Genomic DNA, 111,709 nt, shown 5'->3' on the forward strand with positions numbered 1-111,709 from the left:
CCGACGCTACACCGACGCTACACCGACGCTACACCGACGCTACACCGACGCTACACCGACGCTACACCGACGCGGCACCGAGGCCACACGTACGCGCTGCTCGCGTTGACTCGGAGCTTGGGATCGATCCGACGATGGGAAAGAGCGGCGACCAAGTCGCTCTGGCGACTTAGTGTGTCGATGCAGATGTTCAAGCTTTGTTCTTCGTTTGGAGGTGGTCCGGCACCAGCAAAGATGCTCGACAACGGCGCGCCCTGCCGTCGTCGATCATCAGAAACGGAATTGAACTCCCAGAGTGGGACCGTGGGTCAGCACGCTGTACGCAAAACGGTCCAGTCCTTCGCCGTCTTCGTAATCAGTGTAGAGCAGCCGATAGCCGACCATGGCCTTGGCCGATTTGCTCAGCCGAAAGCCAAAGGAGGGCCAGGCCTGGAAGGAGACGTCCGAGCCGATTCCGAAGCCCCCGACGTCCGTGAGAACCGTCAGATCCGCGCTGCCGCTGATCGGAAGGTTTACGCGCATTCCGACGATCGGATCCACCCAGCTTTTGGAGGGGCTCACCGTTACGCTGCCCCCCAACGGACCTCTGCCTGAAATCTCCAGGCCAAGGTCGTTCAGGCGCGCGCCGACATAGGCTTCGGCATGCGGGTCCACCCTGACGAGAAACATGCCGGTATAGGCACCCTGATCTCCGCCGATCTCGTCGATGCGCCCTTCGCGTTCGGATTTCAGCTTCATGTAGGTGAGGTCGACGGCGATCCCGATTCTGCCGTTGTTGGCTTCGATGATCCCCATCGCGCCCCAACTCAGGTTCTTGAAGATGTCGGCCGGACTCGCCTCCACATGCGCGGTGATCGGGCCTGCTCCCGCTTCGCCGTCCATCGCGGGAGCGAGGATATAGGGGGTGAGGCTGAACTCCCAATCCTGAGCGCTTGCGCTCGCAGGCACGAAGGCTGCGCAAGCCGCAAGCAGGGCCGTTACAATGCCGTTCCTTATCATGGCTGTGACCTTCGATGTCCAATCGGCCCGTGATGCGTGTGGCAGGCCGCACGCGCCGGGAGGGCACAGGACAACATCTGTGCCGAAGGGTAGCCATAGGTACGTACCCGGTGATGCACCGTTGGAAATACGGATATGAGGCGACTGAACAGCTTCCTTGAGGGCGATGGCTGGCTTCGGATTGTTGCGTGCCGGACGTCGAACTTACCGGTGGCGGAGCAGCGGGGTTGCGTGCGATCGTCCTTGCTTTGCCACTTCGGGAGTTTGCCGATGCGCTCTGCCTTGTTCGCTTCCTTCGCTCTTGCCACGATCGCGGCGCCGGTGCTTGCGCAGTCCGTCGCGCTCGATCCGCGCGCGGCGGTCTATGAACTGCGCACCTACTATCCTGCGCCCGGCAAGCTTGCGGCGCTCAACGCGCGGTTCCGCGAGCACACGCTCGGGCTGTTCGAGAAGCACGGCATGCGCAACGTCGCCTATTGGAACGAACAGCCTACCAAGGAGGCCCCTGACGGGCGAGTGATCTACGTGCTCGCCTATCCGAGCCGGGCGGCGCGGGACGAGAGCTGGAAGGCGTTCGGCGCGGATCCGGAATGGCGCGCGGTGGTCGCGAAGTCCGAGGCTGGCGGCAAGCTGGTGGCGAAGGTCGACAGCGTGTTCATGACGATGACGGATTATTCGCCGGCTATTGGGTTGTCGCGTTGAGGGGAGCGGTCCTGGCGCGGAAGGTTGGGGAGTGGGGGCCTGCTGCCGTTTAGCGATAGCGCGGCCGTCTTTCTCTCCCCTCCCTTACAGGGAGGGGAACAAAATAAAGGCGGCCGAGGGATGCCCCGGCCGCCCTTTCCTTGTTCAGCGGAAGCCGCCTCAGGCGAAGAGCTTCGCCCAGCCGCGCTTGGCGCGGTCCTTCCAGTGGCCGCGGTGGTAGGCGTCGGACGCCAGCAGCGGCATGACCGACCCGGCCTCGGCGAAGACCATCTGCTCGATGCCGGTGTTGACCTTGCCCCAGCTCGCGGCCTCCTGCAGCGTCGAGGACGAGCAGGCGCCGTCGCGGACGTCGGCGACGGTGATCTGGACCGCATATTTGTGCACGGCGACATCCTCGTGGCCGAGGATTTCGGCGCAGACGACGGTGTCCTGGATGAAGTTCTTCGGCACGCCGCCGCCGATCATCAGCAGGCCGGTGGTGCCCGCCGCGATCTTGATGTCGGTCAGTTCGCGGAAGTCCGCGACCGCGTCGATCATCATGTACGGCTTGCCGGCTTTGGCGCGGTCGACCTGGTGCTTGACGAGACCGAAGCCGGCCGAGCTGTCGACGAACGCCGGGCAGAAGATCGGCACGTCATGCTCATAGGCGAGCTTGACGAGGCTGTTCTCCTTCTTGCCGTGCTCGACGAGATACTTGCCCATCTCGCGGATGAAGGCGCGGCTCGAATAAGCCTTGGGCTCCAGCGTCTCGGCGATCTCGAAGATCGTGTGATCGACGTTCTGGAGGTCTTCCTCATCGATGTACGTGTCGTAGATGCGGTCGATGTAGAGCGAGCGCAGCGTGTCGTCGTCGGGGATCTCGAGCGCCTGATAGTGCTTGTGGCCGAGGCCCTCGAAGAAATCCATGTCGACGATCGTGGCGCCGGTGGCGACGATGCCGTCGACCATGTTGTTGCGCACCAGCTCGGCATAGAGGTCCATGCAGCCGCCGGCCGAGGTGGAGCCCGCGATCACGAGGAAGATCGTGCAATCCTTGTCGGCCAGCATCTGGTTGTAGATGTTGGTCGCGCGGCCGAGATCGCGGCTGGTGAAGCTCATGTCGGCCATCGCGTCGACGATCGGGCGCGCATCGAACTTGGTGATGTCGATGTGCTTCACTTCCTTCGACAGAAGCTCCGCCTTGCGGGTGTCGTTGATCGGCGGGTTGGCCGCCGCGGTCTTGGTGAGGGTGTCGGACATGGGAACTCCCATATTTTCCAATGGCCGCCGTCATTCAAGGGGACGCGGAAACCCGTGAGGAGAGGAAGCGAACGGGCTCCGTCCTCAATTCTTCCCCCTCCCGCAAGCGGGAGGGGAATAAGAACAGCCGGTTACAGCTTGACGACGTTCGAGGGCAGCGCGCGTTCCGCGGCTTCGCCCAGGTAGAGCGAAGTCATCGGCTCGTCGTCGACGATCGCGGTCTCGGTCGCGCCGAAGCCGTTGAACGCCGTGCGCATCGCCGCACCATAGGCGCCGAGCATGCCGATCTCGATATAATCGCCGGCCTGAACGTCCGCGGGCAGCAGGAACGGACCGGCCATGTGATCGAGATCGTCGCAGGTCGGGCCGTAGAAGCTGAATTCCACGTCGCGGGCGTTCGAATCCGGCTCGCGGAGGAGACGGACGGGGAAGCGCCAGCCGATGTGCGCGGCATCGAACAGCGCGCCGTACGCACCGTCGTTGATGTAGAGCTCCGACCCGCGGCGACGCTCGACGCGGACGATGATCGAGCTGTATTCGGCGCACAGCGCACGGCCCGGCTCGGCCCAGAGCTCGGCCGAATAGCTGATCGGCAGGCTCTCGAACGCGCGGTGGATCGTCGCGAAATAATGCTCGAGCGGCGGCGGCTCCATGCCGGGATAGGACGAGGGGAATCCGCCGCCCACATCGACCACGTCGACGGTGACGCCGGCCTCGACGATCGCAGCGCGCACGCGCTCCATCGCATTGGCATAGGCTTCGGGCGCCATTGCCTGCGAGCCGACGTGGAAGCAGATGCCGAGCGCGTCCGCGACCTGGCGGGCGGCGATCAGCAGATCCTTCGATTCACCCGGGCCGACGCCGAACTTGGACGCGAGGCTGAGCTTCGAATGATCCGAAGAGACGCGCATCCGCACGCAGAGCGTCAGGTCCTCGGCGCCCTTGGTGGCGCGGACGATCTTCTCCAGCTCTTCCATGCTGTCGAGGCTGAACACGCGGACGCCATATTCGAAATAGGCCTCCTCGATCGCTTCCTCGGCCTTGACCGGGTGCATGAAGCACAGGGTCGCGTCCGGCAGCGTCTTGGCGACGAGCCGTACCTCGGCGATCGAGGCGACGTCGAAATGCGTGATCCCGCTATCCCACAAGATCTGCAGCAGATCCGGCGAGGGATTGGCCTTCACGGCATACATCGAGCGGCCCGGGAACTTCTCGACGAAGAAGCGGGCCGCACGCGATGCAGCGTGCGGGCGAGTGAGCGTGACCGGGGCTACCGGGCGCATTGCGAGAGCAACTCCGCGGGCGGAGTTGCGATGGGCGGCAGCTAGCCCCAGCGCGCTATGGTGCTTGTGCAATTCAAGGGACCTCCAAATGCCTTGCGGCAATCATTGACGAAAAGCTGCCTTGCGGTTGGAAGTCCCATGGGGCAGCGGAAGGCGGCATTTAGGGGCGAGGTCCCCCCGTGTAAAGTGATTCGGGACCCGGAAAATTACGGCGGGGGTAAAGTGTGATGATTGTGCGACAACCGACCCGCGCCGGAGTTCGCGATGCGACGGCCAAGATCGCGGGGATTCTGCCGCCGACGCCGCTGCTTACGGCGCAGATCCGCGGACGCACCGTCTGCTTCAAGGCGGAGTCGCTCCAGCCGATCGGCGCGTTCAAGATCCGCGGCGCGTGGCACCGACTGACGGCCCTCGACGGTGCAGCGCGCGAGAAGGGCGTGGTCGCCTTCTCCTCGGGAAATCATGCGCAGGGAGTCGCCTGGGCAGCGCGGAAGCTGGGGATCCCTGCCGTGATCGTGATGCCGGCCGATGCGCCCAAGGTGAAGCTGGACGCGACGCTGGCGCTGGGCGCCGAAGTAGTGAAATACGATCGCGCGACCGAGAGGCGCGAGAAGATTGCGGGGCATCTGGCGCACGCCCGCGGCGCAGTGCTGGTGCCCAGCTTCGACGATCCCTGGGTGATCGAGGGGCAGGGGAGCGCGGGGATCGAGGCGATGACGCAGATGATCGAAACGAAGCTCCCCGATCCCGCGCAGGTGCTGGTGCCGTGCGGCGGCGGCGGGCTGGCCGCAGGGATCGCGCTGGCGCTTCCGGACGCCGAAGTGACGGTGGTCGAGCCCGAGGGGTGGGACGACATGCGCCGCAGCCTGGAGGCCGGCTGGATCGAGCCGGTGGGAGACAATCCGCCGCCGACCGCGTGCGACGCGCTCCAGACCAGGGAAGTCTCGCCGCTCACCTTCGATGTGCTCAGCCGCCGCGGCGTGACCGGCATGGCGGTCAGCGAGCGGGAAGTGCGCGACGCACAGCGCTGGGCTGCGGCGAGGCTGCGACTGGTAGTCGAGCCCGGGGGCGCCGTGGCGCTGGCGGCGCTGCTCGCGGGCAAGGTCGAGCCGAAGGAGGGGCTGCTGGTGATCCTGTCGGGCGGCAATGTCGACCCGGACGCCTATGGCGCAGTGCTGGGATCGAACGGCTGATGCACGAGACGCGCTTCGGGGGCTTCGTTGCCCAGATACTCAGCGTGGCGACGCGTGGGCTGGGCCTTTTCCTGTTCGTCGTCCTGTTCGCGATCTACCGCCGCGATCCGCGCGCGATCGCGCTGCTGGTGGCGGGTTTCGCGCTGATCGCGCTGCTCGTCTGGTGGGTCGCCTGATGTTCGATCCCGCGCTCAATCCGCTCATGCTCAGCATCGCGGTGATCGCGATGTTCGTGCTCGTCTGGGGCGGGGTCCGCACCTTGCGCACCGATCGGCAGAAGGGCGTGCTGATGCTGATGTGTGCGCTGGTGATCCTGGGGAATCTGCTGATCTGGACGGTTTAGGGTCAGTGCTGCGGAATTAGGGCAATGCCGTTCGCCCTGAGCTTGTCCAAGGGCGCTTTTCGCACGCGAATCGCCCGCCGCGCTCGCCCTTCGACAAGCTCAGGGCGAACGGGGGCAAGCGGCGGCGCACAGGCTCCGCCGCCTCGCAGCCTCAGCGGATCGGGCAGTTGGGATCGAGCCGCATGTCGAGGTAGCGGTCGACCGATCCCATCAGCTGGTCCATTTCGTGCTCGAAGAAATGGTTCGCGCCAGGAATGGTGTCGTGATGGATCGTGATGTGCTTCTGGGTGCGCAGCTTGTCGACCAGCTTCTGGGTGGCGACCGGTGTTGCGACTTCGTCGGCCTCGCCCTGGATGATGATGCCCGACGAAGGGCAGGGCGCCAGGAAGCTGAAGTCGTACATGTTGGCCGGCGGCGCGATCGAGATGAAGCCGCGGATCTCCGGGCGGCGCATCAACAGCTGCATGCCGATCCACGCGCCGAAGCTGAAGCCCGCGATCCAGGTGGTCTGAGCCTCCGGATGGAAGCTCTGCACCCAATCGAGCGCGCTCGCGGCGTCCGAAAGCTCGCCGATGCCGTTGTCGAACGTGCCCTGGCTCTTGCCCACGCCGCGGAAATTGAAGCGCAGCGTCGCGAAGCCGCGGCGCTGGAAGGTCTTATAGAGCTCCTGGACGATGCGATTATTCATCGTCCCGCCCGCGTTCGGGTGCGGGTGGAGGATCATCGCCACCGGTGCGCGCGGCTTGGGCGCGGGAGCGAAACGGCCTTCGAGGCGCCCTTCCGGGCCGGGAAAGATGACTTCGGGCAAGGGTTTCTACCTGCTTGAATTGGCGGACGCGGTGGAGCGTCGGGAGTTGCGCGCTATATAGGCAGCGCCGCCTCTTGCGCAATTGGAACGAACTTGGCCGACCGTATCTACCTCGATCACGCAGCGACGACACCGATGACCGCAGCTGCAATGGCTGCGGTCGAAGAGGGGATGCGCGGCTGGGCGAACCCTTCCTCGCCCCACACGGAAGGCCGCGCGGCGCGGGCAGCACTGGAGGATGCACGCGCGCGGATCGCCGCCGCTTATGGCTGGGCGCACGAGCTGGTGCTGACTTCGGGGGCGAGCGAATCGCTGCAGATCGCGCTGCAGCGCACGCTCGTCGAGCGGCTGCTGATAACCGCGGTCGAGCATGATTCGGTGCTGCGCTACGCCGAAGGCGCGCGCGTGCTGCCGGTCGACTCTCGGGGCATCCTCGATCTCGATGCATTGCGCGAAGCGCTAGGGCCCTATTCCCTGGTGGGTATCCAGTGGGCAAATAGCGAGACAGGGGTACGCCAGCCGATCCGGGAGATAGCAGAAATCGTCCATGAGGCTGGCGGCCGCTTGCTTGTGGACGCTGCACAAATGCCGGCCCGTGCCGACGACGCGGTGTTGCGTCACGCCGATATGGTTGCAGTTTCAGCGCACAAGCGCGGCGGACCGCCTGGTGTCGGTGCGTTGATGTTGCGGGACTTCGGGGCGTTGATCCCCGTCGGCGGGCAGGAGAAGGGCTATCGCGCTGGGACCGAGAACCTGCCCGGCGCGCTCGGCTATGCCGCGGCGATCGGCGAGCCCGAGGACTTCGGCCACATGGCGGCGCTCCGGGCGCGGCTCGAAGACGCGATCCGCGATGCGGGCGGCGAGATAGTGGGCGCCGACAGCCCACGGAGCCCATTGATCGGCGCCTATCGCATGCCGGGGGTCTCCGCCGCCGCGCAGCTCATCCGCTTCGACCTTGCGGGCGTCTCGGTTTCGGCGGGAAGCGCCTGCTCGTCGGGGAGCATGCGGCCCAGCCATGTGCTCACGGCGATGGGATGGAGCGAGCCCGCGCTGCGCGAAGTCGTCCGCGTGAGCTTCGGGCGCACCACCAGCGAGGCCGAGGTCGACCGCTTCATCGAACTGTGGCGTGCGACCGCCGCCGACGCACGCGCGAGGGCCGCATGATCTATCTCGATTACCAAGCTACCACGCCGCTTGCGCCCGAGGCATTCGAGGCGATGCTGCCCTGGCTCAAGGACAATTTCGCCAACCCGCACTCGGCGCACGCTCCGGGCCGTGCGGCCAAAGCAGCGGTGGAGGTGGCGCGCGATGCCGTGGCCGCGCTGCTGCCCCCGGGCGGGACGCTTGCCTTCACCAGCGGCGCCACCGAAGCGCTCAACTGGGCGATCAAGGGCACTACCGGCGACGTGGTCACGCTCGCGACCGAGCACGCCGCGGTGCTCGACACCGTCGAGGCCGAGGCCCGGCGCGGGCGTAAGGTGACGGTGCTGCCGGTCCAGCCGGACGGCCTCGTCGACTTCGCCGCGGCGCGCGAGGCGATCCGCCCGGGTGTCGGCCTGGTCGCGGCGATGCTCGTCAACAACGAGATCGGCACCATCCAGCCGGTCGCGCAGCTCGCTGGGCTCGCGCATGCCGCGGGCGCGCGATTCTTGTGCGACGGCGTGCAGGGCTATGGCCGCGAGCTGATCCCGGAAGAATGCGATATGGTCGCGATCTCCGCGCACAAGATTCATGGGCCCAAGGGAATCGGCGCACTGTGGATCCGTGACGGCGTGACGATCGAGCCCCTGCTCCACGGCGGCGGGCAGGAGCCGGCGGGCCGATCGGGGACGCTTTCGCCCGCGCTGTGCGCGGGTTTCGGGGCGGCGGCGTCGCTCGCGAAGCAGCGCTTCGGCGCCGACCACGCGCATGCCGAGCAGCTGTTTCGCGCCGGTCTCGCGCGGATGGCGAGCATGGGCTGGGTGCTCAACGGCTCGCAGGAGGAACGCTATCACGGCAACCTCAACCTGCGCCGCGATGGACTGGACGTCGCCCGGCTGATGTCGGAGCTGCGCGACATCGCCTTCTCGGCGGGCTCGGCCTGTGCGAGCGGATCGGGGCGGCCGAGCCATGTGCTGCGCGCGATCGGGCTCAGCGACGCCCAGGCGCGGTCGAGCATCCGCATCGGCTTCGGCCGCTACACCAGCGAAGAGGAACTCATGGTTGCACTCGACCGGATCGACACTGCCGCCCGTGCGCAGAAGGTCGCCGCATGATCCGGGTTCGTTTCGTGAGTGCCGATGGTCATGCGAGCCGCGAAGTCGAGGCGGCCGAGGGATCGATCCTGCTCGAAGTCGCGCAGAACGACGGCCAGCCGCTGGAAGGGACGTGCGAGGGGCAGATATCCTGCTCGACCTGCCATGTGATCGTTGCGGCGGAGGATTTCGACCGCCTGCCGCCGGCGAGCGAGGAGGAGGAAGACATGCTCGACCTTGCGGTGGCGGCGACGCGCACGAGCCGGCTGGCGTGCCAGATCGTGCTCACCCCCGATCTCGACGGGCTCACCGTGCGCATGCCCGCCCAGCATCGCGACATGCAGGGGCGTTGACAGGCTTCGGCTTCGGCATAGATTCTCCGCATGGCCACGATGACGATCTCGCTGCCCGAGCCGATGAAGGACTTCATCGATGCCCAGGTCGCCGCTGGCCTCTATGCCGATGTCAGCGATTACATCCGCGACCTGGTGCGCGCCGATCTTGCGGAAGAAGGCGGCTGGGAAATCGATGAGGCGCTCGGGGCGGCGCTCGACTCCGGCGAGGCGAGCGGCTGGAGCGAGAAGAGTCCGGCCGAGATACTTGCCGAGGAGCGGGCGAAATACCGCTCCGGCTGAAGCTCAGCCGCGATGCCGAGGAGGATTTGCGCGAGATCTGGCGGCATTCGGCTGCCGAATGGGGATCCGCGAGGGCGGAGGAATATCTCGCCGATATCCTGTCTGCGTTCGACCTGCTGTGCGAGCGCCCGCGGATTGGTACGCAGCGCAAGCGCCGCCGCAGAACGTACCGGCGCTGGCCGATCAACTCGCATGCGATCTTCTATCGCGTCGAGGGACGGCAGATCGGTGTAATCCGCATCCTTCACTGCCGCATGAAGGAAAACCTCCACCTTCCCTGACCTTGCGCCTGCGCCTCATATCGACCATATGCGCCGCGGGAGTCGGGCGGACGTGGTCGTCGCCAACCCGGTCAGGTCCGGAAGGAAGCAGCCGTAACGATTTCGCCGCGGGTCGTTCCGGCTCCCACCTTTCCCAATTCGACGCATCGCCGCCTCGGCACCTGCCGACCCTAGCGCGTCGCCACTTCCACATGCCCCGCCAAAGCAGCTAGGAGGGATCGCAATGTCCGATTCCCTGCTTGGCCTCGACGAACCGCCGCAGCCGCGCGATGCCGCATACCGCGTGCTCGCGCGCAAATACCGGCCGCAGACCTTTTCCGAGCTGATCGGGCAGGACGCGATGGTCCAGACGCTGGGCAACGCGATCAAGCGGGATCGACTGGCGCATGCCTTCCTGCTCACCGGCGTCCGCGGGGTCGGCAAGACCTCCACCGCGCGACTGATCGCCAAGGCACTCAACTGCATCGGACCGGACGGGCAGGGCGGCCCGACGATCGATCCGTGCGGCGTGTGCGAGCCGTGCCGCGCGATCGCCGAGGGCCGCCACATCGACGTGATTGAAATGGACGCGGCGAGCCACACCGGCATCGACGACATCCGCGAGATCATCGAGGCGTCGCGCTATTCGGCGGTCTCGGCGCGCTACAAGATCTACATCATCGACGAAGTCCATATGCTGTCGAAGGCTGCGTTCAACGGCCTGCTCAAGACGCTGGAGGAACCCCCGGCGCATGTGAAGTTCCTGTTCGCCACGACCGAGGTGAACAAGGTGCCGGTAACGGTGCTGTCGCGCTGCCAGCGTTTCGACCTGCGGCGGATTCCCGCCGAGAAGCTCGCCGAGCATTTCGCGCGTGTGGCAGAGGCCGAAGGAGTCGAGGCCGAGCCCGAGGCGCTGGCGTTGATCGCGCGCGCGGCCGAGGGCTCGGCGCGCGATGGCCTGTCGATCCTCGATCAGGCAATCGCGCATGCGGGGCTAGAGGGCGGCGGGGTGCGCGCGGAAGCGGTGCGCCAGATGCTGGGCTTATCGGATCGCGGCGCGATCCGGGTGCTGTTCGGTCTGCTGCTTGCGGGCGACGGGCAAGGCGCGCTCAAGGCGCTGCGCGGCCAATATGATCTGGGGGTCGATCCGCAAGCGGTGCTGCGCACGTTGCTGGAGACCGTGCACGGCGTCACGCTCGCCAAGCTCGGGAGCGAGCCGGGCGCGGGCCAGTCGGCGGAGGAGTTGAACGCGCTGGCCGAATGGACTTCGCTGTCCTTTCCGGCGCTGCACCGGCTGTGGCAGCTGCTGCTGCGCGGGCACGACGAAGTCGCCAAGGCGGCGCTGCCGATCGAGGCGTGCGAGATGGCGCTGCTGCGGGTGGTCCATGCCTCGCAGCTTCCCGATCCGGGCGAACTCGCGCGTCAGCTGGCGAGCGGGACCGTGAGCGTGGCGGCTGCGCCCGCAGCGCCGGCGTCCGCACCGCCTGCCAAGCCGGCCGAGCCGAGCCTGCCGTCGAGCATGGCGGAGCTTGCCGGGCACCTCGAAGCCAGCCGGCGCTTCCAGCTCGCGCAGCAGGTGCGCGACTATCTGCGGCCGGTGCGTTTCGAGGGGTCGGAGATCGAATTCGGCGAGGCGCGGCCGCTGCCGAACGACTTCGTCCGCGATCTCGCCGCTGCCTTGCGCGAGAGCACCGGGGTCAATTGGCGCCTGAAGTGCGTTGAAGGCGCGACCGCGCGGACGCTGCGCGAGGAGCAGGCGGCGAACGACGCGGCCGAGCGCGAGGCGGTGCTCGCCTCGCCGGTGGTGGCCGCGGCGATGCAGGCCTTTCCCGATGCCGAGCTGATCGGCTGGACCAAGACAGGAACCGAGTGATGAAGAGTCTCGAAGACATCATGGCCATGGCGCAGAACGTCCAGGCCGAGCTGGCGAAGGCGCAGGAGAATCTCGATACGATCGAAGTCGAAGGTGCTTCGGGCGGCGGGCTGGTGAAGGTGAAGGCATCGGCCAAGGGCCGGATCATCAGCGTCGATATCGACGAGTCGCTGCTCGCGCCTTCCGAGAAGGGAATGGTCGAGGATCTGGTCGCGGCGGCGTTCAACGATGCGCGCGCCAAGGCCGATGCGGCTGCCCAGGCGGAGATGTCAAAGATGAGCAGCGGGCTGCCGCTGCCGCCGGGATTCAAGCTTCCGTTCTGACGGAGCGGCTGGGGCCGAATCGGAACAATCTCGCGCGCTCCTCGGTTGCTGCCCCACGCAATCGAGGAGAGGATCCATGGTCGATCGAGTTGTTGAGCGTAGCGACGGAACGACGTCGGAGCGCGTGACCGAAAGCGCCAGTGCACCCGGCACCACGACCGTCGTCGAGCGGCGCGGCAGCGGCGCAGGCCTGCTGATCGGGCTCGCGGTACTGATCCTGGTAGTGATCGGGGCGATCTACCTGATCAACCAGAACAGCCGCGAAAATGTGAAGACCGACGCGATCACCGGTGCGGCTGAAAGCGTGGGCGATGCCGCCAAGGACGTGGGCGGTGCTGCGAAGGAAGCGGGCGGCGCTGCCAAGGATGCCGCGAAGAGGGCCGAATGATCAACGCAGGCAGGTGTCGAGCCCGTCGCCTGCCACCACGTTGATCCGGCGGCTGATCGAATTGCCGTAGCGCCGCGTGAACCCCTTTGGGGTGATCGCGGCGCGCTTCTTTGGCAGCGGCAGCACCGCGGCGATCTGCGCGGCTTCGCGATCGCTCAGGCGCGAGGCGTCGTGCTTGAAATAGCGCATCGCGCCTGCATTGACGCCATAGGTGCCGATCCCGGTCTCGGCGACGTTGAGGTAGATCTCCATGATCCGCCGCTTGCCCCACATGTTCTCGATCAGCACTGTGAAATAAGCCTCCAGGCCCTTTCGGAAATAGCCGCCGCCCTGCCAGAGAAACACGTTCTTGGCAGTCTGCTGGCTGATCGTCGATCCGCCGCGGATGCGGCCGCCCTTCTGGTTGCGCTTGTACGCTTGCTCGATCGCCGCGAAGTCGAAGCCGTCGTGCCGGCAGAAGCGCGAATCCTCGGCCCCAATGACGGCCCGCGCCATGCTGCGATCGATCTGCGAAAGCGACATCCAGCGTTTGGTGACACCGTGGCCGGCGACGATGTCGCCGATCATCGTGAAGGTGATCGGCGGATTTACGAAGCGATAGGCAACCACCCACAGCACCGAGCCGAGCAGGAAGGCGAGCACGGCGGTCAACAACCATAGCAGCACCCGCCGCCAGAGCGGCTTGCGCGATCGTGAGGAGCGGTTCGGCTTGGGCATATCGGGCGGTGAGGTCATCGCGCCCGGCGGCGCAGGTTGGAGAAGACGGGCGCCTCGATCGGCCCCTGCCGATCGCTACGCCCGCCGCCGCTCATGCCTGCACGCTGGTCCGCGCACAAGGCCGGCCGCAACCCTCGATTCCGCCGGCAGCAGCGGCGACCCGATCAATGGGCCGCCAGCAGCCGCTTTTCGCCCGCGAGGCGCATCATCGCCTTCTGGAGCTTCTCGAATGCGCGGACCTCGATCTGGCGGACGCGCTCGCGCGACACGCCATAGACCTGGCTCAGCTCCTCGAGCGTCTTGGGATCGTCGGTGAGGCGGCGCTCGGTGAGGATGTGCTTCTCACGATCGTTGAGGTCCTCCATCGCGTCCACGAGCATCTCGTGGCGGACGTCCGCCTCCTGCGCCTCGGCCACGGCCTCGTCCTGGAGAGGACCTTCGTCCTGCAGCCAATCCTGCCACTGGCTCTCGCCGTCCTCGCGCATCGGCACGTTGAGCGAGGTATCCCCGCCCATCGCCATGCGGCGGTTCATCGAAGTGACCTCTTCCTCGGTCACGCCGAGATCGGTGGCGATCTTGGCGAGATGCTCGGGAGAAAGGTCGCCGTCCTCGAACGCGTCGAGCTTGGCCTTCATCCGGCGCAGGTTGAAGAACAGCTTCTTCTGCGCGGCGGTGGTGCCCATCTTCACCAGGCTCCACGAGCGCAGGATGAATTCCTGGATCGAGGCGCGAATCCACCACATCGCATAAGTCGCGAGACGGAAACCCCGATCGGGTTCGAACTTCTTGACGCCCTGCATCAGGCCGATGTTGCCCTCCGAGATCAGCTCCGAGACGGGCAGGCCATAGCCGCGATAGCCCATGGCGATCTTCGCCACGAGCCGCAGGTGCGAAGTGACCAGCTGGGCCGCCGCATCAGGATCGCCATGCTCCTGGAAGCGCTTGGCGAGCATATATTCCTGCTCGGGGCTCAGGATCGGAAACTTCTTGATCTCGGCCAGATAGCGATTGAGGCTCGCCTCACCGCCGAGCGCGGGGATCGTCGCAGGGACGTTGCTTCCGCTAGCCATTGATCACATTCTCCCTTTCACAAGGCACGTGCCGCGCGGCAGTGCCACGAAAACTCATACGATGAGCTTATTGAACAGTTCCTGCATGTCGGCAGGCATTTCGCTATCGAACGCCAAAGCGTGGCTATCGATGGGGTGAATGAACCCCAGATGCGCCGCGTGCAAGGCTTGGCGCCGGAAATTCAAGGTTTCCAGAACGTCGCGAAGGTTCCCCACACGACCATAAACCGGATCCCCCACCAAAGGAAGCCCGATCGAGGCCATGTGGACGCGAACCTGGTGCGTCCGGCCGGTTTCCAGCCTGCATTCGACCAGTGCAGCGTCGCGAAGCTGGCGCAGCAGGCGCCAGTGGGTGATCGCATGCTTGCCCTTGCCTTCGCGCACCACCGCGATCTTCTTGCGGTTTACTGGCGAGCGGGCAAGCGAGGCGTTCACTGTGCCTTCGACCTGCTTGGGCCGACCCGAAACGATCGCCTTGTAGCGTCGATCGATCGAGTGGGCCTTGAACTGGCGTGCCAGCCCTTCGTGCGCGCGATCGGTCTTGGCTGCCACCATCAGGCCGGACGTGTCCTTGTCGATCCGGTGGACGATACCCGGCCGTGCGACGCCGCCGATGCCGGAGAGCTGGCCGGCGCAATGATGGAGCAGCGCATTGACGAGCGTGCCGTCGAGGTTGCCTGCCGCGGGATGGACGACCAGCCCCGCGGGCTTGTCGATCACGATCAGATGCTCGTCCTCGAACACCACGTCGAGCGGGATCTCCTGCGCCTCGTTGTGCGCGGGCGTGGGATCGGGGATGGCGACGCTGAACAAGGTGCCCGCCGCGGCCTTTTTCGAAGGGTCGCGGGCGAGTCCGTCCGGGCCGGTCACTGCGCCGCTCGAAATCAGCACCTTCAATCGCTCGCGGGAAAGCGCGGGGACGGCATCGGCAAGCGCACGATCGAGCCGCCAGCCGTCTGCGCCTTCCGAAATCCGCGCTTCTATGGTGGAAACCCCCCGGGTCATTCTGTAGCTGTAAATGGGAATGGAAGCGCGACTTTCAAGATCTGTACTGATCGGTATTCGGCGGATTTCCGCCGATGCGGCGCCGCGCGAGGCATGCGGTTTGCTGTTTGGCTCGCCTGATAGGATCACTGATTGGCAAGCCGTTGAAAATGTGGCGGAAGCACCCGAACGGCACTTCGAGATCGATCCAGCGGCATTGTTCGCGGCGCTCAGAGCGGAGCGGGCAGGGGGGCCGCGCATCGCCGGCTATTGGCACTCGCACCCGAGCGGGGACGCGCGACCCTCGGCAACCGACGCGGCGATGGCCGAGCCCGACGGCAAGCTGTGGCTGATCGTCGCGGGGGCCGAGGCCAGGCTGTGGCGCGCCGGATCGGAGGGGCCGGAACATGGCCGTTTCCGCGAAGTGCCGATCGGCACCGATTGAGACGCTGCTCGCCTCATCGATGGGGCAGGTAATCGATCGTTGCGTGACCCTCGACGTTCACGGGCAGGTACAAGCCCTGACCATAGGCGCCGATCTCGCCGGTCTGGAATTGTTCGATCTGCGCCCGGATCCGGAAGTTGCCGGTCTGCTTGTCTTCGATCGCCCGCCTGATCTTGCCCAGCAACTTTTCGAGGTCGTGCGTGAAGTTCTGAGTCAGCGAGCTGGCGATCTCGCTCGCTAGCGCCGGGCTGCTGCCGAGCTTGATCAGCAAGTCGCCGCCCACGCCGTCGGTATCGCCGCTCACGGCCAGCTCCTGGAACTGGACGCGCGCCGAATTGGGCGCGTTGACAGGGCGTGCCACCAGCCAGATCAGCCCGTGCGTCTCGCCGACGTCGACAGCCTCGGGCTTGACGGCGAGCGTCACGCCCAGCGCGATCTTGTTGCCGACGGTGCCATAGGCAGTGATCTTGTCGAACCGCGCCCGGACGGGCCCGATCCGAGGCAGGTCGAACGGCCGCCGTGCACGCTTGGTCAGCGCGCGCAGGATCACCGGCTCCAGCTCGGCATAATCGGCGACTACCGGAATGAAGAAGCGCAGCCGATCGGCCGCGCCGGCATGTTCGAGCGGCGGCAGCGGCGTTGGGGTGGGATCGGCCGGGCGCCGGCCGACGAAAGTTTCGGTCAGCGCATCGAGCCCGAGGTTGAGCTTGAGCTGCTGGCCGTGCAGGGCGTAGCCGCCGTAGCGCAGCTTTTGCGGGGTCAGCCGCATCCATACCGGCGGGTTCTCGGCATTGAGCTCGATGGCGGTGAACGCCTGACGCCACAGATGTTCGACCTGCGTGCGCGGATTGGCGCGTGCCAGTTCGCGCGGCAGATCGGCTTCCAGCTTGCGGAGCAGCGGCGCGAGCTTCTCGTCAACCTTGTTGGTGAAGGTTATGCGCTGCCCAAGAAAGTCGATTCCCGGCGGCGTGGTCCACGCATAGCCCAGCCGGACGGTGCCGTGTGGACGCCAGTCCGAGCCCATGTCGAGCCGGATACGCGCATGCGCCATCGCCGATCCCGTCGCCGTTTCGCCCTTGAGCAGGCCGCCGACGTCCCGCGCGCTGATCTGCGCATGGATGGGCATGTCGGCGATGATGTCGCGCCCCTCGCCTCGCAGCCGGATCGGCCCGCGCGTCACCGCGCCCACGATCGTGCAGCTGATCGGCGGTGTGACCTTCACCCTCGCTCCGAACACCTTTACCTGCTTGGGTTTGACGCAGCGCGACGAGTGCTGCTCGATGGTCCAGAGCTGGCGCGGCACAGCGTTCTCAACCGCACGCCGCAGGATCGCGGTGTCGACCTCGATCGGCACCGCGATCACCGAGGAATGCGTCGGCTTGGGCACCTCGTCCGTTGCGCGCGGCGGCGGCTTGGTGTCGTTCCCGCTCGAGCATGCGCCGATCAGCGCCGAGAGGCACAACATGGTCACGCGCCGCATCCGGCTCCGCGCGCGGCCTGAAATCTCCTCTATGCTCCCCCAGGCTGCCCGCATCGTTCGATGTCCCGCAAAGGTCGTGAAACGCTACAATGCGGAGCATTGCACGACGGGGGATCGGTAACTACCCGGATTTCCGGCGGTGCCGGACGCGCGCTAGGCGACTGGAGCGAGTTCCTTCAAGGGGACCGCCGGATCGGCCAGTCGGGCGATGTCGATGCCGGATTCGAGGATGAGCTTGCGACCCTGGACATAGTCCTTGACCGCATTGACGCAGTCGAGCGCGATCACCTTACCCTCGCGCAGATAAACCACCGAAAAGCTGCGCGAAGCGGAATCGCCCCGTACCACTGTGGCGTCGTGGCCGGCGGAGATGCCAACGGTCTGGAGCTTGAGATCATATTGGTTCGACCAAAACCAGGGAACCGCAGCGTAGCTCGCTTCCTTGCCGGCGATGACTGCGGCGACGACGCTCGCTTGATCATTGGCGTTCTGGACCGATTCCAGCCGGATCAGCGCGCCACCGGCAAAGCCGTTGCTGTGGAGCGCGCAGTCGCCGATCGCATAGACATGGGGCAGGCTGGTCCGGCAGCTGTCGTCCACCGCCACGCCGTTGCCGCCCTCGGCGCCCGCTTCGATCAGCGGCGCGACATTCGGGACGATGCCGATGCCGACGATCACCATGTCGGCTTGGATCACCCTGCCGTCCTCGAGGCGGACGCCGCTCGCTCGCCCACCCTTCGCCTCGATCGAGGCCACCGCCGCATTGGTGAGCACCTCCACGCCGTGTGCGCGGTGCTCGGCCTCGTAGAAGCGCGACAGAGGCTCGCCGGCGACGCGCGCAAGGACGCGGTCGAGCGCCTCGACCACCGTCACCTGCCTGCCCAGCTTGGTGAAAGCCGCAGCCGCCTCCAGCCCGATATAGCCGCCGCCGATCACTGCGATCCGCTCGACGCCCGGCAGCGCCGCGAGGATCGTATCGACGTTCGCGCGGGTGCGCAGCACATGGACGTTGGGCAGACCGGCGCCGTTGCATGCGAGCCGGCGAGGCTCGCCGCCTGCCGCCCAGACGAGCGCGCCATAGCCGTGGGTCTCGCCGCCTTCCTCAGTCACGGTCTTCGCAGCAGGGTCGACGGTGACGATCCTGCGCCCGGGCAGCAGCGCGACCTCGCGTTCTTCCCAGAAGGCCCCGTTGCGGATCAGCATCCGCTCGAAGGGTTTCTCGCCGAACAGATATTCCTTGGAGAGGGGTGGACGCTCATAGGGCAATTCCAGCTCGTCGCCGAACAGCGCGATCGAGCCTGCGAACCCCTGCTGGCGGAGTGCGATCGCCGCCTGGGCGCCGGCGTGCCCGGCGCCGACTATGATCGTATCGTAGAACGCCATCTTCCCTCATCTTCGGTTGCCACCGGCTTCCTGGGAGCCGGCTCGCAGGAGGTATCCCTAGACGGCGAGTGGGCGGATGCAAGCCGCCACGACGCAGCCGGAACGTTCCGGATGTGCGTCCGTTCTCCCGATACCCTGTTCGGAGACCATCCCATGCTTTGGACGATCGTCGTCATCCTGCTGGTCCTGTGGCTGCTGGGCTTTTCGCTCAACATTGCCGGAGGGATCATTCACGTCCTGCTGGTGATCGCGCTGATCGTCGGCCTGATTCAGCTCTTCTCGGGCCGCAGGGTCGTCTAGCCGGACTGCTTGCAGCGCCGGGGCCGCTGCGCCAAAGAGGCACGGCATGCGGGAGCCAAGCCTTTGAACATCAGCCCGACCGATTTCGCGAGCCTTCTCTGTTCGAGGCTCTGCCACGATTTGCTGAGCCCGGTGGGCGCACTCAACAACGGCCTCGAACTGCTTGCCGACGAGCATGATCCGGAGATGCGCGCCCGGTGCCTGGAACTGCTGAGCGAGAGCGCCAAGGCGAGCGCGAACAAGCTAAAATTCTTCCGCCTGGCGTTCGGCGCTGCGGGCGGCTTTGGCGAGACGGTCGACACGCGCGAGGCGCAGGCCGCACTCGAAGGACTGTTCGGCGACAACCACCGGGTGACGATCGGCTGGATGGTCGAGGATCCGGTGCTTCCCAAGCAGGCGATCAAGGTGTTGCTCAATCTGGCGCTGATCGGCGGCGACGCACTGATCCGCGGGGGGCAGCTCGACATCGGCGCCGAGATCGTCGACGGGCTGATCGAGATCGTCGTGCGTGCCGACGGACCGCGCATCGTGCTCGATCCCGAGCTGCGCAGCGCGCTGGCGGGCGGACGCGACGAACTGCCGATCACTCCGCGGGCGGCCGCCGCTTATCTGGCGCACGCGCTGGTGGCGCAGGGCGAGGGCGCGTTGCAGGTTTCGCCGCCGGATTCGGAGGTGCTGCTGTTCGGCGCCTCGTTCCGCGTGGGCTGAAGCAGGACGGCATGGCCGTCCGGGACGACGAAATTCGCTGCGAACCCCTTGGAACCCGAGGGCTTCGCGACCATTACGAGCGTAGAACGGAATCTAGGGAGAACGGTCCAATGGCTGGGATGCGCTTTTGGATGGCTTCGGCCGGATGTGCCTTGGTGCTCGCGGCAGGCGGCTGCGCCACGCCCGAGCAGAATGCGCGCTACATGGCCGGGAAACATCGTGCGCAGGCCGATCTGCGTACCGCCGACGGGCGGGATGCCGGAAAGGCGATCGTCGAGGAAGTCGACGGCAAGCTCCGGGTGATGGTCGACGTCAAGGATATCCCCAAGGGGGAGCACGGCACGCATATCCATACCGTGGGCAAGTGCGACGCGCCCGAGTTCACCACCGCCGGGCCGCACTGGAACCCGACTCAGCACCAGCACGGCAAGGAGAACCCCGCCGGGCCGCACTCGGGCGACCTTCCCAACCTCGACGTGGGCGACGAGGGTACCGACCGCACGATCACCGTCCTGCCGAGCGGCACCTTCGAGCAACTGATGGACCAGGACGGCGCGGCCTTCGTGGTCCATGCGGGGCCCGACGATTACAAGACCGATCCTTCGGGCAATTCGGGCGGCCGGATCGCCTGCGGCGTCTTCCAGGCGATGTGAGCGGCTCGGGAGGCCCCGTCACCCTCGCAGCGGATAGCGTTCTATTGCCTCGTAGCTCGCGCCTTCATGGCCGAGGTGGCTTTCGAACAGCAGGAAGCTGTCGAGAGAGAAGGTTGGGCTGGAAAGTCCCGAATGTGCTTCGAGGAACCGGTCCACGGGTCCGGCGCGGCTGTTCATCCGCGCGAGCGTGATGTGCGGCAGATAGGCGCGCCGCTCGGGCTCGAGCCCGCAGCGGACCAGCGCCTGATCGATCTTCTTGTGGAGCTCGGCGAGCCGGTCGTGCGGCCGCACGCCTGCCCATAGCGCGTTTGGACGGCCGCGGCTGTCGAAAGCGCCGACGCCATCGAGTGCGATCTCGACCGGTGCGAAATGGACGGCTGCCAGCGCGAGCGCCACATCCTCGGCGATCGGGCGCTCGACCTCGCCTATGAAGCGCAGCGTGATGTGGAGCTGGTCGTCGCTCTGCCAGCGCGCGCCGGGCACGCCGCCCATCAGCGCGAGCAGCGCAGCGCGGATCGGCGCCGGGGGGCGAAGTCCCACGAAGAGGCGGTGCATGCTCTCGCCTTAACCAAGGATCATCAGTTGGCGAACCGGTTTTGCTTGAAAAGGCTCCCGTCAACGATGATATTCGGCAGCATCCGGCAAATGGCCGGGCAAAGGAGTTTGAAATGGCGAATTGGTCGGATCCCCGGACGGGCGCGGCGCCCTATGCGACGACCGCAACGCGTGCGGAAGCGCATGACGCGGGGCTCAGGTCCTACATGCTGTCGGTCTACAACTACATGCTCTCGGGCGTGCTGCTGACCGGCGCCGTCGCGCTTCTCTTCGCGAAGACCAGCCTCATCAACCTGCTCTTCACGATCCAGCAGACCTCGCAGGGCATCTCCTACGGGCCGTCGCTGCTCGGCTGGGTGGTGATGCTCTCGCCGCTCGCGATCGTGTTCGCGATGAGCTTCGGGCAGAACCGCATGTCGGAGAGCACGCTTAAGGCGCTGTTCTTCGCCTATGCCGGCCTGCTCGGCGCGTCGCTCTCGACGATCTTCCTTGCGTATACCGACACCTCGATCGCGCAGGTGTTCTTCGGCACCGCCGCCGGCTTCGCGGCGCTGAGCCTCTACGGCTATACCACCAAGAAGGATCTGTCGGGCCTCGGCACCTTCCTGATGATGGGCCTGATCGGCCTGATCGTGGCGATGATCGTCAACATCTTCCTGCAGTCGGGCACGATGAGCCTGGTGATCAGCGCGATCGGCGTGCTGATCTTCGCGGGCCTCACCGCCTATGACACGCAGAAGATCAAGAGCATGTACGCCTATGTCGCGGGCACCGAGGCGATGGGCAAGGTCGTGATCATGGGCGCGCTGAGCCTCTATCTCGACTTCATCAACATGTTCCTCTTTCTGCTCCGCCTGTTCGGCAGCTCGCGCGACTGATCGCGGCGGGAAGCAAGAGATGCAGAAGGCCCGTCGGGGAATCCCGGCGGGCCTTCTTCTTTGATGCGGGTGCGGGAACGTGGTCCCGCCGACGATCGTTTCATGGGGGCAACGCTCAAGGAGAGCCCCGATGGAATCGAAACCGACCGAGACGCCGCTGGACCGGATGTCGGTCGCGCCGCCCGACCCCGATCAGGCCAAGCGCCGCGCGCCGGTGGGATCGGCGGACGCGGGCACCGATACGTCGATCGCCGAACGGCTCGAACGCAATCCCGAAAGCAAGGAAGCCCGCCTCGACCGCGCGCTGGACGAGTCGATGGACGCGTCCGATCCGCCCGCATCGACCCAGCCCATCCACAGCCATTCGCTGCCCGAGAGCTCAGGCTATGACCCGGCGGCCGAGAAGAAGCTCGCCGGGGGGCAAAAGGGCTTGTTCGGCAGGGTACTTTCGAAGCTCGGCCTCGCCTGAGCCCCATTCCGGTGGCGGCCTCCCCGGCATCCGGCTGGCGCGCCAATATCGTCATCCTCGCCGCGCTCGCGGCCAATCTCGGGATCGCCGTCGCGAAGTTCGTCGCGGCGGCGATCACGGGATCCTCCTCGATGCTCACGGAGGGCGTTCACAGTGTCGTGGACAGCGGCAACCAGCTGCTCCTTCTCTATGGCCAGCACCGCGCCAGGCACCCACCCGATGCCGAGCATCCCTTCGGCTATGGACGCGAGCTCTATTTCTGGGCCTTCGTCGTCGCGATCTTGATCTTCGGCCTCGGCGCCGGCGTCTCGATCTATGAGGGATGGCGCCACATCGCTGCGCCCGAGCCACTGCGCGACCCGTTGATCAACTATGTCGTCCTCGCAGTCGCGGTCACGCTGGAGGGAACGTCCTGGGCTATCGCGCTGCGCGCGTTCGCCCGGGCACGGGGCGAGAGCGGCTGGTGGGAGGCGGTACGCGATTCGAAGGACCCGGCCAGCTTCATCGTGCTGTTCGAGGATTCGGCCGCGCTCGCGGGGCTGATGATCGCCGGTGTCGGCATCTGGGCAAGCCATGCCTGGGCAGACCCGCGGATCGACGGCGTCGCCTCGATCGTCATCGGATGCATCCTTGCCGCCGTCGCCGGGCTGCTGGCGCGCGAAGCCAAGGGATTGCTGATCGGCGAGCGTGCCAACGCCGAGGTGATCGCCTGCGTCCGCATCGTACTTGCCGGCCATCCGGAGATCGTCCGGATCAACCACGTCCGCACGATCCACAGCGCCCCCGAGAGCATCTTCGTCGCGATCAGCGCCGATTTCGACGATGCGCTGTCGATGGGGGCGGGCGAGACGCTGATCGAGACGATCGAGCACGAGCTTAGAGCGCGCATGCCGGCGCTTTCGTCGATCTACATCCGGCCAGAGAAGACCGAAGACGCCCCCGCGGTGGTGGCGGTGGGATAGGGGTTTACCGCCGTCCCTGGATCGCGAGCACCGTTGCGCCCGCACATAGCGTGAGCCCGGCCAGCGCGAGCATCAGAAGCCCGAAATCATGGGGCGTCGCGAGCAGCCAGGCGAGGCCGAAGCCGATCAGCGTGGGAAGCGTGTTGGTGAGGTTGAGCAGGCCAAGGTCGCGGCCGCGATGCTCGGGGCTCGGAAGGAGCTGCATCGCGAAGGTGGCGTGGAGCACCAGGAATATCTGCGAGCCGATCGCATAGGCGCCAAATCCGATCGCGCCCGCCGGCCAGTCGCGCGCGAAGGCCATGGCGACGAGCCCCGATGCTGCGATACCCGCGGCGGCGAAGAGGAAGGGCTTGCGGCGTCCGACGCGATCCGAGAGGCGCCCGATGAGCACGGCGATCGGCAGGGGAATGATGAACGCCAGGGTGAGGATGTGGCTCACCCGCGCGGCGAGCTCGGCCGGCGGCGCGCCCGGCACCACGCTCTGGAAATAATAGAGGAGGTAGAGCGACAGCATGTTGCCGGCGACCTGGAGCAGCAGCCGCGCGGCCCAGGCGGTCAGCAGGTCGCGGCGAAGGACGCGGACTTCGGTGCGCGTTTCCTGTTCCGGAGGAACCGGACGTGCGCGCGTCAACAGCGCGGGAAGCGCGCACGCCGCCATCGCACCGGCCACCGCGGCAAGCTGGGCCGCCTCGTTGGGAAGCCCGACAGTCACCACCACCGCGGCGACTGCCGAGGCGAGCGGGTTGGCGACGGACAATAGGCCGCCGGCAATGCCCTTCTGCGCATCCGGAACCTCGTCCGCCATGATCGCGAGCAGCGGAGCGAGCAGGGCGTTCACGGCACATTGGAAGATCATGATCGCGATGATGATCGTCGCGGGCGTGGAAACGGCGGCGACCAGCGCATAAGAAGCCGCAGTCGCGATCACACCGCCCGCCAGCCAGCCGCGTCGCCCGCGTCCGCGCGCGACCGAACGGTCGCTGAGCCATCCGAACAATATGTTGGACAGGCTCGCCGCGATCGCCCCGGCGATCGCCGTCGCGGTGAACAGGCCGATCCGGCCGTCGCCGGCCATCGCCTGGATCTTCATCGGGAGCAGCAGCGACAGGAGAGGCAGATAGCCGATCGTGCCCCCCGCATAGGCAAGCGCGAGCGCAAGGAGGAAGCCGAACGGGCGCCGACTGGAGCCGCCAGCGGGGATGCGCGGCGGTTCCGCGGTCGAAGAGGGGGAGGGAGCCGGCATCGCGCTTGTCGTTGGCGAACTTGCCCGCTCGCGCGCGGATCGGCAACGAGATGTTGAAGCACGCCGCCCTCGTTTAGGGGGTGGGTCATCCCACGCCTCGTAGGCGTGGGAACTGCCCAGGAGACCTGATTTAGGCCCAACCGGGACGTAAATTGAGAACGTTCACAAATGAGGCGTCAACGTTGACAGGGGAGTCTTGACAACGCTGGTCAGCAGGAGCAAGTGAACGTTCTCAACGACGGCGGTCGAAGAACACGTCGGGTTTCAGGGGAGGATATCATGCGGAGCTTCAAGGCTCGTTCGCTTTCGCGCATCATCATCGGAGTTTCCACGCTTGCGATCGCAAGCGTTCCCTGCGTCGCGCTCGCGCAGGATGCGCCTGCCGACGAAGTGCCGGCGGAGGAGGAGGTGCTCGTCACCGGCATCCGCGCCAGCTTGCGCGAAGCGGTGGACATCAAGCGCAACTCGAACGGCGTCGTCGACGCGATCTCGGCCGAGGACATCGGCAAGTTCCCCGACACCAATCTGGCCGAGTCGCTTCAGCGCATCACGGGCGTGTCGATCGATCGTTCGAACGGCGAGGGCCAGTTCGTCACGGTCCGCGGCTTCGGCCCCGAGTTCAACCTGGTGACGCTCAACGGCCGCTACATGCCGACCTCGTCGCTCGGCGACGGCGCCAGCGCGCCGTCGTCGCGTTCGTTCGACTTCGCCAATCTTGCGGCGGAAGGCGTGGCGGCGGTCGAAGTCTACAAGACCGGCCGCGCGGCGATCCCCTCGGGCGGCATCGGCTCGTCGATCAACATCCGCACCCCGCGCCCGCTCGATCGCCCCGGCATGCGCGGTAGTATCTCGGCCAAGGCGGTGCTCGATTCGTCGATGAACGAGGACCAGGAGATCACGCCGGAAGTCTCGGGCATCTTCAGCTCGACCTTCGGCGCGGACGACACCTTCGGCATTCTCGTCACCGGCTCGTATCAGAAGCGCAAGGCGAGCAACAATTACGGCACCGTGGGCTGGCGCGACGGCTATCTCGGCAGCGAGAACAACTGGGGCTCGCTCGCTCAGCCGGGCGATCCGCGCGCTGCGAACATCGAGAACCGGCCGGAGGCGAACGACGTCTATCAGGTCGCACAGAACGCTTCGTACAACCTCGAGGACATCGATCGCGAGCGCATCAACGGCCAGCTGGTGCTGCAGGTCCGTCCGGCGGACTCGCTCACCGCGACGGTGGACTACACCTATTCGCGCAACAAGGTGGAGGTGCGCAACAGCAACGTCGGCATCTGGTTCAACCACAATGATACGTCGAGCGCCTGGACCGACGGTCCTATCGCCGGTCCGCTCTTCTACAGCGAGGCCTTCACCGCGACCGAGCGCAAGGACCTGTCGTACAGCGGCTCGCTGACCGCTAACCAGAGCGAGAACAAATCCTTCGGCGCCAACCTCGAGTGGGAGGCTCCGGGCGGCGTCAACGTCCAGCTCGACTATCACCACTCGACCGCGGAATCGAAGCCGACCAACGATTACGGCACCAGCGTTTCGGTGGGCAACGCCGTTTTCGGCGTCGCCACCCAGACGATCAACTTCGAGGACGATCTCCCGATCATCGGCTACACGATGCACCCGGGGATCGATCCGCTCGACCGCTCGCTGATCACACCGACCGGCAACGCTTTCCGCAATGCTTATTTCAAGGACTCGATCGATCAGGCGCAGCTGCGCGGCCATTACGACCACGACGGCGGCTTCCTAGACAGCCTCGATTTCGGTGTGTCCTACAGCGAGAACAGCATCCGCTCTGCCTATGGCTTCGTCCAGAACGAGACGTGGAGCGGCGCGGGCCCGGCTTCGGACATCCCTGACGACATCTTCTCGCTCGTCTCGCTGCCCGACAAGTTCCAGGGGGTGTCAGGCTCCGACAACCCGGCGATGATCCAGAACTTCTATTCGTTCGATTTCGAGCGAATGGTGGGCCTGATCGAAGACCTCTATCAGACGTGCAGCGATCCGCAGACCGGCACTGCAGCGCCGGGCACCTGCCTTGCCGACTATACCGTCGATCGTCGCACCACCGAAAAGACACTCGCACCCTATCTGCAGTTCAGCGGCGTGTTTGAGGCGTTCGGCAATTCGGGCCACCTCGTCGCGGGACTCCGCTACGAGACTACAGTTATCGATTCCCAGGCGCTGGTTCCGATCCCCGTCGGCACCTCATGGGACGCGGCGAACGAATTCTATATCGCCTATTCGGACCAGTCGGACTTCTCGCGCTTCAAGGGCACCTATGACAACTGGCTGCCGGCGATCGATTTCGACATCTCGCCGATGCGCGATGTCAAGCTGCGCGCTTCGTACAGCCATACGATCACGCGTGCCGACTATGCCAGTCTGCAGGGCGGCCTGACGCTCGACTCGCAGTTCCGCATTGCCTTCGGCACCGGCAGCCGCGGCAACCCGGCGCTGCTCCCGTACAAGTCGAAGAACATCGATCTGTCGGCCGAATGGTATTATGCGCCCGAGAGCTATTTCTCGGTCGGCTTCTTCCACAAGAACGTGTCGAACTTCATCTCGCAGGACCGTATCACCGAGAACGCCTTCCAGCTGCGTACGGTCGCCAACGGTCCGCGTTACCAAGCGGCGGTGGCGGCGGGTGCTGCGACAACTCCGTGCGGTATCCGCCAATATATCTTTACCAACTATCCTGGCTCGACCGCGCCCACCGGCGTCGATCCGGCGGGCTGCATCACTGGCAAAATCTTTGCGTTGCCCGAAGATCCGCTGGTGCCGTTCCAGATCAACACCCCGGTCAACAGCGACCAGACGGCCAAACTCTATGGCTGGGAGTTCGCGCTCCAGCATAGCTTTTGGGACACCGGCTTCGGCACGATCCTGAACTACACGCTGGTGCGGGGCGACGCGACCTACGACAATACGCAGCCGTCGAGCGTCACGCAATTCGCGCTGCCGGGCCTGAGCGACAGCGCCAACGCCGTACTCTACTACGACAAGAACGGACTACAGGCGCGTGTCGCATGGAACTGGCGTGAGCAGTTCCTTTCGGGAACTGGTGCCAACCCCTTCTATGTGGAAGACTATTGGCAGATCGACGCCAGCGCGAGCTACGAGTTCGTGCCGGGGCTGACGGCCTTTGTCGAAGGCATCAATCTCACCGGGGAGAGCCGCCGCGGGCATCTTCGTTCGGATAACAACGTCAGCTTCGCGGCGCCGGGTTATGCCCGCTATTCGGCAGGCGTCCGGTTCAACTTCTGAGCCGGTGCCTCGCCGGGCAGCTCGAACGGAAGGAGCCACCCTTGCGCAAGGGTGGCTTTTTCCGGGTCGGTCCGGCAAGTTGCGTCCAGGTGTGAAGGCGGGAAGCGCGAGGTGGAAAGGGCTGTAACCAGGGTCGTGATCGTCGGCGGGGGAACCGCCGGCTGGCTCGCGGCCTGCTCGATCGCCGCCCGCGCCGATCCCGCCGCCGAAAAGCCGCTCAGCGTCACGCTGGTTGAATCCCCCGATGTGCCGACGATCGGAGTGGGCGAGGGCACCTGGCCCACGATCCGCCGCACGCTGGAGCGGATCGGTATCGCCGAGGCCGATTTCCTCCTCGCCTGCGATGCCTCGTTCAAGCAGGGCTCGCGTTTCGACGGGTGGCGCACCGGGGCGCCCGACGATTTCTATCTTCACCCTTTCACCCCGCCGCCGGAGACGAGCCCACGCGGGCTGATCCAGGCGTGGCAGCGGGATTTCCCCGGCCGCAGCTTTGCCGAGGCGACGAGCGCACAGGCGCGGGTCTGCGCACTCGATCTCGCCCCGCGCCAGCGCGCGATGCCCGATTACACCGGGGCGCTGAACTATGCCTATCATCTCGACGCTGCGAAGCTCGCGGCGCTGCTGGCGCGGCAGGCCACACGGCTCGGCGTCCGGCACGTCCGCGATCATGTTGTCGCAATCGATCTCGCCGATGATGGCGACATTGCCGCGGTGCGCACGCGGGGAAGCGGGCCGGTCGAGGGTGACATGTTCATCGACTGCACCGGTCACGCCGCGCTGCTGATCGGCGGGAGCTACGGCGTGCCGTTCCGTGACCGCAGCGATGTTCTGTTCAACGATCGCGCGCTCGCCGCGCAGGTGCCGGTCGCGCCAGGCAGCCCCATTGCGTCGCAGACCAACGCCACGGCGCATGCGGCGGGCTGGATTTGGGACATCGGGTTACCCGGGCGGCGCGGCATCGGCTGCGTCTATTCGTCGGTTCACGCGAGCGACGAGGAAGCTGCGGCGACGCTCGCCGATTATATCCGTAATGCCGTTCCGGGCGCCGATGCGGACGCGCTTTCGTTCCGCCGCTTGACTTTCCGCTCGGGGCACCGCGAGCGCTTTTGGGAACGCAACTGCCTGGCGATCGGGCTCTCCGCCGGCTTTCTCGAACCGCTCGAAGCCTCGGCGATCGTGCTGATCGAACTGTCGCTCGACGCGCTGCTCGATAATTTCCCGGCGACGCGCGAGGTGATGGATATCCATGCGGGGCGCTTCAATGCGCTGTTCCGCTATCGCTGGGACCGGATCGTCGAGTTCCTCAAGCTTCACTATGTGCTGAGTCAACGCGACGAGCCGTATTGGCGTGACCATCGCGATCCGGCATCGATGCCGCCGCGGCTGGCCGAGCTGCTTCGGCTGTGGCGCCACCAGCCGCCGTCACCCGCCGACCTGCCCAACGTCGACGAGATATTCCCGGCGGCGAGCTACCAATATGTGCTCTACGGCATGGGCTTCGGAGCGCCTGCCGCGGGTCCGATCCGCAGCGATGGAGTTGGTGCCGCTCCGGCCGTGCTCCGCCAGGCTGGAGAGCGTGCCCGCGCGCTCGCCGCCGCCTTGCCCACCAACCGCGCCTATCTCGACGCCTTGAGGGCCGCATCCACGCCGCCCGCCATGGAACGCCTTTCCTGATGACCCAACACGCTCTTCTCACTGCCGAAACCCATCGCGAGCTGCGCGTGCGCACCGATCGCGCCGCCGAGCTGGGCGATGCGGTGATGTGCTGCATCACCGTGCCCGACGAGTTCCGTCGCGTGCAGGATGAGTATCCCATATTGTTCCGCAAGAACGTGGAGCGCGACGAATTCACTGCGCTCGCGATGTTCGGGTTGGAGAATGGCGAGAATCTGTTCCTGGTGGACGGCCGTTGGGATGCCCGCTACCGCCCGCTCGCGATCGACATCCAGCCTTTCCTGATCGGCAGCGCGCCGGAGGGAGCCGAGGCGGCGCAGGTCCATGTCGATCTCGCCAGTCCGCGTATCGCCGCCGACGAGGGCATGCGCGTGTTCGACGAGTTCGGCCGTCCGACGCCGTATCTCGAGACGATCGCCGAGCAGCTCGGGGCGCTCGATGCCGGCTACAAGGCATCGGCCGATTTCTTCGCGGCGCTGCGGCGTCACGACCTGCTCGAACCGCTGACGCTCGAAGTGACGCTCGATGACGGCTCGACCAACCGGCTGGTCGGCTTCCATGTCATCGATGAGGCCAAGCTGGCTGCGCTCGAGCCCGCCGCGGCCGCCGAGCTCCATCTCGAGGGGCATTTGATGCCCATCTTCATGGCGGTCGCTTCGATCTCTAAGCTCAGTGCACTGATCGCGCGCAAGAACCGGCGCCTGCGCCATGGCTGAGGTCGATCCGGGCATCTTCGCCGCCGCGGCAGCGATCCCGGAAGTGACGGTCGAGGGACCGGGGCCGCTCAATGCGCTGTTGCGCGAAGCCACCGGACCCTTCGTGGTGCGCGGACTGGTGGCGGACTGGCCGCTGGTACAGGCCGGGCGCCGATCGGGGCGTGACGCGCGCGACTATCTGCTGCGGCTTCGTCGCGACACGCTGTTCACCGTCGCCGTGGGTACGCCCGAGAGCGCCGGACGCCTGTTCTATGACAATGCCATGGGAATGAACTTTCGCACGACGCGTGCCAAGCTTCCCGACGTCTTCGCGCAGATCGACGCGGTCGAGGACAGGGTCGATGCGCCGCCGATCTACCTCGCCTCGATCGACGTGCACGACTTTTTCCAAGGGCTCCACGAGGCCAATCATGTCGATCTCGGCGATCGTTCGTGCCTCGCCAGCATCTGGATGGGCACGCGCACGCGCATTGCGGCGCACAACGACTTTCCGGACAATCTCGCCTGTGTGGCGGTCGGCCGGCGCCGGTTCACGCTTTTCCCGCGCGAGCAGTTCCGCAATCTCTACCTCGGCCCGGTCGACAACACCCCGGCGGGACGCGCAGTGAGCATGGTCGATTTCCACGAACCGGACTTCGAAGCCCATCCGCGCTTCCGCGAGGCGCTTCGGCACGCGCAGGTCGCCGAGCTCGAGGCGGGCGACGCGATCTTCATTCCTTCGATGTGGTGGCACCATGTCGAGGGGCTCGATCCCTTCAACGTGCTGGTCAACTATTGGTGGCGCGATACGCCGCGCTGGCTGGGTCAGCCGCAGGACGCGCTCAACCACGCGATGATGGCGATCCGCGACTTGCCCGCGGACGAGAAGCGCCACTGGCGCGACCTGTTCGACTATTACGTCTTCCAGAACGGCGACGAGGTTGTCGCCCATATCCCCGAAGAAGGACGCAGCGTGCTCGCACCGCTCACCTCCGACAGCGCCGGCCGTCTGCGCGCATTCCTGCTGCGGCAGCTCAGTCGATGACCGAGGGCAGGCGCCTGCGCCGCATCGTCATCGCCGGCGGCGGCACCGCAGGCTGGATGGCGGCTGCCGCAATTGCGCGAACGCTGGGTAGCGCGGTCGATCTGACGCTGGTGGAGTCCGAGGCGATCGGCACGATCGGGGTAGGCGAGTCCACCATCCCGCCGCTCGTCAACTTCAATCGCCTGCTTGGCATCAACGAAGCCGATTTCATGCGGGCGACGCAGGCGACCTTCAAGCTCGGCATCCTGTTCGATGGCTGGAAGGACGGAACCGACCGCTACTTCCATTCCTTCGGGCTGACCGGAAAGGACCATTGGTCGGCGGGCTTTCAACACTTCTGGCTCTATGGGCAGAGCAAGGGCCACGCGCAGCCCTATGACGATTACTGCCTCGAGCTCGTAGCTGCCCTGGAAGGCAAGTTCGCGCACCTGCCCGAAGACCGAATGAACTATGCCTATCAGCTCGATTCCGGGCTCTACGCCAAGTTCCTGCGGGCGATGGCGGAAGGTGACGGCGCGAAACGCGTCGAGGGCAAGATCGCCCGCGTCGAGCTCGACAGCGAGAGCGGCAACATCGCCGCGCTGCTGCTCGAATCGGGCGAGCGGATCGAAGGCGATCTGTTCCTCGACTGCACCGGCTTCCGCGCGCTGCTGATCGAGCAGGCGCTCCATGCCGGCTATGACGACTGGACGCACTATCTGCCGTGCGATTCCGCGATCGCGATCCAGACCGAGAGCGTCCGTCCCGCAGTGCCCTACACGCGCGCGATGGCGCACGATGCGGGCTGGCAGTGGCGCATTCCGCTCCAGCACCGCACCGGCAACGGCATCGTCTATTGCAGCCGCTATCTCGACAAAGATGCAGCGCTCGAACGGTTGCTCGGCACGGTCGAGGGGAAGACGATCGTCCATCCCAATTTCCTGCGCTTCGCCGCGGGCGCACGGCGGCTGCAATGGCACCGCAACTGCATAGCCGTGGGCCTGTCGGCTGGGTTCATGGAGCCGCTCGAATCGACCAGCATCCACCTGATCCAGCGCGCGGTATTGAGGTTCCTGCGAATGCTGCCGAACGCCGAGATCAGCCCGCGCGATATTGCCGAGTTCAATGAGCAGCAAAACACCGACATGCTGCAGATTCGCGACTTCCTGATCCTGCACTATAAAGCCACCGATCGTCGCGACAGCGCCTTCTGGCGCCAGTGCGCGGACATGCCGATCCCCGACAGCCTGGCGCACAAGATCGAGCTGTTCCGCGAGACGGGCCGCGTGTTCCGCAAGAACGACGAGCTGTTCGCCGAGAATAGCTGGGTGCAGGTGATGATGGGGCAGGGGATCATGCCCCGCGCCTGGCATCCGATCGCGGAGAAGCTGCGCGACGACGAGCTTGCGCGCTTGCTCGCCACGATCCGCGAAAATGTTGCCGGCACGGTCGCGCGACTGCCCGAGCATGCCGCCTATGTCGCGCGCTATTGCGGCGCCACCGACGCGCAAGCGGCCTGAGCCAGACGGGAACAGCGGGAATGGCGCGGCGCAGGCAGGCGGTAACCATCAAGCATGTCGCGGCCGATGCCGGCGTGTCGCTCCAGACGGTCAGCCGCGTCATCAACAAGGAGCCCAACGTCCGCCCGGAGATGATGCGGCGCGTCCAGGCTTCGATCGAGAAGCTCGGCTATGTGCCGTCGATCGCCGCGCAGCGGATGGGCGGATCGCGCTCGTACCTGATCCTCACGCTCAACGATCGCGAGCGCACGATTGCCGATTGGCGCGAGCGGCAGGGCACCGACTGGGTCGACCAGATGATGCTCGGCGGCATGCTCAAATGCGCCGAATATGGCTATCGGCTGCTCGTCGAGCTGATCGACACGCACAGCGACCATATCGAGCGCGAGCTGCTGGCGGCGCTCGGTGCGCTCCGGCCAGATGGCGTGATCCTTACGCCGCCGCATTCGGAGAACCCGCTGATCACGCGGCTGCTCGACGAGCATGGCATCGCCTTCGCCCGGATCGGATCACTGTCGCCAGGGCCGGGCTTTGCGCTGACGATGGACGACGAACGCGCCGCCCAGCTCGCGACCGAGCATCTGATTGCGCTCCGCCACCGCCGCATCGGCTTCATCGCGGGTCCTTCGGATTATGCGCTGAGCGGCTGGCGCGTGAACGGCTGGCGAGCAACGATGGAAGCGGCTCGGCTCGATACCAGCGGCCTGCTCGCCGAGGGCGACTTCACCTCGCCCTCGGGCCGGCGCGCGGCGGCGGAGCTTCTCGATCAGCCCGAGCCGCCCACCGCGATCATCGCCAGCAACGACCGGATGGCGATCGCCGCGCTCGATCTCGCCCGTGCGCGGGGGCTATCGGTGCCGAGCGACCTTTCGCTGATCAGCTTCGACGACGCGCCGAGCGTGCGCTTCACGCATCCGCCGCTCGCTGCGATCGTCCAGCCTATTGCCGAGGTGACCGCGCGGGCAGTGGAGCTGATCATCGATCAGCTCGCGGGCCGCGCGACCCCCGACGGTCCGGTGGTCGTCCCCGCGCATCTGGTGCTGCGCAGCTCGACCGCACCGCCGCCGCACCCCGGACGCTGACCTAGCGACTGTCGGTCTGTTGGTTCGAGAGCAGCTGCTCGTAACGCTCGGCCATCGTCAGATGCGCCTGTCGTGCCGTAGGGTGCTGCTGGCGTTCGGCTGCCTGGCGTTCGCGTTCCGCGCGCATGCGATAATAGTTGAGATCGTTCATGCCAGCCCCCAATGACGCGCCGAGCTTGCGCAGAGGCAGGCTAAGTTACAAGCAATTTTGGAGAAAATTGCGGCGATCCGAGCGGCCGGGCAAGGGTCTGGACTCTAGGAAGAGGTACGCCCGTTTTCGAGCTGCTGCCGCAGCGTCGCCGCCGAATCAGCTTCGTCGATCGCGCGCAGCAGATCCTCGAACTTGCTGTCGTCCGACACGGGGAAGCAGCGCTTGAAGCCCTCCCCCAATCTGTCCAGGTCGCGGGATGTCAGCAAGCCGACCGCGACGATACGCTCTTGCGCCAACTAACACTCTCCGGCGAAACCATCCGGCATTAACGTGGATCAGGTGGGTTTGTGCCACTCGGTTCGGCGATTCCGCACCCTGGCGATCATCGCCTGAGGATATCGAGCGCCGCAGCAGTCATCGCTTCGGTGGCGGTACCGACCACGGCCTCGGCATCGGGCGCCCAGAAAGGGCTGTGGAGCGAAGGCAGGCTGTCCTTGCCTGCCTGCGCGGCATCCCATTTGGCCTTGGGAACGCCTCCTACCCAGAAGATCATGCTCTGGATCGACTTGTCGGCGAGATAGAAGCGGCCGAAATCCTCGCCACCCATCACTGCGGGCGTCTCGATGACGCGGTCCTTGCCGAAGCGGGTGGTCCAGAGCGCCTGCAGGCGGCCGGTGAGCGGCTCGGTGTTGAACGTCGAGGGAGTGCCTTCGTTGCGGACGGTGACCACCGGCATGCGATCCTCGGGAACCCCAGCGGCGATCGCCTCGCCCTTGGCGATGCGCGCAATGCCGTCGAGCAGCTTCTTCCGGACTTCGGGCGTGTAGCTGCGCACGGTGAGCAGCATCGTCACGTCCTTGCCGATGATGTTGTGTGTCGATCCGCCGTGAAAGCTGCCGACGGTGACCACGGCGGCGTCCTGCGGATCGATCTCGCGGCTGACGAGCGTCTGCAGCGTGGTGACGATACGCGCGGCGAGGACGATCGGATCGCGCGTGGTGTGCGGATAGGCGCCATGGCCGCCGACGCCCTGCACCTTGATGTCAACCGAATCGACATTGGCGAGCGCATAGCCCGAACGCACGCCGATCACCCCCGCGGGGAGCGATGCGGCGTCATGGAAGGCGAGTGCGAATTGCGGCTTCGGAAAGCGCTCGAACAGCCCGTCCTCGAGCATCATCCGCGCGCCCATGCCGCGCTCCTCGGCCGGCTGGCCGATCATCACCAGCGTGCCCTTCCACTGGTCCTTCATCGCAGCGAGATTGCGCAGCGTGCCGATCCACGCCGCCATATGGGTATCGTGCCCGCAGGCGTGCATCACGCCGGTTTCCTGCCCCTCGTCAGTGGTGGCACGAACCTTTGAGGCGAAGGGGAGGCCGGTGTCCTCGATCACCGGAAGCGCGTCCATGTCGGCGCGGATCAGCAGCACCGGCCCGGGGCCGTTGCGCAGCACCGCGACGACGCCGGTGCCGCCGACCTTCTCGGTAACTTCGAAGCCTGCCTTGCGCGCCTCGGCGGCGAGCTTCGCCGCGCTCTTGACCTCGTGGAGGCTGAGTTCGGGGTTGGCGTGGAAGTCGCGGTAGAATTCCATCAGCTGCGGCAGCGCCGTTCGGGTCGCGTCGCGGACCGGATCGGCATCGGCGGGGGCAGCGGTGAGAGTCATGACAGTAGCGGCGAGCAGAAGGGTTCGGAGCATGCGGCATCCCATCTCATGGCTGCAAGAGTGTCGCGGAGGGTAGGGATGCTGTCAAACGATCCTCCCCGCTCCGGGGAGGATCGATTCAGAACGAAGGCTGGTTGGGATCGCCGTCGGGGATCGGAGTGTGGATGCCGCACTCGGTCTTGTCCCAGCCGCGCCAGCGGCCGGCGCGGGGATCTTCGCCCGGCTTGACCACGCTCGTGCAAGGCGCGCAGCCGATCGAGAGATACCCCTGCGCCACCAGCGGATGCTGGGGCAGGCCGTGTTTGACAAAATAGGAGTCGATGTCGGCCCTGGTCCAGTCGGCGAGCGGGTTCACCTTGAGCCGGCCCTGCACATCCGAAGTGTCCAGCTCGAAGCGCGGCAGCGCATTGCGCGTCTTCGCCTGGAACGCCTTGCGACCGGTGATGCTCGCGTCGAAGCCCTCCAGCCCCTTGGCGAGCGGCACGACCTTGCGGATCTCGCAGCAGCCGTCCGGGTCGTAGGACCAGCGCAGCTCGCTCGCATCCCGCACGGCCAGCACCTCGGCATCGGGGCTGAGCACTCGAAAATCCTTGAGGCCCAGCATCGCAACCAGCTGATCGCGATACGCCAGCGTCTCCGGAAAATGCTTGCCGGTGTCGAGGAACAGTACGGGCACTGCCGGGTCCACCGACGCGACCAGATGAAGCAGCGCGGCGGATTCGGCGCCGAACGACGAAACTACCGCGACGTCGCCGACCATATGCTCGCCGAGCACCGTGCGCAGCATCTCCTGCGTCGAGGTGCCGCGGAACAGGTTGTTCAGCCGGATCGCGTCCTGCTCGGTGAAGCGCGGTGCGATGTCCAGCCGGTCTATCTTGCGTGCGACAGCCTCAGCCATGGCGCAGTTTCCACACCGGCACCGCATCGTCTGCGGCGTGCTGATAGACATAGTCGTAGCGGTTGAGCGCTGATTCCAGCACCGCCTCGTCGATCGGAGCGTTCGGGGCGAAGCTGTCGAAGCCGCAGCGGCGCATGAACAGCATCTGATCGACCAACACGTCGCCCGAGGCACGGATCTCGCCCGTATATCCCGCCTCGCGCAGGATGCGTGCGGAGGAATAGCCGCGGCCGTCGCGGAAGCGCGGGAAGTCGATCTCGACCAGCGCGAGCCGGTCCAGATAAGGGATGAGCTGGCGTGCGTCCTCGCCCGCTTCGATGCGGACGGCGGTGGCGTTCGACTGGCCAAGGAAGGCGTCGATCGAGACCGCGGGCTCCTCATGGATGGCGTCGTCGCGGAAGCGCAGGATGGAATCAGTCACGTGCAAACCCCCGTTCGCCCTGAGCTTGTCGAAGGGCGTGGAGCGATCGAGAGACGGGCTTCGACAAGCTCAGCCCGAACGGATTTTGGGAGGCCCGATCAGCCATAAATGGCCTCCTTGAACGGCTCCATGCCGATCCGGCGATAGGTGTCGAGGAAGCGTTCGCCCGGCTGGCGCTGCGCCAGATAGACGCTGGTCGCTCTCTCCACGGCATCGACCACGCCGTCCTCGTCGAAGCCGGGGCCGGTGATCTTGGCCTGCGACGTATCCTCCGCGCCCGAACCACCCAGCAGCAGCTGGTAGTTCTCGGTGCCCTTACGGTCGACGCCCAAGATGCCGATGTGGCCGGCATGATGGTGGCCGCACGCGTTGATGCAGCCGCTGATCTTGATCTTGAGCTCGCCGAGCTCACGCTGCCGATCCATGTCGGCGAAGCGCTGCGATATCTTCTGCGCGAGCGGGATCGAACGGGCGTTGGCGAGGCTGCAATAGTCGAGCCCCGGGCAGGCGATGATGTCGGTCACCAGATCGAGGTTGACGTCGGCGAGCCCCGCTGCGTCGAGCGCCTGCCATATTGCGTGCAGGTCCTGCTTGCGGACGTGCGGCAGCACCAGGTTCTGCGCATGGGTGGCGCGCAGCTCGTCGAAGCTGTAGCGCTCGGCGAGATCAGCGACGATTTCCATCTGCTCGGCCGAAATGTCGCCGGGGATGCCGCCGATCGGCTTCAGGCTGATGTTGACGATCGCATAGCCCGGCGCCTTGTGGGCGACGGTCTGGCGGTCGACCCAGAGCGCGAATTCGGGGTCCGAACGTTCGATCTCGTCGCTGAGGCCGGTCTCGAACGGCGGCGGCGCGAAATAGGCGGCGATCCGGTCGTACTCGGCCTGCGGAAAGTCGGTGGCGAGCGTCAGGAAGTGCGCGAACGCCTCCTCCACCTGGCGGCGGAACTCTTCCTCGCCCAGCTCGTGGACCAGGATCTTCATCCGCTGCTTGTGGATGTTGTCGCGCCGTGCATGGAGATTCCACACGCGCAGCACTGCCTGGAGATAGGAGAAGATCTGCGTCGCGGGCAGGAACTCGCGGATGCGATAGGCGATGATCGGCGTGCGGCCCATGCCGCCGCCCGCATAGACTTCGAAGCCCTGCTCACCGGCTTCGTTCCTGACGATGCGCAGTGCGAAATCATGCCAGCGCAGCGCTGCACGATCCTCGTCCGCTGCGATCACCGCGATCTTGAACTTGCGCGGCAGATAGCTGAACTCGGGATGGAAGGTGGTCGCCTGGCGAAGCAGCTCGGCCCAGGGACGCGGATCGCAGATCTCGTCCGCCGCGGCGCCGGCGTACTGGTCGGCGGACAAGTTGCGGATGCTCTCGCCGCTGGTCTGGATCGCGTGCATCTCCACGGTCGCGAGGTCCGCGAGAATGTCGGGCGCTTCCTCGAGCTTGATCCAGTTGTACTGGATGTTCTGCCGCGTGGTGAAGTGGCCATAGCCACGGTCGTACTTGCGTGCGATGTGCGCCATCATGCGCATCTGGCGGCTGTCGAACGTGCCATAGGGAATGGCGACGCGGAGCATGTATGCGTGGAGCTGGAGGTACAGGCCGTTCTTGAGCCGGAGCGGCTTGAACTGATCGTCGTTCATCGCGCCCGCGATGCGGCGCGCGACCTGATCGCGGAATTCCTCGACGCGGGCATCGACGATGGCCTGATCGTATTTGTCGTAGCGGTACATCAGCGGAGTTCCACAGCCGTTCGCCCTGAGCTTGTCGAAGGGCGGTTCTCCACTTCGACGCCAGTGCGAGAAAAAGGACGGCGCTTCGACAAGCTCAGCGCGAACGGGGAAAGGGCGGTTCTCATATCACCCAGCTGCCGGCGTTCGGGTCGGCGGGTTTGAGCGTGAGGTCGGGGCGCACGGTGGGGCCGAGCGCACGGATGCGGTCCTTGATGTGCGCGGGGCGGGGGCCCTCGGGCGTCAGCGTCGCGTCGATGATCGCGGGGTGGTTGACGCGGCGTGCGGCGTCCTCCTCCGCGGCGATCGCCTCGCCGTGATCGCCGACGTCTACTGCCTCCTCGACATGGAGCGCCCAGCCCTCGCCGGTCCACCAGATCACCGCGCCGGTACGCAGGTCGTTTCCGGTCAAGATCTTCACGACAGTGCCTCCGCGGCTTTCGCCCATTGCACGAGCTTGTCCTCTGCGTCGGAGAGCCGCACGACTTCACCGACGACGATGATCGCCGGGCTCTGCACCTTTTCGCGCTCGACCAGCTCGCCGAGATCGGCGAGCAGGGTGCGGATCGCCCGGTGTCCCTCGAGCGTGGCACGCTCGAGCACGGCGACCGGCATTTCGGGCGCCACGCCGTCGGCCATCAGCTTGTCGGCGATGGCGGGGCAATTGGCGACGCCCATATAGATCACGAGCGTGCGGCCCTTGCCGGCGAGCCCCGACCAGTCCTGCTCCGAAAGTCCCTTGCACTGGCCGGCAACGAAGCTGACTGCGCTCGACCAGTCGCGGTGGGTGAGCGGGAGCATCGCCTCGGCAGCGGCGCCGAGCGCGGCGGAAACGCCGGGGATCACTTCCACCGGCAGGCCGGCCTCGCGCACGGCTTCGACTTCCTCGCCGCCGCGGCCGAAGATGAACGGGTCGCCGCCCTTCAGCCGCACGACGATCGCGCCCGTCTTCACATGCGCGATGATCAGTGCGTTGATCGCTTCCTGCGGCAGCGTATGGCGCGCCCGGCTCTTGGCGACCGAGATGCGGTGCGCCTGCGGGGCAAGGTCGAGCACCCGGCGATCGACCAGCCCGTCATGGACGAGCACATCGGCCTGCTTGAGCGCCTCGACGGCGCGCACGGTGAGCAGCCCGGGGTCGCCCGGGCCGGCGCCAACCAGGATCACGCGTCCACGCGCGGAAGGATCGAGCAGCGTTGCCATGGTCCGGCAGATGGTCCTGCGGCGCGCAAGGGGCAACGGAGGATGCTTTGGGGGGCGAGTAGGGGAGCTTTCGCGTCTTCAATCCTCCCCCGCCGGGGGGAGGTGGCGCGCGAAGCGCGGCGGAGGGGGAGGAAGCACGCCGCCCAGGTTCCGGCATCCGCCCCCTCCGCCAGCCTGCGGCTGGCACCTCCCCCTGGCGGGGGAGGATTGATCGCTACGCTGCGATCGGCTGCCCCATCGTCGCCAATGCCGCTGCATGTGCCTTGATCACTGCCCTGGTGCTCGCATCGCTGTCGAACACGCCGTACCAGCCCTGGGGCTCGTGCGGTGGGTCGCCAACGAAGGGGTCGCCGTGCCTGTAGCGGTGGTCGCCATGCGCGGCGCGGCCTTCGCCGTTCCACGCCCAGAAGTTGCCGCCCTGGAGCGGGCCGCCGGTTCGGACGCTATTCTCCACCGCGTCGAAGATCAGCCTGTAATAACCGTCCCTGTAGCTGGTTGCCGCTTCGGGATCATAGCCGCCGCCATCGCGCGGATAGCCGAATTCCTCGATCACCAGCGGCTTGCCGAGCTTGCGCGCGAAGCCGATGTGCTGGTCGATATACTCCCGCACCAGCGCCAGCCCCTTTTCGTTGGTGCCGGCGAGGTTGCGGGCGTCGATCCAGCTCCAGTTGAGGGGCCAGATGTGCGCGGTGCAATAATCGATCTCGGGGAAGCCGTGCTCCTCGAGATAGATGTCGGCGCTTTCCACTGTGCCCTTGAGCCCCTCGCTCCCGGTCGAGACGAGATGGTTGGAGTCGATCGACTTGATGAGCTTCGCGGTGTCCTGCACCCAGGCATGAAAGGCGGGGAGCAGTGGCATCGCAGTCTCCAGCGTGCCGCCGGGGCGTGGCTCGTTGGCGAGTTGCCACGACATGATCGTGGGGTCTTGCGCGTAGGGGACGCCGGTGATCGCATTGGTGCGCGAGACCAGCGCGCGCACCCAATCGTGATGGAGCGCAACGGCCTGTTTGTTGGCGTAGAATTGGGCAGTCGCGTTGGGGAAGGCGGGCCAGGGGTGCGCCGGATCTCCCACGTCGATATATTTGCCGGTGGCATAGTAGAGATAGGTCGCCATGCCGCCCGACCATTCCCAGAAGTTGGTCAGATAGAGCACGGCCTTCATGTTCCGCTTGCCCATCTCGGCGAGGCAATAGTCGAGCCCTTCGAGCAATGCCGGGTTCCAGGCATCGCCGCGGCCGCGGAAACCCGGCTTGACCGAGTTCCTGAGCGGTCCCTCTTCGGCCGAGGCGAGGATGCGCAAATTGGTGACGCCCGTCTCCAGCAGCGCGTCGAGCTCGCGCTTCAGCCGGTCGCAGTTTCCATATTCTGCCGCCGCCCCGAGCCAGGCGCCGTACCAGATGTTCGCGCCGACGAAGCGATAGGGCGCGCCGCCCAGTGTGAATTCGGTCCCTCGGCGGCGCACGAAGGGGGTAGGGGGCGGCGCGGCCACCACGGCAGGAAGAATCAGGGCCGATGCGAGTGCCGCGCTGCCGACGAGCGCCGTTCTCCGGGTGACCATCGATCCTCTCCGATTTCCCGTTCAGACCCGACGATAGCGACTTCGCAAGCGATGGGAAGCAGACGAAAAATGCCCGCCGCCAGGCATGCCGGCGACGGGCAGGTTCAGAGCCGTTCGGGGAAGGGGGCTAGTCGAACAGCTCTTCGAGGAAGGATTTGCGCCGCTTGTGCGGATAATGGCCCTGCTTGTGGCCATAGTTGCGCGCGTCATAGGGCTGAGGCGGTGCGCTGTAGCTCTCGCGCGGCGGTGCGGGCATCGGCGCTGGAGCGACCGCTGCGCTGTTGCGCTCGATGATCTTGTCGAGCTCGCCGCGGTCGAGCCACACGCCCCGGCAAGTGGGGCAATGATCGATCTCTATTCCCGAGCGCTCCATCGGCACCAGCTTGGTGCCGTCGACGGGGCAAGTGAAGTTGCCGTTCATGCGTTACTCCTCGTGCTGGCCGAACAGGCTCAGCAGCAGCTGGAACAGGTTGATCAGGTTCAGGTAGAGCGACAGCGCGCCCATCACGGCCAGCTTCTCGGTCGCCTGGGTGCCGGCATAGACGAGATACTCGCTCTTCAGCCGCTGCGTGTCCCAGGCGGTCAGGCCGGTGAACACCACGATGCCCGCAATCGACAGCACCATCTGGAGCATGCTCGACCCCAGGAAGATGTTGACCACGCTAGCCAGGACCACGCCGATCAGACCCACGAACAGGAAGGTCGAGAAGCGCGTGAGGTCGGTCTTGGTCGTATATCCCCACAGGCTCATCGCCAGGAAGATCGACGCGGCGGCGAAGAAGGCGCCGGCGATGCTGCTGGCGGTGAACACCAGGAAGATGGCCGCCATCGACAGGCCCATCACGCCCGCGAAAGCGAAGAAGGCGGTCCAGGCGCCGGCTGTGGTCATCTTCTCGATGCGGAAGCTGAAGAAGAACACGAACGCGAGCGGCGCCAGCATCGCCACCCATTTGAGCGGCGTGCCGAAGATCAGCGCGACGAGCGCCGGCGAACTCGCGACCAGCGCCGCGACTGCGCCGGTGAGCGCGAGGCCCAGCCCCATGTTGCGATAGATGCCGAGCATGTAGCGCCGCAGACCCTCGTCGCGCGCGGCGACGCCGGTTGCGGCGGTTCGATTGAAACTGGTGATCGGGTCAGCCATGGTTTTCTCCGTTAAGCTTGGGCGGGACGTCCGCGGCGCAGCACGGCTCTGGCCATGCGGCGCATCTCGGCGGCGTCGGGAATCTGGTGGAAGAGCCGGTCCTTCACGGCGAGCCGCTCCTTCTTGAGCCGCGACAGACGGAAAGGGTCGGGGCTGCGGCGCGCAAGCTCACGCCGGATCTCATGATTGAGCATCCAGTGGGCCGCGATCAGCCGCTCGATAAACGCGTTCACAAAAAAAGCCTCTCAAATCGACGTTGCATCGATCGAGGCGCCCGGAGGAGGGGGGCGGATATGGCCGCCAAAACCTGCACCGAGCACGCTCGATGCGGTCCGACATCACGGGGCTTCAGGTGAAGCCGCCGCCAGAGGGGCCCGGTCCCGCAGGATGAATCTAGGAGAGCACGCCCGCGGTTTCAATGCGCAACGCGCGCCGGAGAATTACGAAGTGTTGCTGGGAGCCGCTCAGGCGTCGCGCAGCCCCAGTCCGATCGACGCGCGCGACTGTTCGGATTCGGAAGAGACCACAGGATAAGCGCAATAATCGGCGGCGTAGAATGCGCTCGGGCGGTGGTTGCCCGACCAGCCGACGCCGCCAAACGGTGCCGCGGACGAGGCACCGTTGGTCGGCCGGTTCCAGTTGACGATGCCCGCGCGGATATTGGCCCAGAACTGATCGTAGAGCTGCGGATCCTGGCTTACCAGGCTCGCGGAAAGGCCGTAGCGGGTGTCGTTCGCCTCCTTGATCGCTTCCGCGAAGCTGCGCTTGCGAAAGACCTGCAGGACCGGACCGAACAGCTCGGCGTCGGGTTTCTCCGCCGCATCGGTCATGTCGACCAAGCCGGGGGTCAGGAAGGGGCGCCCGGCGATCGGTCGTTCCATGTGCCGCAGCGCCCGCCCGCCGTGCGTGAGCAGCGCGTCGAAGCTCTCGATGAGCTGGTCGGCCGCCTGGTTGTCGATCACCGGCCCCATGAACGGGGCCGGATCGGCATGCGGCTCGCCGATGATCAGCCGCCCGACGAGGTTATCGAGCTCGGCCATCAGCGGTTCGAAAAGGTGCTCGTCGACGATCAGTCGCCGCGCGGCAGTGCAGCGCTGGCCGGCGCTGGTGAACGCCGATTGCACCACCAGCACCGCCGCCGAGTAGAGGTCCGGCGTATCCCACACTATGATCGGGTTGTTGCCGCCCATTTCAAGCGCGAGGATCTTCTCTGGACGCTCCGCAAACTGGCGGTTTAGCGCGATGCCGGTGTTGGCCGAGCCGGTGAAGAGCAGCCCGTCGATGCCGTCGTGCCCGGCGAGCGCCTTGCCCTCCGCAGGCCCGCCGATCAGCAGCCGGATGCAGCCTTCGGGCACGCCCGCGGTGCGGTAGCAGTCGACCAGGAACTCGCCCGAAGCAGGCGTCTTTTCCGAAGGCTTGAACACCACGGCATTGCCCGCGAGCAGCGCCGGGACGATGTGCCCGTTGGGCAGGTGCGCCGGGAAGTTATACGGCCCCAGCACCGCCAGCACGCCGTGCGGCTTGTGGCGCAATGCCAGGCGTGTGTTCATCGGCGCATCGATCCGGCGCTGGCCGGTCCGCTCCGAATAGGCAGTGATCGAAATCTCGACCTTGGCGATCACCGTGTCGACTTCGGTGCGCGCTTCCCAGAGCGGCTTGCCCGTCTCCCGCGCAAGCACGTCGGCGAAGGCACCTGCCTTCTGCCGCACAACATTGGCGAAACGCCGCAGCGTCTCGACGCGATAGGCCAGCGGGCGGGCAACCCATTCGGCCCAGCTCGCGCGTGCGATCGCGACTTCGGTGTCCGCATCGCCGATCTCGCGGCGCCACAGCACGTCGCCCGTCGCGGGCTCGGTCGAGATGATTTCCTGTGCTGGCATGACGTCCTGATCTGTTCCCGCAGCGGCTGGCCGCTCTTGCCCGAAATCGCGGAAGCTTGCCAACCCCTAGGCGAGCGCTTCGCCCATCCGGCGTACCGCCGCCACCTTGGCCTTCAGCGGTCCCCAATCGTCGTCCGCGGCGATCGCCGCCCAGATCGCTTCCACTTCGTCGATCAGCATCGCGCAGGGTTTGTTGTCCGACCAATAGGCGTGGTCGCGGCGCTTGCGTGGGCGGTAGGCGGCGAGTTGGCTTCGCAGATCGGCGAACGGTTCGCGATAGCTGGCGGGCAGCGTTCCGCCGAAGCCGTCGAAGAAGAAGCGGTCGATCGGGGTAGCGGTGGCAGTCAGCGCCTGCTCGATCGCCCGCACGAGCGGCCGGTCGTGCTCGGCGCCGCGGGGCACCACACCCAGCCGCCACAGCATCGCGTTCGCCACTTCCTGCTGGAACCGTTCGGGGAAGCCGTCGAGCGCCTCGATAAGCGGCTCCTCCTCGGAGATCAGCCGCAGCGAGCTGGCGAGCTGCATCACGTCCCAATAGATCGCCTCGGGCTGGCGGCCGTAGGCGTAGAGCCCGGCGTGATCGAAATAGGCTGCGGTGAAGCCGGCGTCCCACGTCGGTGCGAAGCGCCACGGGCCATAGTCGAAGCTCTCGCCCGTCACGTTGATGTTGTCGCTGTTGAGCACGCCGTGGACGAAGCCCGCCGCCATATACTGCCCCGCCAGCCGTGCCGTCCGTGCGCCCACGTGCGCGAGCAGCCGTGCCGGGCCGTCGTTCCCCGGCTCCTCGCCGTAATGATGGCGCAGCACATAGGCGGCGAGCTGCGCGAGCCCTTCGGTATCCTGGAAATAGGCGAGCCGCTGGAAGGTGCCGATCCGGATATGACCATGGTTCAGCCGCACCAGCACCGACGAACGGGTAGGGGAAGGCTCGTCGTTGCGCTCCAGCTCCTCGCCGGTCTCGATGAGCGAGAAGGTTTTCGAGGTCTCGACCCCGAGCGCTTCGAGCATCTCGGTCGCCAGTATCTCGCGCACGCCGCCTTTGAGCGTCAGCCGCCCGTCGCCGAACCGGCTGTAGGGAGTCTGCCCCGATCCCTTGGTGCCCAGGTCCAGCAGCCGCCCGCGGTCATCGATCATCTGCGCGAACAGGAAACCGCGCCCGTCGCCGATATCGGGATTGTACACGCGGAACTGATGGCCGTGGTAACGCAGCGCCAGCGGCTGCTCCAGGCTGCCGGGCAGCGGCTCGAACCGGCCGAAATGCGCGATCCATTCGGCGTCGCTCAGCCCGTCCAGTCCCACGTTTGCCGCTGCACGATCGTTGCGGAAGCGCAGGATCGTCTTCGGAAATCGCGCCGGCGCGACCGGATCGTAGAAGGCAGGTCCGAGTTCGAGGATCGCCTGTTGCGGAGTGAAGTCCATGCGGCGATATGGGGGGCGATGGGCGAGCGGCGCAACTACAGCGATGGATATTGGTGGTCCAACGACGGGCTGCGCCTCCACTATCGCGATTATCCCGGCCCGGCCGGCAAGCCGCCGCTGATCTGCCTGCCCGGCCTCACGCGAAACGCGCGCGACTATGAGGGGCTGGCGGCGCGGCTTGCGGGCGAATGGCGCGTGATCTGCGTGGAGTTCCGCGGCCGTGGCGAGAGCGCCTATGCCAAGGATCCGATGACCTATGTCCCGCTGGTTTACCTTCAGGACGTAGAGGCGCTGCTCGCCGAGCTCGCCATCGATCGCTTCATCGCGGTCGGCACGTCGCTCGGCGGGATCGTCACGATGCTCCTCGCCGCCACCGATGGCGATAAGCTGGCGGGTGTGGTGCTCAACGACGTGGGACCCGAGCTCAATCCTTCCGGCCTCGCGCGGATCCGCACTTATGTGGGCAAGGCGGTGTGGCACCCCACCTGGATGCACGCCGCCCGAGCCATCGCGGAAAGCAATGCAGATGTCTATCCGGGATATGACATCGAGGATTGGCTGCGCATGGCCAAGCGGCTCTACCGCGTGAACAGCTCGGGCCGGATCGTCCTCGACTATGACATGAAGATCGCCGAGCCGTTTCGGGTGCCGGGCAATGAAGCCGGTCCCGACATGTGGCCGACGCTCGACGCGCTCAAGAAGCGCCCGGTGCTGGTCGTGCGCGGCGAACGCTCGGACATCCTGAGCGCCGATACCGCCGACAAGATGCTCGCGCGTCTGCCGCAGGGCGAGCTGGTGACGATCCCCGGCGTGGGTCATGCGCCGACGCTCGAGGAGTCGGAAGCCGTCGCGGGAGTCGACCGGCTGCTAGGGAAGATATAGGCCCTCGTCACCTTAAATCCTCCCCCGCCAGGGGGAGGTGGCATGCGAAGCATGACGGAAGGGGCGGAAGCGCGCCGGTACGTTCTGGCATCCGCCCCCTCCGGCGCCTTCGGCACCACCTCTCCCTGGCGGGGGAGGATTGGTTCGCGGGGATGACGGACGGTAGGCGATCGGCTATCGGGCCGTTCCGACCATGCCCATCCACATCCTCCACCTCCATTCCACCTTCGCGCTCGGCGGCAAGGAAGCGCGCGCGGTGCGGCTGATGAATGCGTTCGGCGACAAGGCGCGGCACACGATCGTCTCGGCCGCCCCCGACCAGCTCGGCGCACGCGACCTGATCGCCAAAGGCATCAAATATGAGATCGCGCAGAACCCGCCGCCGCTCGCCGGCCGGCCGTCGGTCAAGCGCTATGAGGAGATCGCGCGCTTCATGCGGCGGTTCGACCTGGTGCTCACCTATAATTGGGGCGCGATCGACGGCGTGATGGCGGCGCGGGTGTTCGGCAAGGGGCTCCCCCCGGTCGTCCACCACGAGGACGGCTTCGGCGACGACGAAGCCAGGCGCCTCAATCCCGTGCGCAACATGTACCGTCGCATGGCGCTTCCCGCGGCGAATGCGCTGGTGGTCCCGAGCGAGGCGGTCGAGAAGGTCGCGGTCAAATATTGGCATCAGCCGCGCGAGCGCATCCACCGCATTCCCAGCGGGATCGCGACTGCACTCTATACCGGCAAAACCGATCCGCGACTGATTCCCGCGCTCCAGAAGCGGCGCGAGGGCGAGGTGTTCATCGGCTGCGTCACGGGGCTCCAGCCCGACAAGGATCTGCCGATGCTCGTGCGCGCGTGCGGCGGGCTCAATTCGCGCTTCAAGCTGGTGATCGTCGGCGAGGGCCCCGAGCGCCAGACCATCCTCGATGCCGCCGAGAGCATGGCGATCGAGGACGATTTGATCCTTCCGGGGCTGCTGCCCGAGCCCCACAGATACATGGGCCTGTTTGATATCTTCGCGCTCTCGTCGAAGCGCGAGCAGGCGCCGGTTGCCGTGATGGAAGCGATGGCGGCCGGACTGCCGGTCGTCGCGCCGCGCCTTGGCGATATTCCGGGGATGGTGGCGCCGGAGAACGACGCGTTCCTGGCTCCGCGCCGAAACGAGGTCGACATCCGCGACCGGATCGACACGCTCGCCAAGAACCCTGAATCCCGGATCTATATCGGGCAGCAGAACCGCGAGCGCGCACGTGCGTTGTTCGATGAGGCTGAAATGATCGCGTCCTATGCGCGGCTCTACGGCCAGGCGATGGGACGCCCTGACGCGCTGCAATAACGAATGCGTCTCGCTTGTTAGGGGCTTTGCGTCTAGCGTCCCGCAAATTTTTTCGGAGGTAGATTTGTTCAAGGGTCTTACGCCCATCGTTTACAACGGCCGTGAGGTCTGGCCGCTGGTCGAAGGGGGGAAGGGCGTTGCGGCGACCAACCACGCGAGCGCCGGCGCCTGGGCAGCGGCCGGCGGCATCGGCACGGTCAGCGCGGTCAATGCCGACAGCTATGACGCCGAGGGCAAGATCATTCCGCAGGTCTATCACGCGCTCACTCGCCGCGAGCGCCACGAAGAGCTGATCGCCTATGCGATCGAAGGCGCGGTGCAGCAGGTCAAGAAGGCGTTCGAGATCGGCGGCGGAAAGGGTGCGATCAACATCAACGTGCTCTGGGAGATGGGCGGCGCGCAGCGTGTGCTCCACGGCGTGCTCGAGCGCACCAAGGGCATGGTCGCAGGCGTGACCTGCGGTGCGGGTATGCCCTACAAGCTCAGCGAGATCGCGGCGTCGTACAACGTCTCCTACCTGCCGATCGTCAGCTCGGGCCGCGCCTTCCGCGCGCTGTGGAAGCGCGCCTATTCGAAGGCGGCCGACTGGCTCTCGGCGGTGGTCTATGAGGACCCGTGGCTCGCGGGCGGGCACAACGGCCTGTCCAACGCCGAGGACCCGCTGGTGCCGCAGGACCCGTACCCGCGCGTCCGCGATCTGCGCGCGACGATGCGCGAGGGCGGCATCTCCGACGACGTTCCCATCGTGATGGCCGGCGGGGTCTGGTATCTCCGCGACTGGAACGACTGGATCGACAATCCCGAGCTCGGCAAGATCGCCTTCCAGTTCGGGACGCGCCCGCTGCTCACCAAGGAAAGCCCGATCCCCGAGGCGTGGAAGAACGAGCTGATGAAGCTGGAGGAGGGCGACATCCTGCTCCACCGCTTCTCGCCTACCGGCTTCTATTCCTCGGCAGTGCGCAATCCTTTCCTGCGTAACCTCGAGGCACGCTCGGAGCGGCAGATCGCCTATTCGACCGAGCATGCCGGCGATCATACCTTCCAGCTCGACGTGGGCGTGAAGGGCAAGAACTTCTGGGTGACCCGCAACGACCTGCTGCGCGCGCGCCAGTGGTTCGGCGAGGGCTTCACTTCGGCGCTCAAGACGCCCGACAACACGCTCGTCTTCGTCACCGAGGAGGAGAAGGCGATCATCCGCAAGGACCAGGCCGATTGCATGGGCTGCCTGAGCCAGTGCCAATTCTCGTCCTGGGCGGATACAGAGACCAATTCCACCGGCCGTCTCGCCGATCCGCGCAGCTTCTGCATCCAGAAGACGCTCCAGGACATCGCCCATGGCGGTCCCGTCGACCAGAACCTGATGTTCGCCGGGCACGGCGCGTACAACTTCAAGCGCGACCCCTTCTACTCGAACGGTTTTGTCCCCACGGTGAAGCAGCTCGTCGACCGCATCCTGACCGGCGACTGAGCCGCTCGTGAGGACCGGACTGATCATTCGCCACGTCCCCTATGAGGGGCTGGCCGGGTTTCGTGCGCCGATCGAGGCGGCGGGGTATGCGCTCAACTTCGTCGACGTGGCCGATGCCGGCTTTGCCGAGGTCGACTTCGACGCTACCGACCTGCTGCTGGTGATGGGCGGGCCGATGGGGGTTTACGAGCGGGAGGCGCATCCGTGGATCAGGCATGAGCTCGAGCGGCTTGCCGGGCGGATCGGACGGGGGCTGCCCACGCTCGGCGTGTGCCTGGGCGCGCAGATGATCGCCGCGGCGATGGGGGCAGAGGTGCGGCCCGGCCCCGTCAGGGAGATCGGCTTCGCGCCGGTGCAGCTCACCGGCGCCGGGTCTCCGCTTCGGCATCTCGGGAGCACGCCGATGCTCCACTGGCACGGAGACACCTTCGACTTACCGGACGGCGCCGAGCTGCTCGCCTCGACTTCGGCCTATCCGCACCAAGCCTTCCGCCGCGGACCCGGGCTGCTCGCGCTCCAGTTCCACCCCGAGATGGGCGAGGACCCGAGCTTCGAGACCTGGATCGACAAGGGCTCCGACTTCATCGCCGCCGCGGGCAGCTCGCCCGACGCGCTTCGCCGCGAGTATCAGGCCCATGGCCCGGCCGCTGTGGCGGCGGGGCAGGCGATGATCGCCGAGTGGCTCCGCGGCCTCTAGGGTCCAGACCCTAGACTGCATCCTCCTTCTCGTCGCCCACTACCGGGTCGCTGCCATGGGCATGCGGCTTGGCGTGGCCGTGGTGGCGCATGAAGCGATCGTCGAGCTCGTCGATGATCTCCTGGCCGCGGTCCGGGCCCGCCTTGAGGCGGATCAGCGCGTCGACCTTCGCTTCCATCCGGTCGTCATTCTCCTTGGACGAGGGCGAGCCGACGTAGAGGAAATAGGCGAGCCCCACGACCTGCCAGAGGAGCTGGAGGAACTCGGACTGCCAATTCTCGAACGTGTCGCGCAGCATCTCGTTGAGGTAGCTCGACACTTCGGGCGGCTGGCCGTGCGCCTGCTGCTCGTCGACGAAGCTGCTCCAGCCGAAAAACCAGTGGAGGCCGAACGAGACCAGAAAAAAACCAAGCGTTATCCATGCGTAGCTGTATTTCTTCATCACCGTCCTCCCGTGCGTGCGGGCACAACCCGCGTCGGGGCGAACGTGTTCCGGCGGCGTAACGGGAGCCGCTAGAGCCAGCCCTCGAGCACCTGATCGGGCGGGCGGTGGCCGTCGACCCAGGAGCGGATGTTGGCGACGACCTTCATCCCCATCGCCTCGCGCCCCTCGAACGTCGCCGAGCCGAGGTGCGGCAGCAGCACGACATTGGGCAGATCGAACAGCCGCGGATCGACCGCCGGCTCGCCGACATAGACGTCGAGCCCCGCACCCGCGATCCGGCCATCCCGAAGTGCCGCGACCAGTGCCTCCGGATCGACGATCTCGCCGCGCGCCGTGTTGATCAGCCAGCCGCCGGGCCCGAGCAGATCGAGCCGGCGCGCGTCGATCAGCCCCGCGGTGGCGCCGGTGTGCGGCGCGTGGATGGTGAGGATGTCCACCGCCGCCAGCATCGCATCGAGATCGGCGTGCCAGGTAGCGCCCAGCTGCGCCTCGGCCACTTCGGGGATGCGATGGCGATTATGGTAATGGACCTGCAGCCCGAACGCCCGCGCGCGCGCCGCGACGGCCTGGCCGATCCGGCCCATGCCGAGGATGCCGAGCTTCTTGCCGCCGATCCGGTGCCCGCGCATGCCGGTGGGCCGCCAGCCGGTCCACTGGCCCGAGCGCACCAGCTTGTCGCCCTCCACCAGCCGGCGCGGCACCGCGAGGATCAGCGCCATCGCCATGTCGGCCGTGTCTTCGGTCAGCACGCCGGGCGTATTGGTGACGACGATCCCGCGGGCGCGGGCGGCCTGGAGATCGATATGCCCCACACCCGTGCCGTAATTGGCGATCAGCCGAAGCCGATCGGGCGCCGCATCGATCAGCGCGGCGTCGATCCGATCGGTGACGGTGGGGACGAACACGTCCGCCTCCGCCATCGCCGCGGCGAGCGCGTCGCGGTCCATGGCCTTGTCATCGGCACTGAGCACGGCGTCGAACAGCTCCGCCATCCGCGCCTCGACTGCCTCGGGCAGCGAGCGCGTGACGGCCACCCGGGGGCGAGAGGGGCGCGGCGCCTGTACCATGAAGGCGGGATTGGCGGCAGCGGCGGCGCCAGTCAACGGTTGATGCCCGCCGCCACGGCGCGGTAGAGGATCGCAATGAACGGGGGACATATGCGCGGCGTGGGTTGGATCGTGCCCGGAGCTTTGGTGGTCGCGGTGGCGCTGGCGTTCGCGCCGACGGCCGAGGCGCAGCGCACGCCGCCCTATTACGTCTCGATCAAGGCGGACAAGGCGCGGATGCGCACCGGGCCGGGGCGCAACTATCCGGCGAGCTGGCTCTACCAGCGCCGCGGGCTGCCGCTGCGCGTGATCGACATCTACGGCGAGTGGCGCAAGGTGGAGGACCCCGGCGGCACCCAGGGCTGGATGCTCTCCAACCTGCTGGACGTGAAGCGCACCGGCTATGTGACCGGCGCGATCACGGAGATGCGCGCCTCGCCCGAACCGAACGCCCGGATCAACTGGCGCGCGGCGCCCGGCGTGGTGGGCGCGATCAGCAAATGCGCCGTCGGCTGGTGCTGGTTCGAAGTCAAAGGCCGCGGCGGCTATGTCCAGCAGGCGCAGATCTGGGGCGTCGAGCCGGGCGAAGTGATCGATTGACTCGCACGTCCGGCTGCCAATCCAAAGGTTGGCGGCGGGGGTGATGCCCAACCTTTTGGTTGAATGGGAAAAGCGCGGATTTCTGCGGGTGTGAGGCGATTCTGGGGCGGCCGCGGTTGACACTTGCTTGACACTCGCTCGACCGCGTTTGCGGGTGTGCGAGCCCAGCGTTAGCCGCGGCGGCGGGGTTGCGTTAGGGGCGGCATGCTGGTCGGCGGCCGCCCGCTTGTCCTGCGCCAGATTGACTCGACTGGTTGACTTGCTTGACTCGATTGCACGTTTTGCAGGCGAGGCGAGGCGAGGCGAGGCGACGGCTACGCGCCAGCGAAGCGACAGGTACGCGGCAGCTACGCTACACCCGCGCGGCACCGAAGCGGCAGCCACGCGCCACCGACACACCAGCGAAGCGACACCTGCACAGCGGCTACGCGCCGGCGCGGCGGGGTGCGGGGAAGGGGGACTCGGCTGCTCGCGCATATGCGAACGAAAGCAGAACAAATCCTATTTTACTAGGGGGAACAGAAATGCTTGAGGCCCATTGATGGCGCGCTTCGTCGACGAAATGCAACGTTTCAACTTCCAACCCTTGCGCCTATGGTTTGGCCAGACCAGCCTTTTGATGGACGCCGAAAGAAATTTCCGAATCGGCGTCTTGGATGGAGGAAGTTTATGAACGTTCCGATCAAGTCCAACGAACTGCGCGCTCGCCTGAACAATCTCGACCAACTGTTGTCACGCGGGAACGTTCGTTCGGAAATGCGTCCGATCGCGGCCAAGGTCTATGAAGGTGATGACGTTATTTTTGGGTCTCGCGGCTAATCTAAACAAGTAAGATCGATCGGTATGTTTCAAGCCGATCTCGATTTCCGAGACTTTGGCGCCCCGTACAAGATTGTGGACGGGGCGCTTGTTTTTGGAAGCTCGTTCGTCCGCCCACTCGACCATCGGATGGTGCATTGGCGCGTGCTGGCCAGTTATAGCCGACTGGTCCTCATAGCATCCGAACGTTTCTGTGGTAGTGAGGAAGTATCAGGCGAGCACCGTCAACTAGATGACGCGGAGATCTATGTAGAGCTTGCGGCGGCGCGCGACCATTTGCTCGATTTCGCCATATTATTGTTGGATCGCCGGGAGCCGCGTGTTCAATATAGCACTTCGCCGGTGGTGTCGGTGCCAGCTTACATTCACGCTACCGGAGACTCGGTCCTGATCGACTGGGACTATGCCCGCTTGCTCCAGAAGATATCGGTCAGGCCGTCAATTGACATCGTACTTGCCCAGATTGCCGGCCGATCCATTTACGACACGCGCACCGTCGTCGAAGGTCTGCACCGCGTGACGGCCGACTCCACCATCACCGTCACACTGGCAGGCTTGAAGGCTAGCTATCCGGCCGCGGTCGAATACGAAGGTCCCCAGGAGATCGTGCACGGAGCCGATCTGGAAGCGGCACTCTTCGACACTGTTTCGACGATAATAGGAGCTCGGCCGCTTTCTCCCGCGAATGTGGCGGTCGAGGTGAGCGGCGGGATGGATTCCGCGCTGACGGCGCTGGCTGCTGCTGGAGCAATTGGGGGTGCCCTTCTGAGCGCCGAGGCACGATTCAATGGTGCGATGGGGAAAGCGCAGGATGAGCGGCGTCGTCTTATTATAGAGCGCGGTGGATTCGACGATCTGGCCGTGCCCGCGGAACGGTTTGCACCCTTTGCCCCCGGCACAGCCCGCCGGCTCGGTCTCAACGTGCTGCCAGATGACGAGAACTATCCGGAGCTTTTCGAGGTTTTGTTCGCCGCGCTGCGTTCAGCGGGCGTAGACACACTCATCTCCGGTTTCGGAGGCGACGAACTGTACGCGATTTATGAAGGCGAGGAAGAGCACCGCGCCGAACCGGACACGTCATCGCCGTTCCTCTCAACGGAGGGGTTACAGCAGGCGCACATGCTTTCGAGCGAGTACCCTGCCTCATGGCTGCAGCCATCTAGCTGGCAGAGCGCCGCGGCGCGCTCTCAGCGAGTCCTTCGCTTCGGGCTTTGGCCGATCTACCCCTATATCAACACTTCTTTGGCACGCTTTGTTTCTTGTCTGCCATATGAATATCGGCGCGACCGAACACTGTTGCGAAAAGCGCTCACGAAGGTGCTTGGTAACTCTATTTACGAAACCAATTATACCAAGGAGACCTTCGGTGCCGTTGCGCGACGTGGCATCGAAGAAAATAAAGAATACCTCATTGGAATGGTGCGCGCGACTCCATTGTATTCTGTTCAGCAAATAAATTGCCGGGCGATCATAGAGGCGCTTAATTCAAATATTGCTGAGCTGGACAAGCCTATTTTCGAAGGGCTGTTTAGAATCCTAAAGATATTCGCATTCTTCCAAAGTGAAGGGTAATCTAGAATATAGGTTCAACCTTATTCGCCGGGGCGAACGCCCATAGGCGGGCATAGACGAGGCCGCTGAGTGCCAGTGCCACACAGAACGACAATCTTGCCGGCTATTCCCGAGTCCTGACCCAACTCCCCTGGGCGAACATGCGCGATGTCGCTCCCGCGCCATATAGGCTATCCTGTGGTGCCAAGCGCCGGGCGGGAGCCTCGTCGAACGGCCGGCCTCAGCTGGAGGGCAACATGGAATCACCGGGAGTGAGAGTTATGGCCCCGGCCGATGAAGGCCCGGCGATCGAGACCATCGTGCTGGCGTTCGCGGCAGACCCCATGGCGCGATGGACTTGGCCGCGGGCGCACCAGTATCTTGCGGCAATGCCGCGGATGGCGCGTGCGTTCGGGAGCAGGGCGTTCTCCAGCGGAAGCGCTTTTTGCACCGACGGCTATGCCGGGGCGGCGCTATGGCTGCCGCCCGGGGTGGGTCCTGACGAAGAAGGGCTTGGCGCGGTGATCGAAAGCACCGTTGCGCCCTCGCTTGCCCCCGAAACCGAAGCCATATTCGAGCAGATGGCCAGATATCATCCGACCGAGCCGCATTGGTATTTGCCCCTGATCGGTGTCGATCCGGCGCACCAAGGCGAAGGTCACGGCGATGCGTTGATGGCCTATGCCTTGGCGCAGTGCGACGGCGATCACGTGCCGGCCTATCTGGAATCTTCGAACCCGCGCAACATCCCCTTCTATCAACGCCACGGCTTCGAGCCGCTCGGCGCTATCCAGGTCGGTTCGTCGCCGACGCTCGTCCCGATGCTGCGGCGACCGCGCTGACAGCCTGGGGCGGGACTCAGGCGGTCTTCGCCTTCGCGCGCAGCGCGTGGCGGAGGGGCGGATGCCCGACCGTAGCGGCGTGCTTCCTCCCCCTCCGTCGCCTTCGGCGCCACCTCCCCCTGGCGGGGGAGGATTGGAGGGGGCGGTTTGGCCGTGGGCGATAAGCCCCTCCCCTTCAGGGGAGGGGTTGGGGTGGGGACTGTCCACGGGCGCAGACCTCGGCGAGACTGACATGCCCCACCCCAAACCCCTCCCCTGAAGGGGAGGGGCTTTGCGCTCCAAAAACCTAAACCCTCAGTCGATGAGCTCCACCGCCATCGCAGTCGCTTCGCCGCCGCCGATGCAGAGCGAGGCGAGGCCGCGCTTGCCGCCGGTGGTCTCCAGCGCTGAGAGCAGGGTCGCGAGGATGCGGGCGCCGCTGGCGCCGACCGGGTGGCCGAGCGCGCAGGCGCCGCCGTGGATGTTGAGCACGCCATGGGCGATGCCGAGCTCCTTCATCGCGATCATCGCGACGCAGGCGAAGGCTTCGTTGACTTCGAACAGGTCGACGTCGTTGGTCGTCCAGCCCGCTTTCTCCAGCGCCTTTCGCATCGCGAAGACCGGCGCGGTGGTGAAGCGGGCGGGGAGGTGCGCGTGCGCAGCGTGCGCGACGATGCGGGCGCGAGGGGTGAGGCCCAGCCGCTCGGCGACGCTCGCGCGGGTCATCACCAGCGCCGCGGCGCCGTCCGAGATCGACGAGGCGTTGGCGGCGGTGATCGTTCCCTCCTTCGCGAAGGCGGGCTTGAGCGTGGGGATCTTGGCGGGATCGGCCTTCGCGGGCTGCTCGTCGAGCGCGACGGTGGTGACGCCCTTGCGGCCCTGGACCTCGACGGGGACGATTTCGCGATCGAACGCGCCGGTGCGCTGCGCCTTCTGTGCGCGCTCGAGGCTGGCGATGGCGAAATCGTCCTGCGCTTGCCGCGTGAACTGATATTCCTGCGCGGTCTCCTCGGCGAAGCTGCCCATGAGGCGGCCGGGCTCATAGGCGTCCTCGAGCCCGTCCAGGTACATATGGTCCTTGAGCGCGTCGTGGCCGATGCGGGCGCCGGAGCGGTGGCGGAGCGAGAGATAGGGGGCGTTGGTCATGCTCTCCATGCCGCCCGCGACGATCAGGTCGGCCGAGCCCGCGGCGAGCGCGTCGGCGGCCATGATCGCCGCCTGCATGCCCGATCCGCACATCTTGTTGATCGTGGTCGCTTCGATGTGGTGGGGGAGGTTCGCCTTGAGCGCGGCCTGGCGCGCGGGGGCCTGGCCGAGCCCGGCGGGGAGCACGCAGCCCATGTAGATCCGCTCGATTGCGTCGCCCTTCAATCCCGCGCGCTCGACTGCGGCGCCGACCGCGGTGGCGCCCAGATCGGTGGCGCTGGCATCGCTCAGGCTGCCCTGGAAGCTGCCCATCGGGGTGCGGGCATAGGAAACGATGACGATATCGTCGGCGGACATGTTTGATCCTCTCGCTGGTTGGGGCGCATCTAGTATCTCGCGAGACGGTTTGCAAAAGCCGTGGCGCCGCCCCAAGGAGAGGTTCGCATGGCGCTGGTCGATATCCTCAAATGGTCCGCATCGATCAGCGGGATGATCGCGGCCTTCATGGTCTCGCTCGATCTCGGGCGGCGAGTGACGGGCTGGGGGTTCGCGCTGTTCGTGGCGTCGAGCATCGCCTGGATCTCGGGAGCGTTCCTGTCCGACGACGAGCCGCTGTGGACGCAGAATCTGGTGCTGTTCGGGATCAACTGCTTCGGCGTCTATCGCTATCTGATCCGCAAGCGGGCGCCGCGGCATGACGATTGAGGACTGGGTCTGGCCGGCGCTGTTGGGAGTGCTGGGGCTGGTCTTCGGGAGCTTCATCGCGACGGTGGCGATCCGCTGGCCGGAGGGGCGATCGGCGCTGCGCGGGCGATCGGCGTGCGACGGGTGCGGCAAGGAGCTGCGCGCGGCCGAGCTGGTGCCGGTGGCGAGCCATGTCCTCCAGCGCGGGCGATGCCGGGAGTGCGGAGGGCGGATCGCTCCGTCGCATCTGGTGACCGAGCTGATCGGCGGGGCGATCGGCGTGGCTGCGGGACTGGCGGCGCCGGGGATCGAGGGGGCGTGCGGGGCGGTGTTCGGCTGGCTGCTGCTCGCGCTGGCCGCGATCGATTTTGCCGCCTTCTGGCTGCCCAATGCGCTCACCGGGGCGCTTGCCGCAGGAGGGCTGGCGGTGGGACTCTTCACCGATATCGCACCGCCGCTGCAGGAGCGGCTGATCGGCGGTGCGGCGGGCTATGGCGCGCTATGGCTGGTCGCGATGGCCTATCGCGCGCTGCGCGGGCGGCACGGGCTGGGCGGGGGCGATCCCAAGATGCTGGGGGGCATCGGGCTGTGGCTCGGCTGGGCGAGCCTGCCGCTGGTGGTGCTGGGCGCGTGCTTCGTTGGCTTGGCCGCGGTGCTGCTGCTGATGCTGGCCGGGCGACGCATCGGCGGCTCGATGCGGCTTCCGTTCGGCACTTTGCTCGCGATCGCCGCTTTCGGGGTGTGGCTCACGGCGGCCTCGACTTCGAAGTTTCCGGTGGGCACGGTGGTATATCTCGTCGACGAGAGCGACGGATAGGAGGGGGCGATGCGCGAGATACTCGAAGCCCAGCGCCGAGCGTTCATGGCCGAGCTGCCGGTGCCGCTCGACCTGCGTAAGGACCGGCTCCGCCGCGCCGCCGCGATGATCGCCGACAATGCCGCGCGCTTCTGCGACGCGCTGAGCGAGGACTTCGGGCATCGCAGCCGCGAGCAATCGATGATCACCGATATCGCCGCTTCGGTGGCGCCGCTCCGGCACGCGATCAAGCATCTGGGGCGCTGGGCGAAGGCGGAGCGCAAGCCGACGATGTTTCCGCTGGGGCTGCTCGGCGCGCGGGCGCGGGTGGAGTATCAGCCCAAGGGTGTGGTGGGGATCATCGCGCCGTGGAACTTCCCGGTGAACCTGGTGATGAGCCCGCTCGCGGGGGTGCTCGCCGCGGGCAACCGCGCGATGGTCAAGACCAGCGAGTTCACGCCCGCGGTCGCCGCGCTGTTCGAGGAGCTGTGCCCGCGCCATTTCGCGCCCGAGGAGCTGGCCTTCGTCAGCGGCGGTCCCGAGATCGGCAAGGCCTTCGCCGCGCTGCCTTTCGACCATCTGCTGTTCACCGGCGCCACGGGCATCGCGCGGCACATCCTCCACGCCGCGGCGGACAATCTCACGCCGGTGACGCTCGAGCTCGGCGGCAAGTCGCCGGTGATCCTAGGCCGCTCGGCCGACGTGGCGCGGGCGACCGAGCGAGTGGCGATGGGCAAGATGCTGAACGCCGGTCAGGTCTGCCTCGCGCCCGACTATATGCTGGTGCCGGAGGAGAAGGAGGCGGACGTGGTCGCTGGGCTCGTGAGCGCCGCCACCGCGATGTACCCGAGCCTGCTCGCCAATCCCGACTACACCGCGATGATCAACGACCGCCACCACGCGCGGCTGATCGACTGGATCGACGACGCGCGCGCCAAGGGTGCCGAAGTGATCGCGGTCAACCCGGCGAACGAGGATTTCGCCGCTTCCAATTCCCGGAAGCTGCCACTGCACATCATCCGCGGTGCCACCGACGAGATGAAGGTGATGCAGGAGGAGATATTCGGCCCGGTGCTGCCGGTGCGCGGCTACGCCACGATCGACGAGGCGATCGACGAAGTGAACCGCCGCGACCGGCCGCTCGCGCTTTATCATTTCGGCAGCGACGCAGGCGAGCGGCGCCGGGTGATGGACCGCACCCTCTCGGGCGGGGTGACGCTCGACGATGTGATCTTCCACGTCAGCCAGGAAGAGCTGCCGTTCGGCGGGATCGGTCCATCGGGAATGGGCGCCTATCACGGCGAAGCGGGTTTCCGCACCTTCAGCCACGCGCGCAGCGTGTTCCGCCAGTCGCGGCTCGACGTGGCGAAGCTCGCGGGAATGAAGCCGCCCTATGGCAAGGCGACCTGGGCGACGATCAAGCGGTAGATGAAGGGGTGAAGGTCGATTTATCCTCCCCCGCCAGGGGAGGTGTCAGCCGCAGGCTGACGGAGGGGCGGAAGCACATCGTCAGCCTTCTGGCATCCTCCCCCTCCGTCGCCTTCGGCGACACCTCCCCCTGGCGGGGGAGGATAAAAGGGCTTGCCACCGGCGCTGGACAAAAAAAGGGGCCGTCCCCGGAGGGACGACCCTTGAAAGTCTTAGGAGAGGATGCCTGAAAGGCCCGTCCCTTTTGCGTCGCGGCCGATTATGTTGCAAGTGCGAAGTGATACCGGTATCATTGCAAAAACTGCAATCGTACAACGTTGTCACTTGCGAAAGTTGGAAGAGAGAGGAGAGGGTCAAGGCATGGCGACGCTGAAGCTCGACGATTTTTTGCCCTATCGGCTCTCGATCGCGTCCAACGCAGTGTCGGACGCAGTGGCGACGGCGTATCGCACGCTCTTCGGGCTCCGCATCCCCGAATGGCGGCTGGTGTGCGTGCTCGCCGAGGACGGGGCGATGAGCCAGCAGGCGCTGTGCGGCCGCACGCGGATGGACAAGGTGACCGTGAGCCGCGCCGCGATCGCGCTCGCCGATCGCGGGCTGGTTGCGCGCGAGAGCAATCCCGGCGACCAGCGTTCGCACCTGCTTACGCTCTCGGCCGAGGGCCGGACGCTCTACGAACAGGTCGCGCCCAAGGCACTCGAGCTCGAACGCCGGGTGTTCCAAGGCTTCAGCGCGCAGGAACGCACGCAGCTCCGTTCGATGCTCGACCGGATCGAGGCCGCGGCGGGAGCGCTCGAAGCAGGGGGTTGATCGCGGCCCCCGGGCTGGACTAATCGCAGCAAGCCCTCCCCAGGCAATGAGTGACGCTTGCCAGGAGGAGTATTCATGCCCGCTTACACCGATCGCGCCGGTCTGAAGGTCGCCGAAGTGCTCGCGCGCTTCGTCGAGGGGCAAGTGCTGCCTGGGCTCGGCATCGCCGCCGAGGACTTCTGGGCGGGTGCGGCGGATATCTTCGCGCGCTTCGCTCCCGAGAATCGCGCATTGCTGCAAAGGCGCGACGCGCTCCAGGCGCAGATCGATGCCTGGTGTGCCGAGGAGCCGGCGCGCGCGACCGATCCGGCCGAGCAGGAGGCGTTCCTGCGATCGATCGGCTATCTCGTTCCCGAGCCCGCACCCTTCGGCATCGGTACGACCGGGGTGGACGACGAGATCACGCGGATGGCCGGGCCGCAGCTCGTGGTGCCGGTGCTCAACGCGCGCTTTCTGCTCAATGCAGCCAACGCCCGCTGGGGCAGTCTGTACGATGCGCTCTACGGCACCGACGTATTGGGCGCGGCGCCTGCGGTGGGCAGCTATGACCCGGAGCGTGGCGCGCAGGTGATCGCGCGCGCCAAGGCATTCCTCGATCAGGCGGTGCCGCTGACGGGCATGCAGTGGGCGGACTTCACCTCGGGCGATCTGCCGCTGGCCGATCCCGGCCAGTTCGTCGGGCATCGCGGCGAATCGCTGCTGTTCCGCCACCACGGCCTGCACGTCGAAGTGGTGATCGATCGCGATCATCCGATCGGCCGCAGCGATCCGGCGGGCATTGCCGATGTGCTGCTCGAATCTGCGCTGACCACGATCGTCGACCTCGAGGATTCGGTCGCCGCGGTGGATGCCGAGGACAAGGTCGCGGCCTATGCCAATTGGCTTGGGCTGATGCGCGGCGATCTGGAGGAGCGTTTCGAGAAGGGCGGGAAGACGCTCACGCGCCGGCTGGAGGCCGATCGCAGCTGCCAGGTGCCGGGCAGCAGCGACGTGACGCTCCCCGGCCGCGCGCTGCTGTTCGTGCGCAACGTCGGGCATCTGATGACGACGCCTGCGGTACTGCTGGCCGATGGGAGCGAGGCGCCCGAGGGCGTGCTGGACGCGATCGTCACCAGCACGATCGCGCTTTACGACCTTCGCGGCCTCGGTCGCTTCCGTAACAGCCGCGCGGGATCGATCTACATCGTCAAGCCCAAGATGCACGGGCCCGAGGAATGCGGCTTCACCGATCGACTGTTCGACGCGGTGGAGGACCTGCTCGGGCTCGATCGCCACACGATCAAAATGGGGGTGATGGACGAGGAGCGGCGCACTTCGGCCAATCTCGCCGCGTGCATCCAGGCGGTGAAGGATCGGATCGTCTTCATCAACACCGGTTTCCTCGATCGCACCGGGGACGAGATCCACACCAGCATGCGCGCGGGGCCGATGGTGCCCAAGGGCGAGATGAAGGCGAGCGCCTGGATCCAGGCCTATGAGGATCGCAACGTGCGGATCGGGCTGGCGTGTGGGCTTTCGGGGCGCGCGCAGATCGGCAAGGGCATGTGGGCCGCGCCGGATCGCATGGCGGACATGCTCGCGCAGAAGGGCGCACATCCGATGGCGGGCGCCAACACCGCCTGGGTGCCGTCGCCCACCGCAGCCACGCTCCACGCGCTGCACTATCACCAGACCGACGTGTTCGCCCGTCAGCGCGAGATCGCGGGGGAGGCGGAGGCGGTGCCCGGTCTCGCGCCGCTGCTCACGATTCCTGTGGCGCGCGGGCGCAACTGGGGTCCGGAGGAAATCGCGCGCGAGCTCGACAACAATGCCCAGGGGATCCTCGGCTATGTCGTGCGCTGGATCGATCAGGGGGTCGGCTGCTCGAAGGTGCCCGACATCCACGACATAGGGCTGATGGAAGACCGCGCGACGCTGCGCATCTCGTCGCAGCATATGGCCAACTGGCTGCTCCACGGCGTGGCGACCGAAGCCGATGTAGAGGCCGCGCTGCGCCGCATGGCCGCGAAGGTCGATGCGCAGAACGGGGGCGATCCGCTCTACCGGCCGATGGCGGGGCGCGAGGAGACGAGCCTGGCGTTTCAGGCCGCCCGGGCGCTGGTGTTCGAGGGTGTCGCGCAGTCCAACGGCTATACCGAGCCGCTGCTGCACCGCTTCCGCGCGCTGGCGAAGGCGCGTGGCGGCTAGGGCGGGTGTCCGCCCAAACTGCTTCCCCCTTGATCGGCAGGGCTATCGCATACGAAAATTCCGTTCGCCCTGAGCTTGTCGAAGGGCGCTCCCCAACTGCATTCGCTCGCGGATGGCCGCCCTTCGACAGGCTCAGGACGAACGGGATGTGATCGAGGGGGATCGAGGAAGCTCCGTAATTTGTCCTCGTCTCATTGCACCCTCGCAATGAATGGAGGATAGCTTAGCCGCATGGGGCTAGCCGCTGAAATCATGGGCGATTCGTCCGGCTGCGGAGCCAAAGCCGGACTGGATCGTTACGGTGGCGAGAGGGCCGGGGTTGTAGCGCGGCTCCCGAGGAGGCGCGTGGGCAAAGGGGTCAAGGCGGTCTGGATTGCCGCGCTGGCGGGATCGGCGATCCTGCCGGGCGTCGCGCTTGCGCAGATCGCAGACCCCAAGCCCGGGCAGGGCGCGCCGCCGCCGGCGGCTGCCCCGGCGCCCACGCCCACCCCCACGCCCACGCAGCAGGAGCCCACCCCCACGCCCACGCAGCAGGAAGAGCCGATCGTCTCGGACGAAGCGTTCGAGGCCGGGCTGCCCAAGCTCAGCGACGACATCAACGCGCCGCTCGAGCCGATGGAGGGCTTCCAGCAGCAGCCCGGCCAACCACAGACGGTCCCGCCCAAAACGGTCCCGCCCACACCGCAAACCGTCCAGCCGATCCCGGGGACGGAGCAGACGCCCGGGACGGAGCAGGTGGACGAGGGCTTCGCCCCGCCGCCGCCCGAATCGCCCGAATTCGCCCAGCCGCTGCCGCCGCTCTCCACCTTCAAGCTCGAGACGGTGACGATCGAAGGCGTCGACGACGAGAAGCTGGGCCAGATCCGTTACACCACAGCTGTCGAGGGGCTCGACAAGATCGGCCTCGACGACGAGTTCCGCGGCCTTTCCGCGCTCGAGGACGGCGACGGCAAGGCGGCAAATGCCGCGATGGTCGCGGCGCGGGCGCGCGAGGACGAGCAGCTTGCGGTGCGGCTGATGCACTCGCTGGGCTATTACGACGGCACCGCAGTCTCGACGATCGAGCAGAACCCGCGCAACTCGGGCAACGTCCGCGCGACGATCGCGGCCACGCCGGGGCCTCTCTACCGGATCGGAAGCGTCCGGATCGTGAGCGGCCCCACCGTTCCTGCGGGGCTGATCGATCGCGAGCTGAACCTCAATCCGGGCGATCCGATCGAGGCGGCGCGGATCCAGGCCGCCGAAGCCAATGTGAAGCTGCGCCTGCCGCAGCAGGGCTATCCCTTCATCGACGTGGGCGACCGCGACATCCTGCTCGACGAGCGGACGCACTTCGGCGACTATACGCTGCCGATCGAGCTCGGGCCGCGTGCGCGCTTCGGCGAGATCGTGACGCAGGGCCGCCGCCCGGTGTTCGAAGTGGATCACCTCAACGTCTTCCGCCGCTACGAGCCCGGCGAGCTCTACGACAGCCGCATGGTCGACGATCTGCGCGATGCGCTGATCGCGACGAGCCTTTTCTCCACTGTGTCGGTCGAGCCGGTGAAGACGGGCAAGACCAATCCGGACGGCACCGAAGTGGTCAATCTTCTCGTCCGCCAGAACGCGGGGCGGCCGCGCACGCTCGCCGGCGAGCTCGGCTACAGCACCGGCCAGGGGATCAGGCTGGAGGCGAGCTGGACGCACCGCAACTTCTTCCCGCCCGAGGGTGCGCTGATCGCGAGCGGCGTGCTCGGCACGCAGGAGCAGGGGATTTCGGGAACCTTCCGCCGATCGAACGCCGGGCAGCGCGACCGGACCTTCCAGGCCAGCGCCTCGATCAACCACCAGGATTATGCCGCCTATGAATCCTATACGGGTTCGCTGTCGGCGCGCTGGTCGCGCGATTCTACGCCGATCTGGCAGAAGCGCTGGACCTATTATTACGGCGGCGAGCTGGTCGGTTCGAACGAGGACCGCTGGAATTACGAGACCAACGAGCGCGATCGCGGCACCTGGCTGATCGCGGCGCTGCCCAGCTTCGTCGGCTACGACACGTCGGACGACCTGCTCAACCCAACGCGTGGTTTCCGCATCAAGGCGAACGTCAGCCCCGAGACTTCGGTGCGCGGCGCGGCGCGGCCCTATGCGCGGCTGATGCTCGAAGGCACCGCTTATTATCCGGCGACGCGCGACATCGTGATCGCCGGGCGGGTCCGCGTCGGCTCGATCCCGGGGATCGCGCGCAACGACCTTCCGCCGTCGCGGCGCTACTATGCCGGCGGCGGCGGATCGGTGCGCGGCTTCGGCTATCAGGAACTCGGGCCGCGTGCGCCCGACGACCGGCCCGTGGGCGGCCGGGCGCTCAACGAGTTCGCGCTCGAGGCGCGCTATCGCTTCGGCAATTTCGGGATCGTGCCCTTCATCGATGCGGGGCAGGTCTATGAGGGGATCTATCCCACTGCGCAGGACCTGCGCTTCGGCGTGGGCATCGGCGGGCGCTTCTACACCAATTTCGGACCGGTCCGCGTCGACGTCGCGACGCCGCTCAACCGGCGGCCGAACGAATCGAGGGTCGCGCTCTACATCTCGATCGGGCAGGCGTTCTGATGGCGACCGAGCCGCCCGAACCGATCGACGCGCCCCAGCCGGTGGCGCGCGCGCCGCTGTGGCGGCGGATCGTCAAATGGGGGGCGATCGTGCTCGGCGCGATCGTGCTGCTGCTCGGGCTGGTGGTGATCGGGATCAACACCGATCCGGGCCGCCGCTTCGTCGCCGATCAGCTGGGCAAGTTCGAGCTGGCTTCCGGGCTCAACTTCCGTGTCGGGCGGATCGACGGATCGCTCTACGGTGCGATGGTGCTGCGGGATGTGGAGGTGAGGGACGCCAAGGGCGTGTTCGCTACCTCGCGCGAGATCGCGGTCGACTGGCGGCCGTTCGCCTTTGTGCGCAACCATGTCGACGTGCGCAGCCTCACCAGCCCCGAGGTGCGCGTTCTGCGGCTGCCCGCGCTCAAACCGTCGGGCGATCCCAATGCGCCGCTGTTGCCCGACATCGACATCGACGTGGGCCGGCTGGAGATCGCGCGGATCGATGTTGCCCCCGCGGTGACCGGCCAGCGGCACCTCGCGCGGCTGAGCGGCAATGCGCACATCGCCGGTGGCCGGGCGCAACTCAACGCCAATGCCGCGACGATCACTGCGCCGGGCGTGGCGGGCGGGGATCGGCTCGCGCTCAAGCTCGACGCGGTGCCCGAGGCGAACCGGCTGGATATCGATATGCGGCTCGACGCGCCGGCCAAGGGCCTGGTCGCGGGGCTCGCCGGGCTGGAGAGCCCGTTGACGCTTACGGTCGGCGGTCAGGGGAGCTGGGCGAGCTGGAAGGGACGGGCGCTGGCGACTCTGGGCGGCGGCGAGCTGGCGAACCTCGCGGTGACTGCCAACAACGGCCGTTTCCAGGTCCGCGGTCCCACCAATCCCGGCCTCTACATGAGGGGCCCGGTCGAGCGGCTCGCCTCGCCGCGGCTGGACGTCGCGCTCGACGCGGTGTGGAAGGACCGCGCGGCCAACGGCCAGCTCCATCTGCGCTCGCGCGCGCTCTCGGTGGAGATGCAGGGCGGGCTCGATCTCGCGCGCAATCGCTTCAACAATCTGCGTGCCGAGGGAATGCTGCTCACCCCCGGCGCGATCGCACCCAACCTCAACGGCCGATCGGTGCGCGCCGCGATCGCGCTCAATGGCCCCTTCGCGACGCCGCTGGTCGACTACAAGCTTACCGCGGCCGCGCTGGGCTTCGGCGAGACCGTCGCCGAGCAGCTCTATGCCGAGGGGCAGGCGCGGGTGGATGCCGACCGCATCCTGATCCCCGTCCGCGCCCGCGCCGCGCGTGTCTCGGGGCTCAATGCCGCCGCCGGCGGGCTCGTCACCAATCTCACCGTCAACGGCGATCTCGCGATCTCGGGCGACCAGATCCTCTCGGATAATTTGCGACTGCGCTCGGACCGGGTGGACGCCACCGCAATCATCGCCGCGGACATGAGCGAGGGCCGCTACACCGGCGCGCTCAAGGGCCGGATCAACGATTACGCCATCAACGGCGTCGGGGTGGTCAACCTCAGCACCGATGCCGAGCTTTACGCGCCGCGCGGCGGCGGCTGGGGCATCCGCGGCCGGGTCGCGGCCGAGACGCGGCGGCTCACCAATGCGGCGGTGCGCGATTTCCTGGGCGGCAACGCCACTGCCTCGGCGCGCGTGACGCTCGGCCCCACCGGCGTGATCGACGTGGCCGACATCCGCATGCGCGCGCCGCAGTTCCGCATCCTGCGGGGATCGGGGCGCTATGATCCCGCGGGTCCGATCCTGATCAACGCCGACGCGGTCTCTACCGCCTATGGTCCTTTGACCGCGCGCGTCACCGGCACCCTCAATGCCCCGCAAGTGCTGCTTCGTGCCGAACGGCCGGGGCTAGGCGTGGGGCTGGTCAACCTCGAGGCGCGGGTACGCGGGCGCGGATCGGCCTATGCGGTGAGCGCCACCGGCGGCACCGATTACGGGCCGTTCAGCGCCAATGTGCTGGTCCGCACCGGCGCGCGAATGGCAGTCGACATCGAAGCCGCACGTTTCGCCGGAATGGACATCACCGGCCGGATCCAGCAGACCGCCGCGGGGCCTTTTGCGGGCCAGGTGCAGTTCCAGGGCTCGGGCGTGGCCGGCGCCGCTGATCTTTCGGCGCAGGGCAAGCTCCAGCGTGCCGACTTGCGCGCCACTGCCAGCAACGCGACGGTCCCGGGCAACACCGAGTTCACGATCGGCCGCGCGCTCGTCTCCGCCAGTGTCGTCCTCGCCGATACGCCGCAGATCGTCGCCGATGCGCAGATCGCCAACATGCGCCGCGGCGAATTCGTGCTCAAGACCGCGCGTGCCAAGGTCGATTACCAGGGCGGCTCGGGCACTGCGCAGCTGGTCGCCAACGGCTCGACCGGGGTGCCGTTCGCGATCGGCGTCAACGCGCAGCTGGCGCCCGGCCAATGGCTCGCGGCGATCCAGGGCAACGCCAGCGGCATCGGCTTCCGCACCGCCGCGCCCGCGCGAATCGCGATCGACGACGGCAACTACCGGCTGCTCCCCACCCGCGTCGATTTCGACCGTGGCACCGTCCGGCTGGCGGGCAGCTACGGCGACGGCACCGTGCTCCAGGCACGGATCGACAAGCTCGAGCTGGCGGTGGTCAACGGCTTCATCCCCGGCCTGGGCCTCGACGGGACGGCCACCGGAAGCTTCGACTTCGCCCAGCCCGATCCCGGCGCCTTCCCTAGCGCCGACGTGCGGCTGGAGATCGATCAGTTCACTCGGTCCAGCCTCGCCATGGTCTCGACTCCGGTCGACATCAGCTTCGTCGGCAAGCTGCTCCCCGACGGCGGCGATGCGCGCGCGATCATCAAGCGCGGCACCACCACCGTCGGCCGGCTGGTCGCGACGCTGCGTCCGCTGGGGCCGGCGGCGGGAAGCTGGACCGAGCGGCTGTTCGCCGCGCCCCTTTCCGGCGGCATCCGATACAACGGACCGGCCGCAGTGCCCTTCTCGCTGGCGGGCATGACCGGCCATCATCTCGACGGCCCGCTGGGCATCGCCGCCGATTTCTCGGGCACCCTGGATCAGCCGCATCTCGTCGGCGTCGTCCGCGGCGAGCGGCTCGTCTACAGCAACGAAACCTACGGCACCCGCCTCACCAACATGAAGCTCGACGGGCGCTTCGACGACGACGAACTGGTGCTCGACCAGCTGACTGCGCAGGCCGGGGAGGGGACGCTGAAGGCACAGGGCCGGATCGGCCTTTCCGCCGCGAACAACTATCCGATGAACATCGCCGTCGATCTCGAAAATGCCGAGCTCGCGCGCGGCGAGGCGCTGGGCGCCACCGCCACCGGCCGCCTCACGCTCACCAAGAACAACCAGGTACAGCGGATCGAAGGCCGGCTGACCATTCCAGAAGCGCGCTACGAGATCATCCGCCAGGGCGCCGCGGAGGTGCCTGAGCTCACCGGAATCCGCCGCCGGAGCGAAGTCGAGGCAGCTGCGGCGAATCCGCGTCCGACGCAGCCCGTCCGCCCGGCGACCGAGTTCGATCTCAACATACGGCTGGTCGCGGACAACAAGATCTTCGTCTCGGGCATGGGGCTCGAATCCGAATGGAGCGCGCGCGTGTTCGTGCGCGGCACCACCTCCGCGCCCGAAGTTCGCGGCAGTCTCCAGATCGTGCGCGGCACCTACAGCTTTGCCAGTCGCCGCTTCGAGATCACGCGCGGCGACATCAGCTTCCAGGGTGCGGAGATGTTCAACCCGACGGTCAACATCTCCGCGAACACCACGGCGGAGGGCGTCACTGCGATCCTCAACGTCAGTGGCACCGCCCAGCGGCCGCAGATCGCCTTCACTTCCTCACCCGCGCTGCCGCAGGAGGAAGTGCTGGCGCGGCTCTTCTTCGGCACCGACGTGACCAATCTCTCCGCCACCGAGGCGATCCAACTCGCCGCCGCGGTCAATTCGCTGAGCGCATCGGGCGGCGGGCTCAATCCGCTCGGCCAGCTCAAGTCGGCGACCGGGATCGATCGGCTGCGCATCCTCGGCGCCGACGACACCACCGGGCGCGGCACCTCGCTCGCGGCGGGCAAATACATCACCGACGACATCTACATAGAGATCATCACCGACGCGCGCGGCTTCACCGCCACCCAGCTGGAGATCGCACTCTCGCGCACCCTCAGCCTGCTCTCGCAGACCGGCTCCTTCGCGGGATCGAGCGTCAGCCTGCGCTATTCGCGCGATTATTGAGCTCGTGTTGGTCTCGGCGATCCCTCCCGGATCAAAACCCGTTCGCCCTGAGCTTGTCGAAGGGCGCCTCTCCTCCCGGCCAGACCTCGATAACGCCCTTCGACAAGCTCAGGGCGAACGGGGGATGCAGCTCAGGGCGAGCGGGGATGAAGCTCCGGGCGAACGAGGACCAAAGACGCGTTCGCTATCCGATCGGTTGACGCGCCCCGTCACGCCTACTTACACTGCTGTAAGCATAAGGCGGAGAGGCCGATGGGCGAGCATTTCGACGTGGTGGTGGTGGGCGCAGGGCTGTCGGGGATCGGCGCGGGCTATCACCTTCAGGCGAACAGCCCGGATCGCTCCTATGTGATCCTGGAAGGGCGCGATCGGCTCGGCGGCACCTGGGACCTGTTCCGCTATCCGGGCATCCGATCGGATTCGGACATGTACACCCTCGGCTTCTCCTTCCGCCCCTGGACCGATGCCAAGGCGATCGCCGACGGCCCTTCGATCCTGCGCTATCTGGAGGATACGGCGCGCGAGCACGGCATCGACCGGCACATCCGCTATGGCCACTGCGTCAAAAGCGCCGCCTGGTCGAGCGAGGAGGCGCGCTGGACGCTGATTGTCGAGCAGGACGGCGAGGAACGGCGCTTCACCTGTTCCTTCCTTTTCGCCTGCACCGGCTATTACGACTATGCCCGCGGCTATGCTCCCGATCTGGAAGGGGCGGCGGACTTCAAGGGGCGTATCGTCCACCCGCAGTTCTGGACCGACGACATCGATTATGCGGGCAAGCGCGTGGTCGTGATCGGCAGCGGCGCGACTGCGGTCACGCTCGTTCCCGAGCTGGCGAAGCAGGCTGCGCAGGTCACCATGCTCCAGCGCTCGCCGACCTATATCGTCGCGCGCCCTTCGGAGGATGCCATCGCCAACCGGCTCCGCCGCTGGCTGCCGTCCAAGGCAGCCTATGCGGTCACCCGCTGGAAGAACGTGCTGCTCCAGCAGTATTTCTACCGGATCGCGCGCAAGCACCCGGAAAAGGCGAAGGAGCGGATCGTCGACATGGTCCGCCAGGAGCTGGGGCCGGAGTATGACGTGGGCACGCATTTCACCCCGCGCTACAACCCGTGGGACCAGCGCCTGTGCCTGGTCCCCGACGCGGACCTGTTCGCTGAGATCCGCGCAGGGCGCGCCGATGTCGTCACCGATACGATCGAGCGCTTCACCGAAACCGGCATCCGCCTGTCCTCGGGCAGGGAGCTGGAGGCCGATCTGGTGGTCACTGCTACCGGCCTCGAGCTCCAGCTGATGAGCGGCATCCCCGTCACCGTCGACGGGCGCGCGATCCAATGGTCCGATCACATGACCTACAAGGGCATGATGTTCTCGGATGTGCCCAATCTGGCGATCTCGTTCGGCTATACCAACGCGAGCTGGACGCTGAAGGCCGATCTCACGGCCGGCTATGTCACGCGGCTGCTGAACGCCATGAAGAAGCGCGGGATGCGCCAGGTGACGCCCCGACTGCGGGCGCCGGTCGAGGCGCTGCCCTTCCTCGATTTCACCTCGGGCTACGTCCAGCGCGCGATGGAGCAGTTCCCGCGTCAGGGCAGCCGCAAACCGTGGCGCCTCCACCAGAACTATACGCGCGACGTGCTCGCGCTCAGGTTCGGCGGCATCGACGAGGAGATGGAGTTCTCCAACCCCGAGCCGCGCGACCGCAAGGTGGCTTAGGCTGGCAACGGAAGTTGAGGTCCTTGTTGCGGATGTTCCCTAATCCTCCCCCGCCAGGGGGAGGGGGACCGCGAAGCGGTGGAGGGGGAGGCAGCACACCGGCCCGTCATGGCGTCCTCCCCCTCCGTCGCGCTTCGCGCGCCACCTCCCCCTGGCGGGGGAGGATTGCCGTCCCACCCATTCCGACGTTCCAAGCGCTACCTCGGGGACGCAACCCGCGCGCAACAGGGTTCCTCCCGATCAACAACGGCCTCTCGCATGTCTAAATTCGCTCGATCTCCCCGGAGGACGACCGATGAACGATCCGCTCCCCTCGTGGCGCGAAGGCGAAAGCAAGGCTGCGATCCTCGAGTTCGTGGGCAAGGTCTGCGACCCCGATGGCGCCGATTTCGTCCGCCCTGAGGATCGGGTCGCGACTTTCGACAACGATGGGACCTTGTGGTGCGAACGGCCGCTGCAGACGCAGTTCTATTTCGCGCGCGAGCGGCTGGAGGCGCTCGTCGCGCGGCAGCCGGACCTCAAGAAGCGCCAGCCGTTCAAGGCCTATTACGAGCATGACCTCGACACGATAAAGGACCTGGGCAAGCGCGGGCTGTTCGAAGTCGCCGCCGCGGTTCATGCGGGGATGACCGAGGATGCGTTTGACGCCTACGCGCGCGATTGGCTGGCGCATTCGAAGAACCCCAAGCTGGGACGGCGCTTCACCGATCTGATCTATCAGCCGCAGGTGGAGCTGCTCGCCTTTCTGCGCGCGAACGGCTTCAAGACGTTCATCGTCTCGGGTGGCGGGATCGATCTGATCCGTGCCTTTTCCGAAGAGCGCTACGGCGTGCCGCGCGATCAGGTGGTGGGATCGAGCGTCCGCACGCGCGTGGCGGAGAAGGGCGGGCGGATCGAGCTGGTCAAGCTGGCCGAGCTCGACACGTTCGACGATCGCGAAGTGAAGGTGGAGAATATTGCGCTCCACATCGGCCGGCGCCCGATCCTGGCATTCGGCAATTCGGACGGCGATCTGGCGATGATGCGCTACGCCAATACCGGCCCGGGCCCGCGGCTGGCGCTGCTGCTCCGCCACGACGATGCCGACCGCGAGTTCGCCTATGACCGGGAATTCCGGCTGAGTCCGCTCGCCGAAGCGCTCGACCGGGCGGAGGAGCTCGGCTTCGTCGTCGTCAGCATGGCGCGCGACTGGGGGGCGGTGTTCCCCGAGCCGGAGGCCTGAGGCGGGTCGGCATCTGGATTTTTGGCCTCATTTCCCAAAATACACCGTCACCCCGGACTTGTTCCGGGGCCCACTTCGCCGCACCGGCTGCCATGTAGCCTCTTGTCCGGCCCCTTGTCTCCCGGTGGGCCCCGGAACAGGTCCGGGGTGACGGTGGTATGGGCTGATCCGACGCGCTTAGACCTGAATGTCGATACGCCCCTAGGCTGGCCGGCGCTTCAGCAGTGCTGAGCGGAGGCATTCGCATACCAGTTCGTCGCGCTGGTTGTGCATGCTGTGCCGCCAGGTGACGATTCCCTGGCCGGGGCGCGACTTGGACGGGCGGACCTCCACGACTTCGCTCTCGGCGCGCAGTGTGTCGCCGATGAACACCGGCTTGGGCATCACCAGCTTGTCGTAGCCGAGATTGGCGACCAGCGTGCCCGCGGTGGTGTCTCCCACGGTGATCCCTACCATCAGGCTGAAGGTGAAGGTGCCGTTGACCAGGATCTGGCCGAATTCGCTCGCGCGTGCCGCCTCGGCATCGATGTGGAGCGGCTGGGTGTTGTGGGTGAGGGTGGAGAAGATGAGGTTATCGGTCTCGGTGACCGTGCGGCGCAGCGCGTGCGCGATTTCGTCGCCCACCTGCCATTCGTCGAAATAGCGCCCGGCCATATCTAGGTCCCCTTGTTCTGGCGCCGCGCCATGAAGGCCAGCCGCTCGAACAGCATCACGTCCGCCTCGTTCTTGAGCAGGGCGCCATGGAGCGGGGGGATCGCCTTAGCCGGGTCGCGCGACTGGAGCACGTCGAGCGGCATGTCTTCGTGGAGCAGGAGCTTGAGCCAGTCGAGCAGCTCGCTCGTGCTCGGTTTCTTCTTGAGCCCCGGGACTTCGCGGATGTCGTAGAAGATATCCATCGCCTTGGTGACCAGCAGCTTCTGGATTCCGGGGAAGTGGACGTCGACGATCGCCTGCATCGTCTCGCGGTCCGGAAAGGCGATCCAGTGGAAGAAGCAGCGGCGCAGGAAGGCGTCGGGAAGCTCCTTCTCGTTGTTCGACGTGATGACGACAATCGGGCGCTCGGCCGCGCGAACCGTTTCGCCGGTCTCGTAGACGTGGAACTCCATCCGATCGAGCTCCTGGAGGAGGTCGTTGGGGAATTCGATGTCCGCCTTGTCGATCTCGTCGATCAGCAAGACGGGGAGCTGGGGCGAAGTGAACGCCTCCCACAGCTTGCCGCGGCGGATGTAGTTGGAGATTTCGTGCACGCGCGGATCGCCGAGCTGGCCGTCGCGCAGCCGCGCCACTGCGTCATATTCGTAGAGCCCCTGGTGCGCCTTGGTGGTCGACTTGACGTTCCATTCGATCAGCGGCGCGCCCAGCGCATGCGCGATCTCATAGGCGAGGACGGTCTTGCCCGTCCCCGGCTCGCCCTTGACGAGCAGCGGCCGCCGGAGCGTGACCGCGGCATTGACGGCGACCTTCAGGTCCTCCGTCGCGACATAGCTTTGCGTGCCTTCGAAGCGCATGCGCGCCGGGATAGGGGAGAAGGGTTGCCCGGTGCAACCCGATTGGCTCAGGCCAGCAGGAGCACGCGGGCGCTCGCGCGGGCTTCGAGCAGGTCCCACAGCCCGCGGTGCTGTGCGAACACCTGTTGCGCGCCGAACAGCATCGCCCGCTCCATCGCGCCTTCGCGTGCGAGCGTGTCGACCACGGTCACCGTCTCTTCGGCGAGCGGCAGGGTGCAGGCCGGGGCCTCCACTCCCAGCCGGTCCGCGGCGCTGTCGAGCATCGCCCGAACCGCGATCCAGTCGAGCGCCACCGCCACCGCCGCCCCCGTCGCGCAGCCCGCGCGATCGGACTGGGCGAGCATGTCGAGCGCGTGCCGCTGCGCCGCGGCGACTGCCTCGCACTCGGCCTGGCCGGGGGTGCTCGGCATCGGCCCCACCGCGGCGGCGAGCCGGACGAGGAACGCGCGCTCGGCGACGAACGCCTCCGCCGCAGCCTCGATCCAGTCACGCTCGAGCGGCGTGCGCGCCTGCCCCAATGCATGATCGACCGCGCCCGGGTGCCGCCCGTGGAGCATGCAGATGTAATGGATCGCGTCGGCCAGGTCGCGCATCGGCACGAGCGCGCTGCTCAGGCTTGCGAGCCAGGCGTGGTTGCCGCTGCCGTCCGAATCGGCCAGCGCACCCATCGCCCCCCAGCTACCCCCAAGTCGGGCGATTTGTGCGGAATCAAACGGCATAAGTCCCCAAAGCGCTGCGACGGCCTAGCGGTCGATGCGCATTCTTGCCGCACCGGGGTATACCGAACCAAGTAAAGACATGGTTGACGCGGAATTTACTGTGGATGATCCGCACGCTTCCCGATGCGTCAATCGAGCCGCTGCAGCTCGATCTTGCGAAATTCGATCTGATGGCCCTCGCTCTGCAGCGCGATATAGCCCCGGCGCAGCTCCAGCTTGCCCCCCGCCGCGGCGATCAGCGGCTGCGCGTCCTTGTCCTCGGGATCGAGCTCGGCCGCGGAATAGCGGAGCACCGGCTTCCCATCGATGAAGTGGGTGATTTCGCCGCTCGGCAGCACCTCCACTTCGGCCCGCATCCAGCGGCCGACCGGGAACAAGGGCGAGGAGGAAAGGATGCAGTGGCGCGGATCGCGCTTGCCTTCGAACACCACGGTGGTGCCGGGGGTGCAGAGATTGCCGCTCGGCTCCTGCGTCGGGCGCGGCGTGCCCAGCAGCTGCATCTCCAGGCTCACCGGAAACGCCTGGTCGCGCTGCATCGTCTCCGGCGCCTGCGCATGGAGCATCAGCCCGGAATTGCTGGCCTGCCACGGCTTGATGCCGGGGAGCGACTCGCCGAACAGCCGATATTCGAAGCGGAGGCGATAGGCCCCGAGCGGCGCCTTCCAGAAGAGGTGGCCGAACTCGCCTTCGAACTTCGGATAATTGGCGTGCGAGACGCGGATCGCGCCGTTCTGCACGGTGAACATCTTCAGCGGATCCTCACCCACGGCGCGGCCGGTGATCTTGGGCGTCCAGCCGGCGAGCGTCCGGCCATCGAAGATGCGCTCCCATTTAGCCTCCGGGGCTGCAGTGGGGGCGGGGGCAGGAGCGGCGGCGAGCAGCGCCAGCATCGGGAGAAGGAAGAATCTCATGCGTCGAACAGCTCCAGTTGCTGGCGTTTCGGCCGTTACCAATCGGTTCGGGGCGACGCGTGGGCGAGCGTCATCGGCACCTTCTCCCGGTGGTGGGGAAGGATTGCATCTGCGCGCCCGGCTGGTGCCGTCCCGAATCCGCAGCCTGCGCCAAAGCTCGTTTCCGCGCAACGTGCGCGATCCCGGCCGCCGCGATCTACGGTTCGCTTGCCTCCGGCTTGGCCGCTGGAAGGGTTTCTCGGCTATTCAAATCCATGTTTATGCTCATGAACTTGATTCAAATTTAGTATTCCCAGCCACCAAATGTTAAGGTGACATATCGCCAGCCGACTAACCGTTCGGGCGTTGGCGACTGAGAGAGGTTTCGTGCTCCCGCCCCCAATCTGCGGGAGATCGAAATGACCGGGATCGACGGACATCCGCTCCGGCTTCTCGTCCGGAAGCTGGAAACCCATCATGCCTTGTCGGATGCTGATCGGCAGGGTGTGCTCGATCTTCCCCACCGGCTGCGGACCGTGGATGCGCAATCCTATCTTCTCCGCGAAGGCGATCTGCCCGAGCGGTGCGCGGTGCTGCTTTCGGGCTATGCGTTCCGGCACAAGCTGACCGGCGACGGCGCGCGCCAGATCCTGGCGCTCCACATTCCCGGCGAAGCGGTCGATTTCCAGAATATGTTCCTGAACGAGGCCGATCACAACGTGCAGATGCTCACGCAGGGGCAGGTCGCCGAGGTGCCACGGCAGGCGTTCGAGGAGCTGGCCCTCGCCCGCCCGGGAGTCGGCCGCGCGATCCTGATCACCACGCTGGTGGAAGCATCGATATTCCGCGAATGGACGCTCAACATCGGGCGCCGGGATTCGCGCAGCCGGATCGCGCACATGCTCTGCGAATTCGCCATCCGGCTCAGCGCGCAGGGCTTCGAGCCCGAGGACGCGTATGAGCTGCCGATGACGCAGGAGCAGCTCGCCGATGCCACCGGCCTGACCCCGGTGCACGTCAACCGCGTGCTCAAGGCGCTGGAGGCCGAAGGACTGATCGAGCGCAACCGCCGGGCGATCCGCTTTCCGCACTGGCAGCGGATGCGCGACGTGGCGGATTTCAACCCGCGCTACCTCCATATCCGCGAGGAGCGGCTGGACGGGATGCGCGAGTAAACCAGGTTAAGCATATCGTGCCTAGCATTGGTGAAGGAACAAGTGCGGCGCTGGGGCTAGGTCAAACGGTTCATTCCTGACGAGGCGCTTCGTTGAATCCTTCGCTCCTTCTCGCCCCGCTTGTGCAGAGGTGGGAGCGGCGCGCTGCGCTGACGGACGAGGATCGCAGGGCGATACTGGCGCTGCCGCACACGCGCAGGACGTTCAATCGGGACGCCTATCTGGTTCGCGAAGGCGAGCCGACCGCAAATTGCCATTTGCTCCTCAGCGGCTTCGCCTATCGCCAGAAGCTGGTGAGCAACGGCGCGCGCCAGATCATCTCGATCCACATACCCGGCGAGTTCGTGGACCTCCAGAACGCGCTTCTGCCGATCGCCGACCATAATGTGCAGAGCCTGGGACGGACCGAAGTCGTGATGGTACCCAAGACCGCGCTGGTGCAGCTGATCGCCGCGCGCCCACAGGTTGCCGAGGCGGTGTGGCTGGACACGCTGATCGACGCGTCGATCTTCCGCGAATGGGTCGTCAACGTCGGGCGTCGGGACGCCAGGGCGCGCATCGCCCACCTGCTGTGCGAACTGATCGTCCGCCTGCGAGCCTCAGGCGTGTGCACCGAGCCGGCGTGCGATTTCCCCTTCACGCAGGAGCAGCTCGCCGACGCTACCGGGCTCACCTCGGTGCACACCAACCGCACGCTCCAGGCACTGCGCAGGGAAGGGCTGGTGAACCTCTCGGCGGCCAAGCTGACGGTGCTCGATTGGGGGCGACTGGCCGAAGTGGGCGACTTCAGCGAGCGTTATCTGCACCACGAAGCGTGAGGCGTGGGTGCGAGGGGCGTAAATCGATTTGCAGCCGCCGCCGGGCGCGCCGGGTCAATCCCACCGTATCGGCTGGAGCGGCACCTGTGCCCGCACGAGCGTTCCCTGTGCGAGCCGGCGTATCGCCAGCGTTCCATCCAGCGCGGCCATGCGCTCGCGCATGCTAGCGAGGCCGACGCCGGCGGACCCGGCCTTTGCGGAGCTGGTCAGGGGCTCGCGAATGCCGATCCCGTTGTCGCGCACGGTCAGGGTGAGCCTGTGCACGGTGCGGACCAGGCTCACCTCGGCCTCGCTTGCGCGTGCGTGGCGGGCGATGTTGAACAGCGCCTCGCGCGCCACCCGATAGAGCGCGATCTCGACTTCCGGATCGAGACGGTCGTCCCCCAGCGCGTCGGCGTAGCGGATGGTAAGACCGGTTCTGCGGCTGAACCCCTCAACGAAGGTGCGGAGCGCGAACGACAGGCCTTCTCTGCTCAGTTCGGGCGGATGGAGCACATAGCTGAGCGTGCGGAGATCGTGCTGAATGGTGGAGACCGAAACCTGCAGGTTTCGGCAAATCGCCTCGATGTCGCTCCTGTCGGCAAGGTCCTCCCTTATCGACGCGATGCCGAACTGGATCACGACCAGTTCCTGAAGCGCCACGTCGTGGATCTCGCGGGCGATGCGCCGGCGCTCCTCCTCTTCGGCGCGAAGGACGGCAGATTCGAGATTTTCCTTGCCCGGGCAGAATGGCGACAGTCTTTCACCGTCGCAGCTGCCTGCGTGGAAGTGATGGCTATGTCGTCCGATTGCTGATGCCATGACACGCTGTCCCCACACACAAAAGAATTGGACTTCGGGCACTGGAACTCGTGCGCGCCCGGACGGGCTGCAAGCAGCCGACCGGCTCGCGAAAAGTACAGCATAGGCATCGCCACCCCGCAGGCTATGCAGATATTCTCAAACGCATGGCATAAGTGCTTCACGCGCATGAAAAGCTGGAAAAAGCGAGCCACGCGCGTGCAGGGGCACCCCTGCTCCGGGCGAGTAGGGCGTCTCAGGGTATACCCCGATAGTTAGCCTAAGAATTGTTCCCTAGTAACTTCTACGTTCAAAGGGGAAATCAAACACATCCATTGAAATCGGCATCGCCAAACAATGCCGCGCGTCTGAGCAAACCGCATCGGTGCGCTCTGATCGGTTGAAACCCCGGGGGGGCCGGAGTTTCGCATGGTAATCACGCCGTCGGGTGATCGCTGGGACCGTGTTCCGGTAACCTGCATCGAGGATCTGAAGGACGCAGTGCTCGGCGCGGGGCTGGAGGCGACGCAACTCTCGGCAGGGGGCATGAATGGTAGCCTGCTTTTCGCGGCCAGCGACGACATCACCTACAGCAGCGGCCATATCGGGGGGCAGGTTACGCTTTCCGGTCCTCTGTCCGAAGAGAGGGTCACGCTGGGGCTCGGAATCTATCTTGGCCCCGGATCGCGCCAATGGCTCGGCGAAGTGAGCACCGGGGCTATAGGCGTGTTCCGGCCAGGGGATCCGCATAACGGATTCTACACGCCCGGCTCGATCTATCTATGCGCTACGCTGAGCTTCGATCGGCTCGAGGAAATCGCCGCGGAGATGGATCTGGTGCTCGATCCCCGGCAACTCGGCGGATCGGGCGTCGCGGTCAATAAGGTGCACGGGAACTCGCTTGCCGCCGCGGGGCGCGAATTCCGCAGGCTGCACCGCGCCGGCAGATCGCCCGGCCTGTCATCAGTGGCCGGCCGGGATGCCCTGGAGAGCATGATCGCAGCGCTTGCCCGCGCGCCGCGCGCACCCGGCGGGCGCGAGCTGCGGGGCTACGGCCGGATCGTGGCGCGGGCGCAGGAATATATTCTCGCGCATCTGGAAGGGCCGTTGACGATCCGCGCCATCGCCCGTGCCGCCTTTGCCTCGCAGAGCACGCTCTATCGTGCCTTTGGCGAAGTGCTCTCTGAGACGCCCCAGTCCTTCGTCCGCAAGCTCCGCCTGAACCGCATCCGGCGCGATCTGGCGACGGAGAAGGAAGTGCTGTGCACGGTCACCGTCATTGCGAACCGCTGGGGCATCGCCGAGCTCGGGCGCTTCGCCGGCTGGTATCGCGAACTGTTCGACGAGCTTCCCTCGCAGACTCGCGCGCGCTGCATCGCGGCGCTTCGCGATGTCGCTGCGGCTGGTGCCCCGAGGCACGCGCTGGTTCCGCAGGCGGCCTGAGGGGCATTCCTCACCAAAAGCTCACCGCTTGCTCATGCCGTCCAGCGCCGGATCGGGCAGGGCGGCGTTGATTGCGACGGAGGTTCGAAGATGGTGAGCAACAGGGGAACCGGCGCCTGGCGTGCCGGCACCGCCGTGGCGGTGGGCACGGCGCTGCTGCAGATATGGATGAACCTGGCGGTGGGGATCGTCGGCAGCGAGGACAATCCGGTCAATCTGAGCTTCTTCGGCGTGGTGGTGACCGCGGCGGCCTGTGCCTTCACCGCGCGGTTCCGCGCGGAGGGGATGGCGCGCGCGATGGTCGCAGTGGCGGGCGTGCAGGCGATGCTGGCGATGGTGATCGCCACTGCACCGTCGACCGTGCGAGACGATCCGAAGGGGCCGCTGGGCGTGCTGGTGCTGAGCGCGATGTTCATCGCGGGATGGCTCGCAGCCGCCGCGCTGTTCCGGCGCAGCGCCTCGGCCGCCGCCCAAACCGCCGCCCCATAAGCAGAAAGCCCCGGCGTCCGAAGACGTCAGGGCTCCTGAAAGTCGCTTCAATCTCTTGAAGTGCTTCATATCCAAAAGAATTTTACGTCCTTTGGAAAGACATCAACGGACCGGGCCCAAGGAGGTTCCCGGTTCCGTCAAAAAAAATGTCACTGATCGAGGAACGAGCGCATCTTGCGGCTGCGGCTCGGGTGCTTGAGCTTCCGAAGCGCCTTGGCCTCGATCTGGCGGATACGCTCGCGGGTGACCGAGAACTGCTGGCCGACTTCCTCGAGCGTGTGATCGGTGTTCATGCCGATGCCGAAGCGCATGCGCAGCACGCGCTCCTCGCGCGGGGTGAGGCTGGCCAGCACGCGGGTGACCGTCTCCTTGAGGTTCGCCTGGATCGCCGCATCGACCGGGATCACGGCGTTCTTGTCCTCGATGAAATCGCCCAGATGGCTGTCTTCCTCGTCGCCGATCGGCGTTTCGAGGCTGATCGGCTCCTTGGCGATCTTCATCACCTTGCGCACCTTCTCGAGCGGCATGCTCAGGCGCTCGGCCATTTCCTCGGGTGTGGGCTCGCGGCCCTGCTCGTGGAGGAACTGGCGGGAGGTGCGCACCAGCTTGTTGATCGTCTCGATCATGTGGACCGGGATACGGATCGTGCGCGCCTGGTCCGCGATCGAGCGGGTGATCGCCTGGCGGATCCACCACGTCGCGTAGGTGCTGAACTTGTAGCCGCGGCGGTACTCGAACTTGTCCACCGCCTTCATCAGGCCGATGTTGCCCTCCTGGATGAGATCCAGGAACTGCAGCCCGCGGTTGGTGTATTTCTTGGCGATCGAGATCACCAGGCGCAGGTTCGCCTCGACCATTTCCTTCTTGGCGATGCGCGCCTCGCGCTCGCCCTTCTGGACCATGTTGACGATGCGGCGAAACTCTCCGAGTGCCATGCCGGTCTGCTGGCTGATCTCGGCGATCTCGCTGCGGATGCGGTCGACTGCGCCTGCCTCGATCTCGGCGAAGGCCTTCCACTTCTTGTCGAGCCCCGCGACCGACTGGAGCCACTGCTCGTCGAGCTCATTGTCGACATAGCGATCGAGGAAGTCTTTCCGCGACACCTTGTGCCGCTCGGCGAGGCGCAGCATCTGGCCGCCGAGCGCAGTGAGGCGCCGGTTGAAGGCGTAGAGCTGGTCGACGAGATACTCGATCTTCGCCTGGTGGAACTGGACGCTCTCGACTTCGGCGGTGAGCTCCTCGCGCAGCTTCTGGTACTTCTTCTCCTCGGCCGCGGGCAGCTCGCCGCCCGCCGCCATCGCGTCGAGCCGCTGCTGCTGGGTCTTGGAGAATTTTTTGTAGATCGAGGTGATGTTGGCGAACTTCTCGAGCGCCTGCGGCTTGAGCGTCTCCTCCATCTGCGCGAGGCTGAGGGTGTTGTCCTCCTCCTCGTCGTCCGAGATCCGCGGGGCGCGGCGCTCGGTCATCGAATCCTCGTCCTCGTCCTCGGCGACTTCCTCGGGCTCTTCTTCTTCCTTGAAGCTGGCGCCGGCGGTCTTCTCGCTGATCTCGCCCGAATCGTCGTCCTCGGCGCCTTCGACCTGCTCGGCCGAGGGGCCCTTGGAGAGCATCGCGTCGAGATCGAGGATCTCGCGCAGCTGCATCGTGCCTTCGTTGAGCGCGTTGGACCAGCCGATGATCGCGTTGAAGGTGATCGGCGACTCGCACAGGCCCAGGATCATCGTGTCGCGGCCGGCCTCGATGCGCTTGGCGATCGCGATCTCGCCTTCGCGGCTGAGCAGCTCGACCGCGCCCATCTCGCGCAGGTACATGCGCACCGGATCATCGGTGCGGTCGACCGTTTCCTTCTTCTTGGCGGCCTCGAAGGCGGGGGCAGAATCGTCCTGGCTGTCGGACGCGTCGACTTCCTCGACCTCGTCCTCGGGCTCGGCATCCTCGCCCACATCCTCATTCTCGACGACATTGATACCCATGTCGTTGATCGCGGACATGATGTCCTCGATCTGCTCGGAGGACATCTGGTCCTGCGGGAGCATCTCGTTGAGCTGGTCGACGGTGATGTAGCCGCGCTTCTTCGCTCGCGCGATGAGCTTCTTGATCGTTCCCTCGTTGAGGTCGATCAGCGGCGCGTCACCCGCCTCATTCGTCTCGGTGACGTCCGCCATGTTCGCCTTGGCCATCAAATCCCTCGAAAATCCAATGGCGGCTATTATACGCCGCCCTATTCCTCGAAATCGTCTTCATCCGCAAGCATCAGATTCGCAAGCCGTTGATCGAGCGCGCGGCGTTGCTGCAACAACGTCTGTTGCCGAGCAAAAGCCGCATCGTCGACATCAGCCCACCGGGTGGCCTCGGCGAGCGCCGCGTCTACCGCCGGCTGCGCCACCATCACCGCTATCGCCTCGCCAAGGTCCTCGCATGCCCTCTCCGCATCGGCACGCGGCCGCGTGAAGGAGAAGGGAAGCGTATCGGCCCTGAGGAGGTCGCTTGCCACCTGATCGAATCCAGATTGCGCCAATATGGTAAGCACTTTGCCGCTATCAAGCTGCCGGTCCTCGATCGCCACCGCGATCACAGCCTCGAACAGCTTGCCGAGCGCGCCCGAGGCGCTGCGGAGCGACCCCAGAACCTCCATGTGGCGGGCGATTTCGGCCGGATGGCGGATCAGCCCGGCGAGCACTGCCTTGGCGAGGATCGGGTCGAGCCCGCCGCTGCCGAGGCTGCGCGCGGTGGCCGACGGCGGCGGCTCGGGTGGCTGCCAGATGCCGCGGCGATCGCGCTTGCCCCGCGCGGCAGGAGCGCCGCGCTGTGGTCTTCCCTCGAAGCTGCGCGGCCCGCGGCCGAAATGCGCGTCGGTGCGCGCGCGGAACTCCGCCAGATATTCGTGCTTCACATTGGCGTCGCCGATGCTGTCCGCCAGCGCCCCCAGCCGGCGCTTCAGCCCGGCGCGCTGCTCGGGGGTATCGAGCGGCTCGGCGGCGATCTCAGCCTGCCATAGCCGGTCGACCAGCGGCTGCGGCGTCTTGAGCAGCGCTTCGAATGCGGCCGCCCCCTTGGTGCGCACCAGATCGTCGGGATCCATGCCATCCGCGAGCGTCACGAACGCGAGGCTGCGGCCGGGCTGGAGCAAGGGGAGGGCGCGATGCGCGGCACGGAGCGCGGCTTTCTGCCCCGCGGCGTCGCCGTCGAAGCAGAGCAGGGGAACGTCGGCCATTCGCCACAGCCGCTCGAGCTGGGCTTCGGTGAGCGCCGTGCCCAGGGGCGCGACTGCCTCGCCGAACCCCGCCTGGGCGAGCGCGATCACGTCCATATAGCCCTCGACCGCGATGATCCGCCCAGCCTTGCGCGCGGCAGCCTGCGCCCGATCGAGATTGTAGAGCGTGCGGCCCTTGTCGAAGAGCGGAGTCTCGGGCGAGTTGAGGTATTTGGGCTCGCCGTCGCCGATGATGCGGCCCCCGAACGCGATCGTGCGGCCGCGGGCGTCGCGGATCGGGATCATCAGCCGGCCGCGGAACCGGTCGTAGGGCTCCTTGTCGTCGATGGCGATCAGCAGGCCCGCTTCGACGAGCATCGCGTCGCCATAAGCCTTGAGCGCTTCTTTGAGCTTGCCGCGCGAGTCGGGCGCGAAGCCGAGGCCGAAGGCGCGGGCGGTCTCTTCCGGGATTCCGCGCTTCTTGAGCACGGCGCGCGCCTCGGCACCCTCGATCCCGTTCAGTCGCTCGGTGAACCAGCTCGCGGCATCCGCCATCGCCTCGTGCAGCCCCTTGGCGCGCTCGGCCTTCTCGGCGGCGCGGCGGTCCTGCTCGGGCATCTCCATGCCCGCGGCCTGGGCGAGTTCCTTGACCGCATCGATGAAGGGCAGGCCCTGCTGATCGGTCAGCCAGCGGATCGCGTCCCCATGCGCGCCGCAGCCGAAGCAGTGATAGAAGCCCTTGTCGTCGTTGACGTAGAAGCTCGGGGTCTTCTCGTTATGGAACGGGCAGCAGGCGCGGAACTCGCGGCTGGCGCGCTGGAGCTTCACGGTCTTGGCGACGAGCCCTGAGAGCAGGGTGCGGGCGCGGAGCTCGTCGAGGAATTGGGGGGTGAGAGTCATGGGGCTTTGCCCGTGCCATCGTCGCCCGTGGAGACCGGGCGCCCACCCCCCAGCCCCCTCCCGCACGCGGGAGGGGAAGCGCCAGTTGTGACGTCGTCGCTCTTGCTGCGGCGTTGGCGAGGGGCGCCGCTTCTGCTCCCCCTCCCGCTTGCGGGAGGGGGCTGGGGGGTGGGCGCCCGTTCACCGCCGGGCAAAGCGGCCTCGAGGATGGCCTGGAGCACCCCCTCCATGTTCGACGTCAGATCATTGTTCCAGAAGCGGATTACGCGGTAACCTTCTGCTTCGATGTGGCGGGTTCGTTCGGTATCCGCGCGCGCATTCTCCACATGCTGGCTGCCGTCGAGCTCGACGATCAGCTTCGCGTTGCGGCAGGCCAAGTCGCCGAAATGGCCTGCGACTGGAAGCTGCCGAGTGAACTTCAGGCCGCCGAGCTGCGATCGGCGCAGCTTCGACCAGAGCAACTCTTCTGCGGCGGTAGGTTCATTGCGCAGGGCGCGTGCCCGTTCGGTCGGCCTATCCAGCCGGAAATGCGCGGGATTAGAGGGGTTTTTCCCGCCCGGATTTTCTCGTGGAGAGCGGGCGCCCACCCCTCAATCCCCTCCCGCAAGCGGGAGGGGAGGCAGGGTGCCGGAGCTCATGAAAGCGCCGCCTTCACCAGCCCGCTGGCCTTGCTCATGTCCAGCGTGGTCGCGTGGCGCGCCTTCAGCTCGGCCATCACGCGGCCCATGTCCTTCATGCCACTCGCGCCGAGCTCGGCCTTGATCGCCTCGATGGCGGCCATGGTCTCTTCCTCGCTCATCTGCTGGGGCAGGAAGCGCTCGATCACCGCGACTTCGGCTGCCTCGGCGTCGGCGAGCTCCTGGCGGCCGCCCTTCACATACATCTCGATCGATTCGCGGCGCTGCTTGACCATCTTCTGGAGCACGTCGACGACCAGCGCATCGTCCTCGGTCGGCTGCGCCTTGGTGCGCTCTTCGATGTCGCGGTTCTTGATCGCGCTCTGGATCAGGCTGATGGCTGCCCGGGTGGTCTTGTCGCCGGCCTTCATGGCTTCGATCTGCGCGGCCTTGATGTCGTCGCGAATCATGGTCTCTCTCGATAATCGGAAAGCGATCAGCCCTAGCCGATGCCGCGGCATCGGGGAACCGGTTGACGCGGGGCGGACAGGGGTCTAGCCGCCACCACTTAGCGACATCGCAGCAACCTCTATTGGAGCGCCACCCTTAAATGGCCGAAGCCAAACCCCCACGCGTGCCCACCGTGCCTGAAGGAGCCACCGGCGTATTGGTGCTCGCATCGGGAGATGTGGTGTGGGGAAGGGGATTCGGCGCCGAGGGGCAGGCGGTGGGCGAAGTGTGCTTCCACACCGCGATGACCGGCTATCAGGAAATCATGACCGACCCGAGCTTTGCCGGGCAGATCATCAACTTCACGTTTCCCCATATCGGCAACGTCGGCGCCAATCCGGACGACGTGGAGGCCGAGGACCCGCACGCGCTGGGCATGATCGTGCGCGAGGACGTGACCGAGCCGAGCAACTTCCGCGCGGTCGAGCATCTCGACACCTGGATGAAGAAGCACGAGCGCGTGGGGCTTTCGGGGATCGACACGCGTGCGCTCACGCGGCGCATCCGGCTGGGCGGTGCGCCCAACGGTGTGATCGCGCATTCGAAGGACGGCAAGTTCGACATCCCGCTGCTGCTCAAGATGGCGCAGGAATGGCCGGGGCTCGAGGGCATGGACCTGGCGATCACCGTGTCGTGCGAGACGCATTATGGGTGGAAGGACGGCGTGTGGCGGCTGGGGCTGGGGTATGAGACGCCTGAAACTCCCCTCCCGCTTGCGGGAGGGGCCGGGGGTGGGCGCCCGGCATCTTCAGACGATATCGCTGGTGGTGAGCGGGCGCCCACCCCTCATTCCCCTCCCGCAAGCGGGACGGGACGTGCCAGGCCCCACGTCGTAGCGATCGACTATGGCTCGAAGCGCAACATCTTCCGCAATCTCGTCCGTGCGGGCGCCGATGTGACGGTGCTGCCGGCGACGGCGACGTTCGAGCAGGCGATGTCGTTCAACCCCGACGGCTTCTTCCTCTCCAACGGCCCCGGCGATCCCGCCGCGACCGCCGAATATGCCGTGCCGGTGATCCGCGAGATGATCGACAGCGGCAAGCCGGTGTTCGGCATCTGCCTGGGGCACCAGCTGCTCGCGCTCGCGGTGGGCGCGCAGACGAGCAAGATGTTCCAGGGGCACCGCGGCGCCAACCATCCGGTCAAGCGGCTGGAGGATTCGCGCGTCGAGATCACCAGCATGAACCACGGCTTCGCGGTGCTGAGCGACACGCTGCCGGCGAACGCGCGCGAGACGCATGTGTCGCTGTTCGACGGGTCCAACTGCGGGTTCGAGCTGACCGACAAGCCGGTGTTCGCCGTGCAATACCACCCCGAGGCCAGCCCGGGACCGCAGGACAGCCTGTACTTGTTCGAGCGGTTCGTCGGGATGATGGCGGACCCGTCGCGGTGATCCTGTTGCTTGCATTGGCGCTGCAGGCCTCTGAGCCGGAACACAAACCCATTATTGAGGTCACCCAGGCGCAACTCGATGCGATGTCGGATACATGCCGGACGCCGCAGAAGTGGTTGAAGCATCTCGGTGGAGAGCAGGTTCAGTTCCAGCCATCGCCCAAAGCGAAATATGAGCAGGTCGACTGCGTTCTGAAACAACTACGCGAAAGCGCCGTCCCGATGAAGCTCGGCTTTGTGGGCAACGAAGAGGCTCCGAGAGAAAAATAATGCCCAAACGCACCGACATCTCCTCCATCCTCGTCATCGGCGCGGGGCCGATCGTCATCGGTCAGGCGTGCGAGTTCGATTATTCGGGCACGCAGGCAATCAAGGCGCTGAAGGAAGAGGGCTATCGCATCGTCCTGGTCAATTCGAACCCGGCGACGATCATGACCGATCCCGAGCTGGCCGACGCGACCTATGTCGAGCCGATCACCCCCGCGATCGTCGCCAAGATCATCGAGAAGGAGCGCCCCGACGCGGTGCTCCCGACGATGGGCGGTCAGACCGCGCTCAACACCGCGCTCGCATTGGCGCAGGACGGCACGCTGGAGAAGTTCGGCGTGACGATGATCGGCGCCAATGCCGAGGCGATCGACAAGGCCGAGGACCGCCAGAAGTTCAAGGCGGCGATGGACAAAATCGGGCTCGAGAGCGCGCGCTCGGCGATCGCGCACAGCGAGGCCGATGCGCTCGCGGCGCTCGACAAGGTGGGGCTGCCCGCGATCATCCGCCCCAGCTTCACGCTGGGCGGCACCGGCGGCGGCATCGCCTATAACCGCGAGGAATTCCTGAGCATCGTCCGCAACGGGCTCGACCTGTCGCCGACCAAGGAAGTGCTGATCGAGGAATCGCTGCTCGGCTGGAAGGAATATGAGATGGAAGTCGTCCGCGACCGCGCGGACAATTGCATCATCATCTGCTCGATCGAGAATGTCGACGCGATGGGCACGCACACCGGCGACTCGATCACCGTCGCGCCGGCGCTGACGCTGACCGACAAGGAATATCAGATCATGCGCAATGCATCGATCGCGGTCCTTAGGGAAATCGGCGTAGAAACAGGTGGTTCGAACGTGCAGTTCGCAGTCAATCCGAAGGATGGCCGGCTGATCGTGATCGAGATGAACCCGCGCGTGAGCCGTTCGTCGGCGCTCGCGTCAAAGGCGACCGGCTTCCCGATCGCCAAGGTCGCGGCCAAGCTGGCGGTGGGCTACACGCTCGACGAGATCACCAACGACATCACCGGCGCCACGCCCGCGAGCTTCGAGCCGACGATCGATTACGTCGTCACCAAGATACCCCGGTTTGCCTTCGAGAAGTTCAAGGGCGCCGAGGCGGTGCTGGGCACCGCGATGAAGTCGGTGGGCGAAGTGATGGCGATCGGCCGCTCGATCCACGAATCGATGCAGAAGGCGCTGCGCGGGCTCGAGACGGGGCTTTCGGGCTTCAACCAGGTCGACAAGCTGGTCGGCGCGCCGCGTGCCGAGATCGAGGCCGCGCTGGCGATCCGCTCGCCCGATCGGCTGCTGATCGCCGCCCAGGCGCTGCGCGAAGGCTTCACGGTCGCAGAGGTGTGCGCGATCGCCCAGTATGACCCCTGGTTCATCGAGCGGATCGCCGAGATCATCGACGCCGAGGAGCAGGTGTGCAGCCACGGTCTGCCGCAGGATGCCGCGGGGATGCGCCGGCTGAAGGCGATGGGCTTCTCCGACAAGCGGCTCGCCTACCTCGCGCTCAAATCGGCCAACCTCCACAAGGATATGGAGCGGCCGATCGCGCGCGGATCGGGGCTGATCCACGATGTAGCCAAGGCGATGACCGGCGGCATTACCGAGGCCGAGGTGCGCAGGCACCGTCACCGGTTGGGCGTGCGGCCGGTGTTCAAGCGGATCGACACCTGCGCGGCCGAGTTCGAAGCCAAGACGCCGTACATGTACTCGACCTATGAGGCGCCGAGCTTCGGCGAGCCCGAGGACGAGAGCCAGCCGAGCGGGCGCCGCAAGATCGTGATCCTGGGCGGCGGGCCCAACCGGATCGGGCAGGGGATCGAGTTCGACTATTGCTGCTGCCACGCCTGTTTCGCGCTGGCCGACGCGGGCTATGAGACGATCATGGTCAACTGCAACCCGGAGACGGTGAGCACCGACTATGACACCAGCGACCGGCTCTATTTCGAGCCGCTGACTGCCGAGGACGTGCTGGAGATCCTGCATGTCGAGCAGCAGAAGGGCGAGCTGGTGGGCGTGATCGTCCAGTTCGGCGGGCAGACGCCGCTCAACCTGGCGAAGGCGCTGGAGGATGCGGGGATCCCGATCCTGGGCACTTCGCCCGACGCGATCGACCTGGCCGAGGACCGCGAGCGCTTCGCAGCGCTGGTGGCGAAGCTCGACCTAAAGCAGCCTGCCAATGGCCTCGCGCGCAGCCGCGACGAGGCAGTGGCGGCGGCCGAGCGGATCGGTTTCCCGGTGCTGATGCGCCCGAGCTATGTGCTCGGCGGGCGGGCGATGGAGATCGTCGATACCGTCCAGCAGCTGGACGACTATATCCAGACCGCGGTGCAGGTTTCGGGCGATTCGCCGGTGCTGATCGACCAGTATCTGCGCGACGCGATCGAAGTGGACGTCGATGCGATCGCGGACGGCGATGATGTGGTCGTGGCCGGCGTGCTCCAGCACATCGAGGAGGCGGGGGTTCATTCGGGCGACAGCGCCTGCTCGATCCCGCCCTACAGCCTGCCGGCGGAGATCATCGCCGAGATCGAGCGCCAGACGCACGCGCTGGCGCGCGCGCTCAAGGTGAAGGGGCTGATGAACATCCAGTTCGCGGTCCAGGACGGCATTGTCTATCTGATCGAGGTCAATCCCCGCGCGAGCCGCACCGTGCCCTTCGTCGCCAAGGCGATCGGCGCGCCCATCGCCAAGATCGCGAGCCGGGTGATGGCGGGCGAGAAGCTGAAGGACCTGCCCAAGATCGACCGCGACATCGACTATATCGCGGTCAAGGAAGCGGTGTTCCCGTTTAATCGCTTCCCCGGAGTCGACCCGGTGCTCTCACCTGAAATGAAAAGCACGGGTGAAGTAATGGGAATCGATAGCGATTTTGCCACATCTTTCGCCAAGGCGCAGATGGGAGCTGGGGTGACGCTGCCGAGCTCGGGCACGCTGTTCGTGAGCGTCAAGGACACCGACAAGCCGATCATCCTGCCGGGTGTGAAGCTGATGGCGGAGATGGGCTTCTCGATCGTCGCGACCGGCGGCACCGCTGACTATCTGGTGGAGCAGGGGCTCACCGTCGAGCGCGTCAACAAGGTGGCGCAGGGGCGGCCGCACATCGTCGACAAGATCGTCGACGGCGAGGTGGCGATCATCTTCAACACCACCGAGGGCTGGCAGTCGCTGAAGGACTCGTCGGATATCCGCCGCTCGGCGCTGGGGCTCAAGATCCCTTATTTCACCACCGCCCAGGCGAGCATCGCCGCGGCGCAGGCCATCGAGGCGTTGGGTTCGCGCGCGCTCGACGTGAAGCCGCTCCAGGCCTTCTACGCCGAACGTTGAGCACGGTGGGCTTTGGGGGAGGGCGGTCGAACGCCCTCCCGAGCCGCTTGAAACTTGTCCGGTGCGACCTTACAATTCGCATTCGCACAATTGATCTCCCCAATCGGTGTTAATGTGCGGGCGTCTCGAATGTGGGACGGCTGATCTCGGGGGCGTTTACGAAGGACGACTGAGTTATGGCGACGGTCGAAAAGATGCCGATGCTGCAGGAAGGCTATGAGAAGCTCAACGAGCAGCTCAAGGCCCTGAAAGCCGAGCGCCCGCAGATCGTGGATGCGATCGAGGAGGCGCGTGCGCATGGTGATCTTTCGGAGAACGCCGAATATCACGCCGCCAAGGAGCGCCAGGGCCAGATCGAGGCATCGATCGCGGACATCGAGGACAAGCTTTCGCGCGCCCAGATCATCGATCCCAAGGATCTTTCGGGCGACAAGATCGTGTTCGGCGCGACCGTGACGCTGCTCGATGAAGACGAGAAGCCGATCAAGTACCAGATCGTGGGCCAGACCGAGGCGGATGCGAACAAGGGCCGCATCTCGTACAACTCACCGCTCGGCCGTGCGCTGATCGGCCGCAAGGTCGATGATGAGGTCGAAGTTTCGGTGCCGGCGGGCGATCGCTATTATCTGGTCTCGCGGATCGAATTCATCTGAGGCCCGAGATGCGCCGCCTCTCGGCGACTGCCGTCCTGGTGCTGGTGACGGTGGCGGTCAGCCTTGCCGCCGAATTCGGCTGGAACCTGTATGAAGCGAGCATGCGCGCGGGGTTCATTCCCGCGCGGCTGAGCGGGATCGATACCGATTTCGCGGCGGTGCCGGTATGGCTCACGCCGCTCTCCTGCGCGCTGATCCACGCCGGCGTGCTGCATCTGGGCATGAACATGGTGATGCTCGGCTTCACCGGCCAGCATGTGGAGCGCGCGCTTGGAGCCAAGGGAATTGCGATTCTCTACGTCGTCGGTGCCTATGCCGCGGCGATCGCGCAGTGGCTTCCCGACCCGGATTCGATCGTCCCGATGGTAGGCGCGAGCGGCGCCGCGTCGGCCGTGGTGGGCGCCTATTCGCTATTGTTCGGCCGCTCGCGCGCCAAGCCGCTGGGGCCGATCCCGGCGCAGGTTGTGCACGTGCTGTGGCTTGCCGCCGCCTGGGCTGCGATCAACCTGGCGATCGGCTATGCTTTCCTTGCGACCGGCGTGGCGGTGGCAGCCGCGGCGCACGTGGGCGGGTTCATCGCGGGGCTTCTGCTGGCGCGGCCGCTGCTGCTCTGGCGCTGGCGGCGGGCGTAAGGCATCACTTAACCTGCTCCGTGCTGAGCTCGTCGAAGCACACCTGAAGCGCTGGGCCGACTAAAGACGGCCCTTCGACAAGCTCAGGGCGAACGAGTTGGAAGTGTTTCCGACCTATCGCAACAGATCGCAACGGAGGCCGGCTCAGCCCAGCTCGGGCTCGAGCAGGCGGTGGAGGTGGACCACCACATATTTCATCTCGGCATCGTCGACGGTGCGCTGTGCCGCGGCGCGCCATGCCTTTTCGGCGCTCGCATAATCGGGAAAGATGCCGACCACATCGAGCTTCGACGGGTCCTGGAAATCGAGCGTCTGGGGATCGCTGACGCGGCCTCCGAAGACGAGATGCAGCTTGCTCATGTTTACTCCTGGGAAGAACCGTTGGGCGCCCCTTAACGGCTCGCCGCCCGCCGGCTCAACCCCGAACTATGCCGTATCCCATTCTTCGCCCGCGCCTGCTCAGTTTCGCGCGGCTTCCTTTGCGGCATTGACGACGCTGCCGAACAGCGCCGAGACACGCTCCTTGGTCGCGTCCTTGCCGGGGAGCAGTGCGTCGATCTCCTGCTTGCCGGCCTCCTTGGCGGCTTTCGCCACCGACGACGCCCGGTCCGCCAGCTTGCGGCCGACCGGATCGAGCAATTCGCGTTCCTTGGCGGCTCGCGGAATCAGCATTCCGATCAACACGCCCAGCGCGACTCCGCCCGCGACCAGCGCGACCGGATTGTCGCCGATGTCGCCGACTGCCCCGCGCACCTTGTCGCGAGTCGAGCCGCCGTTCTGGTTTGCGGTCGCGCCGCCGTTGCCGTTGCTCATCCTATGGTCCTTTCTTCGCGCGCCTTGCGGGCTTGCCTCGCTTGCTGTCCAAACCCGCGGTTGGGGCGGGGGTTGCATCATCGTTCCGGCGACGGCGCACCGCATCGACGATCCAGCCCCGCGCCATCACGAGCCCGATCGTTCCCGCCAGCGCCGCCACTGCCCAGGGGCGCGCCCGCGCCGCCGACGCAATGCCCTGGGCCGCGGTCTCGACTGCATCCTGGGCAAAGTTCGAGGGCCGCAAGCGCTGCCGCACTTCGCCCAGCGTACCGAAGAGGCGTGCGCGGGCCGCTTGCACTTCGGCTTCGGCGCGGGGGAGGCGAGAGGGCGCGGTCATCGCTTCGATCGCGTCATGCGGCGGAAATGGCGCACTGCGAGCCAGCCGAGCAGCCCTGCGATCGCGAGCGTCGCGACCACTACGATTAGCGTCGCCCAGCCCGGCCCGACCAAAGTCGCAAACATGAGCACCAGCCCCACCACCAGCGCGATCGCCGCGGCAATGGCGAGCAGCAGCGCTGCCGCGGACAGAATGAGCCCGGTCCTTGCCTGCTCGAGCTTGTCCGTTGCGAGTGCTCGATAATAGCCGAGCTCGGCCTTGGCATAGCCTTTGCCATCCTCGACGAGCCGACCGATCAGCTCGCCGACGCTTTCTTCCTCGATCCCCGGTTGTCCCACCCCCGTGATCCCGATCAGACGGCGGAAGAGCCGGTGCTGGACTTGGAATCGGCGCTATCGGATGCCGAATCGATGCCCGACTTGATCAGCCGCGCCAGCACGAAGCCTACGGCCGCGGCGGTGCCCACGGCGATCGCCGGGCTCTTGCGGACGAGGTCGGATGCCTGGTCGAACAGTTCGTCGACCTCCTTGCCGCGCAGATTGTCGGCGAAGCCCGCGATGCCATCCGCGGCAGAACGAGCGTATTTGCCATATTCCGCGCCCAGCCTCGAATCGACGTCGTCGGCGGCGCTGCGCATCAGCCGCGCGACTTCGTCGAGCGCACCGCTCGCGCGTTCCTTGTTCTCGCCGGCGAAGGCCCGGGCGCGGTCGGCAGCCTGGCTGCCCAGCTTGGCTGCTTCGTCCTTGATCGTCTGCGTCTTACGGCGCTTGGGCTGCGTGATCTCTTCGGCTGCGTCGAAATTGATTGCCGCATCCGCGCCACCGGCGTCCGCCTTCAGCTTGGGATCGGCATCGAACGTCACTTGCTCGCCGGACGTCTGCGTGCCGCCCGTCTTCGCCGATTTGTTTCCGTCAGCCATGCCGAGAGCCCTTTTCACTGTGTCAGGGAAAGAACCAAGGCCACAGGCCCCGGTTCCATCCTCCGCCCCATCCTCCGACGTTGCCCGGGCGCGCGCGACTGGCTAGAGGCTCGCGCGCACCCTGGAGCAATCCGATACCCTAGTTAGGGAGACCATTACGTGACCGCAATCATCGACATTCACGCCCGCCAGATCCTCGACAGCCGCGGCAACCCCACGGTGGAAGTGGACGTGATGCTCGAGGACGGCAGCTTCGGCCGCGCCGCGGTCCCCTCCGGCGCCTCGACCGGCACGCACGAGGCTGTGGAGAAGCGCGACGGCGACAAGTCGCGCTGGTTCGGCAAGGGCGTCGAGGCGGCGGTGGAAGCCGTCAACGGTGAGATCGCCGAGGAAGTGCTCGGGCTCGAAGCTGAGGACCAAGCCGATCTCGACCGCGCGATGATCGAGCTCGACGGCACCGAGAACAAGGGCCGGCTGGGCGCCAATGCGATCCTGGGCGTGAGCCTGGCCGCAGCGAAGGCGGCTGCCGACGCGCGTGGGCTGCCGCTCTATCGCTATGTCGGTGGAGTGGGCGCGCATGTTCTGCCGGTGCCGATGATGAACATCATCAACGGCGGCGAGCATGCCGACAATCCGATCGACTTCCAGGAATTCATGATCGTGCCGGTGGGCGCCGAGAACATCGTCGAGGCGGTGCGGTGCGGATCGGAGATCTTCCACACGCTCAAGAAGAAGCTGCACGAAAAGGGCCTGGCGACCGCAGTGGGCGACGAAGGGGGATTTGCGCCGAACATCGCCTCGACCACCGAAGCGCTCGACTTCATCATGTCGTCGATCGAGGCGGCGGGCTACACGCCGGGCGACGATGTGATGCTCGCGCTCGATTGCGCGGCGACCGAATATTACAAGGACGGCGCTTACAAGATGGTGGGCGAAGGCAAGACCTTCTCGTCTGCCGAGAACGCCGCATTCCTCGCGGACCTGGTTGCCAAATACCCGATCTTCTCGATCGAGGACGGCATGGCAGAGGACGATTGGGACGGCTGGAAGGCGCTTACCGACCAGCTCGGCGGCAAGATCCAGCTGGTGGGCGACGATCTGTTCGTGACCAACCCGAAGCGCCTCGCGCGCGGTATCGAGGGCGGCTATGCCAATTCGTTGCTGGTGAAGGTCAACCAGATCGGCACGCTGACCGAGACGCTGGAGGCGGTGAGCCTGGCGCAGCGTGCGTCGTACACCGCAGTGATGTCGCATCGCTCGGGTGAGACCGAGGACGCGACGATTGCCGATCTCGCGGTCGCCACCAATTGCGGGCAGATCAAGACGGGTAGTCTCTCGCGCTCGGATCGGCTCGCCAAATACAATCAGCTCATCCGAATCGAGGAAGAGCTGGGTGATTCGGCGATTTATGCTGGAAAATCCGTGTTGAAGTGATCTTGGGGGTACGTCCGGGCTTGATTCGCGACTCGGGTTGCGCGAAGAGTCAAGTCATGTCGCGCGCTTCGCCCGTTCGTACCCTGCTTCGCCGCGCCGGACTTCCGGCCGCGGTGCTGATCGCCATGGGCTTTTTCGGCTACAATGCCGTGCTCGGGCCGACGGGGGTCATGGCGGCGCGCGAGTTCCAGAAGGAGCTCGCCGCCAAGCACGTCGAATATGCGGCGCTCGACAAGAAGCGCGCGGAGCTCAAGAATCGCGTCGATCTGCTCGATCCCAAGCGTGGTGCCGACCCCGACATGGTCGAGGAGCTGGTGCGCAAGCAGCTCAACGTCGCGCGCCCTGACGAAGTGATCATCCCGCTCAAATAGGTCTCGGGCTTTTCGAGGCGCGGATTGCGGGTAAGTCCGAATTCGCCGGAGCCGGCCGTGCGGCTAACCCACTCTCCATGGCGGACGAAGCACCCTCGTATACGGTCGAGCCGAGCATCGGCAATCATTTCGCCTGGCTGCGTACCACCATGGCCTTCCAGCGGACGCAAATGGCGGCGGTGCGCACGGCCGTCTCGCTGATCGGATTCGGCTTTACGGTGGCGCAGTTCTTCGAAAAACTGGCGGGCAAGGACGGTCTCGGCCTGCTGGTGGGGCGCGTCAATTTGCCGCGCGATTTCGGCCTGCTGCTCATCGGCGCGGGCGTGGTATCGCTCATATTATTCACATCGCAATTCCATTTTGCGATGGTCTCGATGCACAGCGACGCGCTCAAGCCGATCGCGCCGGGCGCCAAGTCGCCCCAGACGTCGACCTACATCATCTCGGTGGCAGTGATTCTGATCGGAATCGCCGCCTTCCTGGGGGTGTTCTTCCGCTTCTGACGGTCGGGCGGTGTCGCTTAGGCCCCACAAACCCGCCTGGAATCCTGCTGTCGGACCTAACGCAGCGCGAAGACGCGCGTTGACGTTGCGTCCGGGCCAAAAACCCGCCTATAGGCGCCCGCACTGACCTTCCCCGGGCATGAGGATTTCCTGTGGCCAAAGCACCGGCACGTAAAGCGTCCCCCGCACCCGCGGCATCGAACCGCGAGCGCCCCAACGAACCGCAGCGGTACAAACCCTCCAAGGAGGAACTGCTCGAATTCTACAAGCAGATGCTGCTCATCCGCCGCTTCGAGGAGAAGGCGGGGCAGCTCTACGGCCTCGGCTTCATCGGTGGCTTCTGCCACCTCTACATCGGCCAGGAAGCCGTTGCGGTGGGCCTCCAGTCGGCGCTCGACGGCGACAAGGACTCGGTGATCACCGGCTATCGCGATCACGGCCACATGCTCGCATATGGCATCGATCCCAAGGTGATCATGGCCGAGCTCACCGGGCGTGCCGCCGGCATCAGCCGCGGCAAGGGCGGCTCGATGCACATGTTCTCGACCGAGAAGAAGTTCTACGGCGGCCATGGCATCGTCGGCGCGCAGGTGTCGCTCGGCACCGGCCTCGCGTTCGCGCACAAGTATAATGGCGATGGCGGCGTCGCCATGGCCTATTTCGGCGACGGCGCCGCGAACCAGGGCCAAGTCTACGAATCGTTCAACATGGCCGAGCTGTGGAAGCTCCCGATCATCTATGTGATCGAGAACAACCAGTACGCCATGGGCACCAGCGTCAACCGCTCGTCGGCCGAGGACCAGCTCTACAAGCGCGGCGAGAGCTTCCGCATCCCGGGCATCCAGGTCGACGGCATGGACGTGCTCGCCTGCCGCGGTGCTGCCGAGGAGGCTTTGGCCTGGGTCCGCGCGGGCAAGGGGCCGATCATCCTCGAGATGAAGACCTATCGCTACCGCGGCCACTCGATGTCCGACCCGGCCAAGTATCGCAGCCGCGAGGAGGTCCAGTCGGTCCGCGACAAGTCCGACCCGATCGAGGCGGTCAAGCGCGAGCTCGAAGCGCTTGGCATGAAGGAAGAGGATCTCAAGCCGCTGGAGGCGGAGATCCGCAAGGTGGTCAACGAATCCGCCGATTTCGCCGAGCAGACCCCCGAACCCGATCCTGCAGAACTGTACACCGACGTGCTGGTGGAGACCTATTGAGATGGCGATCGAACTCAAGATGCCGGCGCTGTCGCCCACCATGGAAGAGGGCACGCTCGCCAAGTGGCTCGTCAAGGAAGGCGACACGGTGAAGTCGGGCGACATCCTCGCCGAGATCGAGACCGACAAGGCGACGATGGAATTCGAGGCGGTGGACGAAGGCACAATCAGCAAGATCCTGGTCGCCGAAGGCACCGACAATGTGAAGGTCGGCACCGTGATAGCGATGATCGCTGCCGAAGGCGAAGACGCGTCTGCCGCTCCGGCGCCCGCCGCCGCCGAGGCCCCCAAGGCCGAAGCGCCCGCGCAGGAGCAGAAGGCGGCCGAGTCCGAAGCAGGCGAGGACGGCGGCCCGAAGAAGGCCGACAGCGGCACCAAGCAGCTCGCCAGTGACAAGGCGGCAACCGTCGCCGATCCCGCGATCCCCGCGGGCACCGAGATGGTCAAGACCACCGTCCGCGAGGCGCTGCGCGACGCGATGGCCGAGGAGATGCGCAAGGACGAGCGCATCTTCGTGATGGGCGAGGAAGTCGCCGAATATCAGGGCGCCTACAAGGTTACCCAGGGCCTGCTCGACGAGTTCGGCGATCGCCGCGTGATCGACACGCCGATCACCGAATATGGCTTCGCCGGCATCGGCACGGGCGCGGCGATGGGCGGATTGAAGCCTATCGTCGAGTTCATGACATTCAACTTCGCCATGCAGGCGATCGACCACATCATCAACTCGGCCGCGAAGACCAACTACATGTCCGGCGGCCAGATGCGCTGCCCGATCGTGTTCCGCGGCCCCAACGGCGCTGCCAGCCGCGTTGGCGCGCAGCACTCGCAGAACTATGGCCCGTGGTACGCCAGCGTGCCTGGCCTGATCGTGATCGCGCCCTATGACGCGGCCGATGCCAAGGGCCTGCTCAAGGCGGCGATCCGCAGCGAGGATCCGGTCGTGTTCCTCGAGAACGAGCTGATGTACGGCCGCAGCTTCGATGTGCCCAAGCTCGATGACTATGTCCTGCCGATCGGCAAGGCGCGGATCGTGCGTGAGGGCAAGGACGTGACGATCGTCTCCTATTCGATCGGCGTCGGTGTTGCGCTCGAAGCCGCCGAGACGCTGGCGGGCGAGGGGATCGATGCCGAGGTGATCGACCTGCGCACGCTGCGCCCGCTCGACACCGGCACGGTGCTCCAGAGCCTCAAGAAGACCAACCGCATGGTCGTGGTCGAAGAGGGCTGGCCGGTCTGCTCGATCTCGTCTGAGATCGTCGCGGTGGCGATGGAGCAGGGCTTCGACGACCTCGACGCGCCGGTGCTGCGCGTTACCAACGAAGACGTGCCGCTGCCCTATGCCGCGAATCTCGAGAAGCTCGCGCTGGTCGATGCCGCGCGCGTGGTCGCGGCGGTCAAGAAGGTCACCTACAAGGGCTGATGCGCCAGCGCCCCTCTTCCACGCTGGAGAGGGGCGCGGCGATCAGCAGGTCGCGGCCGTGACGCCGTTGACTTCGTAGACGCCGTCGGGGTGCCCCGTGCCGTCGCTGGTGTCGCGCCGGTCGCGGACCATCATCGAGGCGAATTCCTTGATCTCGACGCTCGGCGCGAGCGAGGCGCTGACGATCGGCTGATATTCGTACCGAATCTCGACGAACATGGTGACGCCTTCCTCGGTGGCATCCACACGCTGGCCGGTGGGGCCGATCCCGTCGAGATTGTCGTCTCCAACGTCTCCGTAAGTCGAAGACCAGTTCGTCTTGCTGCCCTTGCAGCGCTGCCAACGGATCATGAACTTGCCCGCATGGGCAGGATCCGGCTCGAAGCTGGAGACGATCACGCGTCCGTTGGTGAACAGGCCCAGCTCGCCGGCCTGGAGATCGGCGCCGGTCAACAGGTCGTTGATCTGCGCCTCGTCGATCTTCTTGGACTCGAGCTGGCTGCCGCGGCCGATGCGCGCGGCGTTGTCGGCGACGTGGAGCGCCACCTGGCTCACCCGCATCCGCGTCACGACATAATTGGCCAGCTCCCCGCCGGTGAGGCTGAGCGTCAGCAGGATCGGCATCGAGAAAGCAAATTCGAGCAGCGCGAGCCCGCTGGTATCCCGGCCGAGACCGCGCGCGAGCGTTCCTAGGCGACGCAGCACGCTGGTCATGTGCAGTTCCTCACCTGGGCGACGGCCTGGTCGGCATAGGGCTGGTTACGCAGGATCGTGGTCGCGCTGACGCTCGTGGTGTCCGATCCGCCGATGAACCCATAGACCGGGAACAGGCGCGGGTAGGACATGGTCACCGTGTAGGCGACTGCATCCTGCGCGCCGCCCTGACCGTCGTTGCCGCCGGTTCGATCCCAGCGCTGGTTGTTGTTGGTATCCTCATAAGGCTCGCCGGGGGTGGTGCCCGCTGGTCCGTCGCACGTGCCGTTGTCGTTGGTATCGGTAAACGGCTCGAACTGGTTCGCGGCAGCATCGGCGAAGTCGCTGAAATAGTTGCGCTTGATCGTGATCGTCGCGTTGCTCGCCAGCGCCTCGACCTGATCGCGCACATATTGGTCGAGCCTGGCCTGGACCGTCGCGTCCAGCCCGCTCTCGAGTGTCGCGTCGCGGCTCGCCTTCTGCACCGCACCCTGCAGCACCGCCCCCACATAGAGCGTATGCGCGATATCGAGCCCGCCGACGATCAGCAGGCACATCACCGGCGACACCATCGCGAACTCGATAATCGTCGCGCCGCGCTCGTTGCGGTGGAGGTGTGCGAGGTTGCGGACAAGGCTCATTTGGTGAGCCTCAGCTGAGAGATTTGATCGGCGATGTTCTTGAAGGTCTGCTGCAACGCATTCGCATCCGCCGCCGAAAAATAGCGACCTGTCGACGCGCATTGCCTGAGCCGATCCTGAGTCTCCTGGGCTTGGCCTTCGCCGAAGTTGATCACCCACAGCGTGATGTTCTTGTTACGGACCCAGTTGCAGACGGCGAGGAAACGCAGGTTCACCTGCTGGTTGAGCTGATCCCTGGTAGGATTTTCGTCCGTCTGGCGGTCGTCGAAATAGGGCAGGCCATAGGCGGCATAGTCGAAGTCGTTGGCATTGGTGTCGCCATCGGTCATGAAGATCATGTGCCGCTCGATTTCGGCGCCCCTGGGCGTGGTCGCGGTCTCGCTTTTGAAGATTCCCGTCGGCGACATCAGACGTGCACCCCAGATGATCCCGATATCGTGATAAGTCGCGCCGTCCGGCCTGAGGCTGTCGACATAGTCGTCGAAATCGGATGCCGACGGCCACGCCTGCAGTTTCTTGGCTGGTGTCGGGCAGGCATAATACATGCCGCTCGTATAATCGGTGGTTATGTTTTCGTTCGGAGAGGTGTTGTTCCAACCTGGGGGGCGATTATTTCCGGCCTTGGGCCACGCGGAGGGGAGTTGATTGTAGTTGATGCCTCCGCTGGTTTGGCGCGGAGTGAAGATCAACTGGGGCAGCGCCGGCCCCCAGCGCGTCTCATCGCTGTCGGGCACGAGATCAATATCCAGATCCCTGGCGTCGGTCGGGATCGGATCGAAATCGGTCGTCTCGATAGTCTTGCGTTCCTCGATGCACCCGTCCCAGGTGATGACTGCCTGGGGGACGTCATTCCCCACTGTCGCGTCGGCGATGGACTGCGTGTCGGGATCGACCGCCGAGGATGGCATTGTAAATCTGGGATTCCAGTTGCTGCCGCCGGCTTTGAGGCCGCTGACATCGATTTCCAACTGGTTGTAGGTCCAGTTCTGGAACTTTTCCTGATAATATGTCGTCACGTCGGTGCGTTTGCGGCGGCAGCTCTTCTTGTTGTCGCCGTTACCGGTCGAATTGTCCGTGGCACCGCTCCACGATCCCCAGGTGGCGTCGCTCCCGCGGGACCAGCCCCACTCACCTGTGCTACCACCGCTGGTCGCCTCGCCGTCGCTGGTGATGGTCGTCACCATCGTTGGGGCAGGCGGGGGGCCGCCTGAGTTGGTCGGCGTGGGCGTAAAGGTGCCGAACGGCTGGTTGTTCATGAACTTGAGGCAGTCGGCCTGAGTGAGCGAGCTGCCATAAACTTGCCAATAACGGTCCGTCTTCTCCGGCGGTACGGCCACATTGGGTTTGCGTGTCCGATACCACCAATTGTCGGCGATCCAGTCGTTCTGCAACAGGCGACCGACATTGACGTTGGTGGAATAGGGCACGAAGCCGAAGCGGATCTGCACCTGATTGCCGGTGCCGCCACTTGGCTCGTCGCCGTCGCAATCGGTGTCGAGCACGTCGAGCCGCGCGACGATCTGGTAGAAGCATTTCACCGCTTTGCGTAGCGCAGCGATACGGGAATTGGCATTGCCGTTGCAGCTCATGTTGCCGTTCGGGCAATAGTTCATCGACCCCGTGGTATCGAGCACGAACATCACGTCGGTGTTCGGCAGCCGCATTTCGGCGTCGCAGGTGACGGAGAGCGTTTCCGCGGTCTTTCCGAAGATCCGCATCAGCGTCATCGGCACCGTGGCGGACGCGGTTCCCGTCACTTTGCCTGCGCTCTCCGAAAACGCCTTGGTGACGTTGGTGGCGCCATAGGCGGTGCGGTCGTAGTTCCCCTCGAAGAACTTCTCCGCCATGCCCCGGGGATAATGGTTGTCCTGGGTCCAGGTGCCGCCGCCCATCGCCTTGCGGCCCGCGAGCGCGCCGGCGTCACAGGCATGTTGCAGCCGCGTCTTGACGATGTACATGCGGCTGATGTCGACGCCGCCGCCGACCATACCCGCAAGCGGGATCAGCGCCATCGCCATCATGGCCATGGTGTTGGCGCGCGTATCGCGTGCGAGCGCGGTCAGGGACGTCCGCGCTTCATTCCAGCCAGGGTTCTTGTGTCCCATGCGTGCGTTCCCGGTCCCCACTCAACGAGGCGGCATGCGGCACCTCTGGCTAACCGCCGCTAAAATCATGTGGTTAACAAGACGCTTGGGCCTTTCTCCGGAAAGCTCCGGGGTATGAGCGACGAGGGATCGCCCGAGCGCGCGCTGGTGCTCGCCTATGCGCCTGCCAATCGGCGGAGCGCGCTGGCGGCGCTGCTCGCGCTCGACGATGCGCTGGCGCTGCTGCTGCGGACAACGCGCGAGCCCGCGCTGGGCCAGCTCCGCCTCGCCTGGTGGCGCGAAGCGCTCGCCCGGCTCGATACCGAGCCGGCGCCTGCCGAGCCGGTGCTGCAGGGGATCGCGAGCGCGCTGCTGCCGCTCGGCATCTCGGGCGCCTCGCTGGTGCCGATCGTCCACGGCTGGGAAGTGCTGGTCGAGGAGGAAGCGCTCGATGCCGACGCGCTCGCGCGCTTCGCGGCCGGGCGGGGGACGCTTTTCGTCGCTGCGGCGCGGGCGCTGGGAGCCCAGGCGGACGATCCGGTCGATGCGGCGGGGAAGGGCTGGGCGCTCGCGGATCTGGCGCGGCACTTGCGCGTGCCCGAGGAAGCGAGCGAAGCGCGCCGTCAGGCGGCAGGCGCGCTCGAACAGGCGCTGGGGCAGCGCTGGAGCAAGCGCGGCCGTGCGCTGGGAGCGCTGGCACATCTCGCACGGATGGATCTGGCGGTGCCTGCGGAAGCGCCGGTGCCGCATGGCGCACCCGGCCGCGTCGCGCGCCTGTTCTGGCACAGGCTCACGGGCCGATAGCGCTTGCCAGCGGCCGCGGAGCGGCTAGCCTGTCGCGGCTTCAGGCTTGGGGGAAGGGCCGATGATGTGGCGCTATCTGGTGGGGGCTGTTGCCGCCCTGCTGCTCGCGGGCGCGGGCATTTTCCTGTTCCGGGGTTCGGCTGCACCCAAGGCGGAGCTGCCGCGCGCGCCTTCCGCGCAGGCCGCCGCGCCCGGGGGTGAGGCGTTGCTTCCCGAGGAAGCGCCGCGCGCGAGCGACCGTACGCGCGAGCAGAAGCGCTTCGACCGCTACGACAAGGACCGCAACGACGCGATCGCCCGCGAGGAATATTTTGCCCCGCGGCGCAAGGCGTTCGCCAAGCTGGACCTCGATCGTGACGGTAAGCTCTCGTTCGAAGAATGGGCAGTGCGCACGACCACCAAGTTCGCCGAAGCGGACAAGGACAAGTCGGCGACGCTCACGCGTACCGAGTTCACCGCCACCGCGCCCAAGCGGAAACCAAAGGCAGCATGCGTGTGCGGGCCGGGGAATGGGGATGAGGCGAACGATTAGCACTTCCGCTATCCTCCCCCGCCAGGGGGAGGTGGCGCCGGAGGCGACGGAGGGGGAGGAAGCATGTCGGTTTGGTTCTGGAATCCGCCCCCTCCGTCAGCCTTCGGCTGACACCTCCCCCTGGTGGGGGAGGATAAGGGAAGCGCCCGCCGTCCACCGCTGAAACGCTGCCCGTGCCCGGTCCGTATACATCAGCTTGCGGTCTGCCTTCTTGCTGCGCCCTTCAATCGGCGGGAACAGGCCGAAATTGACGTTCATCGGCTGGTAGGTCTCTGCTTCGGCCTCGCCGGTGATGTGCGCGAGCAGCGCGCCCAGCGCGGTCTCGCGCGGCGGAGCCTCCAGGCTGGTCCCGCCGAGCTCGGCTGCGGCGAAGCGGCCGGCGAGCAGCCCGATCGCCGCGCTTTCGACATAGCCTTCGCAGCCGGTGATCTGCCCGGCGAAGCGGACGTTCGGGCGCGACTTGAGCCGCAGCGTCCCGTCCAGCAGCTCGGGCGACTTGATGAAGGTGTTGCGGTGGAGCCCGCCCAGCCGCGCGAACTCGGCCTTTTCGAGGCCCGGAATGGTGCGGAAGAGCTCGACCTGCGCGGCATATTTGAGCTTGGTCTGGAAGCCGACCATGTTCCACAGCGTGCCGCTGGCATTGTCCTGGCGCAGCTGGACGACGGCATAGGGCCAGCGGCCGGTGCTCGGCTGATCGAGCCCGACGCCCTTCATCGGGCCGTAGCGCAACGTATCGACGCCGCGCTCCGCCATCACTTCGATCGGCATGCAGCCTTCGAAATAGGGGACGTTCTCCCACTCGCGGAACTCGGTCTTCTCGCCCGCGAGCAGGCCGGCGTGGAAGGCCAGATACTGGTCCTTCGTCATCGGGCAGTTGATGTAATCCTTGCCGCTGCCCTTGTTCCAGCGCGACTGGAACCACGCCACGTCCATGTCGATCGACTCGCGGTGGACGATCGGAGCGATCGCATCGAAGAAGGCCAGGCTTTCCTCGCCGGTCGCGGTGCCGATGCTCTCGGCGAGCCCCGGGGCGGTGAGCGGACCGGTGGCGACGATCGCCATCCCCTCGGCCGGCAGCGCATCGACGCGCTCGCGGACGATCGTGATGTTGGGATGTGCGTCCAGCGCGGCGGTGACGCCCGCCGAGAAGCCGTCGCGGTCGACCGCGAGCGCCGAGCCGGCGGGCACCTTGTGGATGTCGCCCTGCGTGAGAATGATCGAGCCGAGGTCGCGCATCTCCTGGTGGAGCAGGCCCACAGCGTTGCGTTCGGCATCGTCCGAGCGGAAGCTGTTCGAGCAGACCAGCTCGGCCAGGCTGTCGGTCTGGTGCGCAGGCGTCATGTCGCCGGAGCCGCGCATCTCGGAAAGCTTCACCTTCCAGCCCGCCTGCGCGAGCTGCCATGCGGCTTCGGATCCGGCGAGCCCGCCGCCGATGATGTGGATGTCGTGAGTCACGGCGGCGCAATAGCCGTGTTGCGCCGGGATGACAAAGCCGGGTGCGGCCGCCATGCTGCGGGCAGGGGAGGACCGGAATGACCGGACGCAAGATCGACCTGCTGTTCCTTGCCGGGCTGGCGGCGGGCACGAGCTATTTCTTCATCCGCGACATGGACTGGCCCTTCGCGGTTCTGGCGGCGTGGAAGGGCGCGGGCGTGGCGCTCTTCGCACTCTGGGCGGCGCTGCAGGCGCGGAGGGCCGACGGCTGGCTGATCGCGGCGGCGCTGGCGTGCGGTGCGGCCGGCGATGTGCTGATCGAGAGCAATCTGATCCACGGCGCGATAGGCTTTCTTGCCGGGCACGTGTTCGCGATCGCGCTTTATCTGCGCAATCGGCGCGGACCACTCTGGCAGGCGGCGGTGTTCGCCGTGGCAGTGCCGGCTGTCGCTTTCCTGCTGCCCGACCAGCGCAGCGAAGCGCCCGGAATAGCGCTCTACGCGTTGGGGCTCGGCATCATGGCGGGGACGGCGTGGATCAGCCGCTTCCCGTGTGCCGCCGTGGGGATCGGTGCATTGCTCTTCGTGGTGTCGGACCTGTTCCTGTTCGCGCGGATGGGGCCGCTCGCCGGATCGCTGCTGCCAGATCTGACGGTGTGGCCATTCTATTTCGCCGGGCAGGCGTTGATCGCCTGGGGCGTTGTCACCAGCTTGCGGCGCGAGGGAGCCGCCTGATGCGCATCTTCACGATCGGCTATGAAGCGACGACGATGGACGAGTTCCTCGCGGCGCTGAAGCGCGCCGGCGTGGAACGGCTGATCGACGTGCGCGCGGTGCCGCTGTCGCGCCGCCCGGGTTTCTCCAAGAACATCCTGGCGGCGAGCCTCCGCGAGGCGGGGATCGAATATGTCCACCTCAGGAACCTCGGCACTCCCAAGCCGGGGCGCGACGCGGCGAAGAAAGGCGACGTGAAGACGCTGCGCGCGGTCTATGACAACCAGCTCGGACTGCCCGAGGCGCAGGCGGAGGTGGCGCAGATGCGCGCGCTCGCCGAGGAGAAGCCGAGCGCGCTGCTCTGCTACGAACGCGATCCGGGCCATTGCCATCGCACGTTGCTTCTCGAAGCCGAGGCGCCGGACGCGGAGGTGATCGACCTGTTTCCCTGAAGCGAAGGAGGATGCCGATGCTCGATCATGTCGGATTTGCCGTCGCGGATGCCGAAGTCTCGCGCCGCTTCTACGAGGCAGCGCTCGCGCCATTAGGCATCCGTCTGCTGATGACCATTCCCGCCGAGGAGAATGGCTCGGGCGGCACTGCCTATGGCTTTGGCAAGGACGACAATCCGTTCTTCTGGGTCGGCGACAACGAGCGGGTGGGCGAGGGGACCCATATCGCCTTCCAGACACAGACCCGTGCGGAGGTCCATGCATTCCATGCTGCAGCGCTGGCCGCTGGCGGAACCGATCACGGCGCCCCGGGGCTGCGCCCGCACTATCACCCCGACTATTACGCCGCCTTCGTTCTCGACCCCGACGGGATCAACATCGAGGCGGTTTGCCACCGACCTGAATAGCGCCCGAAACGCGAGCAGCCGCGGCGGGGGATGCCGCCGCGGCTGTTCTGGTCACGTGATCGAGGCGCCGAGACTAGCGGCGCACCAGATCGAAACGGTCTGCGTTCATCACCTTGGCCCAGGCCGCGACGAAGTCCTTCACGAACTTCTCGCCCGCGTCGCCGGAGGCATAGACTTCGGAAAGCGCGCGAAGCTGCGAGTTGGAACCGAACACCAGATCGGTGCGCGTCGCCGTCCACTTCTCCTCATCGGTCCTGCGGCAGGTGCCCACGAAGACTTCGTCGGCACGGTCGTCGACCTGCTTCCACGCCGTGCCCATGTCGAGCAAGTTGACGAAGAAGTCGTTGGTGAGCTGGCCGGGCCGATCGGTGAGCATGCCATGCTTCTCGCCGCCGTGATTGGCGCCGAGGACGCGCAGCCCGCCGACGAGCACGGTCATCTCGGGTGCGCTTAGCCCAAGCAGCTGGGCGCGATCGACCAGCAGCTCTTCGGTGGGCACACTGAAGCGGACCTGGAGGTAGTTCCGGAAGCCGTCGGCGCGCGGCTCGAGCACCGCGAACCCCTCAACGTCGGTCTGCTCCTGGGTCGCGTCGCCGCGGCCGGAGGTGAAGGGCACGGTCACGTCGTGGCCGGCAGCCTTCGCGGCCTTCTCGATTCCCACCGAGCCGCCGAGCACGATCAGATCGGCGATGCTGACCCTGCCGCCGAAGCCGGACTGGATGTCCTCATAGACCTTGAGCACCTTGGCGAGCTCTTCGGGCTCGTTGACGTCCCAGTCCTTCTGCGGGGCAAGCCGGATGCGCGCACCGTTGGCGCCGCCGCGCTTGTCCGATCCGCGGAAGGTTGCGGCCGAAGCCCAGGCAGTCTTGACCAGCTGGCTCACGCTGAGGCCCGACGCCGCGATCCTGTCCTTGAGCGTCGCGACATCCGCGTCGCTCAGCGGCTGGCCGGCGGGGACGGGGTCCTGCCAGATAAGATCCTCGGCGGGGACCTCGGGGCCCAGGTAGCGCGCCTTGGGCCCCATGTCGCGGTGGGTGAGCTTGAACCATGCCCGGGCGAAGGCGTCCGCGAAATAGACCGGATCCCTGCGGAACCGCTCCATGATCTCGCGGTACTTGGGATCGACCTTCATCGCCATGTCCGCGGTGGTCATCATCGTCGGCACCTTGACGCCCGGGGTGTGTGCCTTGGGCGCAAGCGTCTCCTCGGGATTGCCGACCGGCTGCCACTGCTTGGCTCCGGCGGGGCTGCGCACCAGCTCGTACTCGTGGTCGAGCAGCATGTCGAAATAGGTCATGTCCCAGGTGATCGGAGTGGGAGTCCACGAACCCTCGATCCCGCTGGTGATGGTGTGGTCGCCCATGCCACTCTCGTGACCCGACTGCCAGCCGAGGCCCATCTGCGCGATGTCCGCGCCCTCGGGCTCGGCACCGACCTTGCTTGCGTCGCCAGCGCCGTGCGCCTTTCCGAAGGTGTGGCCGCCGGCGGTCAGCGCCGCGGTTTCCTCGTCGTTCATGCCCATCCGCTTGAAGGTTTCGCGGATGTCGCGGCCCGACTGAGCTGCGTCGGGCTTGCCGCCGGGACCTTCCGGGTTGACGTAGATAAGGCCCATCTGAATCGCGGCGAGCGGCTCCTCGAGCGCCATGCCCGCTTCCTCGTCGATGCGGGTCTTGTTGTCCGGGTGGCCGACCCATTGTTCCTCGGTGCCCCAGTAGATGTCGCGCTCGGGCTCGAAGATGTCTTCGCGGCCGCCGCCGAAGCCGAAGATCGGCCCGCCCATCGATTCGATCGCGACGTTACCCGCCATGATGAACAGGTCCGCCCAGCTGAGCTTGCGGCCGTATTTCTGCTTGACCGGCCAGAGCAGGCGGCGGGCCTTGTCGAGGTTGCCGTTGTCCGGCCAGCTGTTGAGCGGCGCGAAGCGCTGCGAGCCCGAGGACGAGCCGCCGCGGCCGTCACCGGTGCGATAGGTGCCCGCGCTGTGCCACGCCATGCGGATAAAGAACGGGCCGTAGTGGCCATAGTCCGCCGGCCACCAGGGTTGGCTGTCGGTCATCAGCGCAGTGAGATCGCGCTTGACCGCCTGGTAGTCGAGCGACTCGAACTCCTTCGCATAATCGAAGTCGTCGCCCATCGGATTGCCGTGGAGGCCGTGCTGGTGGAGGATCTCGAGGCTGAGCTGGTTGGGCCACCAGTCGCGGTTGGTGCGACCCAGCAGGCGCCGGAGCGCGGCCGGCTCCTTCTGCGGATCACTGAGCGGGCTGCCGGTCGTCGGTGCGTCCATTTCTTCCTCTCCCTTGGAAAAGCCCCCGCAGGCTAGGATCGAGCGCAGAAGATGGAAAACGACTAAACTTCGTCAGTGAGAACCGAAAATCCGATCAGACAATCCTCGCCCGCGGGAATGGGCCGATAGCCGGGCGAGTGTAGCCTATCCACGCGTGGATGCCACCGGTGGAATACAGGGCATGGCCGGGATGCGACCGGAACCGCCGCCTCAGGCAGCGGCCTTGCGGCGCTCGGCCATCTCGTCGTTGAGCATCTCGGCGAGCAGGAATGCCAGCTCCAGGCTCTGGCTCGCGTTGAGCCGCGGATCGCAATGCGTGTGATAGCGATCGGCCAGGCCCTGCTCGGTGATCTCGATCGCGCCGCCGGTGCATTCGGTGACGTTCTGTCCGGTCATCTCGGCATGGATGCCGCCCGCGTAGGTCCCCTCGGCACGATGCACCGCGAAGAAGCCGCGGACTTCGGCCAGGATGCGCTCGAACGGGCGGGTCTTGTAGCCGTTGGCAGCCTTGACGACGTTGCCGTGCATCGGGTCGCAGCTCCACACCACTGGATGCCCCTCGCGCTTCACCGCGCGGACGAGCTTGGGAAGTCCCGCCTCGATCTTGTCGTGGCCATAGCGTGTGATGAGTGTCATCCTGCCCGGCGTGCGTCCCGGATTGAGCGTGTCGAGCAGCTGCAGCAGCGCGTCCGGCTCGAGGCTGGGGCCGCACTTCATCCCGATCGGGTTGCCGATGCCGCGCAGGAACTCGACGTGCGCCGATCCTTCGAAGCGTGTGCGATCGCCGATCCATAGGAAATGGGCGCTGGTGTCGTACCAGTCGCCGGTCAGGCTGTCCTGCCGGGTGAGCGCCTGCTCATAGGGGAGCAGCAGCGCTTCGTGGCTGGTGTAGAAGCTGGTCGCCTTGAGCTGCGGAACGCTGTCCGCATCGATTCCGCACGCGGCCATGAAGTCGAGCGATTCGCCGATCCGGTCCGCCACATCCTTGTAGCGTGCGGCCCAAGGGCTCTTGCCCATGAAGTCGTGCGTCCATTTGTGGACCTGGTGGAGATTGGCATAGCCGCCCTGCGCGAAGGCGCGCAGCAGGTTGAGCGTCGCGGCGGACTGCGAATAGCCCTGGATCATCCGCTGCGGATCGGGGATGCGGCTCTCGGGCGTGAAGGCGATGTCGTTGACATTGTCGCCGCGGTAGCTGGGCAGCTCCACGCCGTCGATCGTCTCGGTATCGGCCGAGCGCGGCTTGGCGAACTGGCCCGCCATCCGGCCAAGCTTCACCGTCGGCAGCTTGGAGGCGAAGGTGAGCACCACCGCCATCTGGAGCAGCACGCGGAACGTGTCGCGGATGTTGTTCGGGTGGAACTCGGCGAAGCTCTCGGCGCAGTCGCCGCCCTGGAGCAGGAACGCTTCGCCGCGCGCCACCTTGGCGAGATCCTGGGTGAGCTGGCGCGCTTCCCCGGCGAAGACGAGCGGCGGGAAGGAGGCGATCTGGCCGGTCGCAGCGTCGAGCGCGTGCTTATCGGGGTAAGTGGGGAGCTGGCGCGCTTCGGCCTGCTTCCAGCTGTCGGGGGTCCAGCCCATGTTCGGCTCCAGGTTGCGGACATGGACGTACCAGTCCTGGTGATGGGCGATGCCGTTCGCGGCGATCTGATTCAGCACGCCGGGGGAGGCGCGCTTGCCATCCTCCTCCCAGCCCTGGACCGTGGAGCCGGGGGTGTCGAACCACGCGCCGAATGCAGCGCGGGAAAGGGAGCGTTCCTCGCGGAAGCGGCGGATCTTGGTACCGGCTAAAGTCGTCATGATGTGCACTCTTACCCGGATGGGGTAAATAGGCGCAACCCCAAATCTTACCCTGGCGGGGTAAGGCCGAATCAATAGCCTGCGGTGAGGTCCACTTCGTTTCGCAGCGGCCGACCTTCCAGAAAGGCGTGGAGGTTCTCGACGAACAGCGCGGCGCCCCGCTGGAACATGCGCGTCTGGCTGCGGCCCGAAAGATGCATCGAGTGGATGACGTTTGGCGCGCGCCACAGCGGATGATCGGGTGGTAGCGGCTCGGGCGAGACGGTATCCAGAAAGGCACCGGCGATACGACGCTTCTCGAGTGCCTCGATCAGCGCTTCCTGATCGATCAGCGCTCCGCGGCCGACGTTGATAATCCAGGCAGAGGGCTTCATCGCCGCCAGTTCCTCCGCGCCGATCATCGCGCGGTTCGCGTCGGTGCCGGGGGCCGCGAGGAAGATCCAGTCGAACTCGTCCAGCCGGGCGCGCCACGCATCGGGTCCGATCGTTCCCGGACTCGCGGTGCGCGTGACGCCGGTGACCGTCACGCCGAAGCCTGCCAGCCGCTCACCGATCAGCCGGCCGATCGTGCCATAGCCGATCACGAGCGCGCTGGTTTCGAACAGTTCGAGCTTGCCGGGCGCGTCTGTCGGCCATTCACGACGATCCGCGGCACGCACGACTTGGTCGAAGCGCTTGGCGCCCACGAGCGCGCCCATCACTGCATATTCGGCAACCGTGTGGGCATTGACGCCGCTGCCGTTGGTGACGCGCGTGCCCTGCGCAAGGAGCCTCGCCTTATCGAGCGGATCGAGCCCCGCGTAGATGGTCGAAAGCCATCTAAGCCGGGGCGCCGCGGCGACATTCTCCGCCCACACATCGGGATTGCTGTGGTCGAGCCAGACGATGTCGGCGTCGGCGGCGAGCGCGCGCGCTTCCTCGACGCTGGTGAACCAGTGCACGTCGAGACCCGCAGGGAGATGCGGTTCCACCAGCGGGCGGGCGAGGGCAGGGAGGACCGCCTTCATCAGCCTGGATGCCGGGCATAGCGGTGCGCGAATTCGGCGTCCGACATCATCAGATAGCGGATCGTGTCGATAAGCGCCCAGAGGCCGGTCACGACCAGCCCGATCATCGTGATCGAAAGGACGATCATCAGGACGCCGGTGCCGTTGCGGCCGAGATAGAAGCGATGGATGCCGAATATGCCGAAGAAGAAGGCGAGCAGCGCCGCGACATATTTGTTGCGATCGTTCGCGGGCGGCTGGCGATGGGGCGGCTCAGCCTGGAGCTCGGGCAGACGGAAAATGCGCAACGCGCGCGTGCCTTCGGTGGTGAAGTCGATCCGAGCGCCCACGGCGGGTCCTTTCGAGTCGCTCCAGTCGGCAGGCGTGAAGGTGTAGCGCAGGCCGTCCTCGCCTGAGATCTGCCCCTCGCCGCTGACCCGATCGACGCCAAGCACCTGTCCCCGCATTTCCTAAATCTCCCTGTCTCGGCGCTTTCTGGCGGAAGCGGGGCGCGGGACGCAAGGGCGGATCGGATGGCGAGAATCGGAAGCAAATCCTAAATCCTACTCCGCCAGGGGGAGGTGGCGCGCGCAGCGCGTCGGAGGGGGAGGAAGCACGCCGGCATGTTCTGGCATCCGCCCCCCGTCAG

At 66.2% G+C, this 111,709-nt stretch carries 111 protein-coding genes and 1 other RNA gene; 62 read left to right on the forward strand and 50 right to left on the reverse strand.

Annotated elements, in window-relative coordinates; genetic code table 11:
* Positions 1-270: 270 nt before the first annotated feature.
* On the reverse strand, positions 271-882 hold the full coding sequence (locus ACMGDH_RS16910; protein ID WP_436829155.1) for a hypothetical protein: 612 nt from the start codon (positions 880-882) through the stop codon (positions 271-273).
* A gap of 387 nt (positions 883-1,269) precedes the next feature.
* On the opposite strand from ACMGDH_RS16910, the gene ACMGDH_RS16915 reads away from it, so the two are divergent.
* Complete coding sequence (locus tag ACMGDH_RS16915; protein ID WP_436829156.1) at positions 1,270-1,701, forward strand: NIPSNAP family protein; 432 nt, start codon at positions 1,270-1,272, stop codon at positions 1,699-1,701.
* Between the two features lie 159 nt (positions 1,702-1,860).
* On the opposite strand, the gene ACMGDH_RS16920 is transcribed toward ACMGDH_RS16915, so the two are convergent.
* Together ACMGDH_RS16920 and ACMGDH_RS16925 are read right to left on the reverse strand one after the other, a co-directional pair.
* Positions 1,861-2,940, reverse strand: a complete 1,080-nt coding sequence (locus ACMGDH_RS16920; RefSeq protein WP_436829157.1) for a 1,9-bis(guanidino)-5-aza-nonane synthase — start codon at positions 2,938-2,940, stop codon at positions 1,861-1,863.
* Between the two features lie 131 nt (positions 2,941-3,071).
* On the reverse strand, positions 3,072-4,295 hold the full coding sequence (locus ACMGDH_RS16925) for a type III PLP-dependent enzyme (protein ID WP_436829158.1): 1,224 nt from the start codon (positions 4,293-4,295) through the stop codon (positions 3,072-3,074).
* A gap of 155 nt (positions 4,296-4,450) precedes the next feature.
* Between ACMGDH_RS16925 and ACMGDH_RS16930 the strand changes: the two genes are divergently transcribed.
* Genes ACMGDH_RS16930 through ACMGDH_RS16940 form a run of 3 tightly spaced genes read left to right on the forward strand, consistent with a single transcriptional unit; the run spans position 4,451 to position 5,759 of the window.
* A complete protein-coding gene (locus tag ACMGDH_RS16930) occupies positions 4,451-5,416 on the forward strand; it encodes a threonine ammonia-lyase (RefSeq protein ID WP_436829159.1) in 966 nt (321 codons plus the stop codon).
* Entirely contained in the window at positions 5,416-5,592 is a 177-nt protein-coding gene (locus ACMGDH_RS16935) for a hypothetical protein (RefSeq protein WP_436829160.1), read from the forward strand. The genes ACMGDH_RS16930 and ACMGDH_RS16935 overlap by 1 nt, the downstream gene beginning before the upstream one ends.
* Positions 5,592-5,759, forward strand: coding sequence for a hypothetical protein (locus tag ACMGDH_RS16940; protein WP_436829161.1), 168 nt, complete (start codon positions 5,592-5,594; stop codon positions 5,757-5,759). The genes ACMGDH_RS16935 and ACMGDH_RS16940 overlap by 1 nt, the downstream gene beginning before the upstream one ends.
* 151 nt (positions 5,760-5,910) lie before the next feature.
* Here the strand turns inward: ACMGDH_RS16940 and ACMGDH_RS16945 are convergent, their stop codons facing one another.
* Positions 5,911-6,567, reverse strand: a complete 657-nt coding sequence (locus ACMGDH_RS16945; protein WP_436829162.1) for an alpha/beta hydrolase — start codon at positions 6,565-6,567, stop codon at positions 5,911-5,913.
* A gap of 93 nt (positions 6,568-6,660) precedes the next feature.
* Between ACMGDH_RS16945 and ACMGDH_RS16950 the strand changes: the two genes are divergently transcribed.
* From ACMGDH_RS16950 to ACMGDH_RS16990, 9 genes are all read left to right on the forward strand, one after another.
* Positions 6,661-7,731 carry a cysteine desulfurase family protein gene (locus ACMGDH_RS16950; protein WP_436829163.1) on the forward strand — a complete coding sequence of 357 codons (1,071 nt, stop codon included), beginning with the start codon at positions 6,661-6,663 and terminating at the stop codon, positions 7,729-7,731.
* On the forward strand, positions 7,728-8,822 hold the full coding sequence (locus tag ACMGDH_RS16955) for a cysteine desulfurase family protein (RefSeq protein WP_436829164.1): 1,095 nt from the start codon (positions 7,728-7,730) through the stop codon (positions 8,820-8,822). Before ACMGDH_RS16950 ends, ACMGDH_RS16955 begins: the two co-directional genes overlap by 4 nt.
* Positions 8,819-9,154: a 2Fe-2S iron-sulfur cluster-binding protein gene (locus tag ACMGDH_RS16960; RefSeq protein ID WP_436829165.1), complete on the forward strand. Its 336-nt coding sequence runs from the start codon at positions 8,819-8,821 to the stop codon at positions 9,152-9,154. Before ACMGDH_RS16955 ends, ACMGDH_RS16960 begins: the two co-directional genes overlap by 4 nt.
* Positions 9,155-9,184: 30 nt before the next feature.
* A complete protein-coding gene (locus tag ACMGDH_RS16965; protein WP_436829166.1) occupies positions 9,185-9,436 on the forward strand; it encodes a type II toxin-antitoxin system ParD family antitoxin in 252 nt (83 codons plus the stop codon).
* A gap of 26 nt (positions 9,437-9,462) precedes the next feature.
* Positions 9,463-9,717, forward strand: a complete 255-nt coding sequence (locus ACMGDH_RS16970) for a type II toxin-antitoxin system RelE/ParE family toxin (protein ID WP_436829167.1) — start codon at positions 9,463-9,465, stop codon at positions 9,715-9,717.
* Between the two features lie 34 nt (positions 9,718-9,751).
* Positions 9,752-9,849: signal recognition particle sRNA small type (gene ffs, locus ACMGDH_RS16975), an RNA gene on the forward strand.
* 91 nt (positions 9,850-9,940) lie between these two features.
* Complete coding sequence (locus tag ACMGDH_RS16980; RefSeq protein WP_436829168.1) at positions 9,941-11,569, forward strand: DNA polymerase III subunit gamma/tau; 1,629 nt, start codon at positions 9,941-9,943, stop codon at positions 11,567-11,569.
* A complete protein-coding gene (locus ACMGDH_RS16985; protein WP_436829169.1) occupies positions 11,569-11,892 on the forward strand; it encodes a YbaB/EbfC family nucleoid-associated protein in 324 nt (107 codons plus the stop codon). Before ACMGDH_RS16980 ends, ACMGDH_RS16985 begins: the two co-directional genes overlap by 1 nt.
* Before the next feature lie 76 nt (positions 11,893-11,968).
* Positions 11,969-12,280: a hypothetical protein gene (locus tag ACMGDH_RS16990; RefSeq protein ID WP_436829170.1), complete on the forward strand. Its 312-nt coding sequence runs from the start codon at positions 11,969-11,971 to the stop codon at positions 12,278-12,280.
* On the opposite strand, the gene mtgA is transcribed toward ACMGDH_RS16990, so the two are convergent.
* The 3 genes from mtgA to ACMGDH_RS17005 form a co-directional block, all read right to left on the reverse strand.
* Positions 12,281-12,997: a monofunctional biosynthetic peptidoglycan transglycosylase gene (gene mtgA / locus ACMGDH_RS16995; protein WP_436829362.1), complete on the reverse strand. Its 717-nt coding sequence runs from the start codon at positions 12,995-12,997 to the stop codon at positions 12,281-12,283.
* 164 nt (positions 12,998-13,161) lie between these two features.
* Positions 13,162-14,067, reverse strand: a complete 906-nt coding sequence (gene rpoH, locus ACMGDH_RS17000) for an RNA polymerase sigma factor RpoH (protein ID WP_436829171.1) — start codon at positions 14,065-14,067, stop codon at positions 13,162-13,164.
* Positions 14,068-14,121: 54 nt separating this feature from the next.
* A complete protein-coding gene (locus tag ACMGDH_RS17005; protein ID WP_436829172.1) occupies positions 14,122-15,072 on the reverse strand; it encodes an RluA family pseudouridine synthase in 951 nt (316 codons plus the stop codon).
* 19 nt (positions 15,073-15,091) lie between these two features.
* On the opposite strand from ACMGDH_RS17005, the gene ACMGDH_RS17010 reads away from it, so the two are divergent.
* Complete coding sequence (locus ACMGDH_RS17010) at positions 15,092-15,496, forward strand: M67 family metallopeptidase (RefSeq protein WP_436829173.1); 405 nt, start codon at positions 15,092-15,094, stop codon at positions 15,494-15,496.
* Positions 15,497-15,509: 13 nt separating this feature from the next.
* On the opposite strand, the gene ACMGDH_RS17015 is transcribed toward ACMGDH_RS17010, so the two are convergent.
* On the reverse strand, positions 15,510-16,961 hold the full coding sequence (locus tag ACMGDH_RS17015) for a DUF4403 family protein (protein ID WP_436829363.1): 1,452 nt from the start codon (positions 16,959-16,961) through the stop codon (positions 15,510-15,512).
* A 168-nt stretch (positions 16,962-17,129) separates the two neighbouring features.
* Positions 17,130-18,359, reverse strand: coding sequence for an NAD(P)/FAD-dependent oxidoreductase (locus ACMGDH_RS17020; RefSeq protein WP_436829174.1), 1,230 nt, complete (start codon positions 18,357-18,359; stop codon positions 17,130-17,132).
* A 153-nt stretch (positions 18,360-18,512) separates the two neighbouring features.
* Between ACMGDH_RS17020 and ACMGDH_RS17025 the strand changes: the two genes are divergently transcribed.
* The 3 genes from ACMGDH_RS17025 (at position 18,513) to ACMGDH_RS17035 (ending at position 20,020) form a co-directional block, all read left to right on the forward strand.
* Positions 18,513-18,659, forward strand: a complete 147-nt coding sequence (locus tag ACMGDH_RS17025; RefSeq protein ID WP_436829175.1) for a lmo0937 family membrane protein — start codon at positions 18,513-18,515, stop codon at positions 18,657-18,659.
* Positions 18,660-18,722: 63 nt separating this feature from the next.
* Complete coding sequence (locus ACMGDH_RS17030; protein WP_436829176.1) at positions 18,723-19,367, forward strand: histidine phosphotransferase family protein; 645 nt, start codon at positions 18,723-18,725, stop codon at positions 19,365-19,367.
* A gap of 131 nt (positions 19,368-19,498) precedes the next feature.
* Entirely contained in the window at positions 19,499-20,020 is a 522-nt protein-coding gene (locus tag ACMGDH_RS17035) for a superoxide dismutase family protein (RefSeq protein ID WP_436829177.1), read from the forward strand.
* A gap of 18 nt (positions 20,021-20,038) precedes the next feature.
* Here the strand turns inward: ACMGDH_RS17035 and thpR are convergent, their stop codons facing one another.
* On the reverse strand, positions 20,039-20,575 hold the full coding sequence (thpR, locus tag ACMGDH_RS17040) for an RNA 2',3'-cyclic phosphodiesterase (protein WP_436829178.1): 537 nt from the start codon (positions 20,573-20,575) through the stop codon (positions 20,039-20,041).
* A 113-nt stretch (positions 20,576-20,688) separates the two neighbouring features.
* On the opposite strand from thpR, the gene ACMGDH_RS17045 reads away from it, so the two are divergent.
* The 3 genes from ACMGDH_RS17045 (at position 20,689) to ACMGDH_RS17055 (ending at position 22,884) form a co-directional block, all read left to right on the forward strand.
* Positions 20,689-21,453, forward strand: coding sequence for a Bax inhibitor-1/YccA family protein (locus tag ACMGDH_RS17045; protein ID WP_436829179.1), 765 nt, complete (start codon positions 20,689-20,691; stop codon positions 21,451-21,453).
* 130 nt (positions 21,454-21,583) lie between these two features.
* Positions 21,584-21,922 (forward strand): hypothetical protein, encoded by a 339-nt coding sequence (locus ACMGDH_RS17050; protein WP_436829180.1) that lies wholly within the window; start codon positions 21,584-21,586, stop codon positions 21,920-21,922.
* Positions 21,923-21,933: 11 nt separating this feature from the next.
* Positions 21,934-22,884 carry a cation diffusion facilitator family transporter gene (locus tag ACMGDH_RS17055; RefSeq protein ID WP_436829181.1) on the forward strand — a complete coding sequence of 317 codons (951 nt, stop codon included), beginning with the start codon at positions 21,934-21,936 and terminating at the stop codon, positions 22,882-22,884.
* A gap of 4 nt (positions 22,885-22,888) precedes the next feature.
* On the opposite strand, the gene ACMGDH_RS17060 is transcribed toward ACMGDH_RS17055, so the two are convergent.
* Positions 22,889-24,127, reverse strand: coding sequence for an MFS transporter (locus tag ACMGDH_RS17060; protein ID WP_436829182.1), 1,239 nt, complete (start codon positions 24,125-24,127; stop codon positions 22,889-22,891).
* Positions 24,128-24,406: 279 nt separating this feature from the next.
* Between ACMGDH_RS17060 and ACMGDH_RS17065 the strand changes: the two genes are divergently transcribed.
* From ACMGDH_RS17065 to ACMGDH_RS17090, 6 genes are all read left to right on the forward strand, one after another.
* On the forward strand, positions 24,407-27,397 hold the full coding sequence (locus ACMGDH_RS17065) for a TonB-dependent receptor (RefSeq protein WP_436829183.1): 2,991 nt from the start codon (positions 24,407-24,409) through the stop codon (positions 27,395-27,397).
* A gap of 111 nt (positions 27,398-27,508) precedes the next feature.
* Entirely contained in the window at positions 27,509-29,071 is a 1,563-nt protein-coding gene (locus ACMGDH_RS17070) for a tryptophan halogenase family protein (protein WP_436829184.1), read from the forward strand.
* On the forward strand, positions 29,071-29,787 hold the full coding sequence (locus ACMGDH_RS17075) for a SapC family protein (RefSeq protein WP_436829185.1): 717 nt from the start codon (positions 29,071-29,073) through the stop codon (positions 29,785-29,787). Before ACMGDH_RS17070 ends, ACMGDH_RS17075 begins: the two co-directional genes overlap by 1 nt.
* Entirely contained in the window at positions 29,780-30,811 is a 1,032-nt protein-coding gene (locus ACMGDH_RS17080; protein ID WP_436829186.1) for a cupin-like domain-containing protein, read from the forward strand. The genes ACMGDH_RS17075 and ACMGDH_RS17080 overlap by 8 nt, the downstream gene beginning before the upstream one ends.
* Positions 30,808-32,310 (forward strand): tryptophan halogenase family protein, encoded by a 1,503-nt coding sequence (locus ACMGDH_RS17085; protein ID WP_436829187.1) that lies wholly within the window; start codon positions 30,808-30,810, stop codon positions 32,308-32,310. The genes ACMGDH_RS17080 and ACMGDH_RS17085 overlap by 4 nt, the downstream gene beginning before the upstream one ends.
* 20 nt (positions 32,311-32,330) lie before the next feature.
* Positions 32,331-33,392 (forward strand): LacI family DNA-binding transcriptional regulator, encoded by a 1,062-nt coding sequence (locus ACMGDH_RS17090; RefSeq protein ID WP_436829188.1) that lies wholly within the window; start codon positions 32,331-32,333, stop codon positions 33,390-33,392.
* 1 nt (position 33,393) lies between these two features.
* Here the strand turns inward: ACMGDH_RS17090 and ACMGDH_RS17095 are convergent, their stop codons facing one another.
* The 14 genes from ACMGDH_RS17095 to ACMGDH_RS17160 form a co-directional block, all read right to left on the reverse strand.
* Positions 33,394-33,543: a hypothetical protein gene (locus tag ACMGDH_RS17095; RefSeq protein WP_436829189.1), complete on the reverse strand. Its 150-nt coding sequence runs from the start codon at positions 33,541-33,543 to the stop codon at positions 33,394-33,396.
* A gap of 104 nt (positions 33,544-33,647) precedes the next feature.
* Positions 33,648-33,839, reverse strand: coding sequence for a hypothetical protein (locus tag ACMGDH_RS17100; protein ID WP_436829190.1), 192 nt, complete (start codon positions 33,837-33,839; stop codon positions 33,648-33,650).
* 86 nt (positions 33,840-33,925) lie between these two features.
* Positions 33,926-35,239 carry an amidohydrolase gene (locus tag ACMGDH_RS17105; protein ID WP_436829191.1) on the reverse strand — a complete coding sequence of 438 codons (1,314 nt, stop codon included), beginning with the start codon at positions 35,237-35,239 and terminating at the stop codon, positions 33,926-33,928.
* A gap of 85 nt (positions 35,240-35,324) precedes the next feature.
* On the reverse strand, positions 35,325-36,104 hold the full coding sequence (locus ACMGDH_RS17110) for a phosphoadenylyl-sulfate reductase (RefSeq protein WP_436829192.1): 780 nt from the start codon (positions 36,102-36,104) through the stop codon (positions 35,325-35,327).
* Positions 36,097-36,525 (reverse strand): DUF934 domain-containing protein, encoded by a 429-nt coding sequence (locus ACMGDH_RS17115; RefSeq protein ID WP_436829193.1) that lies wholly within the window; start codon positions 36,523-36,525, stop codon positions 36,097-36,099. The genes ACMGDH_RS17110 and ACMGDH_RS17115 overlap by 8 nt, the downstream gene beginning before the upstream one ends.
* Positions 36,526-36,623: 98 nt before the next feature.
* Positions 36,624-38,258, reverse strand: a complete 1,635-nt coding sequence (locus ACMGDH_RS17120; protein WP_436829194.1) for a nitrite/sulfite reductase — start codon at positions 38,256-38,258, stop codon at positions 36,624-36,626.
* A 121-nt stretch (positions 38,259-38,379) separates the two neighbouring features.
* Positions 38,380-38,676, reverse strand: a complete 297-nt coding sequence (locus ACMGDH_RS17125; RefSeq protein WP_436829195.1) for a DUF2849 domain-containing protein — start codon at positions 38,674-38,676, stop codon at positions 38,380-38,382.
* Positions 38,673-39,458, reverse strand: coding sequence for a uroporphyrinogen-III C-methyltransferase (gene cobA, locus ACMGDH_RS17130; protein ID WP_436829196.1), 786 nt, complete (start codon positions 39,456-39,458; stop codon positions 38,673-38,675). The genes ACMGDH_RS17125 and cobA overlap by 4 nt, the downstream gene beginning before the upstream one ends.
* 214 nt (positions 39,459-39,672) lie before the next feature.
* Entirely contained in the window at positions 39,673-41,016 is a 1,344-nt protein-coding gene (locus ACMGDH_RS17135; RefSeq protein WP_436829197.1) for a glycoside hydrolase 5 family protein, read from the reverse strand.
* 127 nt (positions 41,017-41,143) lie between these two features.
* Positions 41,144-41,437, reverse strand: coding sequence for a TFIIB-type zinc ribbon-containing protein (locus ACMGDH_RS17140; RefSeq protein WP_436829198.1), 294 nt, complete (start codon positions 41,435-41,437; stop codon positions 41,144-41,146).
* A 3-nt stretch (positions 41,438-41,440) separates the two neighbouring features.
* Complete coding sequence (locus tag ACMGDH_RS17145; protein WP_436829199.1) at positions 41,441-42,157, reverse strand: Bax inhibitor-1/YccA family protein; 717 nt, start codon at positions 42,155-42,157, stop codon at positions 41,441-41,443.
* 11 nt (positions 42,158-42,168) lie between these two features.
* Positions 42,169-42,390, reverse strand: coding sequence for an HP1242/YdcH family protein (locus ACMGDH_RS17150; protein ID WP_436829200.1), 222 nt, complete (start codon positions 42,388-42,390; stop codon positions 42,169-42,171).
* 231 nt (positions 42,391-42,621) lie between these two features.
* Complete coding sequence (astD, locus tag ACMGDH_RS17155; protein ID WP_436829201.1) at positions 42,622-44,037, reverse strand: succinylglutamate-semialdehyde dehydrogenase; 1,416 nt, start codon at positions 44,035-44,037, stop codon at positions 42,622-42,624.
* Between the two features lie 66 nt (positions 44,038-44,103).
* Positions 44,104-45,456, reverse strand: coding sequence for a protein adenylyltransferase SelO family protein (locus ACMGDH_RS17160; protein WP_436829202.1), 1,353 nt, complete (start codon positions 45,454-45,456; stop codon positions 44,104-44,106).
* An 18-nt stretch (positions 45,457-45,474) separates the two neighbouring features.
* On the opposite strand from ACMGDH_RS17160, the gene ACMGDH_RS17165 reads away from it, so the two are divergent.
* The 4 genes from ACMGDH_RS17165 (at position 45,475) to ACMGDH_RS17180 (ending at position 49,830) form a co-directional block, all read left to right on the forward strand.
* A complete protein-coding gene (locus tag ACMGDH_RS17165; RefSeq protein WP_436829364.1) occupies positions 45,475-46,338 on the forward strand; it encodes an alpha/beta fold hydrolase in 864 nt (287 codons plus the stop codon).
* Positions 46,339-46,531: 193 nt separating this feature from the next.
* On the forward strand, positions 46,532-47,665 hold the full coding sequence (locus ACMGDH_RS17170; protein ID WP_436829203.1) for a glycosyltransferase family 4 protein: 1,134 nt from the start codon (positions 46,532-46,534) through the stop codon (positions 47,663-47,665).
* A gap of 64 nt (positions 47,666-47,729) precedes the next feature.
* On the forward strand, positions 47,730-49,133 hold the full coding sequence (locus ACMGDH_RS17175; RefSeq protein ID WP_436829204.1) for an NAD(P)H-dependent flavin oxidoreductase: 1,404 nt from the start codon (positions 47,730-47,732) through the stop codon (positions 49,131-49,133).
* 7 nt (positions 49,134-49,140) lie between these two features.
* Positions 49,141-49,830, forward strand: coding sequence for a glutamine amidotransferase (locus ACMGDH_RS17180; RefSeq protein ID WP_436829205.1), 690 nt, complete (start codon positions 49,141-49,143; stop codon positions 49,828-49,830).
* Between the two features lie 10 nt (positions 49,831-49,840).
* Here ACMGDH_RS17180 and ACMGDH_RS17185 read toward each other — a convergent pair whose 3' ends face one another.
* On the reverse strand, positions 49,841-50,272 hold the full coding sequence (locus ACMGDH_RS17185) for a DUF6766 family protein (protein ID WP_436829206.1): 432 nt from the start codon (positions 50,270-50,272) through the stop codon (positions 49,841-49,843).
* A 71-nt stretch (positions 50,273-50,343) separates the two neighbouring features.
* Positions 50,344-51,342 carry a 2-hydroxyacid dehydrogenase gene (locus tag ACMGDH_RS17190; protein ID WP_436829365.1) on the reverse strand — a complete coding sequence of 333 codons (999 nt, stop codon included), beginning with the start codon at positions 51,340-51,342 and terminating at the stop codon, positions 50,344-50,346.
* Between the two features lie 75 nt (positions 51,343-51,417).
* Between ACMGDH_RS17190 and ACMGDH_RS17195 the strand changes: the two genes are divergently transcribed.
* From ACMGDH_RS17195 to ACMGDH_RS17210, 4 genes are all read left to right on the forward strand, one after another.
* Positions 51,418-51,921, forward strand: a complete 504-nt coding sequence (locus tag ACMGDH_RS17195) for an SH3 domain-containing protein (protein WP_436829207.1) — start codon at positions 51,418-51,420, stop codon at positions 51,919-51,921.
* A gap of 669 nt (positions 51,922-52,590) precedes the next feature.
* On the forward strand, positions 52,591-52,740 hold the full coding sequence (locus tag ACMGDH_RS17200; protein ID WP_436829208.1) for a hypothetical protein: 150 nt from the start codon (positions 52,591-52,593) through the stop codon (positions 52,738-52,740).
* A gap of 24 nt (positions 52,741-52,764) precedes the next feature.
* Positions 52,765-54,312 carry a hypothetical protein gene (locus ACMGDH_RS17205; RefSeq protein ID WP_436829209.1) on the forward strand — a complete coding sequence of 516 codons (1,548 nt, stop codon included), beginning with the start codon at positions 52,765-52,767 and terminating at the stop codon, positions 54,310-54,312.
* A gap of 260 nt (positions 54,313-54,572) precedes the next feature.
* Complete coding sequence (locus tag ACMGDH_RS17210; RefSeq protein ID WP_436829210.1) at positions 54,573-55,133, forward strand: GNAT family N-acetyltransferase; 561 nt, start codon at positions 54,573-54,575, stop codon at positions 55,131-55,133.
* A 294-nt stretch (positions 55,134-55,427) separates the two neighbouring features.
* Here the strand turns inward: ACMGDH_RS17210 and ACMGDH_RS17215 are convergent, their stop codons facing one another.
* Positions 55,428-56,615, reverse strand: coding sequence for an acetyl-CoA C-acyltransferase (locus tag ACMGDH_RS17215; RefSeq protein WP_436829211.1), 1,188 nt, complete (start codon positions 56,613-56,615; stop codon positions 55,428-55,430).
* An 87-nt stretch (positions 56,616-56,702) separates the two neighbouring features.
* Here ACMGDH_RS17215 and ACMGDH_RS17220 point away from each other — a divergent pair, with 87 nt between their 5' ends.
* The 9 genes from ACMGDH_RS17220 to ACMGDH_RS17260 all read left to right on the forward strand — a co-directional run bounded on the left by ACMGDH_RS17220 (position 56,703) and on the right by ACMGDH_RS17260 (position 71,913).
* A complete protein-coding gene (locus ACMGDH_RS17220; protein WP_436829212.1) occupies positions 56,703-56,963 on the forward strand; it encodes a hypothetical protein in 261 nt (86 codons plus the stop codon).
* Positions 56,953-57,759, forward strand: a complete 807-nt coding sequence (locus tag ACMGDH_RS17225) for a prepilin peptidase (protein ID WP_436829213.1) — start codon at positions 56,953-56,955, stop codon at positions 57,757-57,759. The genes ACMGDH_RS17220 and ACMGDH_RS17225 overlap by 11 nt, the downstream gene beginning before the upstream one ends.
* Positions 57,760-57,768: 9 nt before the next feature.
* Complete coding sequence (locus tag ACMGDH_RS17230) at positions 57,769-59,166, forward strand: coniferyl aldehyde dehydrogenase (protein WP_436829214.1); 1,398 nt, start codon at positions 57,769-57,771, stop codon at positions 59,164-59,166.
* A gap of 360 nt (positions 59,167-59,526) precedes the next feature.
* A complete protein-coding gene (locus ACMGDH_RS17235) occupies positions 59,527-59,976 on the forward strand; it encodes a MarR family winged helix-turn-helix transcriptional regulator (protein WP_436829215.1) in 450 nt (149 codons plus the stop codon).
* A 75-nt stretch (positions 59,977-60,051) separates the two neighbouring features.
* Positions 60,052-62,163, forward strand: a complete 2,112-nt coding sequence (locus ACMGDH_RS17240) for a malate synthase G (RefSeq protein WP_436829216.1) — start codon at positions 60,052-60,054, stop codon at positions 62,161-62,163.
* A 345-nt stretch (positions 62,164-62,508) separates the two neighbouring features.
* Entirely contained in the window at positions 62,509-64,752 is a 2,244-nt protein-coding gene (locus ACMGDH_RS17245) for an autotransporter assembly complex protein TamA (protein WP_436829217.1), read from the forward strand.
* Positions 64,752-68,972 (forward strand): translocation/assembly module TamB domain-containing protein, encoded by a 4,221-nt coding sequence (locus ACMGDH_RS17250; protein ID WP_436829218.1) that lies wholly within the window; start codon positions 64,752-64,754, stop codon positions 68,970-68,972. The genes ACMGDH_RS17245 and ACMGDH_RS17250 overlap by 1 nt, the downstream gene beginning before the upstream one ends.
* Before the next feature lie 252 nt (positions 68,973-69,224).
* The gene (locus ACMGDH_RS17255; RefSeq protein ID WP_436829219.1) at positions 69,225-70,691 is read left to right on the forward strand and encodes a flavin-containing monooxygenase; all 1,467 of its coding nucleotides are present in this window, start codon (positions 69,225-69,227) and stop codon (positions 70,689-70,691) included.
* 295 nt (positions 70,692-70,986) lie between these two features.
* Positions 70,987-71,913 (forward strand): HAD family hydrolase, encoded by a 927-nt coding sequence (locus ACMGDH_RS17260; protein ID WP_436829220.1) that lies wholly within the window; start codon positions 70,987-70,989, stop codon positions 71,911-71,913.
* A gap of 201 nt (positions 71,914-72,114) precedes the next feature.
* On the opposite strand, the gene ACMGDH_RS17265 is transcribed toward ACMGDH_RS17260, so the two are convergent.
* The 4 genes from ACMGDH_RS17265 to ACMGDH_RS17280 all read right to left on the reverse strand — a co-directional run bounded on the left by ACMGDH_RS17265 (position 72,115) and on the right by ACMGDH_RS17280 (position 75,051).
* The gene (locus ACMGDH_RS17265; protein WP_436829221.1) at positions 72,115-72,567 is read right to left on the reverse strand and encodes a MaoC family dehydratase; all 453 of its coding nucleotides are present in this window, start codon (positions 72,565-72,567) and stop codon (positions 72,115-72,117) included.
* Positions 72,568-72,569: 2 nt separating this feature from the next.
* Complete coding sequence (locus ACMGDH_RS17270) at positions 72,570-73,421, reverse strand: AAA family ATPase (protein WP_436829222.1); 852 nt, start codon at positions 73,419-73,421, stop codon at positions 72,570-72,572.
* Positions 73,422-73,468: 47 nt separating this feature from the next.
* Entirely contained in the window at positions 73,469-74,089 is a 621-nt protein-coding gene (locus ACMGDH_RS17275) for a DUF6975 family protein (protein WP_436829223.1), read from the reverse strand.
* A 179-nt stretch (positions 74,090-74,268) separates the two neighbouring features.
* Positions 74,269-75,051, reverse strand: a complete 783-nt coding sequence (locus ACMGDH_RS17280) for a 3-keto-disaccharide hydrolase (RefSeq protein WP_436829224.1) — start codon at positions 75,049-75,051, stop codon at positions 74,269-74,271.
* A gap of 398 nt (positions 75,052-75,449) precedes the next feature.
* Here ACMGDH_RS17280 and ACMGDH_RS17285 point away from each other — a divergent pair, with 398 nt between their 5' ends.
* Positions 75,450-76,205 (forward strand): Crp/Fnr family transcriptional regulator, encoded by a 756-nt coding sequence (locus tag ACMGDH_RS17285; RefSeq protein WP_436829225.1) that lies wholly within the window; start codon positions 75,450-75,452, stop codon positions 76,203-76,205.
* A 92-nt stretch (positions 76,206-76,297) separates the two neighbouring features.
* The gene (locus ACMGDH_RS17290; RefSeq protein WP_436829226.1) at positions 76,298-77,023 is read left to right on the forward strand and encodes a Crp/Fnr family transcriptional regulator; all 726 of its coding nucleotides are present in this window, start codon (positions 76,298-76,300) and stop codon (positions 77,021-77,023) included.
* Between the two features lie 54 nt (positions 77,024-77,077).
* On the opposite strand, the gene ACMGDH_RS17295 is transcribed toward ACMGDH_RS17290, so the two are convergent.
* Entirely contained in the window at positions 77,078-77,824 is a 747-nt protein-coding gene (locus tag ACMGDH_RS17295) for a sensor histidine kinase (RefSeq protein ID WP_436829227.1), read from the reverse strand.
* A 408-nt stretch (positions 77,825-78,232) separates the two neighbouring features.
* Between ACMGDH_RS17295 and ACMGDH_RS17300 the strand changes: the two genes are divergently transcribed.
* Positions 78,233-79,246: a helix-turn-helix domain-containing protein gene (locus tag ACMGDH_RS17300; protein ID WP_436829228.1), complete on the forward strand. Its 1,014-nt coding sequence runs from the start codon at positions 78,233-78,235 to the stop codon at positions 79,244-79,246.
* 90 nt (positions 79,247-79,336) lie between these two features.
* Positions 79,337-79,735, forward strand: a complete 399-nt coding sequence (locus ACMGDH_RS17305) for a hypothetical protein (RefSeq protein ID WP_436829229.1) — start codon at positions 79,337-79,339, stop codon at positions 79,733-79,735.
* Between the two features lie 149 nt (positions 79,736-79,884).
* Here ACMGDH_RS17305 and rpoD read toward each other — a convergent pair whose 3' ends face one another.
* The 4 genes from rpoD to ACMGDH_RS17325 are packed head-to-tail and all read right to left on the reverse strand — an operon-like array spanning position 79,885 to position 84,915.
* Positions 79,885-81,915 carry an RNA polymerase sigma factor RpoD gene (rpoD, locus tag ACMGDH_RS17310; RefSeq protein WP_436829230.1) on the reverse strand — a complete coding sequence of 677 codons (2,031 nt, stop codon included), beginning with the start codon at positions 81,913-81,915 and terminating at the stop codon, positions 79,885-79,887.
* A 41-nt stretch (positions 81,916-81,956) separates the two neighbouring features.
* On the reverse strand, positions 81,957-83,828 hold the full coding sequence (gene dnaG / locus ACMGDH_RS17315) for a DNA primase (protein ID WP_436829231.1): 1,872 nt from the start codon (positions 83,826-83,828) through the stop codon (positions 81,957-81,959).
* Entirely contained in the window at positions 83,825-84,415 is a 591-nt protein-coding gene (locus tag ACMGDH_RS17320) for an endonuclease domain-containing protein (protein WP_436829232.1), read from the reverse strand. The genes dnaG and ACMGDH_RS17320 overlap by 4 nt, the downstream gene beginning before the upstream one ends.
* Positions 84,416-84,462: 47 nt before the next feature.
* Complete coding sequence (locus ACMGDH_RS17325) at positions 84,463-84,915, reverse strand: GatB/YqeY domain-containing protein (RefSeq protein WP_436829233.1); 453 nt, start codon at positions 84,913-84,915, stop codon at positions 84,463-84,465.
* A gap of 140 nt (positions 84,916-85,055) precedes the next feature.
* Between ACMGDH_RS17325 and carA the strand changes: the two genes are divergently transcribed.
* The 5 genes from carA to ACMGDH_RS17350 all read left to right on the forward strand — a co-directional run bounded on the left by carA (position 85,056) and on the right by ACMGDH_RS17350 (position 91,231).
* Positions 85,056-86,348: a glutamine-hydrolyzing carbamoyl-phosphate synthase small subunit gene (gene carA, locus ACMGDH_RS17330; protein ID WP_436829234.1), complete on the forward strand. Its 1,293-nt coding sequence runs from the start codon at positions 85,056-85,058 to the stop codon at positions 86,346-86,348.
* On the forward strand, positions 86,345-86,617 hold the full coding sequence (locus ACMGDH_RS17335; RefSeq protein ID WP_436829235.1) for a hypothetical protein: 273 nt from the start codon (positions 86,345-86,347) through the stop codon (positions 86,615-86,617). The genes carA and ACMGDH_RS17335 overlap by 4 nt, the downstream gene beginning before the upstream one ends.
* Complete coding sequence (gene carB, locus ACMGDH_RS17340; RefSeq protein ID WP_436829236.1) at positions 86,617-89,946, forward strand: carbamoyl-phosphate synthase large subunit; 3,330 nt, start codon at positions 86,617-86,619, stop codon at positions 89,944-89,946. Before ACMGDH_RS17335 ends, carB begins: the two co-directional genes overlap by 1 nt.
* A gap of 176 nt (positions 89,947-90,122) precedes the next feature.
* On the forward strand, positions 90,123-90,599 hold the full coding sequence (greA, locus tag ACMGDH_RS17345) for a transcription elongation factor GreA (RefSeq protein WP_436829237.1): 477 nt from the start codon (positions 90,123-90,125) through the stop codon (positions 90,597-90,599).
* 8 nt (positions 90,600-90,607) lie between these two features.
* On the forward strand, positions 90,608-91,231 hold the full coding sequence (locus ACMGDH_RS17350) for a rhomboid family intramembrane serine protease (RefSeq protein ID WP_436829238.1): 624 nt from the start codon (positions 90,608-90,610) through the stop codon (positions 91,229-91,231).
* A gap of 144 nt (positions 91,232-91,375) precedes the next feature.
* Here the strand turns inward: ACMGDH_RS17350 and ACMGDH_RS17355 are convergent, their stop codons facing one another.
* The 5 genes from ACMGDH_RS17355 to ACMGDH_RS17375 form a co-directional block, all read right to left on the reverse strand.
* The gene (locus ACMGDH_RS17355; RefSeq protein ID WP_436829239.1) at positions 91,376-91,591 is read right to left on the reverse strand and encodes a DUF4170 domain-containing protein; all 216 of its coding nucleotides are present in this window, start codon (positions 91,589-91,591) and stop codon (positions 91,376-91,378) included.
* A gap of 99 nt (positions 91,592-91,690) precedes the next feature.
* Entirely contained in the window at positions 91,691-92,044 is a 354-nt protein-coding gene (locus ACMGDH_RS17360) for a hypothetical protein (protein WP_436829240.1), read from the reverse strand.
* Between the two features lies 1 nt (position 92,045).
* Entirely contained in the window at positions 92,046-92,381 is a 336-nt protein-coding gene (locus tag ACMGDH_RS17365; protein WP_436829241.1) for a DUF3618 domain-containing protein, read from the reverse strand.
* Positions 92,378-92,719, reverse strand: coding sequence for a phage holin family protein (locus ACMGDH_RS17370; protein WP_436829242.1), 342 nt, complete (start codon positions 92,717-92,719; stop codon positions 92,378-92,380). The genes ACMGDH_RS17365 and ACMGDH_RS17370 overlap by 4 nt, the downstream gene beginning before the upstream one ends.
* Positions 92,720-92,733: 14 nt before the next feature.
* On the reverse strand, positions 92,734-93,300 hold the full coding sequence (locus tag ACMGDH_RS17375; RefSeq protein ID WP_436829243.1) for a hypothetical protein: 567 nt from the start codon (positions 93,298-93,300) through the stop codon (positions 92,734-92,736).
* Between the two features lie 159 nt (positions 93,301-93,459).
* Here ACMGDH_RS17375 and eno point away from each other — a divergent pair, with 159 nt between their 5' ends.
* The 5 genes from eno to ACMGDH_RS17400 all read left to right on the forward strand — a co-directional run bounded on the left by eno (position 93,460) and on the right by ACMGDH_RS17400 (position 98,233).
* A complete protein-coding gene (gene eno, locus ACMGDH_RS17380) occupies positions 93,460-94,734 on the forward strand; it encodes a phosphopyruvate hydratase (RefSeq protein ID WP_436829244.1) in 1,275 nt (424 codons plus the stop codon).
* 56 nt (positions 94,735-94,790) lie between these two features.
* Positions 94,791-95,105: an FtsB family cell division protein gene (locus ACMGDH_RS17385; protein WP_436829245.1), complete on the forward strand. Its 315-nt coding sequence runs from the start codon at positions 94,791-94,793 to the stop codon at positions 95,103-95,105.
* Positions 95,106-95,182: 77 nt separating this feature from the next.
* Positions 95,183-95,608: a YidH family protein gene (locus tag ACMGDH_RS17390; protein WP_436829246.1), complete on the forward strand. Its 426-nt coding sequence runs from the start codon at positions 95,183-95,185 to the stop codon at positions 95,606-95,608.
* Between the two features lie 152 nt (positions 95,609-95,760).
* The gene (gene pdhA, locus ACMGDH_RS17395; protein ID WP_436829247.1) at positions 95,761-96,810 is read left to right on the forward strand and encodes a pyruvate dehydrogenase (acetyl-transferring) E1 component subunit alpha; all 1,050 of its coding nucleotides are present in this window, start codon (positions 95,761-95,763) and stop codon (positions 96,808-96,810) included.
* A 1-nt stretch (position 96,811) separates the two neighbouring features.
* The gene (locus tag ACMGDH_RS17400; protein WP_436829248.1) at positions 96,812-98,233 is read left to right on the forward strand and encodes a pyruvate dehydrogenase complex E1 component subunit beta; all 1,422 of its coding nucleotides are present in this window, start codon (positions 96,812-96,814) and stop codon (positions 98,231-98,233) included.
* A gap of 42 nt (positions 98,234-98,275) precedes the next feature.
* Here ACMGDH_RS17400 and ACMGDH_RS17405 read toward each other — a convergent pair whose 3' ends face one another.
* Genes ACMGDH_RS17405 through ACMGDH_RS17415 form a run of 3 tightly spaced genes read right to left on the reverse strand, consistent with a single transcriptional unit; the run spans position 98,276 to position 101,594 of the window.
* Positions 98,276-98,947 carry a TadE/TadG family type IV pilus assembly protein gene (locus ACMGDH_RS17405; RefSeq protein WP_436829249.1) on the reverse strand — a complete coding sequence of 224 codons (672 nt, stop codon included), beginning with the start codon at positions 98,945-98,947 and terminating at the stop codon, positions 98,276-98,278.
* A complete protein-coding gene (locus tag ACMGDH_RS17410) occupies positions 98,944-99,567 on the reverse strand; it encodes a TadE/TadG family type IV pilus assembly protein (RefSeq protein ID WP_436829250.1) in 624 nt (207 codons plus the stop codon). The genes ACMGDH_RS17405 and ACMGDH_RS17410 overlap by 4 nt, the downstream gene beginning before the upstream one ends.
* Entirely contained in the window at positions 99,564-101,594 is a 2,031-nt protein-coding gene (locus tag ACMGDH_RS17415; protein WP_436829251.1) for a pilus assembly protein TadG-related protein, read from the reverse strand. The genes ACMGDH_RS17410 and ACMGDH_RS17415 overlap by 4 nt, the downstream gene beginning before the upstream one ends.
* 192 nt (positions 101,595-101,786) lie before the next feature.
* On the opposite strand from ACMGDH_RS17415, the gene ACMGDH_RS17420 reads away from it, so the two are divergent.
* On the forward strand, positions 101,787-102,455 hold the full coding sequence (locus ACMGDH_RS17420; protein ID WP_436829252.1) for a squalene/phytoene synthase family protein: 669 nt from the start codon (positions 101,787-101,789) through the stop codon (positions 102,453-102,455).
* Between the two features lie 61 nt (positions 102,456-102,516).
* Positions 102,517-102,987 (forward strand): EF-hand domain-containing protein, encoded by a 471-nt coding sequence (locus ACMGDH_RS17425; RefSeq protein ID WP_436829253.1) that lies wholly within the window; start codon positions 102,517-102,519, stop codon positions 102,985-102,987.
* 96 nt (positions 102,988-103,083) lie between these two features.
* Here the strand turns inward: ACMGDH_RS17425 and trmFO are convergent, their stop codons facing one another.
* The gene (trmFO, locus tag ACMGDH_RS17430) at positions 103,084-104,496 is read right to left on the reverse strand and encodes a methylenetetrahydrofolate--tRNA-(uracil(54)-C(5))-methyltransferase (FADH(2)-oxidizing) TrmFO (protein WP_436829254.1); all 1,413 of its coding nucleotides are present in this window, start codon (positions 104,494-104,496) and stop codon (positions 103,084-103,086) included.
* 23 nt (positions 104,497-104,519) lie between these two features.
* On the opposite strand from trmFO, the gene ACMGDH_RS17435 reads away from it, so the two are divergent.
* Genes ACMGDH_RS17435 through ACMGDH_RS17445 form a run of 3 tightly spaced genes read left to right on the forward strand, consistent with a single transcriptional unit; the run spans position 104,520 to position 105,993 of the window.
* A complete protein-coding gene (locus tag ACMGDH_RS17435; RefSeq protein WP_436829255.1) occupies positions 104,520-105,155 on the forward strand; it encodes a lysoplasmalogenase family protein in 636 nt (211 codons plus the stop codon).
* A complete protein-coding gene (locus tag ACMGDH_RS17440) occupies positions 105,155-105,586 on the forward strand; it encodes a DUF488 domain-containing protein (protein ID WP_436829256.1) in 432 nt (143 codons plus the stop codon). The genes ACMGDH_RS17435 and ACMGDH_RS17440 overlap by 1 nt, the downstream gene beginning before the upstream one ends.
* Positions 105,587-105,603: 17 nt before the next feature.
* Positions 105,604-105,993 (forward strand): VOC family protein, encoded by a 390-nt coding sequence (locus ACMGDH_RS17445; protein ID WP_436829257.1) that lies wholly within the window; start codon positions 105,604-105,606, stop codon positions 105,991-105,993.
* A gap of 73 nt (positions 105,994-106,066) precedes the next feature.
* On the opposite strand, the gene katG is transcribed toward ACMGDH_RS17445, so the two are convergent.
* The 4 genes from katG to ACMGDH_RS17465 all read right to left on the reverse strand — a co-directional run bounded on the left by katG (position 106,067) and on the right by ACMGDH_RS17465 (position 111,527).
* A complete protein-coding gene (gene katG / locus ACMGDH_RS17450) occupies positions 106,067-108,277 on the reverse strand; it encodes a catalase/peroxidase HPI (protein WP_436829258.1) in 2,211 nt (736 codons plus the stop codon).
* Between the two features lie 210 nt (positions 108,278-108,487).
* A complete protein-coding gene (locus ACMGDH_RS17455) occupies positions 108,488-109,855 on the reverse strand; it encodes a class II 3-deoxy-7-phosphoheptulonate synthase (RefSeq protein ID WP_436829366.1) in 1,368 nt (455 codons plus the stop codon).
* A gap of 290 nt (positions 109,856-110,145) precedes the next feature.
* The gene (locus ACMGDH_RS17460; RefSeq protein ID WP_436829259.1) at positions 110,146-111,081 is read right to left on the reverse strand and encodes a D-2-hydroxyacid dehydrogenase; all 936 of its coding nucleotides are present in this window, start codon (positions 111,079-111,081) and stop codon (positions 110,146-110,148) included.
* Positions 111,081-111,527, reverse strand: coding sequence for a TM2 domain-containing protein (locus ACMGDH_RS17465; protein ID WP_436829260.1), 447 nt, complete (start codon positions 111,525-111,527; stop codon positions 111,081-111,083). The genes ACMGDH_RS17460 and ACMGDH_RS17465 overlap by 1 nt, the downstream gene beginning before the upstream one ends.
* Positions 111,528-111,709: the final 182 nt, after the last annotated feature.

This window comes from Sphingomonas radicis (genome assembly GCF_051400635.1).
Classification (GTDB): domain Bacteria; phylum Pseudomonadota; class Alphaproteobacteria; order Sphingomonadales; family Sphingomonadaceae; genus Sphingomonas.

Coding starts and splice junctions, on each gene's coding strand:
- ACMGDH_RS16910 (WP_436829155.1), bottom strand. CDS start 882: ATGGACGGCGAAGCGGGAGCAGGCCCGATCACCGCGCATGTGGAGGCG.
- ACMGDH_RS16915 (WP_436829156.1), top strand. CDS start 1,270: ATGCGCTCTGCCTTGTTCGCTTCCTTCGCTCTTGCCACGATCGCGGCG.
- ACMGDH_RS16920 (WP_436829157.1), bottom strand. CDS start 2,940: ATGTCCGACACCCTCACCAAGACCGCGGCGGCCAACCCGCCGATCAAC.
- ACMGDH_RS16930 (WP_436829159.1), top strand. CDS start 4,451: ATGATTGTGCGACAACCGACCCGCGCCGGAGTTCGCGATGCGACGGCC.
- ACMGDH_RS16935 (WP_436829160.1), top strand. CDS start 5,416: ATGCACGAGACGCGCTTCGGGGGCTTCGTTGCCCAGATACTCAGCGTG.
- ACMGDH_RS16940 (WP_436829161.1), top strand. CDS start 5,592: ATGTTCGATCCCGCGCTCAATCCGCTCATGCTCAGCATCGCGGTGATC.
- ACMGDH_RS16955 (WP_436829164.1), top strand. CDS start 7,728: ATGATCTATCTCGATTACCAAGCTACCACGCCGCTTGCGCCCGAGGCA.
- ACMGDH_RS16960 (WP_436829165.1), top strand. CDS start 8,819: ATGATCCGGGTTCGTTTCGTGAGTGCCGATGGTCATGCGAGCCGCGAA.
- ACMGDH_RS16965 (WP_436829166.1), top strand. CDS start 9,185: ATGGCCACGATGACGATCTCGCTGCCCGAGCCGATGAAGGACTTCATC.
- ACMGDH_RS16980 (WP_436829168.1), top strand. CDS start 9,941: ATGTCCGATTCCCTGCTTGGCCTCGACGAACCGCCGCAGCCGCGCGAT.
- ACMGDH_RS16985 (WP_436829169.1), top strand. CDS start 11,569: ATGAAGAGTCTCGAAGACATCATGGCCATGGCGCAGAACGTCCAGGCC.
- ACMGDH_RS16990 (WP_436829170.1), top strand. CDS start 11,969: ATGGTCGATCGAGTTGTTGAGCGTAGCGACGGAACGACGTCGGAGCGC.
- mtgA (WP_436829362.1), bottom strand. CDS start 12,997: ATGCCCAAGCCGAACCGCTCCTCACGATCGCGCAAGCCGCTCTGGCGG.
- rpoH (WP_436829171.1), bottom strand. CDS start 14,067: ATGGCTAGCGGAAGCAACGTCCCTGCGACGATCCCCGCGCTCGGCGGT.
- ACMGDH_RS17005 (WP_436829172.1), bottom strand. CDS start 15,072: ATGACCCGGGGGGTTTCCACCATAGAAGCGCGGATTTCGGAAGGCGCA.
- ACMGDH_RS17010 (WP_436829173.1), top strand. CDS start 15,092: ATGGAAGCGCGACTTTCAAGATCTGTACTGATCGGTATTCGGCGGATT.
- ACMGDH_RS17015 (WP_436829363.1), bottom strand. CDS start 16,961: ATGTTGTGCCTCTCGGCGCTGATCGGCGCATGCTCGAGCGGGAACGAC.
- ACMGDH_RS17020 (WP_436829174.1), bottom strand. CDS start 18,359: ATGGCGTTCTACGATACGATCATAGTCGGCGCCGGGCACGCCGGCGCC.
- ACMGDH_RS17025 (WP_436829175.1), top strand. CDS start 18,513: ATGCTTTGGACGATCGTCGTCATCCTGCTGGTCCTGTGGCTGCTGGGC.
- ACMGDH_RS17035 (WP_436829177.1), top strand. CDS start 19,499: ATGGCTTCGGCCGGATGTGCCTTGGTGCTCGCGGCAGGCGGCTGCGCC.
- thpR (WP_436829178.1), bottom strand. CDS start 20,575: ATGCACCGCCTCTTCGTGGGACTTCGCCCCCCGGCGCCGATCCGCGCT.
- ACMGDH_RS17045 (WP_436829179.1), top strand. CDS start 20,689: ATGGCGAATTGGTCGGATCCCCGGACGGGCGCGGCGCCCTATGCGACG.
- ACMGDH_RS17050 (WP_436829180.1), top strand. CDS start 21,584: ATGGAATCGAAACCGACCGAGACGCCGCTGGACCGGATGTCGGTCGCG.
- ACMGDH_RS17060 (WP_436829182.1), bottom strand. CDS start 24,127: ATGCCGGCTCCCTCCCCCTCTTCGACCGCGGAACCGCCGCGCATCCCC.
- ACMGDH_RS17065 (WP_436829183.1), top strand. CDS start 24,407: ATGCGGAGCTTCAAGGCTCGTTCGCTTTCGCGCATCATCATCGGAGTT.
- ACMGDH_RS17075 (WP_436829185.1), top strand. CDS start 29,071: ATGACCCAACACGCTCTTCTCACTGCCGAAACCCATCGCGAGCTGCGC.
- ACMGDH_RS17080 (WP_436829186.1), top strand. CDS start 29,780: ATGGCTGAGGTCGATCCGGGCATCTTCGCCGCCGCGGCAGCGATCCCG.
- ACMGDH_RS17085 (WP_436829187.1), top strand. CDS start 30,808: ATGACCGAGGGCAGGCGCCTGCGCCGCATCGTCATCGCCGGCGGCGGC.
- ACMGDH_RS17090 (WP_436829188.1), top strand. CDS start 32,331: ATGGCGCGGCGCAGGCAGGCGGTAACCATCAAGCATGTCGCGGCCGAT.
- ACMGDH_RS17095 (WP_436829189.1), bottom strand. CDS start 33,543: ATGAACGATCTCAACTATTATCGCATGCGCGCGGAACGCGAACGCCAG.
- ACMGDH_RS17105 (WP_436829191.1), bottom strand. CDS start 35,239: ATGCTCCGAACCCTTCTGCTCGCCGCTACTGTCATGACTCTCACCGCT.
- ACMGDH_RS17110 (WP_436829192.1), bottom strand. CDS start 36,104: ATGGCTGAGGCTGTCGCACGCAAGATAGACCGGCTGGACATCGCACCG.
- ACMGDH_RS17120 (WP_436829194.1), bottom strand. CDS start 38,258: ATGTACCGCTACGACAAATACGATCAGGCCATCGTCGATGCCCGCGTC.
- cobA (WP_436829196.1), bottom strand. CDS start 39,458: ATGGCAACGCTGCTCGATCCTTCCGCGCGTGGACGCGTGATCCTGGTT.
- ACMGDH_RS17135 (WP_436829197.1), bottom strand. CDS start 41,016: ATGGTCACCCGGAGAACGGCGCTCGTCGGCAGCGCGGCACTCGCATCG.
- ACMGDH_RS17140 (WP_436829198.1), bottom strand. CDS start 41,437: ATGAACGGCAACTTCACTTGCCCCGTCGACGGCACCAAGCTGGTGCCG.
- ACMGDH_RS17145 (WP_436829199.1), bottom strand. CDS start 42,157: ATGGCTGACCCGATCACCAGTTTCAATCGAACCGCCGCAACCGGCGTC.
- astD (WP_436829201.1), bottom strand. CDS start 44,037: ATGCCAGCACAGGAAATCATCTCGACCGAGCCCGCGACGGGCGACGTG.
- ACMGDH_RS17160 (WP_436829202.1), bottom strand. CDS start 45,456: ATGGACTTCACTCCGCAACAGGCGATCCTCGAACTCGGACCTGCCTTC.
- ACMGDH_RS17165 (WP_436829364.1), top strand. CDS start 45,475: ATGGGCGAGCGGCGCAACTACAGCGATGGATATTGGTGGTCCAACGAC.
- ACMGDH_RS17170 (WP_436829203.1), top strand. CDS start 46,532: ATGCCCATCCACATCCTCCACCTCCATTCCACCTTCGCGCTCGGCGGC.
- ACMGDH_RS17185 (WP_436829206.1), bottom strand. CDS start 50,272: ATGAAGAAATACAGCTACGCATGGATAACGCTTGGTTTTTTTCTGGTC.
- ACMGDH_RS17190 (WP_436829365.1), bottom strand. CDS start 51,342: ATGGTACAGGCGCCGCGCCCCTCTCGCCCCCGGGTGGCCGTCACGCGC.
- ACMGDH_RS17195 (WP_436829207.1), top strand. CDS start 51,418: ATGAACGGGGGACATATGCGCGGCGTGGGTTGGATCGTGCCCGGAGCT.
- ACMGDH_RS17200 (WP_436829208.1), top strand. CDS start 52,591: ATGAACGTTCCGATCAAGTCCAACGAACTGCGCGCTCGCCTGAACAAT.
- ACMGDH_RS17205 (WP_436829209.1), top strand. CDS start 52,765: ATGTTTCAAGCCGATCTCGATTTCCGAGACTTTGGCGCCCCGTACAAG.
- ACMGDH_RS17210 (WP_436829210.1), top strand. CDS start 54,573: ATGGCCCCGGCCGATGAAGGCCCGGCGATCGAGACCATCGTGCTGGCG.
- ACMGDH_RS17215 (WP_436829211.1), bottom strand. CDS start 56,615: ATGTCCGCCGACGATATCGTCATCGTTTCCTATGCCCGCACCCCGATG.
- ACMGDH_RS17220 (WP_436829212.1), top strand. CDS start 56,703: ATGGCGCTGGTCGATATCCTCAAATGGTCCGCATCGATCAGCGGGATG.
- ACMGDH_RS17225 (WP_436829213.1), top strand. CDS start 56,953: ATGACGATTGAGGACTGGGTCTGGCCGGCGCTGTTGGGAGTGCTGGGG.
- ACMGDH_RS17230 (WP_436829214.1), top strand. CDS start 57,769: ATGCGCGAGATACTCGAAGCCCAGCGCCGAGCGTTCATGGCCGAGCTG.
- ACMGDH_RS17235 (WP_436829215.1), top strand. CDS start 59,527: ATGGCGACGCTGAAGCTCGACGATTTTTTGCCCTATCGGCTCTCGATC.
- ACMGDH_RS17240 (WP_436829216.1), top strand. CDS start 60,052: ATGCCCGCTTACACCGATCGCGCCGGTCTGAAGGTCGCCGAAGTGCTC.
- ACMGDH_RS17250 (WP_436829218.1), top strand. CDS start 64,752: ATGGCGACCGAGCCGCCCGAACCGATCGACGCGCCCCAGCCGGTGGCG.
- ACMGDH_RS17255 (WP_436829219.1), top strand. CDS start 69,225: ATGGGCGAGCATTTCGACGTGGTGGTGGTGGGCGCAGGGCTGTCGGGG.
- ACMGDH_RS17260 (WP_436829220.1), top strand. CDS start 70,987: ATGAACGATCCGCTCCCCTCGTGGCGCGAAGGCGAAAGCAAGGCTGCG.
- ACMGDH_RS17265 (WP_436829221.1), bottom strand. CDS start 72,567: ATGGCCGGGCGCTATTTCGACGAATGGCAGGTGGGCGACGAAATCGCG.
- ACMGDH_RS17270 (WP_436829222.1), bottom strand. CDS start 73,421: ATGCGCTTCGAAGGCACGCAAAGCTATGTCGCGACGGAGGACCTGAAG.
- ACMGDH_RS17275 (WP_436829223.1), bottom strand. CDS start 74,089: ATGGGTGCGCTGGCCGATTCGGACGGCAGCGGCAACCACGCCTGGCTC.
- ACMGDH_RS17280 (WP_436829224.1), bottom strand. CDS start 75,051: ATGAGATTCTTCCTTCTCCCGATGCTGGCGCTGCTCGCCGCCGCTCCT.
- ACMGDH_RS17285 (WP_436829225.1), top strand. CDS start 75,450: ATGACCGGGATCGACGGACATCCGCTCCGGCTTCTCGTCCGGAAGCTG.
- ACMGDH_RS17295 (WP_436829227.1), bottom strand. CDS start 77,824: ATGGCATCAGCAATCGGACGACATAGCCATCACTTCCACGCAGGCAGC.
- ACMGDH_RS17300 (WP_436829228.1), top strand. CDS start 78,233: ATGGTAATCACGCCGTCGGGTGATCGCTGGGACCGTGTTCCGGTAACC.
- ACMGDH_RS17305 (WP_436829229.1), top strand. CDS start 79,337: ATGGTGAGCAACAGGGGAACCGGCGCCTGGCGTGCCGGCACCGCCGTG.
- rpoD (WP_436829230.1), bottom strand. CDS start 81,915: ATGGCCAAGGCGAACATGGCGGACGTCACCGAGACGAATGAGGCGGGT.
- dnaG (WP_436829231.1), bottom strand. CDS start 83,828: ATGACTCTCACCCCCCAATTCCTCGACGAGCTCCGCGCCCGCACCCTG.
- ACMGDH_RS17325 (WP_436829233.1), bottom strand. CDS start 84,915: ATGATTCGCGACGACATCAAGGCCGCGCAGATCGAAGCCATGAAGGCC.
- carA (WP_436829234.1), top strand. CDS start 85,056: ATGGCCGAAGCCAAACCCCCACGCGTGCCCACCGTGCCTGAAGGAGCC.
- carB (WP_436829236.1), top strand. CDS start 86,617: ATGCCCAAACGCACCGACATCTCCTCCATCCTCGTCATCGGCGCGGGG.
- greA (WP_436829237.1), top strand. CDS start 90,123: ATGGCGACGGTCGAAAAGATGCCGATGCTGCAGGAAGGCTATGAGAAG.
- ACMGDH_RS17350 (WP_436829238.1), top strand. CDS start 90,608: ATGCGCCGCCTCTCGGCGACTGCCGTCCTGGTGCTGGTGACGGTGGCG.
- ACMGDH_RS17355 (WP_436829239.1), bottom strand. CDS start 91,591: ATGAGCAAGCTGCATCTCGTCTTCGGAGGCCGCGTCAGCGATCCCCAG.
- ACMGDH_RS17360 (WP_436829240.1), bottom strand. CDS start 92,044: ATGAGCAACGGCAACGGCGGCGCGACCGCAAACCAGAACGGCGGCTCG.
- ACMGDH_RS17365 (WP_436829241.1), bottom strand. CDS start 92,381: ATGACCGCGCCCTCTCGCCTCCCCCGCGCCGAAGCCGAAGTGCAAGCG.
- ACMGDH_RS17375 (WP_436829243.1), bottom strand. CDS start 93,300: ATGGCTGACGGAAACAAATCGGCGAAGACGGGCGGCACGCAGACGTCC.
- ACMGDH_RS17385 (WP_436829245.1), top strand. CDS start 94,791: ATGTCGCGCGCTTCGCCCGTTCGTACCCTGCTTCGCCGCGCCGGACTT.
- ACMGDH_RS17390 (WP_436829246.1), top strand. CDS start 95,183: ATGGCGGACGAAGCACCCTCGTATACGGTCGAGCCGAGCATCGGCAAT.
- ACMGDH_RS17400 (WP_436829248.1), top strand. CDS start 96,812: ATGGCGATCGAACTCAAGATGCCGGCGCTGTCGCCCACCATGGAAGAG.
- ACMGDH_RS17405 (WP_436829249.1), bottom strand. CDS start 98,947: ATGACCAGCGTGCTGCGTCGCCTAGGAACGCTCGCGCGCGGTCTCGGC.
- ACMGDH_RS17410 (WP_436829250.1), bottom strand. CDS start 99,567: ATGAGCCTTGTCCGCAACCTCGCACACCTCCACCGCAACGAGCGCGGC.
- ACMGDH_RS17415 (WP_436829251.1), bottom strand. CDS start 101,594: ATGGCCATGATGGCGATGGCGCTGATCCCGCTTGCGGGTATGGTCGGC.
- ACMGDH_RS17420 (WP_436829252.1), top strand. CDS start 101,787: ATGAGCGACGAGGGATCGCCCGAGCGCGCGCTGGTGCTCGCCTATGCG.
- ACMGDH_RS17425 (WP_436829253.1), top strand. CDS start 102,517: ATGATGTGGCGCTATCTGGTGGGGGCTGTTGCCGCCCTGCTGCTCGCG.
- trmFO (WP_436829254.1), bottom strand. CDS start 104,496: ATGGCGGCCGCACCCGGCTTTGTCATCCCGGCGCAACACGGCTATTGC.
- ACMGDH_RS17435 (WP_436829255.1), top strand. CDS start 104,520: ATGACCGGACGCAAGATCGACCTGCTGTTCCTTGCCGGGCTGGCGGCG.
- ACMGDH_RS17440 (WP_436829256.1), top strand. CDS start 105,155: ATGCGCATCTTCACGATCGGCTATGAAGCGACGACGATGGACGAGTTC.
- ACMGDH_RS17445 (WP_436829257.1), top strand. CDS start 105,604: ATGCTCGATCATGTCGGATTTGCCGTCGCGGATGCCGAAGTCTCGCGC.
- katG (WP_436829258.1), bottom strand. CDS start 108,277: ATGGACGCACCGACGACCGGCAGCCCGCTCAGTGATCCGCAGAAGGAG.
- ACMGDH_RS17455 (WP_436829366.1), bottom strand. CDS start 109,855: ATGGGCTGGACCCCCGACAGCTGGAAGCAGGCCGAAGCGCGCCAGCTC.
- ACMGDH_RS17460 (WP_436829259.1), bottom strand. CDS start 111,081: ATGAAGGCGGTCCTCCCTGCCCTCGCCCGCCCGCTGGTGGAACCGCAT.
- ACMGDH_RS17465 (WP_436829260.1), bottom strand. CDS start 111,527: ATGCGGGGACAGGTGCTTGGCGTCGATCGGGTCAGCGGCGAGGGGCAG.